The organism is Nocardia brasiliensis ATCC 700358 (genome assembly GCF_000250675.2).
In the GTDB taxonomy this organism is placed as follows: Bacteria; Actinomycetota; Actinomycetes; order Mycobacteriales; family Mycobacteriaceae; genus Nocardia; species Nocardia brasiliensis_B.
Genome location: NC_018681.1, coordinates 2,644,756 through 2,760,098, shown reverse-complemented (window position 1 = coordinate 2,760,098; position 115,343 = coordinate 2,644,756). Strand labels below are relative to the sequence as shown.

The 115,343-nt window shown below is 69.0% G+C and carries 103 protein-coding genes (2 of these 103 only partly in view); 43 read left to right on the top strand and 60 right to left on the bottom strand.

From position 1 onward, the window contains the following. Positions 1-448 carry the 5' portion of a TetR/AcrR family transcriptional regulator gene (locus tag O3I_RS12350; RefSeq protein WP_272944306.1) on the bottom strand. The gene continues 146 nt to the left of window position 1, outside the view, so only the first 448 of its 594 coding nucleotides appear in the window; it begins with the start codon at positions 446-448; its stop codon lies off the left edge, out of view. Positions 449-940: 492 nt separating this feature from the next. Here O3I_RS12350 and O3I_RS12345 point away from each other — a divergent pair, with 492 nt between their 5' ends. Further along, positions 941-2,326: an FAD-binding oxidoreductase gene (locus O3I_RS12345; RefSeq protein WP_014983249.1), complete on the top strand. Its 1,386-nt coding sequence runs from the start codon at positions 941-943 to the stop codon at positions 2,324-2,326. Positions 2,327-2,548: 222 nt separating this feature from the next. On the opposite strand, the gene O3I_RS47050 is transcribed toward O3I_RS12345, so the two are convergent. Beyond that, complete coding sequence (locus O3I_RS47050) at positions 2,549-3,073, bottom strand: histidine phosphatase family protein (protein WP_366929517.1); 525 nt, start codon at positions 3,071-3,073, stop codon at positions 2,549-2,551. 252 nt (positions 3,074-3,325) lie between these two features. Between O3I_RS47050 and O3I_RS12335 the strand changes: the two genes are divergently transcribed. Next, the gene (locus O3I_RS12335) at positions 3,326-3,802 is read left to right on the top strand and encodes a GNAT family N-acetyltransferase (protein ID WP_014983247.1); all 477 of its coding nucleotides are present in this window, start codon (positions 3,326-3,328) and stop codon (positions 3,800-3,802) included. 115 nt (positions 3,803-3,917) lie between these two features. On the opposite strand, the gene O3I_RS12330 is transcribed toward O3I_RS12335, so the two are convergent. Both O3I_RS12330 and O3I_RS12325 read right to left on the bottom strand, forming a co-directional pair. After that, positions 3,918-5,123, bottom strand: coding sequence for a serine hydrolase domain-containing protein (locus tag O3I_RS12330; protein ID WP_014983246.1), 1,206 nt, complete (start codon positions 5,121-5,123; stop codon positions 3,918-3,920). A gap of 241 nt (positions 5,124-5,364) precedes the next feature. Further along, positions 5,365-5,826 carry a GNAT family N-acetyltransferase gene (locus O3I_RS12325; protein ID WP_041562578.1) on the bottom strand — a complete coding sequence of 154 codons (462 nt, stop codon included), beginning with the start codon at positions 5,824-5,826 and terminating at the stop codon, positions 5,365-5,367. A 322-nt stretch (positions 5,827-6,148) separates the two neighbouring features. Here O3I_RS12325 and O3I_RS12320 point away from each other — a divergent pair, with 322 nt between their 5' ends. The 3 genes from O3I_RS12320 (at position 6,149) to O3I_RS12310 (ending at position 8,040) form a co-directional block, all read left to right on the top strand. Beyond that, entirely contained in the window at positions 6,149-6,826 is a 678-nt protein-coding gene (locus tag O3I_RS12320) for a VOC family protein (protein ID WP_014983244.1), read from the top strand. A gap of 585 nt (positions 6,827-7,411) precedes the next feature. Further along, a complete protein-coding gene (locus O3I_RS12315; RefSeq protein WP_272944305.1) occupies positions 7,412-7,732 on the top strand; it encodes a peptidyl-tRNA hydrolase in 321 nt (106 codons plus the stop codon). Positions 7,733-7,761: 29 nt separating this feature from the next. Further along, entirely contained in the window at positions 7,762-8,040 is a 279-nt protein-coding gene (locus O3I_RS12310; protein WP_014983242.1) for a hypothetical protein, read from the top strand. A gap of 346 nt (positions 8,041-8,386) precedes the next feature. Here the strand turns inward: O3I_RS12310 and O3I_RS12300 are convergent, their stop codons facing one another. From O3I_RS12300 to bioB, 5 genes are all read right to left on the bottom strand, one after another. Next, a complete protein-coding gene (locus O3I_RS12300) occupies positions 8,387-8,917 on the bottom strand; it encodes an AAA family ATPase (RefSeq protein WP_014983241.1) in 531 nt (176 codons plus the stop codon). Positions 8,918-8,925: 8 nt separating this feature from the next. Beyond that, entirely contained in the window at positions 8,926-9,459 is a 534-nt protein-coding gene (locus tag O3I_RS12295; RefSeq protein WP_014983240.1) for a DUF1353 domain-containing protein, read from the bottom strand. Positions 9,460-9,554: 95 nt separating this feature from the next. Beyond that, positions 9,555-10,232 (bottom strand): DUF2567 domain-containing protein, encoded by a 678-nt coding sequence (locus O3I_RS12290; protein ID WP_014983239.1) that lies wholly within the window; start codon positions 10,230-10,232, stop codon positions 9,555-9,557. Further along, positions 10,232-10,441: a hypothetical protein gene (locus O3I_RS12285; protein ID WP_014983238.1), complete on the bottom strand. Its 210-nt coding sequence runs from the start codon at positions 10,439-10,441 to the stop codon at positions 10,232-10,234. Before O3I_RS12285 ends, O3I_RS12290 begins: the two co-directional genes overlap by 1 nt. A 26-nt stretch (positions 10,442-10,467) precedes the next feature. Next, positions 10,468-11,508, bottom strand: a complete 1,041-nt coding sequence (gene bioB / locus O3I_RS12280) for a biotin synthase BioB (RefSeq protein WP_424769570.1) — start codon at positions 11,506-11,508, stop codon at positions 10,468-10,470. 192 nt (positions 11,509-11,700) lie between these two features. Here bioB and O3I_RS12275 point away from each other — a divergent pair, with 192 nt between their 5' ends. Next, positions 11,701-12,285 carry a TetR/AcrR family transcriptional regulator C-terminal domain-containing protein gene (locus O3I_RS12275; RefSeq protein ID WP_014983236.1) on the top strand — a complete coding sequence of 195 codons (585 nt, stop codon included), beginning with the start codon at positions 11,701-11,703 and terminating at the stop codon, positions 12,283-12,285. Positions 12,286-12,472: 187 nt separating this feature from the next. On the opposite strand, the gene O3I_RS12270 is transcribed toward O3I_RS12275, so the two are convergent. The 5 genes from O3I_RS12270 to O3I_RS12250 form a co-directional block, all read right to left on the bottom strand. Continuing rightward, positions 12,473-13,822 carry an LLM class flavin-dependent oxidoreductase gene (locus tag O3I_RS12270; RefSeq protein WP_014983235.1) on the bottom strand — a complete coding sequence of 450 codons (1,350 nt, stop codon included), beginning with the start codon at positions 13,820-13,822 and terminating at the stop codon, positions 12,473-12,475. Next, positions 13,819-14,580, bottom strand: coding sequence for an ABC transporter ATP-binding protein (locus tag O3I_RS12265; RefSeq protein ID WP_014983234.1), 762 nt, complete (start codon positions 14,578-14,580; stop codon positions 13,819-13,821). Before O3I_RS12265 ends, O3I_RS12270 begins: the two co-directional genes overlap by 4 nt. Then, a complete protein-coding gene (locus O3I_RS12260) occupies positions 14,556-15,410 on the bottom strand; it encodes an ABC transporter permease (protein ID WP_014983233.1) in 855 nt (284 codons plus the stop codon). The genes O3I_RS12265 and O3I_RS12260 overlap by 25 nt, the downstream gene beginning before the upstream one ends. Next, a complete protein-coding gene (locus tag O3I_RS12255) occupies positions 15,410-16,501 on the bottom strand; it encodes an ABC transporter substrate-binding protein (RefSeq protein ID WP_014983232.1) in 1,092 nt (363 codons plus the stop codon). Before O3I_RS12255 ends, O3I_RS12260 begins: the two co-directional genes overlap by 1 nt. A 64-nt stretch (positions 16,502-16,565) precedes the next feature. Beyond that, positions 16,566-17,735 (bottom strand): alpha/beta fold hydrolase, encoded by a 1,170-nt coding sequence (locus tag O3I_RS12250; RefSeq protein ID WP_014983231.1) that lies wholly within the window; start codon positions 17,733-17,735, stop codon positions 16,566-16,568. Between the two features lie 227 nt (positions 17,736-17,962). On the opposite strand from O3I_RS12250, the gene O3I_RS12245 reads away from it, so the two are divergent. The 3 genes from O3I_RS12245 (at position 17,963) to O3I_RS12235 (ending at position 21,034) form a co-directional block, all read left to right on the top strand. After that, positions 17,963-18,994, top strand: coding sequence for a FecCD family ABC transporter permease (locus tag O3I_RS12245; protein WP_014983230.1), 1,032 nt, complete (start codon positions 17,963-17,965; stop codon positions 18,992-18,994). Next, a complete protein-coding gene (locus O3I_RS12240; RefSeq protein WP_014983229.1) occupies positions 18,991-19,869 on the top strand; it encodes an ABC transporter ATP-binding protein in 879 nt (292 codons plus the stop codon). Before O3I_RS12245 ends, O3I_RS12240 begins: the two co-directional genes overlap by 4 nt. Before the next feature lie 139 nt (positions 19,870-20,008). Continuing rightward, on the top strand, positions 20,009-21,034 hold the full coding sequence (locus tag O3I_RS12235; RefSeq protein ID WP_051066577.1) for an ABC transporter substrate-binding protein: 1,026 nt from the start codon (positions 20,009-20,011) through the stop codon (positions 21,032-21,034). A 283-nt stretch (positions 21,035-21,317) separates the two neighbouring features. Here O3I_RS12235 and bioD read toward each other — a convergent pair whose 3' ends face one another. The 3 genes from bioD to O3I_RS12220 form a co-directional block, all read right to left on the bottom strand. Beyond that, positions 21,318-21,992 (bottom strand): dethiobiotin synthase, encoded by a 675-nt coding sequence (gene bioD, locus O3I_RS12230; protein WP_041562576.1) that lies wholly within the window; start codon positions 21,990-21,992, stop codon positions 21,318-21,320. Between the two features lie 572 nt (positions 21,993-22,564). Further along, complete coding sequence (locus O3I_RS12225; RefSeq protein ID WP_014983226.1) at positions 22,565-23,719, bottom strand: 8-amino-7-oxononanoate synthase; 1,155 nt, start codon at positions 23,717-23,719, stop codon at positions 22,565-22,567. Positions 23,720-23,759: 40 nt separating this feature from the next. Continuing rightward, the gene (locus tag O3I_RS12220) at positions 23,760-25,037 is read right to left on the bottom strand and encodes an adenosylmethionine--8-amino-7-oxononanoate transaminase (protein WP_014983225.1); all 1,278 of its coding nucleotides are present in this window, start codon (positions 25,035-25,037) and stop codon (positions 23,760-23,762) included. Between the two features lie 178 nt (positions 25,038-25,215). Here O3I_RS12220 and O3I_RS12215 point away from each other — a divergent pair, with 178 nt between their 5' ends. Beyond that, complete coding sequence (locus tag O3I_RS12215) at positions 25,216-26,160, top strand: bifunctional helix-turn-helix transcriptional regulator/GNAT family N-acetyltransferase (RefSeq protein WP_014983224.1); 945 nt, start codon at positions 25,216-25,218, stop codon at positions 26,158-26,160. A gap of 14 nt (positions 26,161-26,174) precedes the next feature. Here the strand turns inward: O3I_RS12215 and O3I_RS12210 are convergent, their stop codons facing one another. Beyond that, the gene (locus tag O3I_RS12210) at positions 26,175-26,633 is read right to left on the bottom strand and encodes a MarR family winged helix-turn-helix transcriptional regulator (RefSeq protein WP_014983223.1); all 459 of its coding nucleotides are present in this window, start codon (positions 26,631-26,633) and stop codon (positions 26,175-26,177) included. A gap of 30 nt (positions 26,634-26,663) precedes the next feature. On the opposite strand from O3I_RS12210, the gene O3I_RS12205 reads away from it, so the two are divergent. From O3I_RS12205 to treY, 3 genes are read left to right on the top strand one after another with little or no spacing between them, the layout of a single operon-like run. Continuing rightward, positions 26,664-27,212, top strand: coding sequence for a cupin domain-containing protein (locus tag O3I_RS12205; protein ID WP_014983222.1), 549 nt, complete (start codon positions 26,664-26,666; stop codon positions 27,210-27,212). 58 nt (positions 27,213-27,270) lie between these two features. Beyond that, positions 27,271-29,391 carry a glycogen debranching protein GlgX gene (glgX, locus tag O3I_RS12200; RefSeq protein WP_041562575.1) on the top strand — a complete coding sequence of 707 codons (2,121 nt, stop codon included), beginning with the start codon at positions 27,271-27,273 and terminating at the stop codon, positions 29,389-29,391. Between the two features lie 11 nt (positions 29,392-29,402). Then, entirely contained in the window at positions 29,403-31,835 is a 2,433-nt protein-coding gene (gene treY / locus O3I_RS12195) for a malto-oligosyltrehalose synthase (protein WP_081594292.1), read from the top strand. Here treY and O3I_RS12190 read toward each other — a convergent pair. Next, positions 31,832-33,016: a DUF2235 domain-containing protein gene (locus tag O3I_RS12190; protein ID WP_014983219.1), complete on the bottom strand. Its 1,185-nt coding sequence runs from the start codon at positions 33,014-33,016 to the stop codon at positions 31,832-31,834. The genes treY and O3I_RS12190 overlap by 4 nt on opposite strands. Before the next feature lie 125 nt (positions 33,017-33,141). Next, a complete protein-coding gene (locus tag O3I_RS12185) occupies positions 33,142-33,753 on the bottom strand; it encodes an MspA family porin (protein WP_226887434.1) in 612 nt (203 codons plus the stop codon). 121 nt (positions 33,754-33,874) lie between these two features. On the opposite strand from O3I_RS12185, the gene O3I_RS12180 reads away from it, so the two are divergent. After that, the gene (locus O3I_RS12180) at positions 33,875-36,562 is read left to right on the top strand and encodes a helix-turn-helix transcriptional regulator (protein ID WP_014983217.1); all 2,688 of its coding nucleotides are present in this window, start codon (positions 33,875-33,877) and stop codon (positions 36,560-36,562) included. Here the strand turns inward: O3I_RS12180 and O3I_RS12175 are convergent. Further along, positions 36,542-36,784 (bottom strand): hypothetical protein, encoded by a 243-nt coding sequence (locus O3I_RS12175; protein ID WP_014983216.1) that lies wholly within the window; start codon positions 36,782-36,784, stop codon positions 36,542-36,544. The two genes, O3I_RS12180 and O3I_RS12175, sit on opposite strands and share 21 nt — an antisense overlap. A gap of 109 nt (positions 36,785-36,893) precedes the next feature. Between O3I_RS12175 and O3I_RS12170 the strand changes: the two genes are divergently transcribed. Together O3I_RS12170 and ilvA are read left to right on the top strand one after the other, a co-directional pair. After that, complete coding sequence (locus O3I_RS12170; RefSeq protein WP_014983215.1) at positions 36,894-37,328, top strand: nitroreductase family deazaflavin-dependent oxidoreductase; 435 nt, start codon at positions 36,894-36,896, stop codon at positions 37,326-37,328. A 78-nt stretch (positions 37,329-37,406) separates the two neighbouring features. Continuing rightward, the gene (gene ilvA, locus O3I_RS12165; RefSeq protein ID WP_014983214.1) at positions 37,407-38,762 is read left to right on the top strand and encodes a threonine ammonia-lyase IlvA; all 1,356 of its coding nucleotides are present in this window, start codon (positions 37,407-37,409) and stop codon (positions 38,760-38,762) included. A 56-nt stretch (positions 38,763-38,818) separates the two neighbouring features. Here the strand turns inward: ilvA and O3I_RS12160 are convergent, their stop codons facing one another. After that, positions 38,819-40,069 (bottom strand): serine hydrolase domain-containing protein, encoded by a 1,251-nt coding sequence (locus O3I_RS12160; RefSeq protein ID WP_041562574.1) that lies wholly within the window; start codon positions 40,067-40,069, stop codon positions 38,819-38,821. A 260-nt stretch (positions 40,070-40,329) separates the two neighbouring features. On the opposite strand from O3I_RS12160, the gene O3I_RS12155 reads away from it, so the two are divergent. The 3 genes from O3I_RS12155 (at position 40,330) to O3I_RS12145 (ending at position 42,867) form a co-directional block, all read left to right on the top strand. Further along, on the top strand, positions 40,330-40,947 hold the full coding sequence (locus tag O3I_RS12155; protein ID WP_014983212.1) for a class I SAM-dependent methyltransferase: 618 nt from the start codon (positions 40,330-40,332) through the stop codon (positions 40,945-40,947). A gap of 80 nt (positions 40,948-41,027) precedes the next feature. Continuing rightward, on the top strand, positions 41,028-41,600 hold the full coding sequence (locus O3I_RS12150) for a TetR/AcrR family transcriptional regulator (protein ID WP_014983211.1): 573 nt from the start codon (positions 41,028-41,030) through the stop codon (positions 41,598-41,600). Positions 41,601-41,676: 76 nt separating this feature from the next. Continuing rightward, entirely contained in the window at positions 41,677-42,867 is a 1,191-nt protein-coding gene (locus O3I_RS12145; protein WP_014983210.1) for a Cmx/CmrA family chloramphenicol efflux MFS transporter, read from the top strand. A gap of 146 nt (positions 42,868-43,013) precedes the next feature. On the opposite strand, the gene dnaE is transcribed toward O3I_RS12145, so the two are convergent. Beyond that, a complete protein-coding gene (gene dnaE / locus O3I_RS12140) occupies positions 43,014-46,562 on the bottom strand; it encodes a DNA polymerase III subunit alpha (RefSeq protein WP_014983209.1) in 3,549 nt (1,182 codons plus the stop codon). Positions 46,563-46,920: 358 nt separating this feature from the next. Between dnaE and O3I_RS12130 the strand changes: the two genes are divergently transcribed. From O3I_RS12130 to acs, 11 genes are all read left to right on the top strand, one after another. Next, positions 46,921-47,370, top strand: coding sequence for a hypothetical protein (locus O3I_RS12130; protein WP_014983208.1), 450 nt, complete (start codon positions 46,921-46,923; stop codon positions 47,368-47,370). Between the two features lie 128 nt (positions 47,371-47,498). Continuing rightward, positions 47,499-48,698 (top strand): sensor histidine kinase, encoded by a 1,200-nt coding sequence (locus O3I_RS12125; protein WP_014983207.1) that lies wholly within the window; start codon positions 47,499-47,501, stop codon positions 48,696-48,698. 47 nt (positions 48,699-48,745) lie between these two features. After that, a complete protein-coding gene (locus O3I_RS12120; RefSeq protein WP_014983206.1) occupies positions 48,746-49,762 on the top strand; it encodes a glycosyl transferase in 1,017 nt (338 codons plus the stop codon). Further along, positions 49,759-52,797, top strand: a complete 3,039-nt coding sequence (locus tag O3I_RS42565; RefSeq protein WP_014983205.1) for an NB-ARC domain-containing protein — start codon at positions 49,759-49,761, stop codon at positions 52,795-52,797. Before O3I_RS12120 ends, O3I_RS42565 begins: the two co-directional genes overlap by 4 nt. 1 nt (position 52,798) lies before the next feature. Further along, on the top strand, positions 52,799-54,763 hold the full coding sequence (locus tag O3I_RS12110; protein ID WP_014983204.1) for a glycosyltransferase: 1,965 nt from the start codon (positions 52,799-52,801) through the stop codon (positions 54,761-54,763). Then, complete coding sequence (locus O3I_RS12105) at positions 54,747-55,544, top strand: LytR/AlgR family response regulator transcription factor (RefSeq protein ID WP_014983203.1); 798 nt, start codon at positions 54,747-54,749, stop codon at positions 55,542-55,544. The genes O3I_RS12110 and O3I_RS12105 overlap by 17 nt, the downstream gene beginning before the upstream one ends. Continuing rightward, entirely contained in the window at positions 55,529-55,906 is a 378-nt protein-coding gene (locus tag O3I_RS12100; protein ID WP_029892252.1) for a hypothetical protein, read from the top strand. Before O3I_RS12105 ends, O3I_RS12100 begins: the two co-directional genes overlap by 16 nt. Positions 55,907-56,003: 97 nt before the next feature. Beyond that, on the top strand, positions 56,004-57,758 hold the full coding sequence (locus O3I_RS12095) for a cation acetate symporter (protein ID WP_014983201.1): 1,755 nt from the start codon (positions 56,004-56,006) through the stop codon (positions 57,756-57,758). A gap of 145 nt (positions 57,759-57,903) precedes the next feature. After that, positions 57,904-58,260, top strand: a complete 357-nt coding sequence (locus tag O3I_RS12090) for a DUF485 domain-containing protein (protein WP_014983200.1) — start codon at positions 57,904-57,906, stop codon at positions 58,258-58,260. Then, complete coding sequence (locus O3I_RS12085) at positions 58,257-59,894, top strand: solute symporter family protein (RefSeq protein ID WP_014983199.1); 1,638 nt, start codon at positions 58,257-58,259, stop codon at positions 59,892-59,894. Before O3I_RS12090 ends, O3I_RS12085 begins: the two co-directional genes overlap by 4 nt. Before the next feature lie 52 nt (positions 59,895-59,946). Further along, positions 59,947-61,884: an acetate--CoA ligase gene (gene acs, locus O3I_RS12080; protein WP_014983198.1), complete on the top strand. Its 1,938-nt coding sequence runs from the start codon at positions 59,947-59,949 to the stop codon at positions 61,882-61,884. A gap of 160 nt (positions 61,885-62,044) precedes the next feature. Here the strand turns inward: acs and O3I_RS12075 are convergent, their stop codons facing one another. Continuing rightward, on the bottom strand, positions 62,045-65,332 hold the full coding sequence (locus O3I_RS12075) for a BTAD domain-containing putative transcriptional regulator (RefSeq protein WP_041562572.1): 3,288 nt from the start codon (positions 65,330-65,332) through the stop codon (positions 62,045-62,047). A 115-nt stretch (positions 65,333-65,447) separates the two neighbouring features. On the opposite strand from O3I_RS12075, the gene O3I_RS12070 reads away from it, so the two are divergent. Together O3I_RS12070 and O3I_RS12065 are read left to right on the top strand one after the other, a co-directional pair. After that, complete coding sequence (locus tag O3I_RS12070) at positions 65,448-66,347, top strand: alpha/beta fold hydrolase (protein ID WP_014983196.1); 900 nt, start codon at positions 65,448-65,450, stop codon at positions 66,345-66,347. Then, entirely contained in the window at positions 66,344-66,976 is a 633-nt protein-coding gene (locus O3I_RS12065; RefSeq protein ID WP_014983195.1) for an NADPH-dependent FMN reductase, read from the top strand. The genes O3I_RS12070 and O3I_RS12065 overlap by 4 nt, the downstream gene beginning before the upstream one ends. Before the next feature lie 44 nt (positions 66,977-67,020). Here the strand turns inward: O3I_RS12065 and O3I_RS12060 are convergent, their stop codons facing one another. Then, positions 67,021-67,413, bottom strand: coding sequence for a type II toxin-antitoxin system VapC family toxin (locus O3I_RS12060; protein ID WP_014983194.1), 393 nt, complete (start codon positions 67,411-67,413; stop codon positions 67,021-67,023). After that, complete coding sequence (locus O3I_RS12055) at positions 67,410-67,664, bottom strand: type II toxin-antitoxin system Phd/YefM family antitoxin (RefSeq protein WP_041562571.1); 255 nt, start codon at positions 67,662-67,664, stop codon at positions 67,410-67,412. The genes O3I_RS12060 and O3I_RS12055 overlap by 4 nt, the downstream gene beginning before the upstream one ends. Positions 67,665-68,174: 510 nt before the next feature. Here O3I_RS12055 and O3I_RS12050 point away from each other — a divergent pair. The 3 genes from O3I_RS12050 to O3I_RS12040 are packed head-to-tail and all read left to right on the top strand — an operon-like array spanning position 68,175 to position 69,801. After that, on the top strand, positions 68,175-68,795 hold the full coding sequence (locus O3I_RS12050) for a hypothetical protein (RefSeq protein WP_337587881.1): 621 nt from the start codon (positions 68,175-68,177) through the stop codon (positions 68,793-68,795). Next, on the top strand, positions 68,785-69,354 hold the full coding sequence (locus O3I_RS12045; RefSeq protein WP_014983191.1) for a DUF6529 family protein: 570 nt from the start codon (positions 68,785-68,787) through the stop codon (positions 69,352-69,354). The genes O3I_RS12050 and O3I_RS12045 overlap by 11 nt, the downstream gene beginning before the upstream one ends. Before the next feature lie 15 nt (positions 69,355-69,369). Next, entirely contained in the window at positions 69,370-69,801 is a 432-nt protein-coding gene (locus O3I_RS12040; RefSeq protein WP_014983190.1) for a ubiquinol-cytochrome c reductase iron-sulfur subunit, read from the top strand. Here the strand turns inward: O3I_RS12040 and O3I_RS12035 are convergent. From O3I_RS12035 to O3I_RS12025, 3 genes are all read right to left on the bottom strand, one after another. Continuing rightward, positions 69,798-70,259 carry a VOC family protein gene (locus O3I_RS12035; RefSeq protein WP_014983189.1) on the bottom strand — a complete coding sequence of 154 codons (462 nt, stop codon included), beginning with the start codon at positions 70,257-70,259 and terminating at the stop codon, positions 69,798-69,800. The two genes, O3I_RS12040 and O3I_RS12035, sit on opposite strands and share 4 nt — an antisense overlap. Positions 70,260-70,340: 81 nt before the next feature. Continuing rightward, entirely contained in the window at positions 70,341-71,060 is a 720-nt protein-coding gene (locus tag O3I_RS12030; RefSeq protein ID WP_014983188.1) for a hypothetical protein, read from the bottom strand. Continuing rightward, positions 71,057-72,010, bottom strand: a complete 954-nt coding sequence (locus tag O3I_RS12025) for a hypothetical protein (protein WP_014983187.1) — start codon at positions 72,008-72,010, stop codon at positions 71,057-71,059. Before O3I_RS12025 ends, O3I_RS12030 begins: the two co-directional genes overlap by 4 nt. An 88-nt stretch (positions 72,011-72,098) precedes the next feature. Between O3I_RS12025 and lspA the strand changes: the two genes are divergently transcribed. The 3 genes from lspA (at position 72,099) to O3I_RS12010 (ending at position 74,453) form a co-directional block, all read left to right on the top strand. Continuing rightward, positions 72,099-72,782, top strand: coding sequence for a signal peptidase II (lspA, locus tag O3I_RS12020; RefSeq protein WP_171904515.1), 684 nt, complete (start codon positions 72,099-72,101; stop codon positions 72,780-72,782). Continuing rightward, positions 72,779-73,705: an RluA family pseudouridine synthase gene (locus O3I_RS12015; protein ID WP_014983185.1), complete on the top strand. Its 927-nt coding sequence runs from the start codon at positions 72,779-72,781 to the stop codon at positions 73,703-73,705. Before lspA ends, O3I_RS12015 begins: the two co-directional genes overlap by 4 nt. A 100-nt stretch (positions 73,706-73,805) precedes the next feature. Beyond that, positions 73,806-74,453 (top strand): hypothetical protein, encoded by a 648-nt coding sequence (locus O3I_RS12010; protein ID WP_014983184.1) that lies wholly within the window; start codon positions 73,806-73,808, stop codon positions 74,451-74,453. Positions 74,454-74,464: 11 nt separating this feature from the next. On the opposite strand, the gene O3I_RS12005 is transcribed toward O3I_RS12010, so the two are convergent. Beyond that, positions 74,465-75,421 carry an alpha/beta hydrolase family protein gene (locus tag O3I_RS12005; RefSeq protein WP_014983183.1) on the bottom strand — a complete coding sequence of 319 codons (957 nt, stop codon included), beginning with the start codon at positions 75,419-75,421 and terminating at the stop codon, positions 74,465-74,467. A gap of 36 nt (positions 75,422-75,457) precedes the next feature. Here O3I_RS12005 and O3I_RS12000 point away from each other — a divergent pair, with 36 nt between their 5' ends. Beyond that, on the top strand, positions 75,458-75,997 hold the full coding sequence (locus tag O3I_RS12000; protein ID WP_014983182.1) for a helix-turn-helix domain-containing protein: 540 nt from the start codon (positions 75,458-75,460) through the stop codon (positions 75,995-75,997). A 155-nt stretch (positions 75,998-76,152) separates the two neighbouring features. On the opposite strand, the gene O3I_RS11995 is transcribed toward O3I_RS12000, so the two are convergent. Then, positions 76,153-76,971: a PhzF family phenazine biosynthesis protein gene (locus tag O3I_RS11995; RefSeq protein WP_014983181.1), complete on the bottom strand. Its 819-nt coding sequence runs from the start codon at positions 76,969-76,971 to the stop codon at positions 76,153-76,155. A gap of 80 nt (positions 76,972-77,051) precedes the next feature. Next, a complete protein-coding gene (locus O3I_RS11990) occupies positions 77,052-79,475 on the bottom strand; it encodes an HAD-IC family P-type ATPase (protein ID WP_014983180.1) in 2,424 nt (807 codons plus the stop codon). Positions 79,476-79,510: 35 nt separating this feature from the next. On the opposite strand from O3I_RS11990, the gene rarD reads away from it, so the two are divergent. Beyond that, positions 79,511-80,443, top strand: a complete 933-nt coding sequence (gene rarD, locus O3I_RS11985) for an EamA family transporter RarD (protein WP_014983179.1) — start codon at positions 79,511-79,513, stop codon at positions 80,441-80,443. Between the two features lie 48 nt (positions 80,444-80,491). Here rarD and O3I_RS11980 read toward each other — a convergent pair whose 3' ends face one another. The 4 genes from O3I_RS11980 to O3I_RS45495 form a co-directional block, all read right to left on the bottom strand. Next, positions 80,492-83,797 carry an arabinosyltransferase domain-containing protein gene (locus tag O3I_RS11980; RefSeq protein WP_237748285.1) on the bottom strand — a complete coding sequence of 1,102 codons (3,306 nt, stop codon included), beginning with the start codon at positions 83,795-83,797 and terminating at the stop codon, positions 80,492-80,494. A gap of 135 nt (positions 83,798-83,932) precedes the next feature. Further along, positions 83,933-84,430 (bottom strand): hypothetical protein, encoded by a 498-nt coding sequence (locus O3I_RS11975; protein WP_041563689.1) that lies wholly within the window; start codon positions 84,428-84,430, stop codon positions 83,933-83,935. 197 nt (positions 84,431-84,627) lie between these two features. Next, positions 84,628-86,061, bottom strand: coding sequence for a DNA polymerase IV (locus tag O3I_RS11970; RefSeq protein WP_014983176.1), 1,434 nt, complete (start codon positions 86,059-86,061; stop codon positions 84,628-84,630). Continuing rightward, entirely contained in the window at positions 86,058-86,195 is a 138-nt protein-coding gene (locus O3I_RS45495) for a hypothetical protein (RefSeq protein WP_167829134.1), read from the bottom strand. Before O3I_RS45495 ends, O3I_RS11970 begins: the two co-directional genes overlap by 4 nt. A gap of 256 nt (positions 86,196-86,451) precedes the next feature. Here O3I_RS45495 and O3I_RS11965 point away from each other — a divergent pair, with 256 nt between their 5' ends. Further along, positions 86,452-87,339, top strand: coding sequence for a UTP--glucose-1-phosphate uridylyltransferase (locus O3I_RS11965; RefSeq protein WP_081593965.1), 888 nt, complete (start codon positions 86,452-86,454; stop codon positions 87,337-87,339). Positions 87,340-87,434: 95 nt separating this feature from the next. Here the strand turns inward: O3I_RS11965 and O3I_RS11960 are convergent, their stop codons facing one another. After that, positions 87,435-87,923, bottom strand: a complete 489-nt coding sequence (locus O3I_RS11960) for an NlpC/P60 family protein (RefSeq protein ID WP_041563688.1) — start codon at positions 87,921-87,923, stop codon at positions 87,435-87,437. Between the two features lie 292 nt (positions 87,924-88,215). After that, positions 88,216-88,866, bottom strand: a complete 651-nt coding sequence (locus O3I_RS11955; protein WP_014983173.1) for a TetR/AcrR family transcriptional regulator — start codon at positions 88,864-88,866, stop codon at positions 88,216-88,218. 41 nt (positions 88,867-88,907) lie between these two features. Here O3I_RS11955 and O3I_RS11950 point away from each other — a divergent pair, with 41 nt between their 5' ends. Both O3I_RS11950 and O3I_RS45490 read left to right on the top strand, forming a co-directional pair. Then, complete coding sequence (locus tag O3I_RS11950) at positions 88,908-89,324, top strand: ester cyclase (RefSeq protein WP_014983172.1); 417 nt, start codon at positions 88,908-88,910, stop codon at positions 89,322-89,324. Beyond that, positions 89,324-89,485, top strand: a complete 162-nt coding sequence (locus O3I_RS45490) for a hypothetical protein (protein ID WP_167829133.1) — start codon at positions 89,324-89,326, stop codon at positions 89,483-89,485. The genes O3I_RS11950 and O3I_RS45490 overlap by 1 nt, the downstream gene beginning before the upstream one ends. A 51-nt stretch (positions 89,486-89,536) precedes the next feature. On the opposite strand, the gene ileS is transcribed toward O3I_RS45490, so the two are convergent. The 22 genes from ileS to O3I_RS11850 form a co-directional block, all read right to left on the bottom strand. Continuing rightward, positions 89,537-92,692, bottom strand: coding sequence for an isoleucine--tRNA ligase (gene ileS / locus O3I_RS11945; RefSeq protein WP_014983171.1), 3,156 nt, complete (start codon positions 92,690-92,692; stop codon positions 89,537-89,539). Between the two features lie 258 nt (positions 92,693-92,950). Next, a complete protein-coding gene (locus O3I_RS43735; RefSeq protein WP_014983170.1) occupies positions 92,951-93,151 on the bottom strand; it encodes a hypothetical protein in 201 nt (66 codons plus the stop codon). Positions 93,152-93,198: 47 nt separating this feature from the next. Next, positions 93,199-94,053, bottom strand: coding sequence for a DivIVA domain-containing protein (locus O3I_RS11940; RefSeq protein ID WP_014983169.1), 855 nt, complete (start codon positions 94,051-94,053; stop codon positions 93,199-93,201). Between the two features lie 68 nt (positions 94,054-94,121). Then, positions 94,122-94,424: a YggT family protein gene (locus tag O3I_RS11935; protein ID WP_014983168.1), complete on the bottom strand. Its 303-nt coding sequence runs from the start codon at positions 94,422-94,424 to the stop codon at positions 94,122-94,124. A gap of 89 nt (positions 94,425-94,513) precedes the next feature. Beyond that, complete coding sequence (locus O3I_RS11930; RefSeq protein WP_014983167.1) at positions 94,514-95,323, bottom strand: cell division protein SepF; 810 nt, start codon at positions 95,321-95,323, stop codon at positions 94,514-94,516. Next, positions 95,320-95,478 carry a hypothetical protein gene (locus O3I_RS45485; protein ID WP_167829132.1) on the bottom strand — a complete coding sequence of 53 codons (159 nt, stop codon included), beginning with the start codon at positions 95,476-95,478 and terminating at the stop codon, positions 95,320-95,322. Before O3I_RS45485 ends, O3I_RS11930 begins: the two co-directional genes overlap by 4 nt. Positions 95,479-95,584: 106 nt before the next feature. Beyond that, positions 95,585-96,349 carry a YggS family pyridoxal phosphate-dependent enzyme gene (locus O3I_RS11925; protein ID WP_014983166.1) on the bottom strand — a complete coding sequence of 255 codons (765 nt, stop codon included), beginning with the start codon at positions 96,347-96,349 and terminating at the stop codon, positions 95,585-95,587. Then, positions 96,349-97,074, bottom strand: a complete 726-nt coding sequence (pgeF, locus tag O3I_RS11920; protein ID WP_041562570.1) for a peptidoglycan editing factor PgeF — start codon at positions 97,072-97,074, stop codon at positions 96,349-96,351. The genes O3I_RS11925 and pgeF overlap by 1 nt, the downstream gene beginning before the upstream one ends. A 474-nt stretch (positions 97,075-97,548) precedes the next feature. Beyond that, the gene (ftsZ, locus tag O3I_RS11915) at positions 97,549-98,775 is read right to left on the bottom strand and encodes a cell division protein FtsZ (RefSeq protein ID WP_014983164.1); all 1,227 of its coding nucleotides are present in this window, start codon (positions 98,773-98,775) and stop codon (positions 97,549-97,551) included. A gap of 411 nt (positions 98,776-99,186) precedes the next feature. Then, complete coding sequence (locus O3I_RS11910; protein WP_014983163.1) at positions 99,187-99,933, bottom strand: cell division protein FtsQ/DivIB; 747 nt, start codon at positions 99,931-99,933, stop codon at positions 99,187-99,189. A 55-nt stretch (positions 99,934-99,988) separates the two neighbouring features. Beyond that, positions 99,989-101,479 (bottom strand): UDP-N-acetylmuramate--L-alanine ligase, encoded by a 1,491-nt coding sequence (gene murC, locus O3I_RS11905; protein ID WP_014983162.1) that lies wholly within the window; start codon positions 101,477-101,479, stop codon positions 99,989-99,991. After that, entirely contained in the window at positions 101,476-102,573 is a 1,098-nt protein-coding gene (gene murG / locus O3I_RS11900) for an undecaprenyldiphospho-muramoylpentapeptide beta-N-acetylglucosaminyltransferase (RefSeq protein WP_014983161.1), read from the bottom strand. Before murG ends, murC begins: the two co-directional genes overlap by 4 nt. After that, positions 102,570-104,033 carry a putative lipid II flippase FtsW gene (gene ftsW, locus O3I_RS11895; protein WP_014983160.1) on the bottom strand — a complete coding sequence of 488 codons (1,464 nt, stop codon included), beginning with the start codon at positions 104,031-104,033 and terminating at the stop codon, positions 102,570-102,572. The genes murG and ftsW overlap by 4 nt, the downstream gene beginning before the upstream one ends. A gap of 58 nt (positions 104,034-104,091) precedes the next feature. Then, positions 104,092-105,534, bottom strand: a complete 1,443-nt coding sequence (gene murD / locus O3I_RS11890) for a UDP-N-acetylmuramoyl-L-alanine--D-glutamate ligase (RefSeq protein ID WP_014983159.1) — start codon at positions 105,532-105,534, stop codon at positions 104,092-104,094. A 49-nt stretch (positions 105,535-105,583) separates the two neighbouring features. Further along, a complete protein-coding gene (mraY, locus tag O3I_RS11885; protein WP_014983158.1) occupies positions 105,584-106,660 on the bottom strand; it encodes a phospho-N-acetylmuramoyl-pentapeptide-transferase in 1,077 nt (358 codons plus the stop codon). Next, the gene (locus O3I_RS11880; RefSeq protein WP_014983157.1) at positions 106,657-108,162 is read right to left on the bottom strand and encodes a UDP-N-acetylmuramoyl-tripeptide--D-alanyl-D-alanine ligase; all 1,506 of its coding nucleotides are present in this window, start codon (positions 108,160-108,162) and stop codon (positions 106,657-106,659) included. The genes mraY and O3I_RS11880 overlap by 4 nt, the downstream gene beginning before the upstream one ends. After that, the gene (locus tag O3I_RS11875; RefSeq protein ID WP_051066574.1) at positions 108,159-109,802 is read right to left on the bottom strand and encodes a UDP-N-acetylmuramoyl-L-alanyl-D-glutamate--2,6-diaminopimelate ligase; all 1,644 of its coding nucleotides are present in this window, start codon (positions 109,800-109,802) and stop codon (positions 108,159-108,161) included. Before O3I_RS11875 ends, O3I_RS11880 begins: the two co-directional genes overlap by 4 nt. Before the next feature lie 85 nt (positions 109,803-109,887). Continuing rightward, positions 109,888-111,780, bottom strand: coding sequence for a peptidoglycan D,D-transpeptidase FtsI family protein (locus tag O3I_RS11870; protein WP_424769569.1), 1,893 nt, complete (start codon positions 111,778-111,780; stop codon positions 109,888-109,890). Continuing rightward, the gene (locus O3I_RS42560; protein ID WP_014983154.1) at positions 111,777-112,562 is read right to left on the bottom strand and encodes a hypothetical protein; all 786 of its coding nucleotides are present in this window, start codon (positions 112,560-112,562) and stop codon (positions 111,777-111,779) included. The genes O3I_RS11870 and O3I_RS42560 overlap by 4 nt, the downstream gene beginning before the upstream one ends. 315 nt (positions 112,563-112,877) lie before the next feature. After that, positions 112,878-113,867, bottom strand: a complete 990-nt coding sequence (gene rsmH / locus O3I_RS11860; RefSeq protein ID WP_014983153.1) for a 16S rRNA (cytosine(1402)-N(4))-methyltransferase RsmH — start codon at positions 113,865-113,867, stop codon at positions 112,878-112,880. Between the two features lie 196 nt (positions 113,868-114,063). Next, on the bottom strand, positions 114,064-114,495 hold the full coding sequence (gene mraZ, locus O3I_RS11855) for a division/cell wall cluster transcriptional repressor MraZ (RefSeq protein ID WP_014983152.1): 432 nt from the start codon (positions 114,493-114,495) through the stop codon (positions 114,064-114,066). Between the two features lie 504 nt (positions 114,496-114,999). Then, positions 115,000-115,343 carry the 3' portion of a DUF3040 domain-containing protein gene (locus tag O3I_RS11850; protein WP_014983151.1) on the bottom strand. The gene runs 82 nt beyond the window's last position, so only the last 344 of its 426 coding nucleotides appear in the window; the start codon falls outside the window, past its right edge; its stop codon occupies positions 115,000-115,002.

Below are 115,343 nucleotides of genomic sequence, written 5' to 3'. Positions count from 1 at the left end.
CACCTGCGTCGAGTTCTCCGCTCGCCTGCATGTACTCGATACCGGCACGCAGATGCGCTTGCCAGTGCGCGATCAACTCCACGACGACCGCGCGAGCCCCCTCGCTAGCGGGTGCGATCTGGTTGACCAGCACCCGCAACGGACAATCCCCACCGCGACTGTCGAACTCCCCGAGCAGCTGCGCACGCCACTGCTCCCAGGCCGCCCAACTGGTCAACGGATTCATCCGGGCCGCTATGCCATCGAGCACCCGTTCGGCCTCCTGCTGGGCGACCGCGACGAACAGTTCCTCCTTTCCGCCTGGAAAGTAGTGAAACAGCTGGCTTTTGCTGGTGCCGGTTTGGGCGCAGACGTCATCGAGCGTCACATCGCTGATACCGCGTGCCATGACAACCTCGGCTGCCCCGGCCACGAGGCGCGCTCGGGTGGCCTCACCTTTGGCGGTCATTCCCTTCGGCATCTGTCGACGCTAACGCACTCACTCCTCCCCCCTGTCGGCAGCGACGCCGAGTCCGACCATTGAGCTCGGGCCTGGCTGCTGAGGCACCGCCGAGGCGACGTTCGTCCTGAGAACGCGCGGTAATGGCGCTGGGCGCGCGCCGGTGATTTCGTCCAAATCAGTTGGCTGACAGCACTTCCGTACGCACGCACATGCCGATGTGCGGATGTCCGGGGAGGTCGTTGGATCGAACGCGGAGTTGAAACGTGCGAACTGTTTGCGTCAGTGTTCCGATGTGGCGCGGCGCTCGTCGATGAGGTGGGCGATTCCGTCGAGGATGCGGTCCAGGCCGAAGTTCAGTGCGTGGACCGTTGCTGAAGCCCGAACAGCAATCTGTGCGGGCTGTTCGAGGCGGTCATGGCCTCGGTTCCTGGTTCGTGTTGGCAGGGCTCTGTAGTGCGCGGTTACCGTGGCGAGGTGAATTTCATCCAAAGGGGACCGATGATCGAGCAGCGCCCGTTGTCGGGCTGGGGCCGTACTGCATCGTCTGTGGCGCAGGTGCTTTCCACCTCTGACCTCGACGCGGTTGCCCGAGCGGTCCGCACGGCGGGACCGCGCGGTGTCATTGCCCGCGGGCTCGGCCGCAGTTACGGCGACCCGGCACAGAACGGAGGCGGCCTGGTCATCGACATGACCGCGTTCGACCGCATCCATTCGATCGACCCGGACAACGGTGTCGTCGATGTCGATGGCGGCGTCAGCCTCGACGCGCTGATGCGCGCGGTCCTGCCGTACGGGCTGTGGGTTCGAGTGCTGCCGGGCACTCGTCAGGTCACCATCGGCGGGGCGATCGCCTCCGACGTTCACGGCAAAAATCACCACTCTCAGGGCAGTTTCGGCAACCACGTGCTGACGATGGAGTTGCTCACCGCTGACGGCACAATCCGCACGCTCACCCCGGACGGTGCCGACGCGGATCTGTTCTGGGCCACCGTCGGTGGCATGGGGTTGACCGGAATCGTCGTGCGTGCCCGGATCCAGGTGAAGCGCACCGAGACCGCGTACTTCCTCGTCGACTGCGACCGCACCAGCACTCTCGACGAGACTATGGAGCTGCTGACCGACGGATCCGACGAAGGCTACGAATACTCGGTGGCGGTACCGGACACGATCAACACCGGCGCGAAACTCGGCCGAGCAATGTTCAGCCGAGGAAACCTCGCCAAGCGCGACGAGCTACCCACCCGCCTGCGACGCAACCCACTGCACTTCACTGCGCCGCAACTGCTAACGGTGCCCGATATCTTCCCCAGCGGGATGGTCAACAACCTCACCACCCGGATCGGCGGCGAGGTCACCTACAGAGTTTTCGGCAAGCAAGGACGCGGCCTGATCCAGAACATCACCCAGTTCCTGCACCCGCTCGACGTGGTCGGCGAATGGAATCGCGCCTACGGCCCCCGCGGTTTCCTGCAATACCAGTTCTCGATGCCGTTCGGCGCCGAACCGCAGCTCGCCGACGCGGTGCGGGCGATCGCGCACTCGGGGCACAGGTCATTTCTGAACGTGTTCAAGCGCATGGGCCCTGGGAACCGGGCGCCGCTGTCCTGGCCACATCCAGGATTCATGCTGAGCCTGGACTTCCCGATCGCACCGGGCCTGAACGAGTTCTGCGCCGAACTCGACCAACGGGTCCTCGACGCCGGTGGCCGCCTGTACTTCGCCAAGGACTCACGCACCACCCCCGAGACGATCCGCGCCATGTACCCGCGGCTGGAGGAATGGCGTCGCATCCGCGACGACATCGACCCCGAACAGATCTTCGTCTCCGACCTCGCCCGCCGCCTGCACCTGATCGACGACAACCTCATCAGCACAGGCCACTGACATTCGAACAGCGTTGCCTACCTGCGTTTCCCGGTAGGCAACGCGCAACCAAACGCACTATATTGCCGCGTGGCGCGCGGTTCTGAACGGCCAATCGGTCGGCTCCGAAGATCAACAGGCCGAACGCTTTTGATCTCAGCCCCAACCGCGCGGCGGGCGACCGAGCGCACGCTACTGCCGATTACAGAGTGCCCGCCACGAACATCGGGCCCCCTAGACCACCTACGTGGGCCACGATCGACAGTGCCAGGATTGGCCGTCCCGTTCAACGAGAAACGGTACGGCGTGTGGCAGAGGTGTGCCCCAAACCCGCGCGCCGAGAGCACATAGTTGTGCCAACGTCACACTCAGGCTTGCCACGTGACCGACGAGCACAACGGACTCACCTTCGTGCGCCCGGGTGATCTGATCCAAGGCGGCAGTCATCCGGGCCAACACCTGCGATCCGGATTCACCGTCGGCAACTCGGCGCTCGAGTCGCCGGTCAACTATCCAGTGCCGCAATACCTCTGCGGTCTGGCGCCTGACGCCGAGATCGGTGGTTGCCTCCACCGCGCCGATGCCGACCTCGGCCAACTCCGGCAACGCCACGACGTCGATGCCGCGGCCCGCTAGCAGGGCCGCTGCGGTTTGTTGCGTGCGAAGCGCAGTGCTGCAATAGATACCGGAAATCGGCTCGTCAGCTAGCACGCGGGCAGCTGCGGCGGCCTGGCGGAACCCGCGTGAAGTCAACGGTGACATCGGCACTGCTCCGGCCACACCCGAGATGACATTCTCCGATTCGGCGTGACGAAGGCACCACACCCGCACGTAACCACTCACGAAGTCATCCTGCCCCGCCGATGAAGCGATTACCCCCACCCGGGGCCGCTCGGTAATAGCCGCATACCGCGCGGGCCGGGCGGTTGAGATCCGCTGCGGCTCACCCGCACATGCCGATTTCCGTGCGTCTGTTTGCTCTCTACATCCCGGTAGGGGACGCGGGCGCGGTGCTTGGTCATGATGGTCACCGTGGTAGAAATCAGCCTCCTGACCGAATCCGACCGCGCCAGTTGGGAAGTGCTGGCACGCGGTAAGGACATGTACTTCGCGGTCGAACGAAGCGACCGGGACTACGACCGTGCGTGGCGACGGCTGCGCGATGACGAACAGATACACGGGATCGCCGCCCGGCTCGACGGCAAGATGGTCGCTATCGCGCACTACCTGTTCCACGCCAGTATCTGGTACTCCGGGAAATGCTATTTGGCGGACCTGTTCGTAGACGCGGAAGCCCGGCGGCGAGGTGTGGCGACCGCAGTGATCGAGTGGGTGGCGCAGGACGCCACAGAGCACGGCTTCCCCGGCCTCTACTGGAACACCCTGGAAGACAGCCCAGCTCGCGCCCTCTACGACAACCTAGGCAAGTTTCAGCAGGGACTCATCCACTACACGTACCGGCCCGACAACAACGATCGCCGCGTGAACGCACCATAATGCCGCATTCCGGTCGTTCAGTCGTGCATAGCGCCTGTCCGACAGTTGATCTCGTGAACGTCCGCTTCTGCCGATGGTCGCGCCAATCGGAGAGGTCAGCGAAGCGCACGGAAGATCAACGGGTTGTACTGTTTCCGGTACGGCACAGGGCGTGATCGACCAGGGCCATGGCGGTGTTCTCCTGGGCGATCTGGTGGTCCTCGGTGTCCTGCAAGAGGGTGGACATGGACACCACGACGCTGCGCGTGCCGTCATCGGTGACGCCGTCTCTGGTCTTGTAGCCGGGGATGTCGCCGCCGTGCATCCAATATCTTCCACCGCAGGACAATTCGATTGAGAACAGGCCCAGGCCGTATCGGGCTCCGGGGAAGACCGATTTGACCTCGGGGTCGGTGTCGACGGTCGTCTTCATTTCGGCGAGTTGTTCGGGGTGCAGGAGTTTGCCGCCAAGCAATGCCCGGAAGAAGGTGTTGAGGTCTGCGGTGGTGGTGATCAGCGCGCCAGCGGCGGCGGCGAATACGCCGATCCGGTTGTCGGTGGTATCGACCAGTCCACCCGTGGGCCATTGTGTGTATCCGGTGGCGTGCGGGGCGGGAACCGTTACCGCGCTGCCGGGGTAGCTGGTGTGCGCGAGGCCGAGCGGGGTGATGATTCTGCGGTCGACTTCCTCGTACCACGGTGTGCCGGTAACTTTCTCGATGATCATGCCCGCCAGCAGATAGCCGGTGTTGCTGTAACTCCAGCCGCTTCCGGGGGCGAAGTTCGGCGGGCTCTGCACGGCGGCGGCCACCACCTGATCGGCCGGAGGGGGTGCGGTGAGGGCATAGCGGTGAAAATCCTCCGGGGAGGCCAGCTCGTACGGATTCGGGTACGTCAGTCCGCTGGTGTGGTTGAGCAATTGGCGCACCGTGATCTTCGTGCCGTCGTTACCGTTACCGCGCACCACGCCCGGCAACCACTTCTCGACCGTGTCATCCAGGGCGATTTCGCCCTCACCTACCAGCTGCAGCAGCACGGTGGCGGTGAATGTCTTTGTCGCGCTCGCGGTCCGGAAGTACCCCTCGCCCGAGACCGGACTCCGACTCACGGTATCGGCGACACCACTGGTCACCACCGTGCTGTTGCCGTCAGCGGCGACCAGCCTGGCCTGCACACCGGTGATACCGACGTCACGAATTGCGTCGGCATCGCGTTGCAACGTGGTCGCATCTGCCGCGGTGGCCGATGTCGTCGCGCTGGGTGCGGCGACAGGCTGGTCTGGCTGGCAGGCGGTCGTCACGAAAGCTGCGACGACCAGCATCGACCCGGCGGTGCCAAACATCTTCGATCTCAACGGATTCCCTTCGGGCAATCAGGCAGTTACAACACCACCACAGTAGGATTCCGCGCAGCCGCGCTCCATCCCGCCGACACCCGATCGCCACTACAGCCAGCGCCCCGTCCACGGTGGTGCCAGCACTACCGGCCGGTCTTGCTGCATCCAATAGGCATCCCGCGAACATCCTCATCTGCCGCTTCCGGAGCGTTTCCGAACCGCCACCGCCCGCACGCCGAATGCAGGATCAGCTGATGGCCAGGCGATAAACCTGTCGTGAACCGCCCTCCGGCCCCACTGGGGCTTCCTCGCCGGGGAGGAAGCCGTGTCTCTCGTAGAAGACTCGTGCTCCGCTGGCGACCGCGCCTGGGTGATCGGCACCGAAGGTGATCACTTCGATGCAGCCCGGCAACCGGACAAACCTCCGCGTGGCCTCGGCCAGCAATGTCGTCCCGATGTTGTTTCCGCGTTCTCGCTCCGAAACAACGAGCCAGTGCACCTGATAGCGCGGAGCATTGCCCCCGAACAGCAATCCGCCCACGATGCCGGACCCCGAATGGGCGACCAAGGCCGCGGAGCGGTGGATGTGTCTGCTCACGGCCTCATGGAAGCCGGCATCGTTCACCATGGGACCGAACCAGTGCTCGACCTGAGAAGCCAACCTCAGGAACGCCGAAAGATCCTGCTCCTGCGCAAGTCTGACGATCATTCGACCAGTTTGGCAGCAGCCGCTGTGGTCGAACATCCGCTTCTGCCGCGACCCGCGCGTTGGTCAGCCGTCCAAACCGGCTGGCCGACGGCGCTTCCCAACACGCGCTCATGCCGATGAGCGTGTGCCTCGGTCGGTCGAAGGTCAGAGTCATGCGCGCATTCCGGCATGCACAAGGGGCTCGTCGTGGACTGAGCCTGGATAGCCCGCCCCATTCGCAACACCACTATGCCGCTGGACAACGGCTCCGACTGGGCGAAACCGACTGCTGGGTAACGTGATAGAGCGACGACATGCTCACTCGAGTTGGAGGCTTGTAGCTGTGTTTCATCTGGACCACTTTGCGCTCGGGGTAAGCGATCTCGACGACGGCGTACACAGGCTGGCCGAGCAGACCGGATTCGGCAACTATGAAGGCGGGGTGTTCCCCGGTGGTGGCGTGCGCAACTGGATATTCCCGTTGGGCGCAGACATCTACCTGGAGGTGGAGAGCGCTGTCGAGGGGAGCGCCGACCCCGCGTCGTCATGGTTCAGGCGCGCAACCAGCGACGGCGCTGACCATTGGATGTTCTGGTGTCTGCGCGCAGACACCCTCGATGATCTGGAGCAGGTCGCTCGGCGGCTGGGCAGCGAGGTCAAGGTTGTCCCAGGGCGGACGGAGCCGGACGGCACACAACGGGTGGTCACCAGCACGCCCGTCGGGCAGGCAGTTCGGCGGGCTCGGCAGCAGGGCCTGCCGAACTGGTACTACCGGGACGATCCAGACAACAACCCCGCCCGCCGCGCGGTTGTCGGTGAGCGAATCGCGGCCGGGGTGGCCTGGTTGGAAGTGTCCGGTGACCCCGACCAGTTCCGCAGCCACATCGGCACGGAGACCTTCGACCACTTACCGCTGCGGTTCGTGCCCGGTGAACCGGGGCTGCACGCGGTCGCGGTGCGTACCAGCGGTGGCGAGGAGATCGTGATCCGACGCACCCCAGCTGGGCAGGACATGTTCTGACCGCGGCGGAATCTGTTCAGTCGCGATATCCGACTGTTCGGAGCGAGTCCCTTCACGGATGGCCGTACATCCGACGGGCACAGCAAGGGACAGCCACGCCACACGGAGCCCGAGATCCATTCGGTCAGCAACGGCCCTCAAAGCTGGGAACGTCAGTCACGCCACCGACCGCGACTTCGCGAACGTCCTCTTCTGCCGCTTACGGTGCACGGCGACGGAGCAACAGTGGTCCGGTCGGCCGCTGTGGGTGGAGAGCTTCGGATCCCCGCGTCGCCAATTTCATCGGGATCTGGCAGTTTCCGCTTCCGCCCAAACACCTTCCCGGCGGCCGGATTCAGGGCGGGGAAAAGCGGAAATTCCTTGTCTAGGCCCCCGACAGGAGACCGTGCACCGCGAGTCTCGGGAAGTAGCGCGCAGACGCCAGGCCGGTTCGGCATGCCGGCTCCGAACGCGCGCGATTGTCGCTGCGCGCGTTCGGGCTTCCTTGTGGCACAACCGATCTCGCATGCACACTGGCCTCGTATACCTTGCTGGGTTATCGTTGATCTCGTGCCCCACTATTAGGTTCCTCTCCGCCGCCTCTACCTGGTAACCCGTGCCGATCTGGCAGCTGGGATGCAGGTCGCGCAGGCGGCACACGCCGCGCTTGATTTTGCTGTCGCGCATCCCGATGTAGTTGTCGGCTGGCACGCCACCTCCAACGTGTTGGTGGTGCTCACTGCACCGGACGAGCTGTCTCTGGGTTGGCTGTGCACCGATGCCGCTGCGGCCGGCCACCGGCTGGTCAGGGTCCACGAGCCCGATCTCGACGGTGCACTGACGGCCGCCGCGTTCGAACCGGCCGCCCGTCGGCTGGTTGCCCACCTCCCTCTCGCCTTCGCCGAACGAGAGGAGGTGAGAACATGACTATCTCCATCGACACTTAGCTGAGCGACTTGCGCGCCCAACTCGTCGAGCTCGCCGCCGAGCGGGACGCGCTGCGCGCCCAACTCGCCGGGGACCTGCCCACAGCCACACGCTGGCTGCAGCGCAAGGTTTGGCGGCAGGCCGCCGCCCTCGACGTACTGAACCGCCGCGTCGTCACACAACGGTTCGTGCTGCGGACGCTCGACGAGCTCGGGCGATCCCTGACTGCCGAGGAGTACCGAGCCGCCAGGGCCGGGATCGCGAACACCGATCTGCGGGACCGGATCGACGATCCGGACGCACCCTGATCGGTCATCACGGGGTGGCCGACAGCGCGGACGTTGCCAGCCACCCCATCAGCCCCAGAAGCTCGACGGCCGAGCAGCCGCCTCTAAAGCGGCCATAAACGGGTTCGACTCCCGCCTGGGGCACCCCCGGCCAACTGCGGCCCAACGCACACTCGAGCCGCTGATCGCGCGGCCAGCACAACGCTGATGCCCTGCGGCGCAGAACATCCACTTCTGCCGCCGAGCGTGCGACATGCTCGGATCGACGTGGAGTTGACCACAGCGCAGGCAGGCGCTCGGGTTGGCAGCTTGTTTCGTACGACCTTGGGCGAGAACCGAGTTCGTGGTCAGTGCAGTCGGCTGAGCACTATCGGTTGATGAAGGCGACCACCTCGTCGAGCGACGGGTCGTAGCCGGCAGCGGTGTCGACCTCGAGGCAGGGCACGTCCAGGGCGACCCGGTCGAACGGCCTGCCGACCGGCACTGCCGACCCGGGCGCCGAATGCGCGCGACGGAGCCGATTCTCGTTCCGGCGCTGCCGGATTCGCTCGGCAGCGATCTCGGGCGCGGCCACACAGTGCACGACGCGCAGCTGCGCCAGACCCAGCAGCGGGGTCAAGCCCGGCCGCCACAGCCGGTCTTGGAAAGCGGCCTCCGCCACCGTCGTGACTCCGGCACGCAGGAGCAGTTCCAGCGTCTCGAAGAACACCGACAACGTCCGTAGGTCGAGTGAATTATCCACCCCGGCAACGAATCCCGGGGTGGCGTGCACCATCCCCTCTTTGATCTCGTCGCGGCACACGGCCGGGCAGCCGAGCCGCCGCGCCAAACTGTGCGCGAGGGTGGTCTTGCCGACGCCCGGCGGTCCACTGACCACCACCAGTGTGGGCAGGCTCATGCGCACGGTCAGGCGGTCTTCATCTGCGGTTCGGGCGGTGGCGCGGCGGTGCGGGTGAAGACGCGGGAGACGGCCCAGCAGAACAACTCCACGAACCAGAACAGCACCAGGAACAGCTGCACGACGATGACCGGAACCGCCAGGAACAGCACGGACGGGACGGCGATCAGCACCCAGATCGCGACGGCGCCGAAGCTCGCGCCGCGCAGGCCGCTGGCCAAACGCACTGCCGCCCACATCATCCAGCGGCGCGGCACCGCCACGTTCATCTCGCGCAGGCAGCGGCGGAACAGACCGTCGGCGTCGGCGACGCTCACCGCCCCGGTACTGCGCAGGAAGTCGTGCAGGATGGCCGCGCGGGTGTAGGCGCCGTAGCGGGGCACCAGCCACACCAGCGCCCGCGGCACCGACGCGAAATCGGTGCGGAACCCGGCCGGAATCACGAATTCCTGCGAATCACCTTGATACACGAGCGGTTCGACCACCCGCCAGAACTGCGCGTCGAGCTCCTCGACGACCAGCCCGCTACCGACGAACGCCACAACCCGTTCCTCTCCGAACGCACAGCGTGTCCCCCAATTCTAGGAGCCTGCGGTAGATCTGAGCTGTCGGCCGGGCAACGGTTCGGACAACACCGTCAGTGGCTTGGCCGGGTCTGCGGCGGTGATCCGGAACCGGCCTCTCCGGCGGGCTCGTAACCACCGTAGGGCACGGCCGGCCCACCCGCCGGGTACGACGCGTCGCCCGCGGGATAAGTCGGGGCGCCGAACGACCCGAGCGGCGCTGTCGCACGGGCGGGACCGGTTCCGGTGCCCAGATCTTCCGACGGACTCAGCGCCGCACAGAACAGCACGATGAGCGAGGCGACCAGCGGCTGCACGATCAGCGCCAGCCAACTGCCCATCTCGCTGGGCAGCTCGACGATCTGCCCGATCGGCGGATCATGCGGCCGCGGATGAGCCCATTCGGCGACCTGCTCGCCGAGCTTCGCCATCACGACGGCCCCGACGAGCGAGCCGACCAGCAGCCCGATCTGCAGCAGCGGGCCGCGCAGCACGCGCCGGCGCCAGGCCGCGATCGCGGTGAGCAGACCGGTGACCGCGCCGAAGCAGACGAACATCGCGACCGCGTCGAACTGATGCGCACTCTCCCCGGTCAGCACGGCGCCACGGCCCTGCTCCACCACGAACAGCTGCTCGGTCGGCGCGACCATGCCCCACAGCACCCCGACGAGCGCACTGGCCAGCACCACGAGCAGCGCGATCGCGGCGGCGCCGCGCACCTCGTGCGGCGCGGCGGCCGGCGTGCCCGGCACTAGCGCAGTTCCAGACTGGCGGCGTCGATCACACCGTGCCGGGAGCATTTTGCCCACCAGCCGTCCGGACTCACCTGCACGATCATCCGGCGACCGCACTGCACACAGAACCGCGGCGGTTCCAGACCCAGTGCGGCGGCCGCGGGCACGGCGTCGTCGAGACCGGGCACGATCCGTTTGCCGGTGAACGGGTTGTAGCGCTCGTCCATGGGCATGACACTACTCATGGGCCGGGTCAGAGGGTTTCGTTGAGCGCCTTGATCGGCATCTTCAACTCGCCCAGCAGATCCAGATCCGCCTCGGCGGGCCGGCCGAGGGTGGTCAGGTAGTTGCCGACGATGACGGCGTTGATGCCGCCGAGGATGCCCTGCTTGGCGCCGAGGTCGCCGAGGGTGATCTCGCGACCGCCCGCGAAACGAAGGATGGTGCGCGGCAAGGCGAGCCGGAACGCGGCGACCGCGCGCAGCGCGTCCGCCGCGGGCAGCACCTCGAGCTCGCCGAAGGGGGTGCCGGGGCGCGGGTTGAGGAAGTTCAGCGGGACCTCGTCCGGTTCCAGTTCGGCCAGGTTCGCCGCGAATTCCGCACGCTGCTCCAGGGTTTCGCCCATACCGAGGATGCCGCCGCAGCACACCTCCATGCCCGCCGCGCGCACCATGCGCAGGGTGTCCCAGCGTTCTTCCCAGGTGTGCGTGGTGACCACGTTCGGGAAGTAGGAGCGCGAGGTCTCCAGGTTGTGGTTGTAGCGGTGCACGCCCATCGCGGCGAGCTGGTCGACCTGTTCCTGGGTGAGCATGCCCAGCGAGCAGGCGACCTGGATGTCGACCTCGTTGCGGATCGCTTCGACGCCCGCGGCGACCTGCGCCATCAGGCGCGCGTCCGGGCCACGCACCGCGGCCACGATGCAGAATTCGGTGGCGCCGGTCTTGGCGGTCTGCTTGGCGGCTTCGACGAGGCTCGGGATATCGAGCCAGGCGGCCCGCACCGGCGACTGGAACAGGCCGGACTGGGAGCAGAAGTGGCAGTCCTCGGGGCAGCCACCGGTCTTCAGGCTGATGATGCCCTCGACCTCGACCTCCGGGCCGCACCACTTCATCCGCACGTCGTGGGCCAGGGCGAGCAGCTCCTCGAGCTGATCGTCGCCGAGGCGAAGCACCTCGAGGGTCTGCTCCTGGGTGAGCCCGACACCGCGGTCGAGCACCTGTGCACGAGCGACGGACAGGATCGCGCCCGGAGCCGACAGGGCGGGCGAAGACGTATCAACTGGGGCCTGGGTCACTGCACGAATCCCTTCGTCCGGCCGAGGTGGCCGTGCAACTTGAACGGCGTTCAGGTTAGGGTAGTGCGGGCAGTGAGTCAAAACACTGCGGCACCCGAGGCGTGACTCGGACGCGGCGGCACAACCGAGCGTCCCGAGGCGGTAGCGTGCGTGCACAGACAGGTACTGCCATGGATAGACGGAGGAAATCGGGTGCAGTTGCACAGAGCGGACGTGGTCGACGGCGCCATCGCGATTCTCGACCAGTACGGCCTCGCCGATCTGACCATGCGCAGGCTGGCCGGCTCGCTCCAGGTGCAGCCCGGCGCACTGTACTGGCACTTCCCGAACAAGCAGGCGCTGCTCGGCGCGGTCGCGGACAAGATCCTCGCGCCGATGGACGATCCGATCGTCGCGACCGAATGGTCCGGCCAGGTCATCGAATTGGCGCACCGGCTGCGCGACTGTCTGCTCGCCTACCGGGACGGCGCCGAATTGGTCTCGGCCACTTACGCTTCCCGGCTCACCACGAGCAAAGGCCGGGAACGCATGGTGAGCGCCGCCATTCGAGCGGGCATGCCTCGCTCCGAGGCCGAGCTCAGCTCCTTCACACTGCTGTACTACGTGCTCGGCCAGACCGTCGACGAACAGTCCAGAATGCAGATGGATTCCGCGGGCGCACTACCCGAGGACGACACCCCGCTCGACGAGATCCCGGATCCCACAGCGCGTTTCGACTTCGGCCTGCAACTGTTCGTCGCGGGCGTGCGACACCTGCTCGGCACCCGCGTCCGCTGATTCACCGCACGGACAGAACGTAGCGCGTCGACCGCACCGGCCGAAACTCCCTGAGCCCGCTTCACCCCTACTCGGGATCCCGCAGAATTCCGCTGCACGACAGCAGGATCGGGCACGCGCCTGACCGGCGTGCTCACCGGGCACGCGCGGACCGGCGGACTCACCAGGCGAGCGCGGGGTGGCGGACTCACCCGGCGAGCGCGGGGCGGCGGGCGAAGCGGCTTTCGGGGCGGGGCAGGCCGAAATGGTCGCGCAGCGTGGTGCCGCTGTACTCGGTGCGGAAGAGGCCGCGTTCCTGCAGGATCGGGACGACGGTCGCGGCGAACAGCTCTAGGCCGCCCGGGTAGTACGGCGGCATCACGTTGAAACCGTCTGCGGCACCGCTGCGGAACCACTCCTCGATGGTGTCGGCGACCTGTTCCGGCGTACCCGCGAACACCCGGTGCCCGCGCGCACCGGCGAGCCGGTGCAGCAGACCGCGCACGGTCGGCCGCTCGCGTTGCACGATGCCGGCGACGACCTGCAGTCTGCTTCGGCCGTTGTCGGTGACATCGCCCGCGTCGTCGAACAGGTCGACCGGGATGTCGCCGTCCAGCGGCAGGTGCCGCAGACTCTTGCCGACGATGTTCTCCAGTTGGCTCAGACCGTATTCCGGGACGGTCAGCTCGTTGAACTCGCGTTCGAGCCGCTTGGCCGCCGCCTCGGTATCGCCGATGAACGGGCTGATCCCGGGCAGAATCTTGACCTGTTCCGGAGCGCGCCCGAAACCTGCGGCCTGGGCCTTGATGTCGGCGTAGAAGGCTTGCGCGTCCGCCAGCCGCTGATGGGCGGTGAAGATCGCCTCCGCGTATTTGCCCGCGAACGAACGCCCTTCGTTGGAGGCTCCGGCTTGAACCAGTACCGGGTAACCCTGCGGCGTGCGCGGTGCGTTGAACGGCCCACGCACCCGCAGGTATTCGCCGACGAAGTCGATGGGGTGGATCTTGGCGGGATCGGCGTACCGCCCGCCGGCCTGGTCCAGCACGATGGCGTCGTCTTCCCAGCTGTCCCACAGCGCGACCACCACGTCCACGAATTCCCTTGCCCGCGCGTAGCGTTCGGCGTGACCCGGGTGTTCGGCCAAACCGAAGTTGGCGGCGGCGAGATCGGTGCCGGTGGTGACGATGTTCCAGCCCGCCCGGCCACCGGAGATGTGGTCGAGCGTGGAGAACAGCCGGGCCAGGTTGTACGGCTCGTAATAGGTCGTCGACGCGGTCGCGATCAACCCGAGATGTGTTGTCGCCGTGGCGATCGCGGTGAGCAGCGTGATCGGCTCCAGGCCGGAGCCCGCGTTGTGCTCGACGTTGGTGCGCAGCGCCGGGCCGTCGGCGAAGAACACCGCGTCCAGCTTCGCGGCCTCGGCCGTGCGGCCGATCTCCTGGTAGTAGGCGGCGTCGTAGATCCGGTGCGGCTGACTGTCGGGATGCCGCCACGCCGCCTCGTGATGGCCGGACGGGTAGATGAACGCGTTCAGGCTGAGCTGACGGGGAGTACTCATGAGGCTTGCTTCTCTTCCGCGTGCGGGGCCGGCTGACCGGCGGGACCGACGCCCAGGCTGGCCAGCAGCAGGGACCGGTAGTGGTTGAAGGACGGATCACTGTGATGGCGGGGACGTTCCAGATCGATGTGCTGGTCCACCGCGATACTGCCGTCGTCGAGCACCAGCACCCGGTCGGCGAGCAGCACGGCCTCGTCGACATCGTGGGTGACCAGCAGCACGGCGGGCTTGTGCCGGGCGCACAGGTCCTGCAGCAGCGCGTGCATCTTGATCCGGGTGAGCGCGTCGAGCGCGCCGAACGGTTCGTCGGCCAGCAGCAACTCCGGTTCCCGGACCAGCGACCGCGCCAACGCGACGCGCTGCTGCTCGCCCCCGGAAAGCTCCCTGGGCCAGGCCTTTTCGCGACCCGCCAGGCCGACCTCGGCGAGCGCCGCACGGCCGCGTTCGGCCGCGCCGCTGCCGGTCAAGCCGAGAATCACGTTGTCGAGCACCCGCGCCCACGGCAGCAGCCGCGAGTCCTGGAACACCACGGCCCGTTCGGCGGGCACAGTCAGCTCGCCCGAACCCGGCACGTCGTAATCCAATTCGGCGAGCGCCCGCAGCAGGGTGCTCTTGCCGGAGCCGCTGCGACCCAGCAGGGCGACGAATTCGCCGCGCGCGATATCGATGTCGAGGTCGCGCAGCACGACGCGCTCGCCGAAGCCGCGGCGCAGCTCCCGGGTGCGCACGACGCTCAGTCGCCCAGTGCCGATCGCCATGACAGCGCCTTCCTTTCCACCGCGCGGACCGCGAGATCGCCGAAAAGCCCCAGCAGGCCGTAGATCACGAGGCCGACCACGATCACGTCGATCTGCCCGTAGGTGCGGGCCTGGGTCATCAGGTAGCCGATGCCACTGGTCGCGTTGACCTGTTCCACCACCACCAGGGCCAGCCACGCGATGGTGACCGCGAGCCGCAGCCCGATGAAGAAGCCGGGCAGCGATCCGGGCAGCGCGACGCGGCGGATGAAGCCCCAGCGCGAAAGTCGCACGGTCTGCGCGAGTTCCACGTATCCGGCGTCGACGCTGCGCAGGTAGGCGTGGGTGTTGAGGTAGATCGGGATGGCCACGCTGGTCGTGATGACGATCAACTTCATCTCTTCGCCGATGCCGAACCAGACGATGAACAGCGGAATCAACGCCAAGGTCGGGATCGCCCGCTTGATCTGAATGGGGCCGTCCACCAAGGCTTCCCCGATCCGGCTGAGTCCCGCGATCAAGGCCAGGATCAGGCCGGCGAGCACGCCGATGACCAGTCCGATCCCGGCTCGCTGCACCGAGGTCAGCAGATTCGACTGCAAGCGGCCGTCCGCGGCCAGATCGCCCGCGGTCCGGGCGACCACCCACGGCGCGGGCAGCGTCTCCGGATCCAGTGCGCCGGAGGCGGATCCGAGCACCCAGGCCGCGATCAGCAGCGCGGGGCCGAGGGCGACGCCGAACGGAATCGGCCGTCCCGGACCGAGCCTGCGCCGGGCCGTTTTACGTTCGGCGAGCGCCGCGGCCGGTGCACGGCCGCGCCTGCCGAGTACTCCTGCGTCCAGTGTCGCCATCAGCGTTCCTTCGGTGCGTGGGCGGCGCCGCTGGCGCTGACCGCCTCGGTGATCGCGGCGTCGAAGCGCAGGTCGAAACCCTTGGCGGCCTGCACCTTCTTCGGCAGCTCGCCCGCCTTGTCGATGGCGTCGATGGTGGCCTGCTGCCGGTCGACGAGCTGCTGGTTCAGCTGCGGGAAGGTGAGAATGCCGAGCGAATCGACGATGCGCTTCGCGTCGTCGGCGCTCACCTTCTGGTTTTCGATGTAGTACTTGCGCGCCCATTCGTCCTGGTGCGTGTTGGTCCACTGGTAGGCACGGATGTAGGCGCCCACCAGGGCACGTGTCGCGGCCGCCTTGGCCGGGTCCTGCACCACCGCGCGGCGCGCGTAGAGGTAGGCGAGGCCGCCGTAGATGCCTTCGGTCTCGCTGTCCGGAATGAGGCTCGCACCCGGAGTGCGCAGCAGCCGAGTGACATTGGGCTCGATCAGCGGGGCGACGTCCACCTGACCGGTCCGCACCGCGTCGAGGAACTCGGCGAGTTGCAACCGGACCAGTTGCACGTCAGCGGGTTTCAGCCCGGCTTTGTCCAGTGCCCGCAACACCGCGGCCTGCTGCGCGGTGCCTTCGGCGTAGGCGATCTTCTTGCCTTTGAGATCGGCCAGCTCAGTGATCTGCTTGCCCGGCGCCACCGCGAGTTTCAATGCGGTACTGCTGGTTTGGTAGGCGGCCACGATCGGCACGTCTTGGCCCGCGGCCAAGGCGTGGATCGGCGGGACGTCGCCGACCGGCGCGATATCGGCCGCCTCGGCGCGGAACGCCTCCAAGATCGCAGGGCCGCCGATGAAGTTGGCGAACTCCACCTTGAACGGCAGCTTGTCCAGCTCGCCGGACACCCGCAGCGCGGTCTGCAACCGCTCCTGCTGGTCGGCGACCACGATGGTGGTGCCGGCCGGAACCTCTACGGGTAGCGGCGTATCGGCGACGGGATCGACCGGCTTGTCGTTGTTCGAGCAGCCGGTGAGTCCGAGGGTCGCAACGGTTGCCACGGCGAGCAATGCGGCGGTGGTGCGGCCATGGCGGCCGAACAGGGACGTGCGTGGTCGGTACATACTCGGATTCAAACAAGACAAAACCGGCCCGAACACCGTTTGTCTCAGGCTGGTTCGAACTGACTCAGCGCGGTGCGGCCGAGCTGATCGTCGTGCGCACCTGCTGCTGGTAGCGCTGGATGAAGGGCACGATCTGCTGCTCGATCACCGTGTTGTACTCCACCGGACGCTGCATCGGGTTGGCGTGCCCGGTGTTTCGCGCCTGCACCACCGAGAGGGTGCCGTCGACCCCGCCGGCCTGCTCGATCAGCACCCGGTGCGAGTACTCGACATCGACCACCCGGTCCCGGCTCGCGTCCCGCGGGCGAATGAAAACGACAGCGGGACGGGCCTTTCCGTCCACCGGCGCGGCCAGGGCACGCAGATCGTTCGTCGCACCGCCCGCGACGATCGCGGTGAACTGCGACTCGATCAAACCGTTGCTCGCCGCGTTGCGGGAGAAGATCTTCTCCCGCAGCACCTCGTCGAGCACGTTACGCAGCTGGGCGAAGCGGATGCCCGGCGGCGTGCCGCCTCCGCCGTGCGAGACGAAACGGTCCCGCCGCGCATAGGTTTCCACCGCCAGGCGCAGCAGCCTGCTCTCGCGCGCACCGGGCAGCCAGCGCATCCAGCGCACCATGTCCTCGCCGCGACCGCGGCTCTCCGGGCGGACCGCGTTCAGGTCCACCGGCGTGCAGTCCAGGAGCACCCCCACCAGCCTGCGATCGCTGTCGAGGTGGATGTGCTTGGCCACCTCCAGCGCGATCACCCCGCCCATGCTGTGCCCGACCAGCACGACGTTCTTCAACCCGGACAGCTCGGCGGCGCGCACGATCAGCTCGGCGATGACCTTGGTGTCGATACCTTCGTTGTCGTAGCGGATCGCCCACACCATGCCCATCCGGCGCAGCGAGGGCAGTGCCGCGGCGGTCGCGCTGGCGTCCACGTTGCCGAGACCGACCATGTCCACCACCACGGTGTCCCAGTCGCGCGGGTCGGCCGGTGCCGCGACGGGCAGGATCGCGGGGTCGGTGCGTGCCAGCCGCGCCGCTTCCGGTTGCACATCGAAGGTCAGATATTGCGCATAGCAGATGAGTACGGCGACGAGCAGTACGAGCACCCGCACCATGGCCGACTTGGTCCGGCGCAACGACTTCCACTCGTGCCACAGGTTCGTTTCCCGCAGCCGGGCTCTGCGTCGCGCGTCGTCCCAGTCCGCGACAGTGGACGGGTGCCGGTCTTCGAACGGCGACATCTTCCCCACTGTAGGTAACGGAACCGCGCCGTCGCCATCTCCTGCGCAGCCCCGCGCGAGTGTTAACCCGACCGACCGGTAGAGTTCTCCCGTCCTACCTGGCAGGTGCGGGAAACCGGTGCGAATCCGGTACGGTCGCGCCACTGTGATCGCCACCACGGCGAGAGTCAGACCTCCCCTGCCGCGCAACTCTGGAGAGGCCGCGACTTGCCTGTGGAGCAACGCCGATGATCCGTGCCCGCACGGCGATCGTGCTGCCCGTACTCGGGGCGCTACTCGCCTGCGCCATGCTCGTCGCCACCGGTTTCGGTGCGGAGAACCTGCCGGTCTCCTCGGTGATCGAGGTGCTGCGGCACCGGCTCACCGGACAGCCGCCCACCGATTTCGGACTGGACACCATCGTGTGGCAGCTGCGCGTACCGCGCACCGTGCTCGCCGCGATCGTCGGGGCCGGCCTCGCACTGGCCGGGACCGCGATGCAGACGCTGGTGCGCAATCCGCTCGCCGACCCGTACCTGCTCGGCGTGTCCTCGGGTGCGGGAGTCGGCGCGGCCGCGGTCATCACCTCGGGGTTGTTCGCCGGGGCGGGCGTGTGGGCACTCTCCGGCGGCGCGCTGGTCGGTGCGTTCATCGCGGCGGCGCTGGTCTTCCTGATCGCCGTGGCGCAGGGCGGGCTCACGCCGCTGCGTCTGGTGCTCACCGGCACCGTCCTCGGCTCCGCCTTCGCCGCGCTGAGCAGCTACCTGATCTTCCGGCGGCCCGACCCGGCCGCCGCCCAATCCGTGCTGTTCTGGTTGCTCGGCAGTCTCGCCGGAGCCGACTGGACGCGAATCGCGTTGCCGCTCAGTGTCGTCGCCCTCGCGGGCGTCGTGCTACTGGCCATCGGCGGCTGGCTGGACGCGCTGACCGTCGGCGCCGATACCGCCGCGTCACTGGGCGTTCCGGTGAAGGAACTCCGCATCGGATTGTTCGTGTTGCTCGCGGTGCTGGTCGGCGTGCTCGTCGCGGTCTCCGGCGGCATCGGCTTCGTCGGCCTGGTCGTGCCGCACGCCACCCGCCTGCTGGTCGGTCCGCGCCACCGCAGCCTGCTGCCCGCGTGCGCCCTCTGCGGCGCCCTGTTCCTCGTCATCGCCGACGCCTTCACCCGCATCGTCGTGCGCCCCACCGAAATCCCCGTCGGCGTCCTCACCGGACTGATCGGCGCCCCCGCCTTCCTCATCCTCATGGGCCGCCGCCGCTACCGCTTCGGTGAATCGTGAACCGGCGCAACCGAGTTACGGACGCGCCCGACTCGGTCCGGCGCGACGATACCGGCGCGGACCCGGGCGGATTCGCGCAACGAGCCGAGCGTGCCCAAAGCGGCGGGGTCCTGGTGGCCGAGGGGCTGGCTTGTGCGGCGGGGCGGCGGACGGTGGTGTCCGACGTGAGTTTCACGGTGCGGGCCGGAGAGACGATCGGGATCGTCGGGCCGAACGGGACCGGTAAAACAACCCTGCTGCAGGTGCTCGCGGGAGTACGGAAGCCGGTGCGTGGGCGGGTGCTCGTGGACGGCCAAGTGCTGCAGGGGTTGTCGGCACGGCAGCGGGCGCGGACCGTGGCGTCGGTGGCGCAGGACGAACGACCGCCCGCCGACCTGCGCGCCGGTGAGGTGGTCGCGCTCGGCCGGACCCCGTATCTGCCGCCGTGGGGCGCCGGGTCACCGCGCGAACAGCAGGTGATCGAAAAAGCTTTGGCCACCGTCGATCTGGCCGGGTTCGCCGACCGTCCGGTGCACCACCTCTCCGGCGGCGAACGCCAGCGGGTGCTGCTGGCGCGGGCACTGGTGCAGGACACCCCGGTGCTGCTGCTGGACGAGCCGACCAACCATCTGGACATCACCCACCGGCTGGAACTCTTGGCGCTGGCCCGCACCTTGCACCGCACCGTCGTCATGGCGCTGCACGACCTCACGCTGGCCGATCGCTACTGCGACCGAATCCTGGTGCTGCACAACGGCACCGCGCATCCGCTCGCACCACCCGCGACCGCGCTGGCCCCCGACGTCGTCGAAGCCGTCTTCGCAGTGCAAGCCCTGCGGGTTCCGCACCCGACCACCGGCCACCCGCACCTGCTCATCACCCCGCGCGTGCCATGACCGGTACGCGGATCCGAATGGTCGAGCGGTGCGGAGACGCCCTATCCGGATGGCCTGCAACGCATCGGATCCGGTCGCGGGGGATCTGGTGGCGCGGGCAATGCTTTCGACATGTCGGCAATCAACGAAAGGTAGATCGATGAGACACGGGATGCGCCTGCTGGTGGCGGTGGCCTTGGCCGCCGCGGTGGCCGGATGTAGTGCCGAGAAATCGGCGGGCGGGGACCTGACCGTGCGGAATTGCGATGTGGACGTGCGCTTTCCGACGCCGGCCCAGCGGTTGTTCGTCAACGACGGCAACCTGATCTCGATGGTGCTGGCGCTGGGCGCGCAAGACCAGACCGTCGCGGTGTCGAGTGTGCAGCGCGATGCCGATACGCTGCGCAGGCACTACGGTCCCGTTGTCGATCAGCTGAAATCCGTTGCGCCGGAGTATCCGTCCCGGGAAACGGTGCTGGCGCAGGGCCCCGACGTGATGGTGGCCGGCTGGAGCTACGGGTACGACGAGGCGAAGAACCTCACCCCGGATTCTTTGCAGAAGGCCGGTATCGCGGCCTACACGCTCACCGAGAGCTGCCGCCAGCGCAACGGCGAGAGGCCGCGCGGCATCGTCGAGCCGTGGACGGCGCTGCGCACCGATCTCACCAACCTCGGTGCGATCACCGGACGCACCGAGCGCGCCGCCGAGGTCACCGCGGACCTGGACCAGCGCCTCACCGCGTTGCATGCCGCACCGCAGGCGGAACGCAAACCGACCATCTTCCTGTTCGACAGCGCCACCGACTCGCTCATGTCGAGCGGCAGTTTCGGTGCGCCCCAAGCGATCCTGGACGCCGCGGGCGGACGCAACGTGCTCAGCGATGTGCCTGACACCTGGACGCGGGTGTCCTGGGAACGGCTCGCCGCCGCCGACCCCGACGCCATCATGTTCGTCGACTACCCGCCACAGACCTTCGCGCAGAAACTGGACGCGCTGCGCAGCAAGCCCGGGATCAATCAGCTCCGCGCCGTCACCGAGGGCCGCTTCCTCAATCTCCCCTACGCCATGTGGACCAGCGGGCCGCTCAACATCGACGCCGCCGAACAGATCCGCAAACAACTCGAGCGCTGGAACCTGGTCCCCGCCTCCACCATCGAGCCCCGCGCCGACGACGCCATCCGCTGAGTATGCGCTCCCCGCGCCGGCGCGAGGCGTCGCACCCGGTGCGAGGCGTCCCCAGTGCGAGCCGCCGCTTCCGATGCGCGCCCCCTCCGGTGCGGGCCGCCACCTCCGGCCCGAGGCAGCACCGGTGCTTCGAGGTGCGGAGCCCGTTGATCCTCGGGTCGCCAACCGGGGACGCGGTCTCGAGTTCGCGCACCCCTGCTGAGTCTTCGCACCTGTTCTGGGTCTTCGCACCCGCTGTGGCACGGCACAGCGGGTGCGGGAAAGCAGAAGGGGTGCGCGAGGTTCAGGTGAACGGCGACCAGGACGGGGCGAACCAGGACGGGGCCGCGCTGGTGAAGCTCACGCGTGGCCAGGAGCCTGCGCCTGCGGGGATCGCGCCGACCAGGTCGACGCCGGTGAGGCGCGGCAGGTCGACCCGGTTGCACTGCATGGCGAGGTCGGGTTCGGTGGGCCAGGAACCGATCACCACGCCCGCGCAGCGCACGCCCGCGGCGTGCAGTGCGCGAGTGGTCAATTCGGTGTGATTCAGGGTGCCGAGTCCGGCCGCGGACACCACCAGCACCGGGGCGGCGAGCTTTTCGGCCAGGTCGAGCAGGGTGAAGTCACCGAGCCGCACCAGCAGCCCGCCCGCGCCCTCCACCAGCACCAGGTCCGCGTCACCGAGTTCGGCTATGCCCGCGACGGTTTCGGCCAGCGTCAGCTCCGGCAGTCCGGCGCGGCGGGCCGCGGTATCCGGTGCCAGTGGATCGGGATACCGGGCGAATTCGGCGGTCCGCGTGACACCGCTGAGCCGTTCGATGGCCGCCAGATCCCCGGGTTCGCCCGGCGCCACCCCGGTCTGCCCCGGCTTACACACCGCCACCGACTTCCCTTGCGCCAGCGCCATCGCCGCGACCGCCGCCGTCACCACCGTCTTACCCACATCCGTAGACGTCCCGGTGATCAACAAAACACCCACAACCACACCTCACTCTCGAATAGACGATCCTGCTCACCCCACGCCCTCCCCCGACTCCCCGCACCCCTTCCGTGTTCGCGCACCCGCTCCCGCATGCCAAAGCGGGTGCGACAACACAGAAAGGGTGCGGAAAATGCACCACACCCGGCACACCGGCGACTGCCGCCGCCGATACACGGGCGAGCTCGTCCGCAACCCGTTCCACTCCACGCTTGCTCGTACCCCCAAGCTGTTCGGCCCCTGAGGACGCGCCGCCGCTCGCACACCCCGATGCCCACACCACCCTCTGACATCCGCACCCCTTCCGTGTTCACGCACCCGCTCCCGCATGCCAGAGCGAGTGCGACAACACAGAAAGGGTGCGGAAAATGCACCACACCCGGCACACCTCGTTCCGCCCCACGCTTGCTCGTGCCCCGCATGCTGTCCGCCCCGAGGACTCGCCGCCGCTCGCGCACTCCTTCTGTTCTCCTGCACCCGCTTTCGTGGGGCAGAGCGGGTGCAGGAAGACGAAAGGGATGCGGGAATTGTGCGCCCGCCGCACGCCCGGAGCCTTCGGGCACTGCCCGGGTTCAGGTATGTACCATTTCCGGGGCGCGGGCTTCGGCCAGTACCGGGCCGAGAATTGTTGCGATGGCGGTGATCTCGGCGGGGGTGAGGTTGGCGCGGGCGGTGAGGCGGAGGCGGGAGGTGCCCTCCGGGACCGAGGGCGGACGGAAGCATCCGACGTCTAGGCCGCGGGCCTGGCATTGCTGGGCCGCGTCGAAGGCGACCTGAGCCTTGCCGAGTACCACTGAGACGACCGCTGATTCGGGGGTGGGTACCCCCGTGATGCGAGCGATGTCGGCGGCGCGCTCGAGCACGCGGGCAGCCAGGTCCGGTTCGCGGCGCAGCACGCGGAGGGCGGCGTGGGCCGCGCCGACGGCGGCGGGAGCCAGTCCGGTGTCGAAGATGAAGGTGCGGGCCGCGTCGACGAGGTGGGCGCGGACCCGTTCGGCGGCGAGGACGACACCACCTTGCGCGGCAAGGGCTTTCGACAGGGTCGCGGTGATCACCAGATCCGGCTGACCGGCCAGCCCCAGCTCGTGCACCAGACCGCGCCCGCCGGCACCGCGCACCCCGAGCCCGTGCGCCTCGTCCACGACCAGCACCGCACCACGCGCCCGGGTGACCCGGTGCAACTCGACCAGCGGCGCGAGGTCACCGTCAGCGCTGAACACCGAATCGGTGAGTACCAGCGCTCGCTCCTCGGTGCGCTCGGCCAGCAGCCGGTCGACCGCCTCGACATCGCGGTGTCCGGCGACCGCCACCCGCGCCCGCGACAATCGGCACGCGTCCACCAGCGACGCGTGGCTGCCCGCGTCCGAAACGACAAGTGCCCCACGGCCTGCCAGCGCGGTGACCACACCGAGGTTGGCGGCGTAACCGGAGGCGAACACGAGTCCTGCTTCGGCGCCGACGAATTCGGCCAAGTCGGCTTCCAGTTCCGCGTGCGCGGCGGTGGTGCCGGTGACGAGCCGGGAGCCGGTGGCCCCGGCGCCCCAGCGCCGCACCGCGTCGATCGCCCCCTCGATCACCTCGGGATGGCGCACCAACCCCAGGTAGTCGTTCGAGGCGAGGTCGATCGACGGCGTCCGCGCCGCCCGCGGTCGCAACTCCCGGCGCAACCCCGCGGCCACCCGCGCCGCGGCGCGCTCGTCCAACCAGCTCAACGGATCGATAGTCACAGCTCCGCAGCATACTTGAACGCCGTTCAAGTCGCACCCCTCAGCTCCCCTGCGCCTCGACCGCCGCCCGCATCCCCGCGGTGATCGTCGCGACCTCTTCGGTCGTGCTGATGAACGGCGGCATCGTGTAGATCAGGTTGCGGAAGGGACGCAACCACGCGCCGGCGGCGACCGCGGCGTCGGTCGCGGTGCGCATGTCCACCGGACGGTCCAGTTCGATCACGCCGATCGCGCCGAGCACGCGCACGTCTACGACGCCGGGGAGTTCACGCACCGGGGCGAGGCCGGTTTCGAGTTCGGCCGCGATCCGCGCCACTTCCCCGCGCCAGTCTCGCGTGCGCAGCAGTTCGATCGAGGCGACCGCGACGGCGCACGCCAGCGGATTACCCATGAAGGTGGGTCCGTGCATCAGTCCGCCGTGCCCGGCACTGATCGTCTCGGCGATCTGCGACGTGCACAGCGCGGCGGCCAGCGTGAGGTACCCGCCGGTCAGCGATTTGCCGACGCACAGCACGTCCGGGCTCACGCCGACCTGGTCGGCCGCGAAAAGTGCTCCGGTACGGCCGAATCCGGTCGCGATCTCGTCGAAGACGAGCAGCACCCCGTGTTCGTCGCACAGCCTGCGCAGCTCGGTCAGATACCGCGGGTGATGCCAGCGCATACCGCCCGCGCCCTGCACGATGGGTTCCACGATGACCGCCGCGAGTTCGCCGGCGTGCGTGCTGATCATCCGCGCCAGCTCCGCCACGTATGCGCGTTCGTAGTCGCGCGGCGGCAGCGGCGCGAAAAGTTGATCGACGAGCACGTCGGTCCACAGCGCGTGCATGCCGCCCGCCGGGTCGCACACGCTCATCGGGGTGAAGGTGTCCCCGTGGTACCCGCCGCGCCAGGTCAGCAGCCGCCGCTTCGCGGGCATATCTTGACTGCGCCAATATTGCAGGCACATCTTGACCGCGACCTCGACCGACACCGAGCCGGAATCGCAGAGGAACACCTTGTCCAGTCCGGCGGGGGTGATCTCGACGAGCAGTTCCGCCAGGCGTGCGGCCGGTTCGTGGGTGAGCCCGCCGAACATGACGTGGCTCATCCGCTGCGACTGGGCGACGAGCGCGGCGTCGAGCACGGGGTGCCGGTAGCCGTGGATGACGGCCCACCACGAACTCATCCCGTCGACCAGTACCCGGCCGTCGGCCAGCGTCAGCCGGGCGCCGGCCGCTTCGGCCACCACCAGCGGTTCAGTGGTGGCCGGAAATCCGCCGTAGGGGTGCCAGACATGTTTGGCGTCGATGGCGGTGATCTCGTCAGGTGTCAGTGCCACAGGAATCCTCGCGGTCGCGACTGCCCGGCCTCACGCACGGGCTTGAACGGCGTTCAAGTTACCACCCGAGCTGCGCCGGAATCGCCCACGACGGCATTTTCCGGCGCCACCAGCCTGTGCGGCGTATTCTTTGACTCAGTCAATGATCGACTTGACGTCACCGAGGAACGGAGCCGTCGTGACCACCGTCGCCGCCACCGATATCGCCGCAGTCCGGGAGTTCAACCGCCGCTACACCCGAGTCATCGGTGTGCTCCGGGAAGGGTTGCTGGACAGCGAGTATTCGCTGACCGAGGTGCGAATCCTGTTCGAGCTGGCCAACTCCGGGATCACCGAGGTGGTAACCCTGCGGCAGACACTGGATCTCGACGCCGGATACCTCAGCCGCATCCTGACCCGTTTCGAACGCGAGGGCCTGGTGCTGCGCAACCGTTCCGACAGCGACGGCCGTCGCCAGGAGGTGCGGCTGACCGCCAAGGGCAAGGAGATCTTCGCCGTGCTCGATCAACGCTCCAGCGACGAGATCGGCTACCTGCTCAACGCCAAACCGCCCGCCACCCGCGCCCGGCTGGTCACCGCGATGCGAACCATCCAGCAGATCCTCGATCATCCGGCCAATGCCGCCGCCGCGCCGCCGTTCACCCTTCGGCCGCCCGCGCCGGGCGATTTCGGTTGGGTGATCGAGCGGCACGCCCGGCTCTACACCGACGAATACGGTTGGGACGGAACGTATGAGGAGCTGATCGTCCGCATCGTCGCCGACTACCTGCGCGCGCACGACGAGCAGCGCGAACGCGCCTGGATCGCCGAATCCGGCGGCGAGCCGGTCGGCAGCGTCTTCTGTGTCGCCGAGAACGAGACCACCGCGCGGCTGCGCCTGCTGCTCGTCGAGCCCACCGCCCGCGGCCTCGGCGTCGGCTCGGCGCTGGTCGAGGAATGCCTGCGCTTCGCGACCGCGGCCGGCTACCGCGAGATCGTGCTGTGGACCAACGACGTGCTCACCGCGGCCCGGCACATCTATCAGCGCGCGGGTTTCGAACTCGCCGAGGAGAGCCCGCATCACAGCTGGGGCGCCGACTTGATCGGCCAAACCTGGCGCCGATCACTCGGTCCCGCGCACTGAGCGGAACACCCGAATCATTCGGCAAGATCGGCGAATTCGGCGTCCAGCGCATCCCGCGCCGCAGCCAGCGCCCGACGCAACTCCGCCGACCGGCGCGCGCCGAGCCGGTCGGCGAGCGTGTGTTCGATCCGCCGAATCTGCTGTGCCGCAATGCCGAGCGCCGTCTCGCCGGCCGCGGTGAGCACCACGAGCCGGGCGCGCCGATCAACCGGATCGACCCGCCGCTCGACCAGCCCGCAGCGCTCGAGATGAATCACCAACTCCCCCATCGACTGTTGCGTCATCCCGGCCGCCTCGGCCAGGGTCGTGATCCGGGACCCCGCCGGGTCGAGGTGGCGGAACACCACATAGTGCGCGGGCCGGAGCCGGTCGTCGAGGCGCGCACGCAGCTCCCGATTGAGTGCGTGCTCGTAGGCGGTGGTGGCTCGACTCAGCAGTTTCAGCAGGGTGGCGTTCGCATCGGCAGTTGACACATTACGAAGGTTACCTTTATATCTTGAAGGATGCGAGACAGTACGACCCTCACCTTCCGCAACGGGCACCGCGTCACGTTCGTCGCGGAGGGCACCGACGAACATGGCCCCTACCTGCGGCTGCGCCACACACTGCCGCAGGCCGGACGCCAGGCCGGTCCGCATTGGCACCCGGTCCTCACCGAGCAGTGGACCATCCGGCAAGGCCGCAACCGGTACCGCATCGACGGGGTCGAGGTGATCGCCAATCCCGGCGACACGGTGACAGCACCAGCCGGCACCGTGCACGAGTTCTGGAGCGAGACCGCCGACACCGTGTTCGACCACGAGATCCGGCCGCCCCTGCGGCACTGGGAGATGTTCCAGCTCTGGCACAACCTGGACATCGCGGGCAAAACAACCGGCGGCCGGGTGCCGCGTGACCCGCTCGCGCTGGCATTGCTGTGGGATTACCAAGACGGCTACCTGGCCGGCCTGCCTGCGTGGGCGCAACGCGCGGTGCTGGGCGGACTGGCTCGGCTGGCGGTTCGATTCGGCTACCGGCGGCGCTGGTTGCCCGCCTCCGTCCACGCCCGCTGAGCGCCAGGTCCCAACCACCCGCAGCACCCGAATCACCGCTGCCGCTAGTGTCGTTCCTATGGCTCAGCCCGACGCAGCGTCCGGTGACGCGACACCACTCGGTGTGTGGCCCGGCACCGCCTACCCACTGGGCGCGACCTATGACGGCGCGGGCACCAACTTCTCGGTGTTCTCGGAGGTTGCCGACGCCGTCGAGTTGAGCTTGATCGCCCGCGACGGCACCGAGTCACGCGTACCGCTCGACGAGGTCGACGGCTATGTGTGGCATGCCTACCTGCCTGCCGTCGGGCCGGGTCAGCGCTACGGATTCCGCGTGCACGGTCCCTACGATCCGGAGAACGGCCTGCGCTGCGATCCGAGCAAACTGCTGCTCGACCCGTACGGCAAGGCGTTCGACGGCACGTTCGACGACCACCCCTCGCTGTACACGCACGGGCTCGATTCGCTCGGCCACACCATGGCGGGCGTGGTGATCAACCCGTACTTCGACTGGGGCACCGACCGCGCGCCGAACCGGCCGTACCACGAGACGGTGATCTACGAGGCCCACGTCAAAGGCATGACCGCGACGCATCCCGACGTCCCGGAAGAGTTGCGCGGCACCTACTCCGGCATCGCGCACCCGGCGATCATCGAGCACCTGAAAGGCTTGGGCGTCACCGCGATCGAGCTGATGCCGGTGCACCAGTTCCTGCAGGATCGGGTGCTGCTGCACCAGGGCCTTCGAAACTACTGGGGCTACAACAGTTTCGGCTACCTCGCCCCGCACAACGAGTACGCCGCGATCAAGCGCGCCGACTCGGCGGTGACCGAGTTCAAGGCGATGGTGCGCGCGCTGCACGCCGAGGGCATCGAGGTGATCCTCGACGTGGTGTACAACCACACCGCCGAGGGCAACCACCTCGGCCCGACCATCGGCTTCCGCGGCATCGACAACGCCGCGTACTACCGGCTCGTCGACGACGACCCGTCGCTCTACATGGATTACACCGGCACCGGCAACAGCCTGAACGTGCGCCACCCGCACACCCTGCAGCTGATCATGGACTCCCTGCGCTACTGGATCCTGGACATGCACGTCGACGGCTTCCGCTTCGACCTGGCCGCGACCCTGGCACGCGAGCTGCACGATGTCGACCGGCTGTCCACGTTCTTCGATCTGGTGCAACAGGATCCGGTGGTGAGCCAGGTAAAGCTGATCGCCGAACCGTGGGACGTCGGCGAGGGCGGATACCAGGTCGGCAACTTTCCCGGGCTGTGGACCGAATGGAACGGCAAGTACCGCGACACGGTGCGCGACTACTGGCGCGGCGAGCCGGCGACGTTGGGCGAGTTCGCTTCCCGGCTCACCGGCTCCTCCGACCTGTACGAGGCCACCGGCCGCCGGCCCAGCGCGAGCATCAACTTCGTCACCGCGCACGACGGTTTCACGCTGCGAGACCTGGTGTCCTACAACGAGAAACACAACGAGGCGAACGGCGAGGACAACCGCGACGGCGAGAGCTGGAACCGATCCTGGAACTGCGGCGTCGAAGGCCCCACCGACGACCCGGACATTCTCGCGTTGCGCGCCAGGCAGAGCCGCAATCTGCTGGCCACGCTGGTGCTCAGCCAGGGCGTGCCGATGCTCGCGCACGGTGACGAGATGGGCCGCACCCAGCACGGCAACAACAACGTGTACTGCCAGGACTCCCCGCTCGCCTGGATGGATTGGTCACTGCTGCAGCAGAATTCGGACCTGCTCGAATTCACCCGCAACGTGATCGCGTTGCGCACCGAGCACCCCATCTTCCGGCGCCGCCGCTTCCTCGACGGTAGGCCGGTGCGCTCGCGCGATCACGCGCGCGACGTCGCCTGGTTCACCCCGGAGGGGTCGGAGATGACCACCGCGGACTGGGACAGCGGCTTCGGCAAATCGCTGACCGTGTTCCTCAACGGCAGGGGCATCCACGAGCCGGACCCGCGCGGGGAACGCATCACCGACGACTCGTTCCTGCTGTGCTTCAACGCCCACGACGAAGCGATGGATTTCACCTTGCCGAACTCGGACTACGGCATGTCCTGGACGGTCGCGCTGGACTGCGCGACGCCGACCGGTATCGCCGATGCGCACTACCCGGCGGCGGCCACGGTCGCCGTCGAATCCCGCTGTCTGCTCGTGCTGCGGCACGCGGGATGACCCCACCGCCCATGACCCCCTCGGATGCCACAGAGACCCACGTGACCGACCCTCTTTCGCTGCGCCGGACCAAGGCCCGCCCGACCACGATCCGCAGCACCTACCGGCTGCAACTGCGCCCTGACGCACTGACTTTCGCCGACGCCCGGGCGATCGCGGAATACTTACAGCAGCTGGGCATCTCGCACCTGTACCTGTCGCCGATCCTCACCGCGACGAAGGGTTCGACGCACGGCTACGACGTCACCGACCCGACCACGGTGTCCGCCGCGCTCGGCGGGCCCGCCGGGCTCAAGGCGCTCTCCGACGAGGTACGCAGTCGCGGTATGGGTTTGCTCGTCGACCTGGTGCCCAACCATGTCGGGGTGGCCGACCCGCGGCAGAACCCGTGGTGGTGGGATGTGCTGCGCAACGGCCGCGAGTCGTCCTTCGCACACTACTTCGACATCGATTGGAGCGCGGGCAACGGCGCGGGCGGGCGCCTCGCCCTGCCCGTGCTGCAGAGCGAGAACGACCCTGCCGCACTCACTGTCGACCGTTCGGGTGCGGAACCCATGCTGGCCCTGCATGACCTGCGTTTCCCGATCGCGCCGGGCACCGACGGCGACAACGCCCTGCGCATCCACGACAAACAGCACTACCGCCTGGTCAGCTGGAAAGCCGGAGTGTGCACCTACCGCCGGTACTTCACCGTCGGCGGGCTCGCCGCCATCCGGCAGGAGGACCCGGAGGTCTTCGAGATCACCCATCGCGAGCTCGCGGCGTGGTGCGCGCACGACATCATCGACGGCGTGCGGATCGACCATCCGGACGGATTGGCCGACCCCGGTGCGTATCTCATCCGTCTGCGGCAGATCATCGGGCCGAACCGGCTGCTGCTCGTGGAGAAGGTGCTGTCCAACCGGGAGCCGCTGGACGTGACCCTGCCGATCGACGGCACCACCGGTTACGACGCGCTCGCCGACGTGGGCGGGGTGCTGATCGATCCGGAGGGCGAGCCCGCGCTCACCGAATTGTCCTGCCGCTTCGCCGGACACGGCAGCGACCGCGCCTGGATCTCCGAAACCGAGCACCGGATCAAGCGGGCCGTCGCCGAAACCGTGCTCACCGCCGATGTCCGGCGGTTGGTCGCGGCGATCAAACGCGACGCGCGCGCCGAGTCGGTGGACACCATGGCGCTGACCAATGCGACCATCGAGGTACTGGCGTTCATGCCGGTCTACCGCACCGATTACGCGCCGCTGGCCGGGATGACCGCCGCCGTGATCACCGAGGTGGAACGGCGCAACAGCGAGCTGACCAACCCGCTCGCGGTGCTGACGGCGGCGCTGGCCATCGGCGGCGAGGCGGTGACCCGCTTCCATCAGGTCGGCGGTGCGATCCTGGCCAAGGCGGTCGAGGACACCATGTTCTATCAGGCGGCCCGGCTGGTGTCGCTGCAGGAGATGGGCGGTAACCCGGCCCGCTTCGGACGCTCGCTGATCGAGTTCCATCTCGCCAATATCGAACGCGCGCAACGCTGGCCCGCCACCATGACCACGCTGTCCACCCACGACACCAAGCGCGGCGAGGACGTGCGCGCCCGGATCGGCGTGCTGTCCCAGGCCGCGAAGGACTGGGCGCGCAGCGTCACCTCGTGGCAGGAGACCGCGCCCGGACCCGACGGCGCCACCACATTGTTCCTGTTGCAGAACATGTTCGGCGTGTGGCCGCCGGACGGCAGGCCCGCGGCGGCGATTCCCGGTTTCCGGGAGCGCCTGCACCAGTTCGCGGAGAAGGCGATTCGTGAGGCGGGCACCAAGACCTCCTGGGAGGAGCCGGACGCCGCCTTCGAGGACGAGGTGCACACCTGGGTGGACACGGTGATCGACGGCCCGGTGGGCACCGAACTCGGCGATCTCGTGCATCGGCTCGCACCGCACGCGTGGTCGGATGCGCTGGCGCAGAAGCTGTTGCAGCTGTGCGGCCCCGGCATCCCCGATCTCTACCAGGGTTGCGAACTGTGGGAGGACTCGCTGGTCGACCCGGACAACCGGCGGCCGGTCGATTTCGCGCTGCGCGCGGGCATGCTGCAATCGCTCACCGGCACACCGGAACTCGACGTCACCGGCGCGGTCAAGATGTGGATCGTCGCCTACGCGCTGTGGCTGCGGCGGGAACGGCCCGACTGTTTCGTCGGCGGCACCTACGCTCCACTCTTCGGCACCGGCAGCGAGGCCCAGCGGTTGATCGCCTACACCCGCGGCCGGCCCGCCGAAGCGCCCGAAATCATCGTCGCGGCCACCCGGCACAGCGTCGGTCTCGCCGAAACCGGCTGGGGCGACACCGCTCTCGAACTCCCGGAGGGCACCTGGATCGATCGCCTGACCGGCCACACCTTCCAGGGCCGCATCCGCATCGAGCGCCTTTTCGCCCGCCTCCCGGTCGCCCTGCTCGTCCGTTAGGCGGGAGTCAGGGCCGGGTCCGGCTCGACGGTTTCGTCGAGCAGGTGCACCGAGACCGGGGTGACCTTCTCCAGCAGTTCTTCGGGGAACATGCCGCCGAAGCGGGCGCGCCAGCGGCGCAGGTTGGGCGGTAGGTAGTCGTCGGCCTCGTTGACCAGTGAGGCCAGCCGGATGCCCTGCTCGTGGCCGTTGGCGAGGCGACGCCAGGAATCCAGGTAGAAGCGGGGGCTGCGCGGATGCCGAAGCGTGCGCAGCACATTCAGCACGCGGTAGCCGACGCCGAGCGACGGATGCAACTTCATGTGGTTCGCACCCGAGACCAGGCACCCCTTGGACAGCGCCGCCAGCCGATCGTGATCGAAAGCGAGCCCGACGGATTCGGCCTCGCGCACCATCCAGCGCAGCGTGACGTCGGACAACCCGCACTCCTTGTGGCCGCCGCCGACATCACTGTGCGCGCCCTCGAACCACACCTGCTTCACCCGCTGGAAACCCCTGCGGTACTTGATATTCGGTTCGACCGGCACCTCCCAGAGGCACGGCTCGAAGTTGCGCCGCCGCTCGTCGATCGCCAGCGCCTGCCGCGCGCAGTGCACGCTCGGCGCGAGTTTGACGTTGTGGAACCGATACCGCAGCGAGGTGAGCCCGGGTACTCCGAGCGCGCCGACGGTGTCGAAGACCCCGAGGAAGTTCACCTTGGGCTGTTCGAGATGGCAATTGTCCTTGCGGAATTTCGTCCACGCCGCCGGAATGCTGCCGTCCTTGGGCGGCACCTGCTGGTGGATCTCGAGCGCCTTCGGGTATTTACCGCTGATCATCGCCTCGGGCGTGAGGATGCCGATCCGATCGATCAATCCGGACAGACTGCGCGCGGTGAACGCGCCGCGGCTGAAACCGAAGATGTAGATCTCGTCGCCCGGCTCCCAGTTCAGGGCCAGGTGCCAGTACGCGGAGGACAGGTTCGCTTCGAGACCGAGGCCGAACGCGCCCCCCATCAGCCGGTCGGCGAGGAAGCCCCGGGCACCGGGCCCGGACACATAGGTGACCCACTGCTGGATCTTCTCCCCCGTCGGGCCGGGCGCATCGAACCGGATCGTCTGCGCGATCTTGATGATGTTCGATACCGTGCTGCTCGATTCGGCTTTCCAGGTGCCGTCACAACATACGACCAGGCGTTTCATGGACTCATCCTCCCGCTGGGATCCATTGGAAACCTGCGTACTCGACTACTCGAATCATCGAGTGACACTGCGGGGATGTTAATGAAAGACGCGTGTTTCCAACGCCGTCCGGCGGAACTGCCCGGTCAGAGCCAGGTGGGATCGCCGAAGACGGCCCCGGAATCATCGACCTCGGGCGACTTGGAATCCACGTAGGCGTACTGGCGCAGGGTGACCGGCCCGGTGCAGGAGTTCACCTTGATGTGGAAGTCCCGGACGCTGAGCTGGATCAGCTTGCCGGGGATCATCTCCTTCTCCGCGATCGCGATCTCGCCGACCTCGCCCGGGCTGATGTTCAGCGTGGCGACCGGGTTCGGGTTGAACGCGGGGTTCTGGGCGATGATCACGTCGGGCGTCGCGCCGAGCGTGCCCGCGCCGATCGTCACCGCGCAACCCACGTGGTAGCCCATCCGGAGTTTGCCCGCGGTCGCGCCGTCGAGCTTGCCGTAGGCGATGGTGCTGACGAGCGCCTCACGGGTGGTGCCCATGAAGTTCAGCGGCGGAATCCGGTGGATCTTCTCTTCCCTGCTGCCCACGGTGAACTTCATCGCGGAATCACCGGGCGCGACGTAGGTCTTCTCGTGCGGCGGCATGCTCAGCACCTCGGCGCCCGCCGATGGCGCGAAGGTCGCCACGGACGCACAGGCCATGACCGTTCCGGCCACGGCCCGGACAGCACTTTTCACGTTCGACGCCATAGTCCCGCACTGTAGTAGCCGTTCGCTATTTCCCGTGCGTATGACACGACCGAACCGCTCGCGAATTCCCGAGGTCAGATGATGACTGATCGAGCGTCCAGCAGACGGATACGGTGTGCACATGCTCCGGGGACGCGAGGCCGAACAAGCACGGATCGATCAGTTGCTCGCGGCGGCCCGCGACGGTCGTAGCAGCGCCCTGGTGATCCGCGGCGAGCCCGGCATCGGCAAGACCGCACTGCTGGACTATGCCGCCGCCCAGGGGCTCCCGACGGTGCGCAGCGCGGGCATCGAGTCCGAGGCCGAATTGCCTTTCGCCGGACTGCATCTGCTGGTTCGTCCGGGTATGGCGCTGGTGGACACGCTGCCCGACCGGCAGCGCGACGCGCTGCGCGGTGCGTTCGGCCTGGCCGCTCAGGATCCGGCCGACCGGATGCTCATCGGCTTGGCGGTGCTGTCGCTGCTGGCCGAGGAAGCCGCCGACGCCCCGCTGCTCTGCCTGATCGATGACGCGCACTGGCTCGATCAGGCGACCGCGGAGACGCTGTTGTTCGCGGCCCGCCGCCTCGATGCCGAGGGCGTGGTGATGATCTTCGCCGCGCGCACCGGGGACGCCGAGTTCCACGCGCCGGGGCTACCCGAACTGCGGGTACCCGGTCTCGCGCAGGATGCGGCGGCGGCACTGGTGGACGGTCTGGGCACCGCGCTGAGCCCGGCGGTGCGCTACCGTCTGCTCGCCGAGGCGGCGGGCAATCCGCTTGCGCTGCTGGAACTTCCGGAGTCGCTCGCGGCAGAGGCGCCCGGCGCGGGGTTCAATCCGCTGCCGCTGACACAGCGCCTGCAGGTCGCCTTCCACGGCCGGGTCAACCGGCTCCCGCTGCCGACCAGGACCTTGCTGCTCGTCGCGGCCGCGGCGGGCAGCGCCGAACTCGAACCGGTCCTGGCGGCCGCCCGGGTACTGGGCGCGCACCTGGCCGACCTGCAACCTGCCGAGGACGCGGGGCTGCTGCACAGCGACGGACGGACTTTCGCCTTCCGGCATCCGCTACTGCGCTCGGCGGTGTACCAGGGCGCGCCACTCGCGCAACGGCTGGCCGCGCACAGCGCTCTCGCCGAGGTGTCGACCGAACCCGAACACGCCGACCTGCGCGCGTGGCATCTGGCCTCGGCCGCGACCGGACCCGACGAGACCACCGCCGCGGCGCTGGAGGACACCGCCGGCCGCGCCCGGGGTCGCTCCGGCTATTCCGGTGCGGTCGCCGCGTACGAACGGGCCGCCGGGTTGAGCGTAGACACCGCCGCCCGGCTGCGGCGCCTCGTCCTCGCCGCCGAAACCGCAGGCGAGGCAGGGCAATTGGAGCGCGCTCGCACACTGGCCGAGCGGGCGACCGGCCAGACCGCCGACCCCGGCTACACCGCCCGGCTGCGCCTGGTGCTGGCCACCGCGGAGTTCGGCGCGGGCAAACCGCGCACCGCTCACGAACTGCTGCTGGACGCCGCGGACCTGGTCCGGGCGAGCGAGCCGGTACGGGCGGCGCGCATCCTCGGTCAGGCGATCCACACCGCCTGGTACCTCGGCACCGCGGAGCTCGCACAGGTCGCCGACACGTTGACCGCGCTCGCGCTGCCGCCCGCCGAGCCGCTGGCACCGATCATCGAATACGCGGTCGCGGGCATCCACGGCCGATTCACCGTCGATCTGCGCGCGGCCGCGGCGGCGGCCCGCGCGCAAGGCGCCGACTCCCCGCGCGACCTGGTTCAGATGTGCGGCATCGGCCTGGTGGTCGGCCAGGACGAGCAGGTCACCGAACTGGCGCAGCTGCTCATCGCCGAATGCCGCGAGCAGGGCCGGATCGCCGTGCTGCCCACCCTGCTGTTCTTCCGGTCCGAAGCCGAGCTGTTCCTCGGCAGGCCACAGGAGGCCCGGGTCGCGGCGACCGAAGGGCTGCGGATCGCCGAGGACATCGGGCAGGGCCAGTGGATCAGCCAGTTGTCGAGCTTCCTCGCCTGTCTCGCCGCGCTCGAGGGTCGCGCGCAGGACTGCCGGGACCTGGTCGAGCGGGCCCGTTCGGAGGAATTCGGCGGTTCCGCGGCGGCGGGCACGCAGTGGACGTATTGGGCGCTCGGACTGCTCGAACTCGGCCTCGGTCAGGTCGACAGCGCGTTGTCCAGGCTGGCACCGCTGAATCGCGAGCCCGGACGGCACCAGGTCATCGGACTGCGCGCCATCCCGGATCTGATCGAATCGGCCGTGCGGCTCGGCACACCGGAACGGGCCGGCGACGCTCTTGACCGACTGGAGACCTGGGCCGCACGCGCACAACAGGATTGGGTCGAGGCCCTGGCCCACCGCTGCCGGGCGCTGGTCGACGACGCACACGCCGAGCAGCACTATCGCGCCGCGCTCGAGCTGGGCGGGCGCCCGTTCGAACAGGCCAGAACCCAACTGCTGTACGGCGAATGGCTGCGCCGCCAACGCCGCAAAGCCGACGCGCGTCTCCTGTTGCAACCCGCGCTGGAGACATTCGAGCGGCTCACCGCCGGCCCGTGGGCGGAGCGGGCGCGGACCGAGCTCGGCGCGCTCGGCGTCGGCACGGCCGCGAAGCCCGCGGGCGGGGTGCTCGGGCGGCTGACTCCGCAAGAACTACAGATCGTGCGGCTGGCCGCGCAGGGCATGTCGAACCGGGATATCGCGGCGCAGTTGTTTCTCAGCCCGCGCACCGTCGGGCATCACCTCTACAAGGCGTATCCGAAATTGGGCGTGCTGTCGCGCGGCGAACTTGCGCAGTTACCGCTCGACGCGGCTTAGCTCGATGGCGCTCGCCCGCCGGGTCACGACCTGTCCGGCGATCCAGCGGGCCGCGCCGACCGCGGCCGCGACCAGCACGGCCACCTGCGGCGAGCCGGTGATCAGGGCCAGGATCAAGCAGGTCACCAGCCCGAGGGCGAGCGCCTCGAGCTTGTAGACAGGCCATGCGCTGCCCGCGATGTCAACCGTCGCGGAGCGGGCCGAGGGGTGAACAACTGCCATCCAGTAAGGATATACGCACAGCGAAGTTCGGTCCACCGAACTTCATGTTGCCGGGGACACAGCGAACCGGCCCGGGAACACCGCCGGTCCGCGCCGTGTTGTCCCCGATATGCCTCTGACTGGAGATTACGCACCGAGCACCTCGGATTGGGCCCGCGAGCAGGCCGAGAAGTACGAGAACTCCGGCGGCACCACGGCCACCACGCTCAAAGGCCAGCCGGTCATCCTGCTCACCACCAAAGGCGCGAAGACCGGAAAGCTGCGCAAGACGCCGCTGATGCGGGTCGAGCACGACGGGGAATACGCGGTCGTCGCCTCGCTGGGCGGCGCGCCGAAGAACCCGGTCTGGTACTACAACATCAAGGCCGAGCCGCACGTCGAACTGCGCGACGGCGAGGTGAACAAGGACTACACCGCCCGCGAGGTCTTCGGCGAGGAGCGGCAGCTGTGGTGGGACCGGGCCACCGAAGTATGGCCGGACTACATCGAGTACACGAAGAAGACCGACCGTGTGATCCCGGTCTTCGTACTGACCCCGCGGTAATCGCGAACCCGCGGCAATCGGCCGCGGCACTGCCACCCGCCGCATCTGCCTGTCGCGGCGGGTGGCAGCATATTTCGGGTGTCCAATCCGCTTGATGTCATCGACGCACTGTCCAGTTCCCGTCCCGCGCTGAGCGCGGACGAGATCGACGCTGCCGCCAAGCGCATTGCCGAGATCATCGAGCCGACTCCGCTGCAACGCAGCGAGCGGCTCTCCCGCCTCACCGGGGCCAACGTCTACCTGAAGCGCGAAGACCTCTCCGCGGTCCGCTCCTACAAGCTGCGCGGCGCATATAACCTGGTCATGCAGCTGACCGAGACCGAGCGCGCGGCCGGGGTGGTCGCCGCCAGCGCGGGCAATCACGCCCAGGGCGTGGCGTTCGCGTGTCACTCGATGGGCATCAAGGGCCGCATCTACGTACCGACCACCACCCCCAAGCAGAAGCGCGACCGTATCCGCGTGCACGGCGGCGAATTCGTGGAGCTGATCGCCATCGGCGAGACCTACGACGCGGCCGCCGCGGCCGCCGCCGACGATGTGGCCCGCACCGGCGCGACCATGGTGCCGCCGTTCGACGACGCCCGCACCGCCGCCGGGCAGGGCACCATCGCGCCGGAGATCCTGGAGCAACTCGGCACCGCGCCGGACCTGGTCGTGGTGCCGGTGGGCGGCGGCGGCTGCCTGGCCGGCATCGGCACCTACCTGCGCGACCGTGCGCCGAGCACCGCGATCCTCGGGGTCGAGCCCGCCGGTGCGGCCTCGATGACCGCGGCGCTGGTCGCGGGCGGCCCGGTGACGCTGCCGGAGATCGATCCGTTCGTGGACGGTGCGGCGGTACGCCGGATCGGCGCGGTGCCGTTCGCGGCCGTCTCCGCCTTCGGCGGGCGGGTGGTCTCGCATGCCTCGTTGCCGTTACTGACCACCACCGAATCCCCCGCCGGGACCAGTTCGTTCCGGATGATGCAGGTCGACGAGGGCGCGATCTGCACCGCCATGCTCGACCTCTACCAGAACGAGGGCATCATCGCCGAACCCGCAGGGGCCCTGGCGGTTTCCGCGCTGGCCGAGCTGACCGTGCAGCCGGGGTCGACCGTGGTGTGCCTGGTCTCCGGCGGCAACAACGACGTGTCGCGCTACGGCGAGATCATCGAGCGTTCGCTGGTGCACCGCGGCCTGAAACACTATTTCCTGGTGGACTTCCCGCAGGAGCCGGGCGCGTTGCGGCGCTTCCTCGACGAGGTGCTCGGACCCGACGACGACATCACCACGTTCGAGTACGTCAAGCGGAACAACCGCGAGACGGGCTCGGCGCTGGTCGGCATCGAACTCGGCGTGCCGGAGGGGCTGGGACCGCTGCTGGAGCGCATGGACGAGTCGCCGATCCAGTGCGAACGATTGGAACCGGGCTCACCCGCGTACCGGTACCTGACCTGACCCGACGTGACCGAAAAGCTACGGCCGCACCGCTTTCCGCGTTGCGGCCGTAGTACTCAGGCCGCCTTCTCCTGCGGCACCTCGACCGGGATACGGCGGGTGGCGCGCAGGCAGTTGAGCACCAGCGGCAGCAGCCAGAATGCCGCGGACTGGTCGTAGGACAGCTGCGCCGCCGACAACCGGTTGTGCACGAAGCCGACCGAAAGCCCCAGGCGCGGTTCGGCCCAACCAAACGAGCCGCCCAGGCCGATATGCCCGAACCCGGCCCGAGCGCCCGGCATCGGCAGCGAATGGTAGCCGAGCCGCCAGAGCATCGGGGCGTAGAACAGCGCGTTGTCGAGCCGGTAGGTCTGAATTCGCCGGATCGCCTTGATGGTTCGCGGGCTGAGGTACTGCTTGCCCGCTGCGACACCGTCATTGGCCAGCGCGCCGTACATCCCGGCGAGGGCGGATGCGGTGCATACGCCGTTGCCCGCGCCGAGTTCGGTGCGCAGGATCGGCGGCGCGTCGCCCTCCAGGATGGATTCCAATCCCGGCAGGAACAGGCAGCGCGTCGCCGCGCCGAGCGCCCCGGGGATCCGGTGGCTGCGGCCCAATACCAGTGCGCCGAGCGGGTTTCCGATCGCTTTCAGGTGCGTTCCCGCCAGCGGCGCATACGTGGTTCGCGCGTGTTCGGGCGGCAGGCCGAGGTGGATGCCCTCGAGGCCGAGCGGATCGGCCACCTCGGAGCGGAACAGCTCGCCCATGCTGTGGCCGGTGACCGCGCGGGCGAGACCGGCCATCAGCCAGCCGTAGGTGAGCGCGTGATAGGCCGGAACACCCAGCAGCCGATCGGGTTTCGCGGCCGCGAGACGCTGTTCCATCAGTTCGTGATCGAGCACGTCGTCCAGGCCGGTGGCGATCGGGGCGAGCGCGGACAGGCCCGCACTGTGCGTCATCGTCTGGCGCACCGTGATCTTGTCCTTGCCGTTCGCGCCGAACTCCGGCCAGTACTCGGCGACCGGTGCGGCGTAATCGATCAGTCCGCGGTCGGCGAGCCGGTGGATGACGGTGGCGGTGACACCTTTGGTGGCGGAGAAGATGATCGACCCGGTGTCCTGGGTCCAGGGGGACGTACCGCCCGCGGAGCCGGTCCAGATGTCGAGCAGGGGTTCGCCGTGCAGGTGCACCGACAGCGCACCGCCCGCCCCGCGGCGGCGTCCGAAGGTCCTGGCGAAAGCGCGCACCAGGGGGGCGAATTCGGCGGTGGCACGGCCACTCGTACCCGTGGGGATCGGCGCTGGACCCCCCGCAGCATCGTTGCTCATCTTTCCACGGTAATGGCGGCGGTCACACCGGGCAATGGGTCTGTCTCGGACAGTTGTCTTTCGTGACCTTTCCGCAAGCGGCGCGCGAACAGGTGTGCGACGGCGCGGACACCCCCAGCACAACCCGCCTGCGCCCGTTGTCGAGGTGGCGGCCGTCCCCGGACCAGCGGGTTCCGACCCCGGCACTGATTGCAGGCCGGTAGCCCGCCGTCTCAGAAACAGACGTGGCGGTATCGCCCGGGTACTGGAAGAGTGGGCGTGTGGGCTTCTATCGAGATCGAGTGGTGCCGCGGATCGTGGACGCGGCCTGCGGGATGCGGTTCAACGAACCGCTGCGCGAGCGCGTGTGCGCGGGCCTCAACGGCCGAGTGGTGGAGATCGGGTTCGGGTCCGGGCTGAACGTGCCGTTCTATCCGGAGACCGTCGAACTGGTCAGCGCGGTCGAGCCCGCCGACCTCGGCTGGCGGCTCGCGAGCGAGCGGGTCGCGGCGGCGACGGTGCCGATCGAGCGGTCCGGTTTGGACGGACAGTCGCTGCCGTTCGGCGACAACAGTTTCGACAGCGCCCTGTCGACCTGGACGTTGTGCACCATCCCCGATGTCGCGACCGCGCTGGCGGAAGTGCGCCGGGTGCTCGCACCGGGCGGCACCCTGCACTTCGTCGAGCACGGCCTCGCGCCGGACCAGCGCGTGCAGGTGTGGCAGCACCGGCTCAATCCGATTCAGAAGACCTTCGCCGGCGGGTGCAACCTGAACCGCGATATCCGCGGCCTGCTCACCGACGCGGGATTCGAGATCCGCGATATCGATGTGTTCTACGGCGAAGACGCCCCTCGGTTCCTCGCCGCGCAGTCGCTCGGCGTGGCGGTCGCCGCCTAGCTGCTCACCGAAAGTGCAGCTCAGGCCACGCACACCCCAGTTTTGAAATGATTGGTTCAAAATGTGCTAGCGTAACCGGCATGGCACGACCGAGACAGTTCGACGAGGAGCGCGCGGTGGACGCCGCGATGCGCGCGTTCTGGCTCGCGGGCTACGAGGCCACCTCGACCCAGGCGCTGTGCGAGGCGACCGGCCTGGGCCGCAGCAGCATCTACAACACCTTCACCAGCAAGCACGATCTGTTCGAACGGGCCCTGCGGCGATACATGACCGCCAAGAACGCCACCACCTTCGAACTCCTGGACAGCGACCTGGACGCGAAGGCCAAGATGCGCGCGCTGCTGTGGCAGGTGGTCGACGCGCCGGAGGCCGATCCGCTCGGCTGCCTCGTCGTCAACTCGATGGTCGAACTCGCGCCGCACGACCCCGAGGTGGCGGCCACCCTGCGCGAGGATCAGCGCCGGCGCCTCGCCGCGCTCCGCGACGCGCTCGAAAGCGGCAGGCGCGCAGGCGAAATCGACGACCGCAAGAGCGCCGACGAACTGGCGCACTTCATGAACGCGACCATCGCGGGCATGCGCGTCGCCGCCCGCGGCGGTGCGAGCCGCGCCGCATTGGCGGCCATCGCCGGCACCGCACTCGACGCCCTCTGATCGACCGGAAATCGGTCGGCCCCTTACCTTCTGCCCCAGTTTTGAACCGAACGATCTAAAACAGGAGAGGTCTCCGATGCCCCTAGCCGTCTATATCCTCGGGCTGTCCATCTTCGCCCAGGGCACCTCGGAGCTGATGCTCTCGGGACTGCTCACCGAGCTCTCCGTCGACCTGGGGGTGACCATTCCGCAAGCGGGACTGCTCATTTCGGCTTTCGCGCTCGGCATGCTGGTCGGCGCGCCGGTGCTGGCGGTGGCGACGCTGCGACTGCCGCGCCGCAACGCGCTGCTCGCCTTTCTCGCCGTCTTCGTCGCCACCCATGTGGTCGCGGCGCTGACCTCGGACTACTGGGTCCTGTTCGCGACCAGGGCGGTCGGCGCCTTCGTCTACGCCGGTTTCTGGTCGGTCGCGGCGACCACCGCCATCGGTTTGGTGCCCGTCAACGCCCGCGGTAAAGCGATGAGCATCGTCGCCGGTGGGCTCACCGTCGCCACCGTCGTCGGCCTGCCCGCGGGCACCGTGATCGGCCAGCACCTCGGCTGGCGCGCCGCGTTCTGGACCGTCGCGATCATGTCCACCCTGGCGATGCTCGGCGTGCTCACCAAGATCCCCGCCGGACGCGCGGCAACCACACCGGATCTGCGAAAAGAACTGCGCAGCATGGTGAATCCACGGCTCTGGCTCTCCTACGCCACCACCGCCCTCGCCACCGCCGCGCTGCTGGCCAGCTTCGCCTACCTCGGCGCGCTGCTCGCCGAAACCACCGGCCTGCACGGGTTCTGGATCCCGATCGTGCTGGCCGTGTACGGCGTCGGCAGCTTCCTCGGCATCGTCGCAGGCGGGCGCACCGCCGACGCACATCCCGTGCGCACCCTCTACGTCGGCGTCACCGGCCTGATCATCACCTCGGCTCTGCTGGCCCTCACCGCCGAATACCCGGTGCCCGTCGTGATACTCGCATTCCTGTTGGGCGCCTTCGGTTTCGGCACCAACCCCACCCTCAACAGCCGCGTCTTCAACCTCGCCGCCGACGGCCCCACCCTGGCCCCCGCCTTCAACGTCTCTTCCTTCAACATCGGCATCACCGTCGGCCCCTGGCTCGGTGGCCTGGCCATCGGCGCCGGACTCGGCTATGCCAGCGTCGCCTGGATCGGCGCCGCCATCGGCCTGGCCGCCCTGGGCACCATCACCTGGGAACAGTTCCTCCCCCACCGCCACTCCGCCACGCCCCTCACCGACCACCCCACCCCCGCACTAACCCACTGACCGCCTTCCCGCACTCCTTCTGATGTGTCGCACCCGCTGTGGCAGGCCCCAGCGGGTGCGACACATCAAAACCCGTGCGACACATCAAAACCCGTGCGGCGGTTCGGGCACACCCCTCCCGGCGGAGGGGAGGCGGACGACCGGGCTCAGACTGCCAAGCACCCCGGCCCGAGCAGCGCTTTCAGGTCGCCCATCAACGCTGAGGACGGGGAGACGCGGAGGCTGTCGTCGAGTTTCAGGAGGGTGGTTTTGTCGCGGGCGCCGACGTGGCGGATGTGCACGTCGGAGGTGCCGGGGTGGCGGGACAGGACGCGCTTGAGCTCGCCGATCTTGTCGGGGGTGCACAGGCGGGTGGAGAGGGTGACGGCCAGCGGCTTGGCCACGCCGATGGAGGACAGGTCGGGGACGGCGAGATCGTTGGCGATGAGCGAGATACGGTCGTCGCGGACCGACACCCGCGCCTTCACCAGCACCACCGCGTCCTCGACCACGTCCATGCCGTAGACCGAGTAGGCCTGCGGGAAGAACAGCACCTCGATACCGCCGGAGAGGTCTTCGAGCTGTGCGGACGCCCAGGCGAGACCGTTCTTGTTGATGCGCCGGTTGACCGAGGCGAGGATGCCGCCGAGGGTCACCTGCGCGCCGTCCTTGATATCGCCTTCGAGGATGGCGGGGATCTGCGTATCCGCCTGCGCCGCGAGCACATGTTCGACGCCGTTGAGCGGATGCCCGGACACGTAAAGGCCGAGCATTTCGCGCTCGAGGGCCAGCTTGTGCTTGGACTCCCACTCGTCGTCGGGCACCTTCACGTTGAACACCGAGGCCACCGACTCGTCCGCGTCGACGCCGCCGAACAGGTCGAACTGCCCGATCGCCTCGGCCTTCTTGGTGGACATCACCGCGTCGATGGCATCGGAGTGCACCAGCAGCAGACCCTTGCGCGGGTGCCCGAGCGAGTCGAATCCGCCTGCCTTGATGAGCGATTCGGTGACTTTCTTGGTGCAGGCGACGGCGTCGATCTTGTTCAGGTAGTCGGAGAAGTCGGTGAACTTGGACTTCTCCTTGCGCGCGGCGATGATCGAGGACACCACGTTGGCGCCGACGTTGCGCACCGCACCGAGCCCGAACCGGATGTCCTTGCCGACCGAGGCGAAGTTCTGCTCGGACTCGTTGACGTCCGGCGGCAGCACGGTGATGCCCAGGCGACGGCAGTCCGAGAGGTAGACCGCGGCCTTGTCCTTGTCGTCACCGACGGAGGTGAGCAGCCCGGCCATGTATTCGGCCGGGTAGTTGGCCTTGAGGTAGGCGGTCCAGAAGGACACCAGGCCGTAGCCCGCGGCGTGCGACTTGTTGAACGCGTAACCGGCGAACGGAAGGATGGTGTCCCACAGGGCCTTCACCGCGGCCTCGGAGAACCCGTTGTTCGTCATGCCCTCGTGGAAGCCCTTGTACTCGGCCTCGAGCACCTCGAGCTTCTTCTTACCCATGGCCTTACGCAGCGCGTCGGCCTTGCCCATGGTGTAGCTGGCGACCTTCTGGGCGATGAACATGATCTGCTCTTGGTAGACGATCAGGCCGTAGGTCTCGGCGAGAATGTCCTTCAGCGGCTCTTCGAGCTCCGGATGGATCGGTTTGATCTCCTGCCGCCCGTTCTTGCGGTCGGCGTAGTCGTTGTGCGCGTTCATGCCCATCGGGCCGGGGCGGTACAGCGCGAGCACCGCGACGATGTCGTTGAAGCCGGTCGGCTGCATGCGGCGCAGCAGGTCGCGCATCGGGCCGCCGTCGAGCTGGAAGACGCCGAGCGTGTCACCGCGGGACAGCAATTCGTAGGTCGCGGGATCGTCCAGCGGTAGGTTGTCCATGTCGAGGTCGACGCCGCGGTTGGCCTTGATGTTGTCCAGCGCGTCACCGATGACGGTGAGGTTGCGCAGGCCGAGGAAGTCCATCTTCAGCAGGCCGATGGCCTCGCAGGACGGGTAGTCCCAGCCGGTGATGATGGCGCCGTCCTGGGCCCGCTTCCACACCGGGATCGCGTCGGTCAGCGGCTCGGAGGACATGATGACCGCGCAGGCGTGCACGCCGGCGTTGCGGATCAGGCCCTCGAGGCCCCGGGCGGTCTCGTAGATCTTCGCGACATCGGGGTTGGTGCTGATCAGTTCGCGGACCTCGGCGGCTTCCTTGTACCGCTCGTGGTCGGGGTCGGTGATGCCGGCCACCGAGATGTCCTTGGCCATGATCGGCGGCGGCAGCGCCTTGGAGATCTGGTCGGCGATGGCGAAACCGGGCTGGCCGAACAGGACTCGCGCGGAGTCCTTGATCGCGGCCTTGGTCTTGATGGTGCCGAAGGTGATCACCTGGGCGACCCGGTCGCTGCCCCACTTGTCGGTGGCGTAGCGGACCATCTCACCGCGGCGGCGATCGTCGAAGTCGATATCGATATCGGGCGCGGAGGGGCGTTCCGGGTTCAGGAACCGCTCGAACAGCAGGCCGTGCGGGATCGGGTCGATATTGGTGATGCCCAGCGCGTAGGCGACCAGCGAACCGGCCGCCGAACCACGGCCGGGACCGACCCGGATGCCGACCTCTTTCGCGTGCGTGACGAGGTCACCGACGACGAGGAAGTAGGCCGGGAAGCCCTTCTGCTTGATGACGTCGAGCTCGAAGTAGGCGCGGCTGTAGTACTCCTCGGGCACGCCGCCGGGGAAGCGGCGTTCGAGGCCGCGGTCGACCTCTTTGCGCAGCCACGAATCCTGGTCCTCGCCCTCGGGCACCGGGAACACCGGCATCCGGTCCTTGAAGGCCCATACGTCGTCGTAGGACTGCACCCGCTCGCCGATGAGCACGGTGTTGTCGCAGGCGCCGGGCACCTCGGCGTCCCACAGCGCGCGCATCTCCTCGGCGGACTTCAGGAAGTAGCCGTCACCGTCGAACTTGAACCTGGTCGGGTCGGAGAGCGTCTTGCCGGTCTGAATGCACAGCAGCGCTTCGTGGTTGGTGGACTGGTCCTTGGTGACGTAGTGGCAGTCGTTGGTGGCCAGCGGCGGGATGCCGAGCTTGCGGCCGACCTCGAGCAGACCCTCGCGGACCCGGCGTTCGATGGACAGCCCGTGGTCCATGATCTCGAGGAAGAAATTGTCCTTGCCGAAGATCTCCTGCCACTTGGCCGCGGCCTCCAGGGCCTCGCGGTCGTGGCCCAGGCGCAGCCTGGTCTGCACCTCACCCGAGGGGCAGCCGGTGGTCGCGATGATGCCCTCGGCGTACTGGGCGATGATCTCCTCGTCCATGCGCGCCCACTTGCCGAGCTGACCCTCGAGCGAGGCCAGCGACGAGAGCTTGAACAGGTTGCGCAGACCGGTCGCGGTCTCGGCGACCATGGTCATGTGGGTGTAGGCGCCGGAGCCGGAGACGTCGTCGCCCTTCTGGCTCGGGTCGCCCCACTGCACCCGCTTGGTGTCGAAGCGGGAGGCGGGCGCGATGTAGGCCTCGATGCCGATGATCGGCTTGATGTCGGCTTTCTTCGCCGAGTTGTAGAACTCGGAGGCGCCGTACATGTTGCCGTGGTCGGTCATCCCGACCGCGTTCATTCCCAGCCGTTTCGCCTCCGCGAACAGGGGCGAAATCTTTGCCGCACCATCGAGCATGGAGTACTCGGTGTGGTTGTGCAGGTGAACGAACGATCCGGACGAGGCGGCCAAGACGGTCCTTCCTCCCAAGGTCTCGACGGGGGTTGGCCTAGCGATTCTAGGCACGTCGGTACGACATTTTTTTCGAGGCGCGCGCGGCGCATCGAGACATCCCAGGAGCCCTCGGCGTGTCGGTGTCGAAGATCACCGGCGCGTCCGGCGAGACCTCCTCGGAGGAGTCCGATTTCCGCGAGCGACGTCCAGCGCGGAACGACCGACCCTACTCGACGCGACCGGCCGAGTCGGTCACCACCGGACCGCACGGTGCTGCCCCCGGAATCGAGGGCAGCGAATCGGGGATGACACCGCGGCATCGGGGGCATAGTCACTATCGACAGACACGGGTGTTCCCAATCCTGCCGAGGTATTGATGATTTCGCTCAAAGCACTGTTCGCCGTTCCCGCGGTCCCCGCCGTCGCCGTCGCGACCATGGTCGCGACCGCCGCCCCGGCCGCCGCCCAGCTGCACGACTCGTTCGCGACCGTCTACTCGCTCAGCCAGGGGTTGTGTGTCGCGTCGGTCAGTTCCGGCGTCACCGGCAACGCCTATCCGGAGCACGCCGGGTTCTACGTGGCGACCACGATGTACGGCGTGGGCGGCTGCACCCTGCCGCTCACGCTCAACTGGCGCAACGTGGACACCGGCGAGACCGGCACGTTCACGGTGACCGCGCAGGGCCCCGGATATTGGAGCAACAGCGGCCGTTCCGCGCTGTTCCATCCGGGCCTGGGCAAGTTCACCGCGACGCTGACGGTCGGGGCCGCGCATATCCCGGAGCCCGGCGAGGTCGAGTTCCGCGTCGACAAGTACCAGGGCTGACGCCGCGCACAGGTCAGGTCCGCACGCCCGGAGTACGTGGGGACCGAATATGCGCGGCAACGGCATACGAACGGTCCCGGACGCGATAATCGGCGCATGAACGAAGTTCCGGCGCCGTTGGCCGCGCGGTGACGGCGACGATCGTCGCCCTCGTGGTCTCGGCCGCCATGATCGCCGGGGCGCTGGTGATCTGGCCGCGCACCCGCCGGGTGGTCACCACGCCGGCCGAGCGCGCGGTGCACACCGCGCTGCACACCGCGTCGCTGGCGGCGATTCCGCTGCGCCGCGGGCTCACCGAGCAGTCGGCGCGCGAATCCGCGCCGCACCTGCGCGTGCTGACCGGCGCCGAGGCGCTCGGCATCGCCGACCCGGACGGCGTCCTGCTCGCCTGGGACGGACCGCACGCCGAACTCGCCGAGTATTTCACCGAGGCGGCCAAGCGGGCGGTCATCGGCGAACGGCCGGTGCTCGTCGCCGGGCCGGGTCACAGCGAGCACGCCGGTCGCACGCTCATCGCGCAGCCGCTGCTGATCGAGAGCACCGGGGTGGCGGGGGCGATCGGCGTCGTCACCACCGGCCGGCCGGGGCCGGGCTGGCTCGGCGCGGTGGCCGAGGTGGCTCGATACGCCTGCGGCCAACTGGAATTGGCCGAGCTGGACGCGTCCCGGGCCCGGCTCGATCGCGCCGAGGTGCGCGCGCTGCGCGCCCAGATCAGCCCGCATTTCATCTACAACGCGCTGAACACGATCGCCTCCTTCGTGCGCACCGACCCGGATCGGGCCCGCGAGTTGATCCTGGAATTCGCCGACTTCACCCGCTATTCGTTCCGCGCCGCGGGCGAATTCACCGTGCTGGCCGACGAACTGCGCAATATCGAGCGTTATCTCGCGCTCGAGCGCGCCCGCTTCGGCGACGCGCTCGACGTCCGGTTGCAGATCGCGCCGGAGGTGCTCGGCGTGGTGCTGCCCTTCCTCGCGCTGCAACCGCTGGTGGAGAACGCGGTCCGGCACGGCCTGGCGGGCGCGGCGCGCGGCGGCACGGTGCACATCACCGCGGCCGACGCGGGCACCGACTGCCTGATCAGTGTCGAGGACGACGGCGTCGGCATGGATCCGGAACTGCTCCGCTCGGGCGCGCTCGACGCCGTCGAAACCGGCAAGGGCCCGGCCGGTTCCGGTGAGTCCGCGCATGTCGGCCTCGCCAATGTGGACGACCGGCTGCGCGCGGCCTTCGGCAACGACTACGGCCTGACCGTCGAGACCGCACCCGGCGCGGGCACCAAGGTCTCGCTGCGGGTGCCGAAGTTCCGCGCGGGCATCCAAGCGTGATCAGGGAAACCGGGCCGGTGTCCGGCGCGCTGCCCTACTGTTGATCCATGCTGGTCGGCGTCTGCGACTTTCCGGGCAGATACGCCTTTCCACCGACCGGTTACGCGGGGATCGAGCGCTGGCTGTGGGCGGTGGCCGTCGGCGCGCGCCGCGCGGGGGCGCGCGTGCATCTGCTCGGACCCCAGTGGCGCGGCGAGCTGGCCGGCGAGTGGACCGTACGGCCGCAGCGGCTGGAAACGCTCACCGCGGCGGAGCTGGCCGAATTCCGCGAGGCCCGCTACGACCTGCTCGTGGCGTGGCACGAATATCCCGCACTGCCCGCCTGGCGGCGGGCTTGGCAGGCACTGGACTGCGCGGTGGCCAGTTTCCAGCACGGCACGAACCGGATGCAGCCCACGGGCACCTTCGACGGTGAGCGCGCCCGGTTGTACTGCTACTCAACGGAAATGATGACGCGCTACACGGCACACCGGCCGCGCGCGGAACTGGCGGTGCACCTCGGGCTCGGCGAGGACGAACCGCCCGCCGCCGGCGGGACCGGCCTGGTGTGGGTGGGCCGCCTCGTCGCCGACAAGGCGCCCCATCTCGCGGTGCTGGCGGCCCGGCTGCTGGGTCGGCGAATCACCTTGGTGGGTCCGGTATTCGACGACGAGTATCTGCGCGCGCACCGAGATCTGTTCGGCGCGGCCCACGTTCGGTTCGCCGGTGAACTCGGCGGTCCCGCGAAGACCGCGGCCTTCCACGACGGCGAAGTCTTCGTCTACACCTGCGCCAGGGACTACGTCGAGGCGGGCGCCGCGGTGTTCGGCGAAGCACTGCGGGCGGGCACGCCGGTCGCCGCGCTGGCCTGGCGCGCGGGCACCTGCGCCGAAGCGGCCCTGTGCGCCGAGTCCGGCCGGATCGCCCGGGTCGCACCGGACGCGTCCGACGAGATCGCCGCGGCGGCGCTGGCCGCCGCGATCGAGGCCGCCGCCACGCTGGACGCCGCGAGGGTACAGGCGGTAGGACTGGCCAGATTCGATCCCGCACAACACTTCCGGGCACTCGCGGGGCTCGAGCGATGACCGACGCGTCGATCGGACGGCTGATCGCCGCGGGTGCCCGCGCCCGGCTGCTCGGTACCGCCTTCGCGGTGGACGACTCGACCGTGGTGACGGCGTTCCACTGTGTCGGCGATCGGCAGACCGGCGCGGTCCGATTCCCCGAGGCGGCCGTCGATTTCGCAGGTACCCAGGTGCGGGTGCGTTATGCTGCAGGCGATCCGGTCGCCGACTGCGCAGTGCTGCGCCTGGACGAGCCCCGACCCGATGTGCTCAGCCCACTTCCGCTCGCCACCCGGATCACCGCCCGGTTCTGGCGGGCCACAGGGTTTCCGGCGAGCCTGGCCGAGCTGGGACGGATGTCGATCTCCGGCACGATCACCGCGCTGGACGGTCAGCTGCGCGGCGTGCCCGCGTTGCAGCTCTACGCCGAGCAGGCGGTGGGCGGGCTGGCGCTCGGCGGCTTCTCCGGCGCGCCGGTATTCGCCGGCAGCGCACCGGGAGTCGTCGGGCTGATCCGCTACAACCCGCCCGCTCCCGACGCGCCGGACCGTGGCATCGGCGGCATCGTCTTCGCCTGCCCCGTCGCCGCGATCACCGCCCTGCTGGACCGGATCGGCGTGCTGCCGACCATGGACGCCAGCCAGGTCGCGGTGCCCGGCCTCGCGATGGGCGCGACGGCCGCGGGCAGGCAGGCGACCCTGCCGCCCGATCGCGCCGAGTTCACCGGACGGGCGGACGCGACCGAAAAGCTCGTCGCCGCATTGACTTCCGCGGACGCGGCGATCGTGGCCATCCACGGACAACCCGGCGTCGGCAAGTCCGCGCTCGCCGTGCACGTCGCGCATCGGGTGAGCGCCGTGTTCCCCGACGCGCGCCTGCACATCGATCTGCGCGGCGCGGACCAGCGCCCCGTCTCGGTCGCGGACGCACTGGAACGCCTGCTGATCGCGCTCGGTCTGCCCGCCGACGAACTGGCCGCGACCACCGAGGAACGATCCGTTCAGTACCGGCGGTTGCTCGCCGGGCTGCGCGCGCTGATCGTGCTCGACAACGCGAGTTCGGCCGCGCAGGTCCGGGCCCTGCTGCCGGACGCGCCGGGGTGTGCCGTGCTGGTGACCGCACGCCGCCCGATGGCCGCGCTCGACCACGCGCTCACTGTCGCGCTCGACGCGCTCACCGCGGACGAATCCGCGGCCCTGCTCACGGCGGTGCTCGACGACGACGCACGAGCCACCGACCGGGACGCGCTCACCGCGGTCGCCCGGTTGTGCGGTTACCTACCGCTGGCCATTCGAATCGCGGCCGCCCAGTTACGTTCTCGCCCGCACTGGACGATGGCGCACCTGGCCGGGCGGCTGTCCGACGAACGCCGCAGGCTCTCGGTGCTCACCGTCGACGACCTCGCGGTGCGCACCAGCTTCGACAGCAGCTATCTCGCGCTCGCCCCGGAACTGGCCACCGCCTTCGCCGCGCTCGGCGCGCTGCGCGGTCCGGACTTTCCGGCCTGGACCCTGGCCGCCCTGCTGGACATTCCGCTGTACGAGGCCGAAGACCTGCTCGACGCGCTGGTCGACGCCCAGCTGGTCGCCTTCGCCCGCCGCGACATCACCGGCGGTCACCGGTTCCGCTGCCACGACCTGCTGCGCGTGTACGCGGCGGAGAAGGCGGCCGAACGCTTTTCGAGTACCGAGCGAGCGCAGGGTCGCGGCCGCCTGTTCAGCGGCTACCTCACGCTGCTGCTCGACGCGATGGCGGCACTCGGGCCGGGTAAGGATCTGTTCCTCGCGGAATCGGTGCCGATCGTCTGGCGGCCGCCCGACGAAATCGTCTCCGCCGCAAGGGAAGCCGGGACGGCTCAGTGGTTCGCGGACGATCGTCCCGGCTTGGTCGCCGCCGCGCGGCAGGCCTACGAGGACGGCCTGTGGCCTTATGTATGGGGCATCGTCGACGTGTTGAACGGGCTGTTCGTCGCGCAGCGGCACGGCGCGGAGTCCCGTGAGCTCAAGGATCTCGCACTCGCGGCGAGCCGCACCGCCGCCGATCCGGTGGCCGAGGCGGGCGTGCTGTACTCCTACACCGGCTATTTCATGGGCAAGGGCGCCTATGCCGAGGCGGTCGCGGGGCTGCACGAAGTGATCGAGCGTTATCGCGCACTGGGTATGGCAGACCGCTGGGCACGCACCATGCTGAGCCTGGCCGTGGTCGAGCGCGACCGCGGGCGGCTCGCCGTCTCCGGTCCGCTGCTCGAGCAGTGCATCCACTTGTTCAGCGCGGGTGCGGACGACCTGATCCTCGCGTCCACCCGCCAGAACTACGCCGTGGTGCGGCGCGACCAAGGCTATCTGGCCGAGGCGGCCGCGGATCTAGCGCGCTGCCTGCCGGTTTTCCATGCGCACGGGGACAATTCGGCGTGCGGGCGCGGCTTGCACAGCCGCGCGGTGCTGCACCTCTACCTCGGTCGCTTCGCCGACGCCGACGCGGACCTCGCCACCGCCCGGCCGCTGTGCGTACAAGCCGGTGACGCCCGGTGGACCGGCATCGTCGACCTCTTCCGCGCGCGCCTGCTCGGCCGGTACGGCCGCTGGGCCGAGTTGCTCACCGCATTGCCCGCGTGTGAACGGAATTTCGACGACAGCGACGACGATCTGGGCCGTGCGCAGGTGTGGCGCACGGCCGGCGCGGCCCGCCGCGCGCTCGGCGACTATCCCGGCGCGCTGCGCGAATATGCCCGCGCCGCAGCGGTGTACGACGCGACCGGCGAGGACCGGATGAAGGCCAAACTGCACTTCGGCACCGCGCTGACCCACCTGCGATCCGGCGACCCGGCGACGGCCTTGACCGGATTCACCACGGCCGATGAGCTTTTCGACGAACTCGACGATCAGCCCTGGTTGCTGCGCACCCGTCGCTGGTTGGTCACCTTGCGACCCGATCGGCCGGGCGGCTGGGCGGAGGTCCGGTCCCGCGCCGAGCAGTTGATCGACCGAGCCGGGCCCGGCTTCTTTCCGGCCTGGTTGCGTCCGATCCTGGACGAGGCGGTCGCGAAGGGGGCCTGAAGTGCGCATTGCCTACGTGTGCCGCGACCTGGGAACGGACTCGACGACCGGGAGCGGCGCACTGGTGCTGGCCGCCGCGACGGCGTTGGCGGCCCAGGGCCACGAGATCCACTTGGTCAGCGAAAACCTTTCTGCCCCAGCGCGGCACGCGGTGGCCGCGACCGATGGGTTGCGCTGGCAGCCGACCCTGCCCGCGCGGCCCCGGCATCGCTACTTCACCGACGAGCAGTGCTACGCCGACCGGGTGTACGACACACTGCGCCTAGTGCACGAACAGGCACAGCTCGATGTCATAGACCTGGTGGACGCGGACGGGGCCGCCTTGACCCTGCTGCGGGCCCGGCGGCTGCTCGGCGATTTCGCCGACACGCGCCTGGTGGTGTCGCTGCATCCCTGGGCGACCGCGACCGAAGGGCCGCAGCGGGATCGGCCCGCCACCTTCGCCCACGACCTCACCACCTTCGCCGAGCAGTACGCGCGACGCCACGCGGACGCCGTACTGGCCTGCGGCGACGCTGTGGCGGGCACAGTCGAGTTCCCCACACGCCGTTACCTTCCCGGGCTGCACCGACCGGACTTGGTACCGCCCGGCGAAGTACTGCCGAATGTCGTCCTGTGGCTGGGTACCCTCTGTCCCGCGGCAGGACTCGACACCGTGCTGCGCGCCGTCGTCCTCGCCCACGCGGCACAACCGGCAATCCGCGTGGTCGTCCGCGGCGAGGACACCGCGACCGACCCGGTCGGCCGATCGTATTGGCAGTATGTCCGCCAAGGGCTTTCCGAGGAACTGCGCGAACTGGTGTCCTACGAGGGGCCGCTCGACACCGGCCGTCCGCCCCCGGGGTCCCTGTGTGTGGTGGCCGCGGGTACCGCGGGCACACCCACGGAAACGTTGTGGGCCATGGCCTCCGGCTGCCTGGTGCTCGCGCCCGCGGGCAGCGTCGGTGCCGACATCGTCGGCGAGAGCGGCACCGTCGCGCCCGGTGTGGCGGCGATGGCGTCCGCACTGGTCGCCGGTCTCGCTGTGCCGAACGGCAATTCGCGGCTCCCCACCACGGTCGGCCACACACCCGAGCAGGTGGCCGCGACACTTGCGGCCGTCTACACCTCGGTGCCGTTGCCGCCGCCCACCGAACCTCGGACCGCAGAACTGGTTTCGATCGTGATCCCGGTGCACGACTACGGCCGGTTCCTGCCCGACGCACTGGAGTCCGTGCGCGGCTGCGGACTTCCCGTGCTGGATATCGTGATCGTGGACGACGGCTCGACCGATCCCGGGACTGTGGCCCTCTTGGACACGTTGACCGACGTCACGCTCGTCCGTCAGCCGCACCGCGGGCTCTCGGCCGCGCGCAACGCGGGCCTCCGGCATGCCAGGGGCGAGCTGGTCCTGGTGCTGGACGCCGACGACCGCATCCGGCCCGGCTTCCTGCCGGCCGCCGTCGCGGCCATGCGCCGCGACGACACCCTGGGGTTCGTCGGCGGCTACGTGCGCTATTTCGAACTGCTCGAGCTGGTGTACGTCCCCGCGGGCATGCCCACCGACCTCAACCTCGTGTTGCACACCCACCTGAAGTCGATGGTCCTGTATCGCAGGACCGCGGTGGACCGGGTCGGCGGCTACGACGAACAGCTGCCCGCCTTCGAGGACTGGGAACTCCAGTTGCGCCTGACGCTGGCGGGCTACGACTCCGACGTGCTGCCGATCGTCGGCCAGCTCTATCGGCGCCACGCCGACTCGATGTCGTTCCGGCACAGCAACGGCATGCGCGACGAACTGGTCCAGTATCTGGTCCGCAAGCACGCGGCCACGCTCGACCACCCCCGGCTGATCCGGCTGCTGCTCGTCCTGGTCGACCTGTGGAAGACGGGCTACGAGCCGAGCACCTCGGTGCTGCTGCAGCGTTCCGCGCGGTGCGACCCGCCGCTGCCTTTACGATGGAGCGATTGTGGCCAGGAGCGCTGAGGGGAGCGGCGGCGTAGTACGCGTACTCGCCGTCGACGACGAGAAACCGGCTCTCGACGAGCTGGTCTATTTGCTGCGCGCCCAGCCGGGCGTCGGCGAGATCCACGCCGCCGCCGACGCGACCACCGCACTGCGCGTGTTGCGGGCGCATCCGGTGGACGCCGTGTTCCTCGATATCAACATGCCCGGGCTGGACGGGATGGAGCTGGCGGGCATCCTCTCGGAGTTCGCGAACCCGCCCGCGGTGGTCTTCGTGACCGCGCACGACGATCGCGCGGTGGCCGCGTTCGATCTCGGGGCGGTGGACTACCTGCTCAAACCGCTGCGCGAGGAGCGGCTCGCCGAGGCGGTGCGCCGGATCGTCGGCGCCCGGGCCAGCGCGGCACCGATCGCCGACGCGCCGCGAGCCGACCCGAGCGAGGTGATCCCGGTCGAGCTCGGCGGCGTGACCACGCTGGTGCCCCGATCCAGCGTGAGCTGGGTGGAGGCGGACGGCGACTACGCCAGGCTGCACACCAGCGGTGGTTCGCATCTGGTCCGGATCCCGTTGTCCGCGTTGGAGTCCCGCTGGCTGGACGCCGGATTCCTGCGGGTGCACCGCTCCTACCTGGTGGCCTTACGTTTGGTCACCGGTCTGCGCACCGTCGGCACCGGCACCGTGGTGTGCTTGCGCGCCGAGGGCAGCGCCGGGGCGGTGGAACTACCGGTCAGCCGCAGGCAGGTCCGGGAGCTGAAACAGCGTCTGGTGCGCCGGCCCCGGCAGCAATGGACCGGCCAGTGACCGGGCCGCAGCGCCCGGTCCGGCAGCGCGTCGTGCTGTCCGAGCGGCGCGGCGCCCGCCGGGTGCGCACCCGGGTGGAGGTGGCCGAGCAGACCGAGATCGGCGAGGCACTGATCGGCGGGCTGATCCGCGCCCAGCTCGGGCTGGCATTGCGGCTCGGGCTGGTCACCGTCGTCGTATTGTGCGCGCTGCCGGTGCTTTTCGGGATCGGCCAGGTGGGTTCGGTGGTGGTGCTGGGGATCCGGCTGCCCTGGTTGCTGCTCGGCGTCGCGGTCTACCCGCTGCTGTATCTGATCGGCCGCCTGTATGTCCGCCTCGCCGAACACAACGAGCAGGACTTCCTGGACCTGGCCGAGGACTGATGCACGCGGCCGCACCCCTTCCGACCTCGCGCACCCGCTGCGGCCTGCCACAGCGGGTGCGCGAGCGCGAAAAGGGTGCGGATATCGGAGTCCGCTCGTGAGCGCGGGCTCGGTGCCGGTGCTCACCGTGCTCGCGCTGCTGTTCGCGGCGCTGGCGACGGTCGCGATCGGCGCCTACGGAGTTCGCCTGGCGCGCACCACCTCCGACTTCCTGGTCGCGTCTCGCAGCGTGCGATCCGGCTGGAACGCCGCCGCGATCTCCGGTGAGTATCTCTCGGCCGCTTCGTTTCTCGGCGTGGCCGGGCTCATCGCGAAATACGGCGCGGACGCGCTGTGGTACCCCGTGGGTTTCACCGCAGGATATCTGGCCCTGCTGCTGTTCGTCGCCGCGCCGCTGCGCCGCTCCGGCGCGTACACGGTGCCGGATTTCGCCGAGTTCCGTTTGGGTTCCTTGCGATTGCGCAGGTTGGCCGCACTGGTCGTGGTGCTGGTGTGCGGGGTGTATCTGATCCCGCAGTTCCAAGGCGCCGGGTTGACTCTGCACACCTTGCTCGGCCTGCCCGACTGGGTGGGCGCGGCCGCGGTGGGCGCGATCGTGATCGCCAATGTGGCTGGCGGCGGGATGCGCTCGATCACGCTGGTGCAGGCCTTCCAGTACTGGCTGAAGCTGACCGCGGTGGCGATCCCCGCCCTGGTGCTGCTCGGCCACTTCCTCGGCGAGGACCGGCCGCTGGGCGCGCCCGCTCCCCCGGTGGTGACCGAGCGGACCGTGGTCGACGTGCGCACCGACGTGGTGGTACAGGTCGATGCGACACAACAGGTTTCGATCACCGGGCGGCTCGATGACCGGACGGTGGCGGGTGCGGTGGCACTCGCCCCGGGCACCCACGAACTAGCGGCGGGCACCGAACTCGTGCTGGCCGCGGGCACCGAGGTGCCCGTGGTGGCCGGTGCGCCCGCGGACGGCGCGGCCTGGCTGGCACCCGGCGGCGGCTTCGGCGGCAAACACCCGACCTACCAGGTCTATTCGCTGATCATCGCGACCTTCCTCGGCACCATGGGGTTACCGCACGTGCTGGTGCGGTTCTACACCAACCCGGACGGCCGGGCCGCGCGTGCCACGGCGCTCGCGGTGATCGGCCTGGTCGGGCTGTTCTACCTGTTCCCGATCCTGCTCGGGGTTTTCGCGCGACTGTATGTGCCTCAACTGCTGATCACCGGTACCTCCGACGCCGCGGTGGTGCTGATGCCGAGTTCGGTGGTCGCCGGGCTGCCGGGTCAATTGCTCGCCGCGCTGGTGGCCGCCGGTGCGATCGCGGCGTTCCTGTCCACCTCCTCCGGGCTGCTGGTCAGCATCGCGGGCGTGCTCAGCACCGATATGCTGCGCGGCCGGATCCGCGACTTCCGCGCCGCCGCGCTGGTGGCCGGCGTTGTCCCGCTTGCGCTTTCGCTGACCGTGGCGTCGCTGGACCTGTCCCGCACGGTGGGGCTGGCCTTCTCGGTGGCCGCCTCGACGCTGTGCCCACTGCTGGTGCTCGGCATCTGGTGGCGGCGGCTGACCGCGCGCGGCGCTGCGGCCGGGCTGATCGCGGGCGGGCTGGTATCCGGTGGCGCGACCGTGGTTTCAGTCACCGGCGGGCTGTCCGACGACCTCGGCGACGGCTGGCCCGCGGCCCTGCTCGGCTATCCCGCGGCGATCAGCGTCCCGCTCGCGTTCGCGACGATGATGCTGGTCAGCAAGGTGACTCGGGGACCGGGCACGCGCCGGGTGGGGCGGATCTTCGTGCGCATGCACGCGCCCGAACGATTGGGCATGGGCGCCGACCGCGAACGCAGCCTGCGCTCGAACTGAACCGCCGACCGCTCGTCGCGGCACAGCGACCGCTCACCGCACAATCGGCCACCTTCCCGGAGTGACCCACACCACATCACCATTTCTTCACACGGGCCTGGCTACGGTGCAGAGCAAGTAAGCCATGTCACACGCTAGGACCATCATGACCAGTACCGAACTCGACGGCGACGCCGCCCGGCGCACCCCGAGTGCAGCCGAGTTCATCGCAGTGCAGGCCAGCCCGCAGTTCCAAGAGCTACGAATGCGCTTACGCCGCTTCGTGTTTCCGATGACCGCACTGTTCCTGCTGTGGTACCTCAGCTACGTGTTGCTCGGCGCGTACGCGCACGACTTCATGGCGCACAAGCTCTTCGGCAACATCAACGTCGGATTGCTGCTCGGGCTCGGGCAGTTCGTGTCCACCTTCGTCATCACCGCGCTGTACGTCCGGTTCGCCAACCGGGAACTGGATCCGCGCGCGGCGGCCATCCGTAACCACCTCGAAGGGGACCGGGCGTGAATCATCTCGACACCTACGCCGCCGCGGCCACCGTCGGCGAGCCCGTGGCGAACATCGCCATCTTCGGCGTGTTCGTCGCGATCACCATGGTCGTGGTGATCCGCGCCAGCCGCAGCAATGCCACCGCCGCCGACTTCTTCACCGGCGGCCGCGGCTTCTCCGGCCCGCAGAACGGCATCGCCATCGCCGGTGACTATCTTTCCGCCGCAAGCTTTCTCGGCATCGCCGGCGCGATCGCGGTGTACGGCTACGACGGCTTCCTGTACTCCATCGGGTTCCTGGTCGCCTGGCTGGTCGCGCTGCTGCTGGTCGCCGAAATGCTGCGGAACACCGGCAAATTCACCATGGCCGACGTACTCAGCTTCCGGTTGAAGCAGGGTCCGGTGCGCACCGCCGCGGCGTTGACCACACTGGCGGTGTCGCTGTTCTATCTGCTGGCCCAGATGGCCGGCGCCGGCGGTCTGGTCGCGCTGCTGCTCGACATCTCCGACAAGACCGGGCAAGCGGTCGTGATCGCCGTGGTCGGCGTGCTGATGATCGTGTACGTGCTGGTCGGCGGCATGAAGGGCACCACATGGGTGCAGATCATCAAGGCCGTGCTGCTGATCACCGGCGCCGCGCTGATGACGATCATGGTGTTCGCCAAGTTCGGCTTCAACCTGTCCGACATCCTCGGCTCGGCGCAGGAGCACGTCGCCGATTCGACGAACAAGGCCGTGGCCGCCCGGGACGTGCTCGCACCCGGCGCGCAGTACGGCGGCAGCGCCACCTCGAAACTGAACTTCCTGTCTCTCGGTTTGGCGCTGGTGCTCGGTACCGCGGGTCTGCCGCACGTGCTGATGCGCTTCTACACCGTGCCGACCGCGAAGGAGGCGCGCCGATCAGTCGTGTGGGCGATCGGGCTGATCGGCGCGTTCTACCTGTTCACCCTGGTGCTCGGCTACGGCGCCGCCGCCATCGTCGGCCCGGACCGGATCCTGGCCGCCGCGGGCGGACAGAACTCGGCGGCCCCGCTGCTCGCGTTCGAACTCGGCGGCGTGATCCTGCTCGGCATCATCTCCGCGGTCGCGTTCGCCACCATCCTCGCGGTGGTCGCGGGCCTCACCATCACGGCGGCCACTTCGTTCGCGCACGACATCTACGCCGGCGTCGTCAAGCGCGGCAAGGTCGACGATGTCAAGCAGGTCAAGGTATCCCGGATCACCGCGGTGGTGATCGGCGTGATCGCGATCGGTCTCGGCATCCTGGCGAACGGGCAGAACATCGCCTTCCTGGTGGCGCTGGCGTTCGCGGTGGCGGCCGCGGCGAACCTGCCGACCATCCTGTACTCGCTGTTCTGGCGGCGGTTCAACACCACCGGCGCGCTGTTCAGCATGTACGGCGGCCTGATCTCGACCATCGTGCTGATCGTCTTCTCCCCCGCCGTGTCCGGCAACAAGACCGCGATGCTGCCCGGCTCCGATTTCGACTGGTTCCCGCTGTCCAACCCCGGAATCGTCTCCATTCCTTTGGCTTTCGTGCTCGGCATCGTCGGCACCCTGATCGGCAAGCCCGACGAGGACCCGGCCAAGGCGGCGGAGATGGAGGTCCGCTCGCTGACCGGGGTCGGCGCGGAGAAGGCGGTCGCGCACTGATCGCTGCTCGATCCTCGTTGTCCCCCGTGCTTTCCCGTTAGGAGATATCGCGTTGTCCAGCGCCACCACTGATTCCCGCGACACCACCGGCTACCCGCCCGGCACCGAGTTCGCCGCCCTGGCGAATGCCGATGCATCCCTGTACAGCTGGGCCGCCGAGGATCGGCAGGGGTTCTGGGCCGAGCAGGCGCGCAAGCTCGACTGGGCGCAACCGTGGTCGCAGGTGCTGGACTGGAGTGACGCGCCGGTCGCCAAGTGGTTCGTCGGCGGCAAGCTGAACGTCGCCTACAACTGCGTCGACCGGCACGTGCTCGCGGGGTACGGCGACCAGGTCGCCATCCACTGGGAGGGCGAGCCCGGCGACTCCCGCGATATCACCTACGGGGAACTGCGCGACGAAGTGTGCAGGGCCGCCAATTATTTCACCGAGCTGGGTCTGCGGGCGGGTGATCGGGTCGCCATCTATATGCCGATGGTGCCCGAGGCCATCGTCTCGATGCTGGCCTGTGCCCGGCTCGGCCTCACCCACTCGGTGGTGTTCGCAGGGTTCTCCCCCACCGCCCTGCGCCAACGAGTCGACGACGCCGAAGCCCGGTTGGTCGTCACCACCGACGGGCAGTGGCGGCGTGGGACGGCGGCGCCGCTGAAGGCGGCCGTAGACGAGGCGCTCGGCGGTGCGCCGTCCACCGTCGAACACGTATTGGTGGTGCGGCGCACCGGAATCGAGGTGCCCTGGACCGACGGCCGCGACCTGTGGTGGCACGACACCGTCACCGATGCCTCGCCGGAGCACGAGGCGCAGGCCTTCGACGCCGAGCACCCGCTGTTCATCCTCTACACCTCCGGCACCACCGGAAAACCCAAGGGCATCCTGCACACCAGCGGCGGCTACCTCACCCAGACCGCCTACACCCACCACAACGTCTTCGATCACAAAGCCGGACAAGACGTCTACTGGTGCACCGCCGACATCGGCTGGGTCACCGGCCACAGCTACATCGTCTACGGACCACTGGCCAACCGCGCCACCCAAGTGGTCTACGAGGGCACGCCGAACTCACCCGACGAGCACCGGCATTTCCGGATCATCGAAAAGTACGGCGTCAGCATCTATTACACGGCACCGACACTGGTCCGCACCTTCATGAAATGGGGTCGCGAGATCCCCGACGCGCACGACCTGTCCTCGCTGCGGTTGCTCGGCAGCGTCGGCGAGCCGATCAACCCGGAAGCGTGGCGCTGGTACCGCGAGGTCATCGGCGGCGATCGCACGCCGATCGTGGACACCTGGTGGCAGACCGAGACCGGCTCGATCATGATCTCGCCGCTGCCCGGGGTCACCGCCGCCAAGCCCGGCGCGGCGATGACACCGCTGCCCGGCATCTCGGCCAAGGTGGTCGACGACGACAGCGTCGAACTCGGCCGCGGCGCAGCCGGATTGCTTGTGCTCGACCAGCCGTGGCCGTCGATGCTGCGCGGCATCTGGGGCGACATGGACCGGTTCCGCGACACCTACTGGGCCCGATTCGCCGCCGCCGGTTGGTATTTCGCCGGTGACGGCGCGAAGCTCGACGCCGACGGCGATCTCTGGGTGCTCGGCCGGGTGGACGACGTGATGAACGTGTCCGGGCACCGGATCTCCACCGCGGAAGTGGAATCGGCGCTGGTCGGTCATGCCGGGGTCGCCGAGGCCGCGGTGGTCGGGGCCAGTGACGAGACCACCGGACAGGCCATCGTCGCCTTCGTCATTCTCGCCGCGGGCGCGGCGAACACGGGCGAGACCCTTGTCACAGATCTGAAAGCGGCGGTCTCGCACGAGATCAGCCCGATCGCCCGGCCCCGCGAGATCCATCTCGTGCCGGAACTCCCGAAGACCCGCAGCGGCAAGATCATGCGCCGGCTGCTGCGTGACGTGGCCGAAGGCCGCGAACTCGGCGACACCTCGACCCTGGTCGACCCCAAGGTCTTCGAGGCCATCGCCCGCGGGTGAACCCGCACCGCGACGGACCCGGCCGACTGACGAGGGGCGGGCCGGGTCCTTCGCGACCAGGAGCCGAGGTTTTCGGCACGATCGCTGCGGGGTAACCCGCTGAGGGCGGACCCGGTTACCCATCGATGAGGGGGACCGGGTCCGCCCCTGCGTGTGCCGCTCAGCTCGGGGTTGCCGGCGCAGGTGCGCACGCCGCGGCCAGCTGCCGGGCCTCGGCCACGGTCAGTTTCGCGCCCGCCGTGTGCGCGTCGGTGAACGCGGCCGCGCCGAGGGCGGCGCGGACAGCGGCGGCGGGCCGCTCGATATCCGGGCGTTCGGCCGGGAGCAGTGGCATGCCGTTCGCCTCGCGGACCGTCTCCGCGGCCCCGAAAAGCTGCGCCGCGGTATCGAATTCGCCGAGCGCCCCGGCGGCGGCCGCGAGACCCGCCAGGGCGAAGGCGGTGTCGCGGGGCGCTTCGATGCGCTGGGCGCCGTCGAGAGCGTCGAGGTGCATGGCGAGCGCCGCGGCGAACTCGCCGCGTTCCTCGTGCAGGTAGCCGAGTTCCACCTGCAACATGGGCAGGAACAGCGGCGTCTCCTCGCCTTCCGTCGGCGTCATGGCCAGCAGCTCGCGCAGCATGCGTTCGGCCACTTCGGCTTCCCCGACCCGGCGCGCGGTGAACGCCAGCACGATCGAGGCGAACACCCGGCTCGGGCCGTAACCGTGCTCGGCGGCCAGGCGCAACGCCTGCTCGCCCATGCCGCGGGCGCGCTCGAATTCGGTGTGCTGCATGGCGATCCAGCCGAGCCAGCACAGATGGGTGCACACCTGGCCCCACAGCTCCAGCTCCTGCGCCAAACCCAGGGCCTCGGTGTGGATATCGGCGGCACCGGCCAGGTCGCCGGTCAATTCGGCCAGACCACCGAGCCATTCGGCGGCCTGGAGCCGGCCCCAGCGATCATCGATCTCGGCGAACAGGCGCGCGGCCGAGCGCGCGTGGTGCGCCAGCGCCGTCAGATCCGCCCGGCTGTGCGCGGCCTGTGCCAGCGCCACATGCCCGGTGGCCACACCCCAGCGGTCGCCGAGCCGCTCGCAGACCGGAAGTGCCCGGTGCACCAGGCCTTCCAGCTCGGGCAGGTCGCCCGAATCGAGGGCGGACACGGCGAGGAACAGTTCGGCCCTGGCCCGGCCCGCCGGGTCGTCGATGGTGTCGAACACCGCGAACACCTCGGCCCGCTTGGCCGCACCGCCGGTGAATTCCGCCTGCTGAAAGGCGAATCCGGCCCGCCAGGCCAGTGCGGGCGCGCGCTGTTCGGGTGCGCCGCCCAGCGCCAGCGCGGCCTCGAACCAGCGCCGCGCCTCGGCCAGCCGCCCGCGCAGGAACCAGTACCAGGCGAGCGCGTTCACCAACCGCAGTGCGTGCTCGGCCGCGCCCGCGCGCAGGTAACCATCCAGTGCCACTCGCAGATTCGCGACCTCGGCGTCCAGCCGCAACAGCCACCGGCGTTGGTCGGCGCCGGTCAGTTCGGGGGCCGCCCGCTCGGCCAGTTCCAGGTAGTACCGATGGTGCGCCTCGAAGGCCGTATCGAACTCCCCTGCTTCGGCCAGGCGATCCGTGCTGAACGCCGCCACCGACTCCAGCAGTCGGTACCGCCGGCCGACGGCCTGCACCAGCGATCGATCCACCAGTCGCCCGACCACATCGGCGACCGTCGACGGATCGAGCACGATAGCGGGGCCGTTCGCGGTCGCGCTGTGGCCGGCTACCGGCCCGGTGGGCGGGGTGGCGAGCGATCCTCCTGTGGCGCAGACGATCTCGGCCGCCTCCAGGGTGCAGCCGCCCGCGTGGACGGCCAGGCGGCGCAGCACCGTCTGTTCCGTCTCGTCCAGCAGCCCCCAGCTCCAGTCGATCATCGCGGTGAGCGTCTGCTGGCGTGGCGGCGCCCCACGGTGACCGGTGGCCAGCAGCCGGAAGCGGTCGTCGAGCCGGGCCACCATCTCGTGCACGCCGAGCGCGCGGACCCGGGTCGCCGCCAGCTCCAGGGCGAGCGGGATGCCGTCGAGCCGGCGGCAGAGGGTGGCGACCGCGGCCGCGGTGTCCGCGTCCAGCACGAAACTACGGTCGCTCGCCCGCGCACGGGTCACGAAAAGCTGCACCGCCCCGGCATTTTCGAGAGCGGTCAGGTCGGTATCTGCATTCGGTACGGTCAGCGGCTCGACCGCGACAACCTCTTCGCCGGGCAGGCGCAGCTGCTCCTGACTCGTCGCCAGGATGTGCAGGTTCGGCGCGGCGCCGAGCAGCAGTTCGGCCAGATCGGCGGCGTAATCGACGACATGCTCACAGTTGTCGAGAACGAGCAGCAGCTCCTGCTCGGCCAGTGCGGCGCGGACCAGTTCGACGGGATCGCCGCCGTCGTCGGTGCGGATATCGAGCACCTGCGCGACCGCGTCGACGAGGAAACAGGGCCCATCGGCGGCGGTAGGTTGCAGCGGCGCCAATTCGACCAGCCAGGTGCCCTGCGCGAAACGGTCGGTGAGCGCGGCGGCCGCGGCCAAAGCCAGCCGGGTCTTGCCGACACCGCCCGGACCGGTCAGCGTGACCAGCCTGGCCTCGCCCACCGCGCGCCGCACCTCGGCGAGATCGTTTGCCCGCCCGATGAGTTCGGTGCGCTGGGCGGGAATGTTCGAGGTGCGCCGCCGCAGCACCGGCGCCGGCGGCGCGGCGGTCAGCACCAAGTCCTGGCCCAGGATCGAACCGTGCAGCGCGACCAGCTCCGGGCTGGGGTCCAGACCCAGTTCGTCGGCGAGCTGCCTGCGCAGATCCGCGTAACTGTCCAGCGCCTCAGCCTGCCGGCCCGCGCCGTAGAGCGCCTTCAGCTGTGCGGCGCGAAGACGTTCCCGCAGTGGATATTCGGCGACGACCGCGGCGAGTTCCCCTGCGACGTCCCGGTATTCGCCGAGCGCCAAGCGCGCCTCGGCCAGTTCCTCCACCGCGACCAGGCGTTGTTCGGTCAACTGCGCGATGGCGGGCTGGGCGAACGTGGCGTCCCGGAAGTCGGTGAACGCCGGGCCGCGCCACAGCGCGAGCGCCTCGGTGAGGATGCGCGCCCGCTCGCGTAGCTCGGTGGAGGCCCGCGCGGTCGCCACCAACTCACGAAACCGCAACGCGTCCACCGCGGTGGCGGCGAGCCGGTAACCGGGCGGCGGCGAAACCACCAGCTCGCGGGCGCCGGGCTCGGCGTCCTCCAGCGCCCGGCGCAGTTGCGAGGCCTTCGCCGCGAGGGTGCCCGCCGGATTGCCGGGCGGATCGTCGGCCCAGATGTCGTCGATCAGGCGATCACTCGATACCGGTTGCCCCGGCTGCACCAGCAGGTCGGCCAGTAACGCCCGCACCTTTGTTCCAGGAATCGGCACGACTGTGCCGCCGTCCGTCCAGACCGTCAACGGACCGAGCACACCAAACCGCATACGGGCAGCTTAACCATGCCCTCGCACGGCGGAATCGCACCGTAAACAAACCGGAAGGTGGGCCGCGCAGAGTTGGTGACAACGCAGAACGAACTCCCACAGAAATGAGCCTCCGATGAAACTCACCACCGTTTTCGCCGCCGCTGCCCTCGCCGCCACCGCGCTGCTGACCGGTTGCGCGACCGCGGACCAGCCCGCGAAGTCCACGCCCGGCGCCTACGCCGACGTCAACGGCCTGCACATGTACTACGAGGTGCACGGCGCCCCGACCGACCAGCCGCCGCTGGTGTTGCTGCACGGCGCGCTCTCGGGCATCGACACCGACTTCGGCCAGCTGATCCCCGAGCTGTCCAAGACCCGCCAGGTCATCGCGGTGGAACAGCAGGCGCACGGCCGCACCGCCGATGTCGATCGGCTGCTGCGCACCCCGCAGATGGCCGCCGACACCGTGGCGTTACTGAAGCAGATCGGCGTCCAGCGGGCCGACATCCTCGGCTACAGCATGGGTGCCGGTGTGGCACTGGAGATCACGCTGAAGAATCCGGGGTTGGTGCGCAAGCAGATCTTGGCGGCGGGGTCGCTGGGCGCGGGCGGCATGCATCCCGGGCTGCTCGAAGGGCTCGCCGACCTGAAGCCCGAGATGCTGCACGGGTCACCGTTCCACGAGGACTATCTGAAGAACGCGCCGCGCCCCGAGGACTTCCCGAAGCTGGTCGAGCGGGTGCGCGAGCAGGACATGAACGGTATTCCGGAGGTCGCGCCCGACGACGCCCGCCAGATCAAGGCGCCGACCCTGACCGTGATCGGCGATTCCGACATCGTCCGGCCCGAGCACGCGGTCGAGATGTTCCGGCTCTTCGGCGGCGGCATCATGGGCGACACCCCGGCCGGGCTGCCGAACGCTCAGCTGGCCATCCTGCCCGGCACCACGCACGTCACGCTGGTGCACCGGCCCGACCTGCTGCTGCCGATGATCCCGGCCTTCCTCGACGCGCCCGTCAAGGACACGCTGTGACACAGCAGCGCGGGAGCGACCCGGCGCGGAACGCGAGCCGGGTGGCGGGCGAGCCGGACCGGTTGCGGGTGGTGCTGATCCAGAGCAGCACCCGCACCGGGCGGTTCGGGCCGACCGTGGCCGACTGGTTCGCCCGGCAGCTGCGCCGCCGCGACCTGCAGGTGGATCGGCTCGACCTCGCGACGGCCGGGCTCCCCGACCAGCTGGCCGGCCACGACGAACCGGCACCGATCGCGGTGCGGCAGTTCGGCGATCGGCTCGCCGCCGCCGACGCGTTCGTTGTGGTCACGCCCGAATACAACCGCAGCTTCCCCGCCGCACTGAAGAACGCGATCGACTGGTTCGACACCGAATGGGCGGCCAAGCCGGTGACCGTCGTCGGCTACGGCACCGACTGCGACGGCGGGCATGCCGCCACCCAGCTCCGCCAGATCTTCGGCGAACTCAACGCCGTCCCCATCCGCCGCACCCTCACCATCACCAAAGCCTGGCAACGCTTCGCCCCCAACGGTTCCTGGCCCCGCCGCGACCCCGACCTAGAAGCCGCCACCACCGCCACCGTCGACCAACTCCTCTGGTGGGCCACCGCCCTCCGCACCGCCCGCACCACCACCCCCTTCATCCCCTGACCCCCACCAGCACGCCATGAAGGGCCTCCGGTTCGAATGACGCGTCAGAGCTTGATGATCCGAAGGTCCGGCATGGCGTCGTAGTCGTTGTCTTGGGTGGCGATCGGAATGTCATAGGCCATCGCCGTCGCGGCAATCCAACTGTCATTGATCGGCACTTTGCGACCGGCTGCCCGAAGACGCGAGACAAGGAGGGCCCACTGCTCGGCCACCTTCTCATCGACGGCGAGCGGCTCGAATCGTTGGGCCAGTTGGTAAGTCGACAAGCGCCGAGCGGCCGATTCCGGATCGGTCGCGTGCAGCACACCGAGGCGGAGTTCACCCAGCGTGACGACAGAGACGCCCAGCTCATAACCTTCGATTTGCGCCGGATCGAAGCGCTTGGCCTCCAAACCGATGAAGATCGAAGTATCGGCGAGCGCCTGCTCGACGTTCACCACGGCAGATCGTCCGTCGTCTCGGTCAAGGTCTCCCGCAGCTCCGCACGCAGACCTGTCGTATCGGGGCCGAGCCGGATCAACTCCTGCATGATCTCGGTTGCCGGAATCCACTGCCGCCGCCGAGGCAACGGAATGATCTTCGCCACCGGACGATTGTCCTTCAGAATCTCGATTTCTTCCCCAGCCTCCACACGCCGCAAAACCTCCGCGGTGTGATTGCGGAGGTCCCGCGCCGGCAATGCAGTCATGCTACGAGCGTAGCGTTCAGCTACACCCGTAGCAACTGCCCTTGAACCGGCATACATGGTCGAAAACCGACGACCGTCAACTGCGCGAACAGTCTCGATGGGAATTCCGCCGCGCCGGAGACGACCACGGACTAGCTTTCGTCTGCCGCTTCTCAGCGCCTCGCTGACCGCTGCGCCTCAGATACATTGCTGGACAGGCGATCACCAGGTAATGGTGGCGGCACGTACTCGCTTGGCCGCCGCCACCATTACCTGGTGATCATCCGTCCAATGGTGGCGGCTACTCGACCGCGGCGAAGTTCACGCTGATCCGCCAGCATCGCGTGCGATGTCTGCGCCGGGCCGTGCCGCGCAGTCGAACTAGCGAACGCACGCTGGGCGGGGTTGCAGGCACGGTTGAACCGGTGGGGTGGGTGGGACGTAGGTAGGGGTAGCGGCACGCGGGATCTGGCGGCCGTGATTCGAGGAGATCTTATGAGACGTCTCGGGCCTTGGCTCACCTTGGCGGCGGTGGCGGTGCTCGGCATCGCGCTGGTTGTGGTCAATATGTCGAAAGAGAGCGAACCCGCTGCGGCGGCAAAGAATACGGCGGTGGGGACGTCGAGCGTGGTCGTCGCGGTAGCGCCGACCACCGTTGCGACTGTGCCGGTGCAGTTTCCGGCGAAAGCGGACTATGTGGGCAGCATCGCACCGGCGACGGGTGCGCCGATCACGCTGTCGATCACCGTCGAAGGGGGTAGGGCGATCGCCTATGCCTGTGACGGGGCATCGGTCGAGTCCTGGCTGCAGGGCAGTGCCGTGAACGGAACGCTGACCCTGACCGGTAAGAACGAGGCCAGGCTGGACGGTCGCTACGACGGCACGACCGTCACCGGCACGCTCGCGCTCGGCGCGAAGAAGTGGGAATTCCGCACTGCGGCAGTGCAATCGCCCGCTGGACTTTACGTCTACACCGAGGTCGGAGTGCGGCAGAGCTGGATCGTCGACAGCAACGGCGCGGTCACCGGCGTGCAGCGCGCCGCCGACGGCAGCACCTCGCCCGCACCTGCCCTGGCCCCGGATGCGACCGCGATCGTCAACGGCAAGAAGATCATTGCGAACAAGGTAAGCGGTGGTGACAGTGTCGGCTGAGCGAGAAACCGCGCCCCTCGGACGGCCGCACTCCGGTACGGCGGCCATCGCCGTCGCACTGCTGATCGGCGCCGCGGTGGCGGTGCTGCTCGGCGTATACGGGAAAACGCATGAGCCGTCAGCTTTCTCGGTCAATGTCGCCGGATTCTCCGGTCCGCAGGCGGTGAAGGCTTGGCTGGGCACCGCAGCGTTCGCGCTCGCGCTGGGCCAGTTCGTTTCGGCGCTGGCGATGTACGGCAAGCTGCCGGTGCGCACGCCATCCTGGATCGGCACCGCGCATGTCTGGTCGGGCCGGCTGGCCGTGCTGGTCAGCGTGCCGGCCGCGGTGCACTGCCTGTATGCCTTGGGTTTTCAGCATTACGACACCCGGGTGCTCTGGCATTCGCTGCTCGGCTGCTTCTTCTACGGCGCGTTCGTCGCCAAAATGCTGCTGCTCACGCGAAAAGGGTTGCCCGGCTGGGTGCTCCCGGTGGCGGGCGGCCTCGTGCTGACCGGGCTCACCGGACTCTGGCTCACCTCGTCGCTCTGGTTCTTCCAGCACAACGGCCTCACCTTCTGATCGGAGACTGACCCCATGACGCACGACGAACCATTGCTCACCCGGCGCACCGTGGTCGCGAGCACCGTTGTCGCCGCGGCGGCACTCAGCGCGTGCACCACGTACGGCAAGGAAGATGCCGCGCCCGCGCCGAAACCGGTGCAGGCCGAGCCGCCGGGTGACGCGGCGGTCGAGGCGATCGCCAAGACGGCCGACATCCCGGTCGGCGGCGGGGTGATCGTCGGCGACACCGTGATCACCCAGCCGAGCGCGGGGTCGTTCGTCGGCCTGTCCGCGGTGTGCACGCACGCGGGCTGCAAGGTCGCGACCGTCTCCGGCGGCACCATCAATTGCGCCTGCCACGGCAGCAGGTACGCGCTGGACGGCACGGTGGCCGGCGGCCCGGCCCCGCGGCCGTTGGCCGCGAAAACTATTCGGGTGGTGGGTGATTCGGTGGTGCCGGGCTAGCCGAACTGCTCGGCCATCCGGCGGTCCATCTCCTCCGGTGAAACGTCCTCGACGTGCGTGGCCACCGTCCACCGGTGGCCCCACGGGTCCTCGAATGCCCCGCTGCGGTCACCGTAGAACTGCGTGGTCATCGGCGTCAGCTCGCGCGCGCCCGCACCGAGGGCCGCGGCGAAGGCGGCGTCCGCGTCCTCGACATAGACGTAGAGGTTCACCGGCGTGCCGCCGACCCGCTTCGGGTCGAGGAAGTCGAGTTCCTCGGCCGGGTCACCGACCATCACGAGCGAATTGCCGAACATCAGCTCGCAGTGCGCGACCTTGCCGTCCGGCCCCGGCATGCGCATCCGCTCCGATGCGCCGAAAACGTGCTTGTAGAAATCGATCGCGGCGGCCGCGCCGTCGATCGCGAGCCCCGGCGACACCACCGGGTACCCCTCGGGAACGGGTTTGACCTCGGACATGGAAACCTCCGGCTGAGGTGATCTGGCTGATCCCCCGAGCCTATGCCCGGACACCGCGCGAGCAGGGCGGATCCCGTCGAATCAGGGGCCGGGGACACCTTGGAGTTTGCGCACCTGCGCCGCGGTGAGTTCGCTGAGCACCCGTTCGTCCACCGCTTCCGGCGCGGTCACCGCGATCTGTGCCAACGTGGCACCGACCTGCACGATCGCCACCGCGGAATGCAGGGTCAGCCCTTCGCTGGTGGTCCGTACCTGGAAGGCGGTAGCGGCGTCGCCGGCGCGCGGCGGGGTGAGGCCGCCGACGCGGTAGTCGATCGAGATATCGATGGCGTCGGCGCCGGAGTAGTGGACGCACTGCCGCAGCGTCGCCTGCACCTGCGCGAACGCGGGTGCGACCGCGTCGTTCCGATAGCTGGCCGCGTCGATATCGATGCTGGAGAAATTCGGCCCCGCGTACTGGATCGCGGCCTGCGCCAACGCGCCCGGACGCTGCTCACCCAACGGCGTGAGCACCTTCGCGCAGTCGGCCGGATCGGTCGGGGTGGTCGGCGCGCCGGTCGGCGCGTCGGCCCGCGGGGGCAACGCGGTGAAATCGCGGGGCAGATCGGTGCCGGTGAGCAGCTGCCGATAGAGCCGATCGGCGTCGGTGGCCGGCGGGCTCTGCACCGGCGCGGCGGTTGCGGCCGGGCCGAGCGGCGGCAGATCCGGTCCCGCCGGCGGCGCGGACGAGGACGAGGACCCGCACGCGGAGACGAACGCGGTAGTCGCCGCGGCCAGCATCAGGCCACGGCCACGGGTCATTCCGTCCACGACACCTGCGTGTCGATCGTCTGTTGCAGCACGCTTTCGCTGCGCGGATCGTGATAGGCCTGGTGGCCGCCGACCGTGATCGACCCGGCCACCGGCAGCGGCAGGCCCAGATCGACGGTGATGGTGCCGGTGCCCTGCATGACGTAGTCCTGGATGTCGAGCTTGCCCGCGTCGTTGGGCAGGTTCCACACCTTCGACTTCGGCTGCTGGGTGACGTCCAATTCGATGGTCAGCCGGTCGCCTTCGCGTTTGGTCAGCGTCGCGGTGGTGATCTGTTCCAGGATGACCCCGCCGGTCACCTCCTGGCGCACCGTCCACACCGCGCCCTCGCCGACCGGCTGATCGGGAAACGCGATCGAGCGGTAGACCGCTTGATAGAAGGCCTGTTCCAGTGCGGCCCTGGCCGGATTCGAGGTTTCCGGCGCGGGTTCGAGCCGCAGCGCGGTGATCGCACCGAGATCGCTCAGATCGAAACCGGCGTGCGAGCCGTCGGTCTTCGTCAACGCCTTGGCCAGCGTCGGATCGGGAGTGGTGACGGCGCCGAGCGTGAGATCGATGCCGTCCGCGTCGGTTTTCGCGGTCATCGGGATCGACAACGCGGGCGTGGAGAAGTCACGCGCGTCCTGATCGTTGATCTGCTGCTCGATCCGGTGCGAGGTATGCAGCGTCACCTGCTGCACGGTGCCCGCCGGATAGTCGGGCCGCAGCAGCGAGCGCGGCTCCGCGCCGGGCGACACGACGGTGGTGATCGCGGCCGGAATGGGCACGGTCACTTCTTTTCCGTAACCGAGCGGCTCGGTGCTGTCGGCCTCCGAGCGCGACTGAGCCCCGTCGCTGCAGCCGGTTCCGAACGTGGTCAGGCCGACCGCGAGCACTATGAGCAGCACACCCGAGCGCGCACGCCGGGGAATGTGGGGGGAAGACAACACCGTCACGAGCATCAGGGTACGACCGGTTCCTGAGTGTCAGCTGGGACTTGCGGGTGACCACCGCACAAGGTGTCGCGTCGCTCGAGCGATGATGGTGGGTGTGAGTGATGACCGGCCGCCCGAGGAGAACCCCGCACCGACCGCTGAGGGAGCGGCGGCTGCCACGCCATCCGCACCGTCGGCGACGCCCCCGGGCCCGGGCGGAACACCACCGGACACACCGGCGCGCCCGCCGCAGCGGTTACGCACCCTGCTGATCATCGCCGCGGTGCTGCTCGCCCTGGATCTGCTGACCAAAAGCATCGTGGTGGCGAACCTGAAGCCGGGCGAGCCGGTCTCGATCATCGGCGATTTCGCCAGGTTCAGCCTGGTCCGCAATCCGGGCGCGGCGTTCTCCATGGCGACCGGCATGACCTGGTTGCTCACCTTGGTCGCGACGGCCGTGGTGATCGGCGTGATCCGGATCGGGCGCACGCTGCGCTCGCTGTGGTGGGCCATCGGTCTCGGCATGGTGCTGGGCGGCGCGCTCGGCAACCTGGTGGACCGGCTGTTCCGTGCGCCGGGACCGTTACAGGGACACGTGGTCGACTTCATCGCGATCGGCTGGTGGCCGGTGTTCAACGTGGCGGACTCGTCGATCGTGTGCGGCGCGATCCTGCTGGTGGTGCTGACCGTGTTCGGATTCGAGCCGAACGGCACGCGGACCGGACGCGACGCCACCGCGGACAGCGCCGTCGAGCCTGCCGCGCCGAGCAAGACCGGCACCGAGGGGAACACCGCATGAGGGAGACGCGCACCATGCCCGTGCCCGACGGGCTCGACGGCATGCGGGTCGACGCGGGACTGTCCCGGTTGCTCGGCCTGTCCCGGACCGCCGTCGCCGCGCTCGCCGAAGAGGGCAGCGTGCAGCTCGACGGCATCGCGGCGGGCAAATCCGATCGGCTCGCCGCGGGCGCCTGGCTCGAGGTGATGTTCCCGGAACCCAAGCGAGAACTGAAGATCGAGGCCGCGCCGGTCGAGGGCATGCGCATCCTCTACGCGGACGACGACATCGTCGCGGTGGACAAGCCGGTCGGCGTCGCGGCGCACACCGGCGTCGGCTGGACCGGGCCGACGGTGATCGGCGGGCTCGCCGCGGCGGGCTATCGGATCTCCACCTCCGGCGCGCACGAACGGCAGGGCATCGTGCACCGGCTCGACGTCGGCACCTCCGGGGTGATGGTGGTCGCGCAGTCCGAGCACGCGTACACGGTGCTCAAGCGGGCGTTCAAGCAGCGCACCATCGAGAAGCGGTATCACGCACTGGTGCAGGGGCATCCGGACCCGAGCAGCGGCACCATCGACGCGCCGATCGGCCGCGCCCGGGGCAACGACTGGAAATTCGCGGTCACCGCCGACGGCCGCCCCAGCATCACGCACTACGACACGATCGAGGCCTTCCAGGCCGCCAGCCTGCTCGACATCCATCTGGAAACCGGTCGCACCCACCAGATCCGGGTGCATTTCTCGGCGATCCGGCACCCCTGCTGCGGTGACCTCACCTACGGTGCGGACCCGCGCCTGGCCGAACGCCTCGGCCTGGAACGGCAATGGCTGCATGCCCGTTCGCTCGGGTTCCATCATCCGGCCGACGGCCGCTGGCTGGAGATCACCAGCGAGTACCCCGACGACCTGAAGAACGCCGTGGACGTCCTGCGCAATGCCTGACCGGCACCCGCCGGACTCCGCTGGGGCGCAAGCAGATTCCGGTCCGGCGGGGCAAGCCGATGCCGTCGCGGCCACGCAAGCCGGAGAGCGGCGCGGTTCGTTGCGCCGGGGTCTCTTCTTCGGTGCCGTGGTCGTTGTCGTCGCCGGTCTCGTCGTGCTGCTGGGTGTCCTCGGCCCGCCACGTGAGGCGGGTGTCTTCACGGACCGGCTCGGACCGGAACGCGGCGAACAGATCGCCGATTACCTTGCCCGGGCGCGGGATTCACTGAGCGGCACGGACGACGGCGAGCACTGGGCCCTGGTGTCGTTCACCGAAGCCGTTGCCCCCGAGCAGATCCCGCCGCACAGCGGCGGTCTCCGCATCGCCCAGGTGCTGTACCAGGTGCAGCTCCCGCGCGTGCAGACCCCGCTCGTGGCCGTCCCGGTGCCCGCGGGCGACGCGGCCGCCGTCGCCTCCGCCGACGCCGCGGCCTGGCTGCTCCCGCGCCCCGGACCCGACGAACGATCTGCCCGGATCATCGCGCTCTCGGCCGACCGCCTCCGCGCCGGCTGCCCCTGCACCGTCGGCCTGGTGCTTCGCGGCCCTCTCGACCGCCTCCGAAACCTGGCCACCCAGAACGGTATCCGTGCCGTACAAGCCCTCCCCGCCGACGCCGTGGCCGGCCGCTTCGCCGTCATCCCCCTGCTCCCCGGCCAACTCGACACCGCCCTTCCCGGCCCCGACGACGGCCCGGTGCCGGATCGCTAGTCGAACTGCGCTCAGTGCCGGGAGAGCCAGTCGGCGATATCCGCGATGACGGCGGGGTCGACATGCTGGGGCGGTTCGTAGTCGGCGGCCGTCGAAGGTCCGGCACCAGGGAAGAACATGTGATTGTCGGCGGGATAGGTACGAATCGTGACGTCGGCACGCGAACCGAGACCCGCTCGCCAGCGGGCCAGATCGTCCTCGATCGTGACCTGGTAGTCGCGTTCCCCCTGCAAGAGGAGCATCGGCTGCGGCAGCGCGGCCGCCGCGCCGACCTGGTCGTACTCTCGCATATCCAGCCAGTAGGCCCCGCCCATGCCGAACGGAAGTGTGGCGGCAGGTGTCTGCGGGGACAGATCGGGTCCGTCCACCACTGCGGCAGCGCGCGTGAAGGTTTCGACCAGCGCATCGGCCTGCGCGCTCGGCGCTGTGGCGGCCAGATAGCGAACCACTCGAACCGACGCACGATGCATCGGCTCGGCATCGGCCGCGAGCAGCACCAATCCCGCGACGACGGGCGCGGCGGCCGCGACGCGCGGGGCGAGCTTGCCGCCCATGCTGTGCCCGACGACGAAAACTCTCGACGGGTCGACCGTCGCCGTCGCACGCAGCAGATCCACCGCGGCCACGGCGTGTGGCACGTACTCGTCGGTCGCGGTGAAACCGGGGTCCGCGGTCACCTCGGGGTGGGTGTGGGTGATCTTGTCGAACCGCACCACCGCGACGCCTCGGCTCGCCAACCCCCAGGCGAGATCCTTGAGCGGCTTGTTCGGCCCGAAGGTGCAGTCACGATCGAACGGACCACCACCGCCGAGCAGCACGACCGCGGGGCACGATCCAGGCCCCCGCGGCACGGTCACCGTGCCGGGCACCGCGTGCGCACCCGCGCCGACCGTGATGTCGTGCTCATCGAACAGACCGGGGTCGGCGTAATCGGGTGCCGACCAAGCGGATTTCTCTTCTATTCTCATGTTTGAGAACGTTATCAGATATGAGAATATAGAGCCATGGACTCCGCCGAACTGCTGGCTCACCCCGTACGTCTGCGTATCGTGCACGCCCTGCGCGGCGAGCGGGTTCTGACGACCGCACAGTTGTGTGAGCGACTGCCCGATGTCTCCAAGGCGACGGTGTACCGGCACGTCGATCTGCTCGTCGACGGCGCGATCCTGGAAGTGGCCGAGGCGCAACGGGTTCGGGGCGTGCTCGAGCGGCACTACCGGCTGCGCGGCGATCGCGCGGTGATCGACGAAGACGCCGCCGCGGCCCTGTCCACCGCGGACCACCGCCGGGTCTTCGCGATCGCCATGACCACCCTGCTCGCCGAGTTCAACGCCTATCTCGACCGCGACGACGCCGATCCCGCCGCCGATCTCGTCGGCTATCGCCAGCACGCGATCTGGTTGAGCGACAACGAGGTCAGGGACCTCATCGGTGCGCTGCGCAGCGCCATCGTGCCGGTCCTCGGCAACGAGCCCACCCCGCAGCGTGCGCGATATCTCTTGAGCCCCATCCTCTTCCCCGTCGAAGAGCCGCCGCGGGAGTGAGCCGATCGGCGCGCCGCCGGAATTCGGGCAGGCCTCTGCCGGGATGAGTCAACCCCGTGTCATCCCGGCAGAGGCCTGATTTCACCGCGGTGCGGCCATGGGGCACCGCGGTGGCTTGACGCGACTCCGGCGAGCGCCGCAGTCGCGGTGTTCGGTCAGTCCGGCAGGCGCACAACGCCGTCCAGGTAGCGGCGGCAGCGGCCGGTCAGCAGCACGCGGTCGCCGACGAGTTCGCAGCGCAGGCTGCCGCCGCGGCGGGACAGCTGACGGGCGGTGAGCTCGGTCCGGCCGAGTTCGGCCGCCCACAGCGGAACCAGTTGCGCGTGCGCCGATCCGGTGACCGGGTCCTCGGGCACGCCGACGCCGGGCGCGAAGAAGCGCGAGACGAAGTCGGTGTCCGCGCCGCGCGCGGTGACGATCGCGCCGCGCGCCAACTCCGGGAACGCGGTGAAAATCGGTTCGGCGTCGCGGACTTCCTGTTCGGTGGCCACCACGATCACCTCGTCGACACCGGTGAACGCGCGCACCGGGCGGACGCCGAGCGCGGCGACGAGCACGACGTCGGGTTGCACCTCGGCCGCGGGCACGGCGGGCAGATCGAGCACGAATTCGTCGTCGTCGGTGCGGTCTACGTGCAGCCAGCCGCTGCGGGTGAAGAAGCTCACCCGATCGGCGCCCGGATGCATATCCTCCAAAATCTGTGCGGCACTGGCCACCGTGGCGTGCCCGCACATGTCCACCTCCACCGCCGGGGTGAACCAGCGCAGGTGGAACGCGGGCCACTCCCCCGGCGGGGCGCCCGCGTCGGGCGGTAATTCCGCGGTGTAGAAGGCGGTTTCGGCGAGGTTGTTCTCCTCGGCCAGGTGTTGCAGCAACGTATCCGGGAGCCACGACGGGAGCGGCATCACCGCGGCTGGGTTGCCCGAGAACGGTGCGTCCGCGAACGCGTCGATCTGGTGCAGCAGTACCTCCATAATGGGAGAAGGTACTCCAACACTGAATACGCGCCTCGCACAAGGCTTCTCGCGGCGCGCCGGGTCAGCTGTCCAGTTTGTCAGGCTCCTGCACTATTTGCGGTCGGAAACAGTTCCCGTTTGTCGCCGAGCAGCGCCGCACTCACCCACCAGGCCACCTCGACGAGCACGATTCCGACAGCGCCGCAAATGAATGCGGCCGTGGTGAGCGCCACGTTCGAGGGATCGAGCTTGAAGAACTCCCGGGTGAACGGCACCGTGAACAAGAACACATACGCCGCGATCGAGGCGCCGATCAGCACCACCTTCCACCACACGTACGGCCGGGCCACGATGGCCAGCACCCACACCGCGATCATGATCAGCGTGATCAACGCGGTGGTGCCCGCCTGCTCCTTCTGCTGTTCGGTGGCCGCCCGGCCCGCGTAGGCGATCAGGTAGGCCACGAAGGTGGCCACGCCGATCACCACGCCCGACGGGATGGCCAATCGCATGACGCGCCGGACGAACCCGCTGCGGGCGCGCTCGTTGTTCGGCGCCAGCGAGAGGATGAAGGCCGGAATGCCGATGGTGAACCAGGCCGCGATCGTGACGTGGCGCGGCAGGAACGGATAGTCGATCGGGTCGTAGCCGAAGATCTGCGAGCCCACGCCCGCGACGCCGATCAGGAACGCGAGCAGCACCGAGTAGACGGTCTTGGTGAGGAACAGGTTCGAGACCCGCTCGATATTGCCGATCACCCGGCGGCCCTCACCGACCACGTACGGCAGGGTCGCGAACTTGTTGTCCAGCAGGACGATCTGCGCCACCGCGCGGGTGGCCGGGCTGCCCGCGCCCATCGCCACGCCGATATCGGAATCCTTCAGCGCGAGTACGTCGTTCACGCCGTCACCGGTCATCGCGACGGTGTGCCCGCGCGACTGCAAGGCGGCCACCATGGCGCGCTTCTGATCCGGGCGGACCCGGCCGAAGGTGGTCTTGTGCTCCAGCACGTCGGCGAGTTGGTCACGGTCGTCGGGCAATTCGCGCGCGTCCACGGCGTGATCGCCGCCGGGCAGATCGAGCGAGGACGCGACCGCGCCGACCGAGACGGCGTTGTCACCGGAGATCACCTTGATCGACACGTTCTGGTCGGCGAAGTACTCGAGCGTTTCCTTGGCGTCGGGCCGGACCCGCTGCTCCAGCACGACCAGCGCCGCGGGTCGCACGGTGCCCGGCGCGTCCGCGGCGTCCACCGGACGGTCGCTGCGCGCGAGCAGCAGGATGCGCAACCCCGAGGACCCGAGTTCCTCTGCCACCCTGGCGTCTTCGGAGGCCGGGTCGAGCAGCACGTCGGGCGCGCCGAGCAGCCAGTCGCCGTGTTCGCCGTAGGAGCAGCCACTCCACTTCTTGGCCGAGGAGAACGGGGCGACGGCGGTGCGCTGCCAACCCGGGCCGTCCGGCAGCGCCTCCGCGATGGCCTGCACGCTCGCGTTCGGGCGCGGATCGTCGGCCGCCAGCGCGGCCAGCGCCTGCCGAACGTCGTTGTCCGCGAACGAGTCCAACGTCTTGATCTCCGACAGGCGCATGCCGTTCTCGGTCAGCGTGCCGGTCTTGTCCGCGCACACCACGTCCACCCGGGCCAGGCCCTCGATCGCGGGCAGCTCCTGCACCAGGCATTTGCGCCGGCCCAGCCGCACCACGCCCACCGCGAACGCGACCGAGGTCATCAGCACCAGGCCCTCGGGCACCATCGGCACCAGGGCCGCGACCATGCCGGTCACCGCGGGCCGCCACGGTTCCTCGCTGGAAACCAGCTGGTTGTAGATGCTGAGCGCGCCCGCCGGGATCAGCAGGTAGGTGATCACCTTGAGGATCGTGTCGATACCGCTGCGCAGCTCCGACTTCACCAGGGTGAACTTGCTGGCCTCGTCGGCCAGCTTCGCCGCGTAGGCGTCCTTGCCGACCTTGGTCGCGCGGTAGCAGCCGGAGCCGGACACCACGTAGCTGCCGGACATCACCTGGTCGCCGATCTGCTTGTCGATCGGGTCCGCCTCGCCGGTGAGCAGCGATTCGTCGACCTCCAGCAGCGAGGTCTCGGCCACCTCGCCGTCCACCACGATCTGATCGCCGGGGCCCAGCTCGATCAGATCGTCGAGCACCACCTCGCGCGGGGCCACCTCGACCGCCTTGCCGTCGCGGCGCACGGTCGGCTTGGCCTGGCTGACGATGGCCAACTGGTCCAGGGTGCGCTTGGCGCGGACCTCCTGGATGATGCCGACCGCGCTGTTCGCGACGATCAACAGGCCGAACATGCCGTCGATGATCGAGCCGGTGGACAGCACCAGAATGAACAGCACGCCGAGAATGGCGTTGATCCGGGTGAAGACATTGGCCCGGATGATGTCGCGCACCGAACGACTGGCCCGATCGGGCACGTCGTTGGTGAGCCCGTCGCGGCGACGTTGCTCGACCTCCGCCGCGGTCAGTCCGGTGGCACGCGATGCCTGCACGGTAGTCGACATGACCGCAAGGCTACGTGAGAAGTAGCGTCGCAAGCGTGCAGCGGAACCGGTCTATCCCTGGTGTTGCGTTCGGTACGAGCGCCTTTTTCCTCTGGGGTCTGTTCCCCGCGTTCTTCGGGTTGCTGGCGTTCGCCAGTGCCGCGGAGGTGGTCGCACAGCGCATTCTGTGGACGCTGGTGGTGGTGCTCGCGGTGCTGGCGGCGACCGGACGGCTCGGGCAGCTGCGGGGAATCGACGGACGGACCTGGCGGCTGGCCGCGCTGGCTTCGGCGGCGATCGCGGTCAACTGGGGCGTGTACGTCTACGGGGTGATCTCCGGGCACGTCGTGGAGTGCGCGCTGGGGTACTTCATCAACCCCCTGGTCACCGTCGCGTTCGGTGTGGTGATCTTCCGGGAGCGGCTCGCGCCCGCGCAGTGGGCCGCGCTCGGGCTCGGGGCCACGGCGGTGGCCGTGCTGACCGTCGACTACGGCAGGCCGCCGGTGATCGCGCTCATCCTGGCCTGTTCGTTCGCGACGTACGGTCTGGTCAAGAAGGTGATCCCGTTGGACGCGCTGCGCGGGATCGCCGCCGAAGGGGTGGTGGCCGCGCCGTTCGCGCTCGCCTTCGTGATCGTGCTCGCGGTGCTCGGCCGCAGCGAATTCGCCTCCGGCCCCGGGCATACCGCGCTCATGCTGGCCACCGGGCCGGTGACCCTGGTGCCGCTGCTGCTGTTCTCGGTTGCCGCGCAGCGGGTTCCGCTGTCCACCATGGGGCTGCTCCAATACCTCACGCCCGCACTGCAGATGGCCTGGGGCGTCGCCGTCGCGCACGAGCCGATGCCCGCCTCCCGCTGGGCCGGTTTCGCCCTCATCTGGACCGCCCTGGCGGTCTTCACCACGCACGCCTTCCTCCGCGCCCGCCGCACCCGGCACGCCGCCCGCCGAAACGACCCTGCCCCCAGCAGCAAGGCCGACTCCGAAGCCTGAGGCGTGAATCCATGTCCCGGTGGGTGACGAAGCCGTCCTGGCCGCCGGTTACCAGGCGGTGTTGATGTGGCCGGGGGTCCAGGTGCCCCAGCGGCGGGTCTCGTCGATCGTCACCTTCGCGGGCTGAGCGTTGGCGTCCAAGGGGAGGTACTGCTCGATCGAGCCCCAGTCGCGATCCCAGTCGTTGTTCAGGTAGGTGGGCAGCGCGCGGGCGGTGAAGAGCAGCTGGGTCCAGCCGAGCGGGCCACCGCCGTCGTGCGCCTGCCAGAGGTTGGTGATGGTGGCGCCGTTGCGGTCCGGCAGGATCCGATAGGCCGGGAGCTGCGCGACGCCCGCATAGGTGGGCGCCAGGTTCTGGCAGGGGAAGTTCATGCCGACCTCCCAGTCCAGCAGCACCGGCGTCTGCGAACCCACCACGGCCGTCATGGTTTTCAGCTGCGGCACCCGCGGCGGGGTCACCGCCAGCCACTGGTCCTTGCCGAGATCCTTGTCACTGGCGACGATCCGGACGACGTCGGCGTCCGCGGGCAGCCGGTCGAACGGCACCCGCACGTTACGCCACGACGGCGACGGCCCGATATCGATCGGATCGACACTGCCGAGGGAGACCGCCGTGCCGTCGGCCGCGGACCGCCCGTACTCGACGCGCAGCTCTTGGCCGGGGTGCACGATGCCGTCGCTGTCCACGTGCCGGATCCGGCCGGCCACCGAGATCGCGATGATCGGACCGCGACTTCCGTTGCTGTCCTGCGGAAGTCGATACCAGCCGCTGGTCAGCTCGGCGGGCACCTGCGCGCCGTCGCGGTAGCTGCCCAGCACCGGAATAGCCGCCGGATCCAGACCGAACGGCAGCGGGACATTGCTGCCGTTGATCCCGGCGCCCGAGGTACCGGCCTCCGAGCCCGGCGATTTCGAGCCCGCCTTCGGATCGGTGGTATCGCCGGAATCGGCGCTGGTGACGGAATTCGCCTTGCCCGTGGTGGATTCGACCTCGTCGGAGGTGAGGTCGGTCGCCACCCCGTTCGGGGTGAAACCGGTCGTCTCCGGGCCGGCCAGCGCCGTCGCGGCCGAACCGGCCAGCGGACTGAGCACCGACGCGTTGGGATCGGTCTCGATCAGCACCTGATCGGCCAGGCCGCAGCCGCCGGAAACGGCCGAGGACAGGTTCGATTGCGCGAGCGAATACGACGGGTACTGCGCCACAGCCGCTTTCGCGAACGACAGCACCTCGAACAGCACCATGGCCGCCGCGACCACGGCGAGCACGGGCAGGCGCGCGATCCGGCCGGGCACCGAGCCGGGCCGCGGCCCGGTTTCCGGGCGAATGTGGAACCACGCCGCGAGCACCAGCGCGAGCACCGAAAGCCCCGCGGCGAAGCTCGACAGGCCGAAGCCCGCGAAGGTCGGCGGCTTGTCCCACCACGGGATGCCCCACGCCGACACATACCAATAGCCGTTCGCGCCAACGAAAGTCAGCGCCAGCGCGAAGAAGATCGCGGCGGCGAACAGCGCCCGGTTCCGCAGCGGCCGCATGACCCGCGGGCTGATCGCGACCGCGGTGAGCGCCGCGACACAGGCGGCCAGGCCGGCGAAGACGCCGAACTGGTGGGTCCACTTGGTCGGCGAGAACATCAGGAACACCATCGCTGCGAAGGTGATGCCGATGAGCCTGCGCGACGGACCGACCGCGGTACCCGGGATGTGCCCGCCCCGGCGCAGCATCGTGACCACGCACGCCACCAGGCCGAGCAGCAGCACGAACATGCCGAACCGCCGGGTCAGCCAGCCGTCGGCATTGATCTGCAGCAGGTACTGGTAGCGCAGGAACTCGAAGAACCAGGATTCGCCCGGGCCGATCCGGCCGTGCACGTAGAACATCTCGCGGGCACCGGCCAGGGTCCGGTCCGCGAAGACGACGGTCAGCACCACCACGCCTGCCGCCAGGCCCGGCAGCAGCAGCGCGAGATAACCGGACTTCTTCGCCCGCTGCACCAGCACCGCGGTCATCGTGCGTGCGCCGGCCGCGAGCGCGCCGAGGCAGATCAATCCGGACGGCGCGGCGGTCAGGGTGAACGCCGCGACGATGATCGCCAGGGCGTACGGCAGCAGCCTGCGGGTCGCGACGGCCCGCTCGACCGAGGCCCAGGTGAGGATCACACCAAGTGCCACAAAGGGCTCCGCGCGCAAGCCGTTGTTGTAGGGCATCCAGAACGCGAGGAACACCAGCGCGCTGGTCCACACCACGATCCGGTTGTCGCGCAACGCGACGCCCAGGCGCGGCAGGATCTCCCGGCTGATCACCCACCAGGTGAGGACGCCGACGAGAAAGGTGGGCAACCGAACCCAGGGACTCACCGACGACACCCGGGCGAGCAGCGAGATCATGTCGGTGTAGGGCGTGTAGAACGGCCCCTCGTCGACGCTGAACCAGCGGTAGTAGTTCGACATGAAGCCCGAACTCTGCGAGGCGCGGGCCATGCCGAGGATGTAGCCGTCGTCAGAAGTGTTGGCGCCGATGAAGTGCCACACCAGCAGCGTGGCGAACACCAGGTAGTCCGGCGGCCGCAGCCGCCACCACCGGGTCGGCAGGAAGCGTCGCGACGCGCGTCCGTCGTTGCTGTCCAGGCGGTACAGCGCGATCAGGGCGAGCACCGCGGCCAACGCCGCCACCCCGATCGCGACGCGCTTCAGCACGGTCGGCGACGACGAAAACCGGGAATCCACTTGCACATTCACGTGCAAGCCGGCGGGCGCCGCACCGGTCAGCTCACTGAACACGCCGACCACCTGCGGGCGGATGTCGCCGCCGAACTCCTTGCCCGCATCGGCGAGGCCCTGCACCGACACGGTGGTCCGCTGCGTGTTCATCTCGATCGCGAGCGCACAGGACCCGTTGCGGACCGCGCTCAGCGACGACGACCACAGCAGCATGTTGCGCGAGACCACGTCTACCCGGCCGGGCCGATCCGCGGTGTCCGCGACGACCTTGACGACGAAGCCGTAGCGTTCCAGATCCGGGGACTGCCGCGGAATCGTCGACAGCACAACGCCGCCCGTGTCGGCGAGCGCGTCGAACGCGGCGCACGGGATCTCGGCGGACAGGTCCATCGGCGCGTAGGTGATCAGCGGCGCGGTCACCGAGGTCACCGCCGCGGCCTGCGGCCACGACACACTCGCCTGATCCTGTTGCACCGGAAGGAAAGGCAGCGACACCGCGGCGAGCACCGCGATGAGGCCGCTGACGATCGCGAACAGCCGCAGGCGCCGGGCGCCGTTCGTGCCGCGCAGTTCTTGCTGGTCTCCATGCTGTGCCGAGGGTCGAGGAGATTCGCGCACAGCGTCAGAGACAGTCACGACGGTGCATGCTAGCGCGAAAACATCGGACGACACAGAGTGCCAGGTACATGCGTCCGAATCGCACACACGGCGGTTGTCATCCCACCGCGTCGCGGCCGGCCATGCGGAGAGCCGGCCGCGACGGCCGCGGTACTAGCTGCAGGCCGCGGACTGCTGACCGAGGTTGGTCAACATGGCGCAGGCCCAGGACTTCTGGATCTTCCACTTGCCGTTGTCGGCGACGAACGGGACGTCGACGATGTTCTCCTGGCCGTTCACGTTGAACTTGGCCTTGGCGTTGACGCTGTCACCGAACGCGGTCACGTCGGTGACCTCGATCTTCACGTCGGCGCCCTTGGCCGCCTGGGACAGGCGGTCCGGCAGGGTCGGGTCGGCCTCGGCGCCCTGGACGCCGTCGAGCTTCTCGGCGGCCGGGACCGCGGGGTCCAGCGCGCGGGCGAGGGCCGTGTTCAGCTCCGCGACCGTCGGGACCGGCGGCAGGTTCGCGCTCGCCGTCGCCGACGCCTTGGCGCTGGTCGAGGTCTTGGCGGCCGGCTTGCTGTCCTTGTCGTCGCTGCACGCGGTCATGCCGAGCGCCGCGACGACAGCCAAACCGGCGATCGCGATGCGTCCAGTCTTACGAAGCTTCAACTGCTCGTCCTTTGCGTTCGAGTAGGTCCGTGTCATGTTCCACCGATGGCAGCCTCCACCCGAACCGGCGGCGCTGCACGAGCTCCCAGGCTACCGGCACAGCGGAGCACCGCGTGGATCCACACGGGACGGACTGATGTCGTCGGCAGCGAACGTACGCGTCACGCTCGGCGATGTCGAGCCGTTCACCGCCGATCTCACTGCAGACTGCGCAACGGATCGGCTCTGGTCAGATCCGCGTCATCCGCGGCGAAGGTGCGGGCCGGACCGGGACCGGTGGACCGGGTCTCGAACCGCACGGTCACCACGCCGTAACCGCCGCCCTGCACCCAGCCGTGGCCGTACTCGCGATGCTCGACGTCCATGCCGCGATGCCAGATCGGGACCGACAGCGTGGGCTCGGCGGTCGCGATATCGGGCAGCAGCTGCGCCGGGACGAGTCCGGGCGCCGCCGGCGCCGACCCGTCCGCGGTCCACCCCTCGTCCTCGGCGGCCGTGCTGTGCTCGGCGATGGGCGCCTGGTCCAGTTCCGGAAACAACGATTCCTGCCGCACCGTGGACAACCCGCCGTAGCCCACCCCGACCAGCCGGATCGGGCCGAGTTCGGCCGGATCGATCGCCGAGCGCTGGGCCGCGGTGGCCAGCGTAGTGAGGTCCTCGGTGGCATACGGCAGGGTGAACGAGCGGGTCACGATGCTCATATCGGACTTCTTCAACTTGAGCACCACGGTGCGGGCCGCCCGCCCGTCCTTGCCCAGCCTGCGGTGCGCGGCCGCCGCCATCGCCTCGATCGCGGGACGCAGCTGCGCGAGCGTGACGATATCGGTCTCGTAGGTGGTCTCGGCGCTGATCTGTTTGGCCTCGGCCCGCTCCGCGACCGGGCGGTCGTCGACCCCGCGGGCCAGCCGGTGCAGCGCCGCGCCGACGCTGCCGCCGAGAATCGACACCGCCTCCGATTCCGGCAGCGCGGCGAACGCGCCGACCGTTTCGATACCGAGCGAGCGCAGCTTGTGCTCGGCGACCGGGCCGATCCCCCACAGTTTGCGGACCGGCAGCGCGGCCAGCATCTGCTGCTGCTCGTCCGGCGAAACCACCCGGATCCCATCGGGTTTGGCGAGGCCGGAGGCGATCTTGGCGAGCTGTTTGCCGGTGCCCGCGCCCACCGACGCGGTGAGTCCGGTGCGTTCCCGCACCGCCGCGCGCAACTGCTCGCAGAACTCGTGCACCTGCGCCACCGTGGCGCCGGCCAGTTCGGCGGGCTTGCCGAAGGCCTCGTCGAACGACAGCGTCTCCAGCACCGGGATGCGGCTGCGCAGGGTGTCGAAGACCTGCCCGCTCAGCACGCCGTACACCGCGCCGCGCGGCGGCACCACCACCGCGGTGACGCCGACCAGCCTGCGCGCCTGATGCATCGGCATCGCGGACCGCGCGCCGTAGACCCGCGCCTCGTAACTGGCGCCCGCGACCACACCGCGCCCGCCCGTGCCGCCGACGAGCACCGGCCTGCCGCGCAACGTGGGACGGGTCAGCTGTTCGACCGACGCGAAGAACGCGTCCATATCGATGTGCAGCACCCACCGCCGAGCGGTACTGAGCGCGTCGGCGCGCTCGGCCGGATGCTGTGCGCTCACCGGGGTTTCGCCGAAGGTTTCCTCGCCTCGGGTATCCCGGCGGCCAGCACCGCCGCGCACATCGCCCTGGCGCGCAGGGCCAGCGGCTCGAGTTGGGCGGGAATCTGCGTGGCCGTCGCCTTGTCCGTACTCACGGCTCGAAATCTACGCCCGCCCACCGACAACTCCGGGCAGGCGCCGACGCTGTCAGGTCACTGTGCGCTAGCCATTAGTTTCCTGTAGAGATCCGCGCACGGACCCGGACCGGCCCCGGACTCGCGGCAACCGCCCCTCGAGCCTGTGACCTGCATATATGCTTCGGAGTTAGGGGCACTACACGGTCTCGGTGAACATTCGGCGAAGCGCGGGGACCGCCGTTGTCACACAGCGTGATGTGTGATGATCGGACGCATGAAGATCCGCAAGGCCGTCATCCCGGCCGCCGGTATCGGTTCCCGGCTCCTCCCGCTGACCAAGGCCATCCCGAAGGAGATGCTGCCGGTCGGCGACAAGCCGGTCATCGAGCACACGGTCCGCGAGCTGGTCTCCTCCGGCATCACCGACATCACCATCGTGGTCAGCAGCGGAAAGTCGCTGATCCAGGACCACTTCCGGCCGAATCCGGCCCTGGTGGCGCAGCTACGCGCGGACGGCAAGACCGCCTACGCGGACGCGGTCGAAGAGGTCGGCGAGCTGTCCCGGCTCGGCCATATCACCTACCTGGATCAGCACGGTCCGTACGGCAACGGCACCCCGGTGCTCAACGCGGCCCGCAATCTCGGCGACGAGCCGATGCTGGTGCTGTGGCCGGACGACGTGTTCGTCGCCGATGTGCCGCGCGCCCAGCAGCTGATCAACGCCTACGAGCAGACCGGCGCGCCGGTGCTCGCCCTGATGCCGATGGACCCGACCGAATCGCAGCGCTACGGCGTCCCGGTGGTCGCCGACGACCAGGGCCACGGGTTGCTGCGCATCACCGGCCTGCGCGAGAAGCCCAAGCCCGAGGACGCGCCGTCCAATTACGCCGCGATCGGCGGCTACGTGGTGACCCCCGGCGTCATCGAGGAACTGCGCACCCAGACTCGCGCCTGGTACGAACACCGCACCGGCGAGGTCTATCTCACCGACGCGATCAACGTGCACGCGGCCGACAACCCGGTCTACGGCCAGGTCATCCGCGGTCGCTGGTACGACACCGGCAACCCGGCCGACTACCTCGTCGCCCAGTTCGCCTCCGCCCTGGCCAACCCCCAGTACGGACCCCTACTGCGTACCCTCGCCGAAGACACCGCGAGCTAGGTCCTGCCCCGAAGTCCGGCCGGCTGGACCGTGGCGGCGGACGGGACTTCGAGACGCGGCCCGGTCCCGGCCCGTGCGCACAGCGCCGGGCCGGGTCAGAAGCGGCGGATGGCGAAGATGTCGAATTGGCGGAGCGGGCTCAGGCCTACGGGCACGCCCCAGTCGTAGGCGTTGAAGATCTGGCCGAAGCCGGCGTAGATGCCGACGTGGGAGCCGTCGGTGTTGAGGACGACCACGTCGCCCGGCGAGAGCGCGAAGAACGGGACGGGTGCGCCGGCTCGGGCCTGCTCCCAGGTGGTCCGGGGGATATTGACGCCGACCTGGCGGAACGCCCACTGGACGAGGCCGGAGCAGTCCCAGGCGAACGGGCCGGTGCCGCCCCACTCGTAGGGCTTCCCGGTCTGCGAGACCGCGGCGGCCAGCGCACCTACCCCGTGCGAGCTAGGCAGCGGAATCGCCGCGGAGCCGGAAGCCGAGAGGGATTCGGCGCTGCCGGTGGCACTGCCGGTGTCCGACCAGCCGGGACCGGCCAGGATCAGGGTCGCGGCGGTCGCCAGGAGAAATCCGAAAGCGATGCGGCGCAAGGGTTTTCTGTTCACGTGCTCGTCCCTTCCGGCAGCCCGGCGGGCGGGCCACCATCCGGCGGTCCCGGTCGACGCCAGGTCGAGCAGCGCCATCCAGTAGGAGCCGCAGCCGCTGCGCCGGGCATCCGGCGCAACGCGATTCAGGTAGGACAATCCACGAACTCACTGCCGCCCCAGAAGCACTTCTCCGCAACAGCAGCACCACTGCCGATTCTGCCGCGAGGCCTGGACCTGCGATGACAGTTCAGCAAATCTACAGCATGTGATCTACATCACGCCGTAGCGACACACCTTAACGATCTTCCGACTCGGCCAGGGCGGCCCGCACCAAGCCCTTCGCCGCCCAGCACATCGTCTCGGTGGCCGCAGCCGGATCCAGTCCGCAGGTGTCGCGGGTGGAGACCAGCGCCTCGACGCCGAACACCAGCGTCACCGCGTGCACCAGCCGCTCCAGCCGCTCGGGCGAGAGCCGGTCCGACAGCGGGGCCAACGCCGTGCGCGCCATCTCCAGCCGGGTCACCCCGCGGACCGGAACCCGTTCCGCCTCAGGCACATCCACCTGATTGAACCAGCGATCGAGGGTCGCGCGCAGCACCCCGCGCCACACCACCTCGTTCTCGAACTGGAACCCGCTGACCTCGCGCACCACCCGCTCGATCCGAGCCTCGGCGTCGTCGGGCAGTTCCTCGAAGAAGTCCGGGTAGCGCCCGACGAATCCGGCTTGACGGGTGGCCATGTCCGACCACAGCGACTGCGGATTCGGGAAGTACCGGTATGCGGTCGCGGTCGACACCTTCGCGGCCTCGGCGACCTCGGCGATCGAGGGTGAGTGGCCGTTGCGCGCGAGTTCCAGCGCGGCCTCGAGCAGCGCCTCGCGGGTCCGCATCTTCTGATTCTTCGCGCGGTCACTCTTGAGAATCTCATCTCGCCGTGAGAAAGTCATCTCACCACGATAGCAGATTCTCACTTTCTGGAGGGCACGGCATGACACGTGAAGAGATGGACGAGCTGTTCGAGCGGCACTGCGCGGCCGAGGCCGCGAACGACGTCGACGCGATCATGGACACGCTCGCCGCGGACGTCGAGCACGACGCGGTCGGCGATCCGCAGGGCATCCTGCACGAACCGGCCGCGATCGCCGAGCGCTACCGGGCACTGTTCGCGGCGATCAAGGAAGACAAGATGGAAAGCGTCCACCGCTACTACGGCGAGGACTTCTTCGTCGACGAATCCCATTGGTACGGCAGGGCCACCGGCGAGTTCATGGGCATCCCCGGCGGCAACCGGGCCATCGACTTCCGGATCCTGCACGTCTGCGAGATCCGCGGCGACAAGATCAGCCGGGAGAACGTCTGGCTGGACATGGCCGCGATCATGCAGCAGTTGATGGCGCCCGCCTGATGGGCGCGTACAAGGCGGTCACGACCCACTACGAACGTCGCGACGAGCGCCACGAGGAACAGACCTACCCGGTCTCCCCGCTCGACAACCACACCCCTGCCCCACTGCGCCGCCCGGGCCGCGGCGCGAAGGGCCGCGCCGGGCAGCCCCGGACGAGCTGACCGCACGGCAGGACAGGACGGTGCCGGTCCTGTCCTGCCGCGATGACCGGCTCAGGCCTTGGCGACCTGCGCGCGTACGCCACCGACGAGGTCGGCGGCCGTGGCACCCGCGTCACCGAAAGCCAGTGTGGTGGCGAGGATTTCACCGGCGATCAGATCGCGATGGGTTTCCGCCCACGCCTTGCGCTCGGCCGGGACCTCGAGCACCACCGTGATCCTGTCGGAGACGTCCAGGCCGGCCGACTTCCTGGTCTCCTGCAGGTCGCGGATGAGGTCGCGGGCCCAGCCCTCGGCCTCCAGTTCCTCGGTGACCACCGAGTTCAGCACCACCAGGCCCGCGTTGCCGGGCAGCGCGGCGGTGGACTCGGGTTCGGCGGCGACCAGTCGCTGCGTGTATTCCTCAGGGAGCAGCGCGATTCCGGCGGCGGTGACGACACCGTCGGCGGACTCGGACCACTCGCCCGCCTTCACCGCCTTGATCACCGTCTGCACGTCCTTGCCGAGCCGCGGGCCCGCGGCCCGGGCGTTCACGACCAGTTCGAAGCGACCGTGCACGGCGACGTCGGTGGTCAGATCCACCTTCTTGACGTTGACCTCGTCGGCGATGATGTCCGCGTACGGCGTCAACCGCTCGGCGTCGGCGGCCGCGATGGTCACCTCGGCCAACGGCAACCGCACGCGCAGGTTCTGCGCCTTGCGCAGGCTCAGCACGGTGGAGCACACCACCCGCACCTCGTCCATCGCGGCGACCAGTTCGGGGTCGCTCGCCAGCTCGCCCTCCTTCGGCCAGTCCGCCAGGTGCACCGACTCGCCGCCGGTGAGCCCGCGCCAGATGACTTCGCTGACCAGTGGGAGCAGCGGTGCGGCCAGCCGGGTGACCACCTCGAGCACCGTGTGCAGCGTGTCCACCGCATCGGCGTCCTCGCTCCAGAACCGCGAACGCGACCGGCGCACATACCAATTGGTGAGCGCGTCGGCGAAACCGCGCAGTTCCTCACAGGCGCCCGCGATGTCGTAGGCCTCGAGCGCCTCGGTCATCACGTCGCGCGTCTGCGCCAGCTTCGCCAGGATGTAGCGATCCAGCACGTGCGGCGAATCGATGCGCCACGTGCCCGGCTTCGAGGCGTAGAGCTGCAGGAAGGTCCACGCGTTCCACAGCGGCCGCAGCGCGTGGCTGACGCCCTCGCGGATGCCGCGCTCGGTCACGATGAGGTTGCCGCCGCGCAGGATCGGCGAGCTCATCAGGAACCAACGCATCGCGTCCGAGCCATCGCGGTCGAACACCTCGTTGACGTTCGGGTAGTTGCCCTTCGACTTGCTCATCTTCAGGCCGTCGTCACCGAGCACGATGCCGTGCGCGGCAACGGTTTTGAAGGCGTGGCTGTCGAAGAGCGCGGTGGCGAGCACGTGCAGCGTGTAGAACCAGCCGCGGGTCTGGCCGTTGTACTCGACGATGAAGTCACCGGGGAAGTGACTGTCGAACCACTCCTTGTTCTCGAACGGATAGTGCACCTGGGCGAACGGCATCGAGCCCGACTCGAACCAGCAGTCGAGCACCTCCGGCACCCGGCGCATGGTCGACTTGCCGGTCGGGTCATCGGGATTCGGCCGGGTGAGCTCATCGATCATCGGCCGGTGCAGGTCGGCCGGGCGCACGCCGAAGTCACGCTCCAGTTCGTCCAGCGAGCCGTAGACGTCCATCCGCGGGTAGGCCGGATCGTCGGACATCCAGACCGGAATCGGGCTGCCCCAGTAGCGATTGCGGCTGATGTTCCAGTCCCGCGCGCCCTCGAGCCACTTGCCGAACTGGCCGTCCCTGATGTGCTCGGGCACCCAGGTGATCTGCTTGTTCAGCTCGACCATCCGGTCACGGAACTTGGTGACCGCGACGAACCAGGACGGCACGGCCATGTAGATCAGCGGCTGCCCGGAGCGCCAGCTGTGCGGGTAGGAGTGCTCGATCGTCTCGTGCCGCAACAGCTTTCCGGCGGCCTTGAGGTCCTTGATGATCACCGGGTTGGCGTCGAACACCATCAGGCCCTCGTACGGCGGCACCATCGAGGTGAACTTGCCGCCGGGATCGAGCGGTTGCACGATCTCGATGCCGTTGGCGGTGGCGACATCCATGTCCTCCTCACCGAAAGCCGGTGCGAGGTGCACGATTCCGGTGCCGGAGTCGGTGGTCACGTAGTCCGCGCTGAGCACCCGGTGCGCGTGCGGGTGGCCGAGGAAGAAGTCGAACGGCGGTGCGTAGGACAGGCCGACCAGTGCGGCGCCGTCGTACTCGCCGAGTACCTCGGGCGCATCACCGAATTCGCGGCTGTAGTGCGACACGCGTTCGGCCGCCAGCAGATAGCGCTTGCCGTCGGCGGCGCGCAGGTGCACGTAGCGGACGTCGGGGTGCACCGCGATCGCGAGGTTCGACGGCAGCGTCCACGGCGTCGTGGTCCAGATCAACGCGTTCACGCCGTCGAGCGCGTGCAGCGGATGGTCGGCGGGCACGCGCAGCACCATGTCGACGGTGACCGCCGGATCCTGGCGCATCTTGTACGCGTCGTCGAGGCGGGTCTCCTGATTCGACAGCGGCGTCTGCTCGTACCAGCTGTAGGGCAGCACCCGGAAGCCCTGGTAGATCAGACCCTTCTCGTGCAATGTCCGGAACGCCCACATGACCGACTCCATGAAGTCGAGATCGAGGGTCTTGTAGTCGTTGTCGAAGTCGACCCAGCGTGCCTGCCGGGTGACGTAGTCGCGCCATTCACCGGTGTAGCGCAGCACCGACGATTTGCAGGCGGCGTTGAATTCGGCCAGACCCATTGCGTCGATCTGTGATTTGTCCGTGATACCGAGCTGCTTTTCCGCCTCGATTTCCGCGGGCAATCCGTGACAGTCCCAGCCGAAACGGCGATCGACGCGCTTGCCGCGCATCGTCTGGAAACGCGGGATCAAGTCTTTGACGTATCCGGTGAGCAAATGCCCGTAATGTGGCAGACCGTTGGCAAAGGGCGGGCCGTCGTAGAAGACGAACTCCGCGGCCGGTGCGGAACCCGAAGTCACTGCCCCGGAACGGTTTTCGATGCTCGCACGGAAGGTGTCGGCGGCCGCCCATGCGTCTAGCACGCGGCGTTCCATCTCGGGGAACGAAGACCCGGCGACACCGAGGTCGACGCGGGGGTACGCACTGTTGCTGGAAGTTTGGTCCGCCATCGCGGATACGTCTCCTCGTGCCTTGTCGTTGGCACGGGGACGATGCCGACGCCCGGTGCGTCGATACCGCGGTACCACCCCGCTTGCCCGGCGGCGAACTGCCGGACCTCTCGTTGTGAGCTGTGACGGGCTCACCCGTTCGGTTCTACTGGGCGCGGCGTGCGCTGTTCTTCCGAAGGCTCCCCGGTGATGACCGGATCCACACCATGTTCATGTTTGATTCTAGCCAGTACGGTCAAACCCTTGGACGGCGCTCCCTCACCGTTTGGCGTGGCGCCCGGGAGGCGGAGGCGAATCTCCGTCCGGCCGCCGCATAGACAGGGCACTGACCAGGAGCAGCACCGCGCCGAGTACGCACACCAGAATGCAGCCCCACGCCCAGATCACCGATCCGGTGGTCAGCGCGGTGACCAGTAGTGCGAATCCGACAGCGGCAAGGACAAGCGTCAAGACGAGCATGGTGACCCCCAAGGCATGCCGGGTGGCGCGTGCTCAGGATGAGCGGCTTACTTGCCACCCTTGGCAAACGTGGCCGGCTGCAGGTTGTTGGCGGTGTTGGCGTCCGCGAACGCCTCGCCACCGTCGACCGGCACCGCCGAACCGCGGTTCTCCAGCTCCTCGAGCTGCGATTCCAGGTAGGACTTCAGCCGCACCCGGTACTCCCGCTCGAACGTCTTGAGCTGCTCGATCCGGCTCTCCAGCACGCTGCGCTGCTGGGTGATGGTCGCCATGATCTCGGTGTGCTTGCGCTCGGCGTCGGCCTGCAGGGCGTCGGCCTTCTCCTTGGCCTGGCGCAGCTGGTTGTCCGAGCGCGACTGCGCGTCCGACAGCATCGCGTCGGCCTTCTGGCGGGCATCGGCGATCATGCCCTCGGAGCGGGTCCGGGCGTCACCGACGAGACGCTCGGAGTTTGCCCGCGCGTTCGACAGGAGGTTCTCCGCCTCCACCTTGGCGTCACTGGTGAGCCGGTCGGCCATTTCCTGCGCGAGGCTGAGCACCTTGGCGGCCTGCAGGTTCGCGTCCGCACCGGGCGCGTCCTTCGGCGGGGCGGGCGCGGGCATCGGCGCGGGCGGGGCCACCTGCACCGGCGGCTTGATCGGCTCGGGCGGCGGCGGCGCCTGCTGCACAGGCGCTTTCACGTTGGCCGGAACCGCGGGGCCGCGATTCTTCTTGGCATCAGCCAGTTCTGCGTCGAGTTCGGCGACCCGCTGGCGCAGATCGGCGTTCTCCTCGATCAGACGCGAGAGTTCCTGCTCGACGAGATCCAGGAAGGCGTCGACCTCATCCTCGTTGTAGCCGCGCTTCCCGATCGGCGGTTTGCTGAACGCGACGTTGTGCACATCGGCTGGAGTCAGCGGCATGGAAGGATCCCTTCACGCGTCTTTTGGAGATCTAGCAGATCTAGCAAGCTACTTCACGGCCCATTCTGTCACACCGGGGCTACCGGTTGCCCGAGCCTGCCCACGATCGACATCAAGATGAAGACGATGAAAAGCAGGACCATAATCGACAGATCCAGGCGAATTCCTCCCAGTGACACCGGTGGTATCAACCGCCTCAGGAGTTTCACCGGAGGGTCGGTGATCGTGAAGATCACCTCCAGGATGATGACCACGACACCGGTCGGACGCCAGTCCCGGGCGAAGCTACGGATGAACTCCACGATCACCCGGCTGATCAGCAACAGCCAGAAGATGAACAGTACGAAGTACAGCACCGCGAACAAGGCCACGACTTCACTCTGCCGCAAAATCCGCTTTGCGCAAAATGACCGCGCCGCACCGCAGGCGACCGGTCTGCATCACCCCCCAGATCACGACCTTATTTCTGGTTGTAGAAGCCGGTTTCGGCGATGCGACGGCGTTCTTCGGCTGATACGTCCACGTCCGCCGGTGAGAGGAGGAACACCTTGGTCGCGACCTTGTCGAATGAGCCACGCAGCGCGAACGCGAGTCCGGCGGCGAAGTCCACCAGCCGCTTGGCGTCGGCGTTGCTCAGGTCCACCAGGTCCATGATCACCGGGTTGCCCTCACGGAAGCGCTCACCGATGATGCGGGCCTCGCTGTAGTCGCGCGGGCGCAGCGTCGTGATCTTGGACAAGGGACCTCCGTCCTCGAAGATCCCCGGCCTGCGCGCGGGAGCCGGCTCGGGGCGCACGCGCTCCTCCAGCCGCCGCTCTTCGGCCTCGGGATCGACGGCGAGCGCACCACGGGTGGCGCCACGCAGCGACGGCGCGCTGCCGCCCGCGCGGAACCGGCCGGACGACGGCGCGGTCTCGATCCGGGTGGGACGCCGCGGCGCCTCGTAACGGTCCTCGCCGTAGGGCTCGTCGGCGTAGTCGTCGCGCCGGGATACCGGGTATCCGGCCTTGTACGGCGACTTGTAGGCGGGCTCCGGATAGCCGGGCTCGTCCCGATCGAATCCGTCGGCACCGTAATGCTCTGCGCCGTAACGGTCTTCGGCATAGCGATCAGCGCCGTAGGCACCGCGGTCGGCGTAGTCACGGGGCCGAGGCCTGCGCGCACCGCGGTCGTCGGCGACCCGGGGAGCACGATCGTCGACATAGTCGTCTTCGTAATCCTCGAGTGGAACCATGCCGAAGTAAGCCTTGAACTTGTGCAGCGTGCTCATGACTGCGCCTCGCTGACGCTCGGCTCCGTCACGAGCACGCTCGTGGCTGCGTTCATCGAGCGCTCGCTGCGCTCCCGCAGGACATCCCCGCGCACGCGCGGCGGCGTCATGACCACGATGGCTGCGTCGATTACTCGCTCGCTGCGCTCGCTCATTTTGGTCGACCTTCCTTCGGCCCCGGTGGCGGCCGGGTGTTGAAGTCTTGCTCAGCCCTCGTCTGTCCCAGCATATGTGTCGAATGTGACTGATGAGGTTTCTTTGCTACGCCGAGGTTATCGGTCGAGCGCCCATCAAGGCGGTACCGACACGCACAACCGTCGAGCCGTGTTCTATGGCGGATTCCAGATCGCCGGACATTCCGGCGGAAAGTTCTGTCGCGCCGGGATGCTCGGCGAGTAGCAGGGTGTGCAAAGTCGCAAGGCGTGCAAATGCCGCATCAGACTCAGCCCCCAATGGCGGAATGGCCATCAGACCGGACAGTCGTAATCCAGGCGAGGCCGCGATATGCGCGGCCAGGCGGGTCAATTCATCCGGCGCGACACCACCGCGCGACGGGTCCTCATCCAGGCTCACCTGCAGGAGGACCCGCACCGGCGCGCTGCGCTCCCCCGCGTCCAGTGCGGCTTGCGCGCCGGCGTCCAGAGCGGTTGCCAGGCGTTCGCTGTCCACCGAGTGGACGGTGTGCGCCCACCGGGCCACGACCCGCGCCTTGTTGCGCTGCAGGCGTCCTATCATGTGCCACTGCACATCCGAGAGGTCTTCGTCACTTATGTGCTCGCGGAGTGCCGAAACCTTGGCGGTGGCCTCCTGTTCGCGTGACTCGCCGAACTCGCGGCGGCCGAGCCGGTGCAGGATCGCGACATCGGCGACCGGAAAGAATTTCGTCACGGGGAGTAGACGCACCGAGTCCGGCGCGCGCCCGGTCGCGAGACAGGCCGCGTCGATGCGCTGCAGCAACCCGGCCAGGTTCGTCGCCAGTTCCGCGGTGCGCTCGTCCACTTGCGCGGCAACGGATTCCGCGGACATCAGTGCACCTCCGACCAGATCACGCTGCCCAGGCGCCCGGTGGGGGCGCCACGGCGGTGGCTGAACAGCGTGTGGTCCTCGATGGTGCAGCGCGGGTCGACCGCGACCGCGCCGACCCCGGCTTCGGTGAGCTGCCTGCGGATTCCGGCGCGCAGGTCGAGCGCCGGCGTGCCGCGCACCGTGGTGGTGGCGCTGCCGGGCAGATGCGCCTCGACATCGGCGCGCATCGCGGCGGGCACCTCGTACTGCCGCCCCGAGGCCGCCGGCCCCAGGAACGCGCCGATCCGTTCCACCTGCGCGCCCAGCGACAGCATCGCGTCGAGCACCTTCGGCACGATGCCGATCCGCGCGCCGATCCGGCCCGCGTGCACGGCCGCGAGCACACCGGCCTCGTCGTCGGACAGCAGGATGGGCACGCAGTCGGCGGTGAGCACCACCAGGGCGAGCCCGGGCACATTCGTCACAAGGGCGTCCGTCGCGGGCACCGGCTCGGCCCGTGGGCCATCGATGATTTCGACATTGCGGCTGTGGATCTGTTCCATCCAGACCAGCCGATCCGGGGTGAGCCCGATACCCGCGGCGAGCCGATCCCGGTTCCGCCGCACCGTCGCCGGATCGTCCCCGACGTGATCGCCGAGATTGAACGACTCGTACGGCGGGGCGGAAAAGCCCCCGGCCCGAGTCGTGGTCACCCGTCGAACAGTCAGTGTCGGCGCAGAAGTCATGCACTCGAGCCTAGTCGTCACCCCTTAACGACTCCCGAACGCTTTCTTAGGGAGCAGCCCACTGCCACACCCGAACCCGCACGCCGCGCGCAGACCGTCACGCCGCGCGCGAAATCGCCGACGAACACGGGCGCACCGCAAGAAGAGGCGCGCGTCCCGCGAGAAGGCGCGCGTCCCGCGAACACCCGCGCATCCCGCGAGAAGACGCGCATCCCGCGAACACCCGCGCATCCCGCGAACACCCGCGCATCCCGCGAACACCCGCGCGTCCCGCGAGAAGGCGCGCGTCCCGCGAACACCCGCGCATCCCGCGAGAAGACGCGCATCCCGCGAACACCCGCGCATCCCACGAGAAGGCGCGCGGCCATCACACTGCGGTGGCGCGAACCACAGAGCGTCCGCACATCGCACAGGATGGTCTGCTGTGCGGCGTGCGGACGCTCTGTGCCGCGCGGCGGCGGCGTGGGGCTCGAGCTAGCGGCGCATGAAGGACGGGACGTCGACATCGTCGTCGTCATCGTCGGGGGGTTCGATGTGTGCGCGCGGGTTGTTGGCGACCGTGGGCTCGGCCAGCCGGGCGCGTTCGGAGTCGCGGTAGCTCGGTACGGCGCCGCGGGTCGAGGCGCTCGCGCCGGCGGCCGCGGTGTCGGTGCTGCGGGCGGCGACCTCGGTGCTGCGGTTCTGGCCGATCTCGCCGGAGCGGGCCGAGCCGATGGTGCTGCGTCCGGCGGTGTCGAAGGTCCGCCGGGCCGGCCCGCCGCCGTCGAAGCCCGCGGCGATCACGGTGACGCGCACCTCGTCGCCGAGCGAATCGTCGATCACCGTGCCGAAGATGATGTTGGCCTCGATATGCGCGGCCTCCTGCACCAGCGAGGCCGCCTCGTTGATCTCGAACAGGCCGAGGTCCGAGCCGCCCGCGATCGACAGCAGCACGCCGTGCGCGCCGTCCATCGACGCCTCGAGCAGCGGCGAATTGATCGCGGACTCGGCCGCTTTCACCGAACGGCCCTCGCCGCGGGCCGAGCCGATGCCCATCAGGGCGCTGCCCGCGCCGGACATCACGCTCTTGACGTCGGCGAAGTCGACGTTGATCAGACCCGGCGTGGTGATCAGGTCGGTGATGCCCTGCACACCGTTGAGCAGCACCTCGTCGGCCGAGCGGAACGCGTCCATCAGGCTGACCGCCGCGTCGCCGAGCTGGAGCAGCCGGTCGTTCGGGATCACGATGAGCGTGTCGCAGGATTCGCGCAGCTGGTTGATGCCGACCTCGGCCTGGTTGCCGCGCCGCTTGCCCTCGAACGAGAACGGGCGGGTGACCACGCCGATGGTCAGCGCGCCGAGCTTGCGGGCGATCTGGGCGACGACCGGCGCACCGCCGGTGCCGGTGCCACCGCCCTCACCCGCCGTCACGAAGACCATGTCGGCGCCCTTGAGCACCTCTTCGATCTCGTCCTTGTGGTCCTCGGCCGCCTTGCGACCGACCTCGGGGTCGGCGCCCGCCCCGAGACCACGGGTGAGTTCCCGGCCGACGTCGAGCTTGACGTCGGCATCACTCATCAGCAGAGCCTGCGCGTCGGTATTGACCGCGATGAACTCGACACCTTTGAGACCCTGTTCGATCATCCGGTTGACGGCATTCACACCGCCGCCGCCGATACCGACGACCTTGATCACGGCAAGGTAGTTGTGCGGGGGCGTCATGGGCTCTCGCCTTCCTTCGATCTAAAGCCTGTCGTTTTCGGATTCGAGACACTCCGCCGGTTTCGCCTGAGCGGCTGTCCTCAGCGCACCGCCACTCGGGCAAACCCTAAAGCTGAACCATAGGGTTAGCGTTATGTCAAGTATCCGACTGCTGCGGAACGCTATTCGCCGCCGCCGCAAACCGCGCGCAGGCGCGCCGAAACGAGACACAGAATCTTGTGTGATCCCTCTCGTTTCGCCGACCCACACGAAGTATGGTGAACGGTTGCCCCCTGGCGCCCCGCCTGCCGCCCTGTACGAGCGCGGCGGCGTGAGCGCCCGGCCCGGAGGCAGCGGCTCGCAGATCCACGAGGGGACCGCGAGCGCCGCCCGTCGAATACTGCAATTCGACGCGGGCGCAATGGGTATCGATCACTTTACCGTGACCAGATTAGGACTCGAAACATCGAACACCGTTCCGGGGCGGGTCAACAGCGGCAGTACGACCGCCGACTTGCGCTCGGCGTCGTTCATCCCGCCCCAGAGTACCGTGCGCCCATCCTTCAGATTCAGGGAAATATCTGAAATGGACCGTGCCACAACCTCGTCCACCTGAATGCCCAGCGCAGGCGGCAGCACGGTGAGCACCGCGACCGCGGCCTTGGTGACCGGGGCGTCGCTCGCGGGATGATCGGTGATCAACTTCGGCACCCCGATCGGCGCCGGTTCGATCGCGAATTCCACGCTCTCCGCGTCCAACAGGTGCGCGCCCTGCGGACTCTCGAAAAACAACACCGGAACCCGCTCGACGACGGTCACTTTCACCGTCGACGGAAAAACGCGCTGCACCCGGGCTGTGCGCACCTTGGGAATACTCGCCACCCGCCGCGCGATCTCGGTGGTATCGATGCGCAACATCGAGCGCCCCGACGGAATTTCGAGCAGTTCGCGCACCTGTTGTTCGGGCACCGCGACCGCGCCGTCGATCTTGACGGTGCGCACCGAGAGCACCGGCGTGAACCACGCGACGGCCGCGACGATCGCAAGGACGCACACGCCCAGCAATCCCCACCACCAGAAGCGCCGGATCCCGTCCGCGCCGAACAGCGCACCGGCCGAACGCGCCGCGGCGAACCCGCGCCGCGCCTCGCCCGCGCGCCTGCTGCCACGCCTCGCCATCACGACTCCGCTCCGCCGGGCCACCGGTGCGTGCGCGGCCGCTTCGTCTCGGCGCTCATCGCCCGTACTGGGGCCGCGCCCGTAAACCGTCCAGGATCTGACTGCCGAGCATCGTCACATCGCCCGCGCCCATGGTGATCACGACGTCGCCGGGCAGCGCGAGCCGGGCGACCTGCCTGCCCACCCGCGACATATCGGGTTGGTAGTGCACGGGTTTGGTGACCGACTGGGCCACCAGTGCCCCGTTCACCCCGGGCAGTGGTTTCTCGCGCGCGCCGTACACATCGAGCACGACCACCTCGTCGGCGAGGCTGAGCGCGGTGCCGAACTCCGCGGCGAACGTCGCGGTGCGGCTGTACAGATGCGGCTGGAACACCACGATGACGCGCCCCTGCCGGGAGCGGGCGCCGTCGCGGGCCTCCTGCTGCACCAGTTCGGCGGCGGCGCCGAGCACCGCGCGCACCTCGGTCGGGTGATGGGCGTAATCGTCGAAGACGCGCACGCCGTTCTCCCGGCCCGCGAACTGGAAGCGCCGGTGCACACCGCCGAAACCCTCCAGCCCCTGCACGATCTCGTCCACGTCGGCCCCGGCGGCGCGGGCCGCGAGCAGCGCGGCGAGCGCGTTCAAGGCCATGTGCCTGCCCGGCACCGACAACCGCAGGGTGCGCGGCGCGGCCTCGTCGGCGAGCTGGAACTGGGCGATACCGCCGACGTCGCGCGGCTCCCAGCTGTGCAGCCGCACCCCGACCGGCACCGGCGCGTCGGCGAGTTCGCCGGAGCCGTAACCGAGTACCTGCACGTTCTTCTCGGCCAGGCGCGCGCCGACCCGCTCGGCCAGCGCGAACGAACCGGGATCGTCCAGGCAGACCACGAGCAGCCCGCCCGCGTTCAACCGGTCGGCGAAATCGTCGAAGACCTGCACATAGGCCTCGTCGGTGCCGAAGAAGTCCAGGTGATCGGATTCGATGTTGGTGACCACCGCGACGTCCGGCTCGTACTGCAGCAGCGACCCGTCGCTCTCGTCGGCTTCAGCGACGAAGATGTCCCCGGTGCCGTGGTGCGCGTTGGTGCCCGCCTCGTTCAACTCCCCGCCCACCGCGAAGGACGGATCGAAGCCGCAGTGCTGCAGCGACACGATGAGCATCGAGGTGGTGGAGGTCTTGCCGTGGGTACCCGACACCAGCAGCGTGCGATGTCCCTGCATCAGGGAGGCGAGCACGGCCGGGCGCAGCAGCACCGGAATCTCGCGCCGATTCGCTTCCACCAGTTCGGGATTGGTCTTCGGGATGGCCGCGTAGGTGGTGACCACCACGGTCGGGCCGCCGGGCAGCAGGTCCAGCGCGCTGGCGTCGTGCCCGATGCGCACCTGCGCGCCGCGCGCCCGCAGCGCGAGCACCCCGCGGCTCTCCTTGGCGTCCGACCCGGACACGGCGCCGCCGCGGGACAACAGGATCCGCGCGATACCGGACATCCCGGCACCGCCGATGCCGACCATGTGCACCCGTTCGAGTGCGGGCGGCAACGCCGAAAGGTCCTCGTCGGTCATCCGGCGACCCCCAGCACGATGCGCGCCACCTCGTCGGCGGCGTCGCGGTGCCCGGCACCGGCGGCGGCACGGCCCATCTCGATCAGCCGTGCGGGGTCCATGAGCAGCGGAATCACCTCGTCGATCACGTATTTCGGCGTCAGCTCCGAATCGGGGACAATTCTGCCACCGCCCTGCCGGACCACCGGCCCAGCGTTGAGCTCCTGCTCACCGTTGCCGTGCGGCAGTGGCACGTAGAACGCGGGCAGCCCGACCGCCGACACCTCGGCGACGGTCATCGCGCCCGACCGGCAGACCACCGCGTCGGCGGCGGCGTAGGCGAGGTCCATCCGGGAAAGATACGGCACCGCGACATAGCGCGCCGCACCGTCGCCGGCCGCGACCTCGAGGGTGTTCTTGGGGCCGTGCGCGTGCAGCACCGAGATACCCGCCGCGGCCAGTTGCGCCGCGGCGCCGGACACCGCGTCGTTCAGGCTCACCGCGCCCTGCGAGCCGCCGAACACCAGCAGTACCGGTCCCTCGGCGGGCAACCCGAAATGCGCCCGGGCCTCGGCGCGCAACGCGGCGCGATCCAGCGTGGTGATGGCCGCGCGCACCGGGATGCCGACGACCTGCGCCCCGGCCAGCCCGGAATCCGGCACCGCCGCGAGCACGCGGCGCGCGCGCCGGGCGCCGACCTTGTTCGCGATACCGGCCTTGGCGTTGGCCTCGTGCACCACCACCGGCACCGCGCGCCGGCGGCGCAGCAGCCCCGGCCCGGCGGCCAGGTACGCGGGCAGTGCCACGTAGCCGCCGAACCCGACGATCACATCCGCCTCGACCCGATCGATCACCGCGCGGGCCTGCGCCACCGAGGCGCGCACCCGGCCGGGCAACCGCAGCAGATCGGTGGTCGGCTTGCGGGGCAACGGAACCGGCGGGATCAGCTCGAGCGGATAACCGCGTTCGGGGATCAGGCGGGTTTCCAGGCCGCGTTCGGTACCGAGCGCCGTCACCCGGATCGAATCGTCGAGCCGTCGCAGCGCGTCCGCCACCGCCAGCGCCGGCTCGATGTGGCCCGCCGTGCCGCCGCCGGCGACGATTACCGAGATCACCTAGATCTTCCCCGTTCTCTTGCGTGGTTGACCGGATAGCTGGGTTCCCATGCCCTGGTGGCCCGTAGCGAGCTGGTGCCGCGGCTCTCCGGCGAGCGGCGCCTGCCCGGTTCGCTCTGGCCGCGGCGGCCGGGCGGCAACGCCGCCGGTCTGCCCGCACGCGGCGCCTTGCCCCGCTGTGCGGACTTCGCCCTGGCGGCACCGGCCCGGGCCGGCGAGTACACCTCAGGTTTGGGCAGGCGCAGCAGCCTGCTGAATCTACCGTCCTGTCCGGCGTGCAACGCCGAAACCGCCTCGGGCTCGTGCCGGGCCGCGTTGGCGATGATGCCGAACATGAACAGGGTGATCGCCAGCGACGAACCGCCCGCCGACACCAGCGGCAGCTGCAGACCGGTCACCGGCAGCAGCCCGACCACGTAGCCGATGTTGATCAGGGCCTGGCCGGTGATCCAGGTCGTCGCGGTCGCGGTGAGCAGCCGCAGGAACGGATCCACCGACCGGCTCGCGATACGCAAGCCGGTGTAGACGAACAGCGCGAACAGTCCGAGCACCAGGGCGCAGCCGAAGAAGCCGAGTTCCTCGCCGATGATGGCGAAGATGAAGTCGTTGTGCGAGTTGGGCAGATAGCTCCACTTGGCCCGGCTCTGCCCGAGGCCGCGACCCCAGATACCGCCGTCGGCCAGCGAGTACAGCGCTTGGCGCGCTTGGTAATTGATGCCCTGCGGGTCGTCACCGGGATTGAAGAACGCGCGCATCCGATCGGAGCGGTAGCCGGCCGAGAGCGCGAGCACCGCGGCGGCGATCATGCCCGACACCGCGATCGTGACGAACAGGCGCAGCGGCAGCCCGCCGAACCAGAGCAGCGCCGCGAGCACGATGCCTAGCGCGATCGTGGTGGACAGGTTCGGTTCCACCACCACGAGCAGGCACACCAGCAGGCCCGCGGGCACCAGCGGCATCAGGATGTCCTTGAGCGACGCGTGCTCCGACCGCCGCGACGCCAGCAGGTGCGCACCCCAGACGACCAGCGTGACCTTGACGATCTCCGACGGCTGCACCGAGAAGAAGCCGAGATCGATCCAGCGCCGGGCGCCCTGCACCTTGGAACCGATGCCGGGCACCAGTACCAGCACCAGCCCGAGCACCGACACCACGAACAGCGGGAACGACCACTGGCGCAGCCTGCGCAACGGAATTCGCAGCGCCAGATAGAACAGCACGGCACCGATCGCCGCGAACATCGCCTGCTGGATGAACAGCGAATACGCCGAGCCCCCATCGACATACGCCTCGACGCTCGACGCCGAGAGCACCATCACCAGGCCCAGCACCGTGAGCAGCGTGGCGATGGTGACCACCAGATGGAAGGAGGCGAGCGGCCGCGCGAGCCAGGCCACGAACCGGGCACCGGCCCGCGGGTCGACCCGCCGTGCGGTGTGCGTCTGATCTGCGCCGCTCACGAGCCCTCCACGGTTTCGCCGCGCTGCCGTCTCCGAGGCCGGAGCGCACGGCGCGAAGTCATAGTTGCCGCCCGACGTCACCGTCTTCCAGTGCGTGCACCGACGCCGCGAAACTGCGGCCCCGATGCGTGTAGTCGGTGAACATGTCCAACGACGCCGCGGCGGGGGCGAGCAGCACGGTGTCCCCGCGACGGGCGTACCCGGCCGCGGCCCGTACCGCCCGCGCCATCACGGCGTCGGCCTGCTCGGTTCTCGACGCGTCCGCACCCATCCCTGCATCGTCTCCCGCGATCAGCTCGACGACCGGGACCTCGGGCGCGTGTCGCGCCAATGCGGCGGCGAAAACCGGCGCGTCGGCCCCGATCAGCACCACGGCGACCAGCCGATCGGCGACCTCCTCCACGAGATCCTCGATCTGGGCGCCCTTGAGCTGCCCGCCCGCGACCCAGACCACCTGCGGGTGCGCCAGGATCGCGGTGCGCGCGGCATGCGGGTTGGTGGCCTTGGAGTCATCGATGAAGTCGACGCCGCCCACCTCGGCGACGAACGCCGAACGGTGCGGACCGACCTTGTGCTCGATCAAGCCTTCCCGGATGAACTGCGGGGCAACGTCGATGGCACGGGTGAGCGCGGCGGCCGCGAGCGCGTCCGCGACACCTGCCGGTCCCGGCGGGCTGATGTCGCCGACCTCGGCCAGGATCGCGGCCTTGGTGAACGCGCGGTCCAGCAGTTTGCCGTCGACCACGCCGAGTTCGCCGTCGGCGGGCACGCCGATCCGGAAGCCGACGGTCCGGCGCGCCTTGCTGCGCCGGGCCAGCGAGGCCGCCACCGGATCGTCGAGCCCGACCACGCCGACCCGGCCGAACAGCGCGCGCGCTTTGGCCGCGGCGTAGGCGTCGAGGCCGCCGTGCCAATCCAGGTGATCCTCGGCCACGTTGAGCACCACGCCCGCCTCCGGGCGCACCGAGGGCGCCCAGTGCAGCTGGAACGAGGACAGCTCGACGGCGAGCACCTGCGGACCGGGGTTGCGCCGCAAGGCATCCAGGATCGGCAGGCCGATATTCCCGCACGCGACGCTGGGGATGCCCGCGGCGCGCAGGATGGCGTGCGTCATCTGCGTGGTGGTGGTCTTGCCGTTGGTCCCGGTGATCACCAGCCACTTGCGCACCGGCCCGTAGATCCTGGCTTGATCGACCCACCAGGCGAATTCGACGTCACCCCAGACCGGTGTGCCCTCGGCGACCGCCGCGGCCAGCACCGGCGAATCGGGCCGCCAGCCCGGACTGGTGATCACCAGCGCGAACCGGCTCCAGTCGGTGGATTCGAGTTCGACGCAGGTGGCGATGTCCAGGCCGAGCCCGGCCGCCTCGGCCAGCGCCGCGGCGCCGCCGTCGGTGACCACCGGGCGCGCCCCGATATCGCGCAGCGGCTCGACCAGCGAGCGCCCCGACACACCCCAGCCCGCGACGAGAACGTCACGGCCACGCAGGAATTCGAGCATGGGCCCTGGTGTACGCAGGGCCCGAGGAGAATGTTCGACCATCGCTAGTTCACCCGACCGCAGAGAGATATTCGCTGTAGAACAAACCGAGTCCGACCGCGGAAGCTATCGCGGCCAATAGCCAGAACCTGATGATCACCGTAGTCTCGGCCCATTTACTGAGTTCGAAGTGATGATGGAACGGCGCCATCTTGAACAACCGGTTGCGCGTGGTGCGGTACACCGCCACCTGCAGCACCACCGACAGCGTCTCGGCGACGAACAGCGCGCCGATCACGATCATCAGCAGTTCGGTGCGGGTGGTGATGGACAGGCCGGCCAGCAGGCCGCCGAGCGCCAGCGACCCGGTGTCGCCCATGAAGATCTTGGCGGGCGCGGCATTCCACCACAGGAAGCCGACGCAGGCCGCGGCGCCCGCGGCGCACACCAGCGCCAGATCGAGCGGGTCGCGCACGTTGTAGCAACCGGTCTCGGGCTTGGTCTCGCACGCGTGGTAGTACTGCCAGAACGTGATCACCACGTAGCCGCCGAGCACCAGGCTCATCGAGCCGGCCGCGAGCCCGTCCAGCCCGTCGGTGAGGTTCACCGCGTTGGACCAGGCGACGACGACCAGGCAGACAAACACCAGGAAGACGACGACACCCATGGTCACCGTGCTGATGTCACGCACATAGGACAGATGCCTGCTCGCCGGGGTGAGCCCGCTCGCCCCGCGGAACTGCAACGCGAGCACGCCGAAGACGACGGCGGAGGTCAACTGACCGAGATACTTGCCCGCGGCGGTGAGGCCGAGATTGCGCTGCTTACGGATCTTGATGAAATCGTCGACGAAGCCGACGCCGCCCAGCGCGGTGGCCAGACCGAGCACCAACAGCCCGGAAGCCGACGGGCCGTCGGCGTTGTAGCCGATGCCGATCAGGTGCGAGCCCAGATAACCGGCCCACATGCCGATGATGATCGCGACACCGCCCATCGTGGGCGTGCCCCGCTTGGCCTGATGACTGGCCGGGCCGTCGACTCGGATCTCCTGGCCGAAACCCTGCTTGGCGAACATCTTGATCAGCAGTGGGGTCAGCAGAATCGAGACGGCGAGCGCGATCGCCGCCGCGAACAGAATCTGTCTCACTCGAGAGCCTCCGCCTTATCGTGGTCGCGCTCGGTGTTGATCAGGTGTTCGGCGACCTCCCAGAGGCCCACCGACTTCGACGCTTTCACGAGCACCACGTCGCCGGACTCGATTTCGTCGTCGAGCAACGCGATGGCGGCGCCGATATCGGGCACCAGGATCGACTCCTCACCCCATGAGCCTTCCATCACGGCTCCCTGGTGCATCGCGCGGGACGGCCTTCCGGACCCGACGACGATGAGCCGGTCCACGTCCAGGCGCACCGCGAGCCGCCCGATCCGGTCGTGCTCGAGCACGGATTCCTCGCCCAGTTCACCCATTTCGCCGAGCACCGCCCAGCTGCGCCGCGGGGTTTCGCCGGACCGCGCCATGGTGACCAGCGCCTTGAGCGCGGCGCGCACCGAGTCGGGGTTGGCGTTGTAGGAGTCGTTGACGACGGTGACCCCGCCGGCGGTGGTGCGCACGTCCATGCGCCGGGCCGACGCGGCGTGCGCGCCCGACAGCGCGGCAGCGATCGCGTCGAGTTCGGCGCCGCATTCCAGGGCGACCGCGGTCGCGGAAAGCGCGTTGCCGACCTGATGTTCGCCGTGCACCGCCAGCCGCACCGCCGCGCTGCCCGCGGCGGTGTGCAGGATGAAACCGGCGCGCGCTTCGTCGTCGAGGCGAACGTCGGTGGCCCGGATATCGGCGCCCTCGGAAAGCCCGACGCGCACCACCCGCGCGGTCGTGCGCGCGGACATGGCGGCGACCTGCGGGTCGTCGGCGTTGAGCACGGCCAAGCCGGTCGGCGGAAGCGCCTGCACCAGTTCGCCTTTGGTCTTTGCGATGGCTTCGCGGCTGCCGAATTCCCCGAGATGCGCGGTGCCGACATTGAGCACGACGCCGATCGCCGGCGGCGCGACCTCGGCGAGCGCGGCGATATGCCCCGGCCCGCGGGCCGACAGCTCGAGCACCAGGAACCGGGTCTCGGCGTTGGCGCGCAACGCCGTCCACGGATGACCCAGCTCGTTGTTGAACGAACCGGGCGGGGCGACCACGGGGCCGAGCGGCGCGAGCACCGCCGCGAGCAGATCCTTGGTGGAGGTCTTGCCGGACGACCCGGTCACCCCGATCACCGTGAGACTGCCTGCCGCGGTGAGGCGTTGCACGCTCGCGCGCGCCAGGTCGGCCAGCGCGGCCAGCACCGCGGCGCCCGATCCATCCGAATCCCCGCTCAGCGCAACCGAACTCGACGGCACCGAGCCGGGGTTCGGCGCGACCACGATGGCGGGCACTCCCACCGGGCGCGCGGCGAGCACGGCGGTCGCGCCCGCGGCGATCGCCGCGTCCGCGTAGGCGTGGCCGTCCACGTGCTCCCCCGGCAGGGCCAGGAACAGATCGCCGGAACCGATTCGGCGCGAATCGAATTCGACCGAACCGGTCACCCGCACCTCCGGGTCGGGTACGTCGTGCAGCGTGCCGCCCACGACGTCCGCGATCTCCCGCAGTGTCATCTCGATCATGAAACCGTCAAGTCCTCCGCGTCCGCGCGCTGCGGACTTCGCCTGTCCAGTGCCGCCGCGAGCACGTCGCGATCGTCGAAGGGGTACTTCACGCCCTGGATCTCCTGCCCTGTCTCGTGGCCCTTGCCCGCGACCAGCACCACGTCGCCGGGCTGTGCCCAATTCACTGCCGCCGCAATGGCTTCGGCGCGATCACCGAGCTCGAGCACGGTACCCCGCGCGGCCTCGGGCAGTTCCAGCGCACCCGCCCGCAGCGCCGCGCGGATGCTCGCCGGGTCCTCGCTGCGCGGGTTGTCGTCGGTGATGATCAGCAGGTCGGCGTGCGCGCCGACCGCGCCCATCATCGCGCGCTTGCCCGCGTCGCGGTCGCCGCCGGCGCCGACCACCACGGCGAGCCGCCCCGGCGCGTCCGGCGCGTCGTCCGCGAGATAGCCACGCAGCGTGGCGATCACCGATTCCAGCGCGGCGGGCTTGTGCGCGTAGTCGACGATCGCGAGGAAGTCCTGGCCGCGCTCCACCCGCTGCATCCGGCCCGGCACATCGACGGTCGCCAGCGCGGGCGCGGCCACCGCGGCGTCCACCCCGGCCGCCGCGCAGATCGCCACCGCGAGCAGGCCGTTGGCCACGTTGTAGCGGCCGGGCAGCCGCAGCCGCACGTCGACGGTGCCGTCCGGCCCCGCCGCGGTGAACTCCTGCTCACCGCCGTGCGCGCTGATCGCGCCGTCGAGCGACCAATCGCTGGCCGCGACGTGCTCCGGCTCGGCGGGCGCGTCCGGACCGGACGCGCGCAGCTCGACGGTGGACACCGTGACCGGCGCGTCGAGCCCGTCCGCGAGCCGGCGCCCCCACTGGTCGTCGACGCAGACCACCGCGGTGCGCGCGGCGATCGGCGAACTCGGCTCGAACAGCCTGCGCTTGGCCGCGAAGTAGTCCTCGAAATCGGCGTGGAAGTCCAGATGGTCCTGCGACAGATTGGTGAACGCGCCCACGGCGAACCGCACGCCGTCCACCCGGCCGAGCGCGAGCGCGTGGCTGGACACCTCCATCACCACCGCGTCCACGCCCTGTTCCACCATCAGCGCGAACATCGCGTGCAGCTGCGGCGCCTCGGGCGTGGTCAACGCGCTCGGCACCCGCCGACCGCCGATCCGGGTCTCGATGGTGCCGATCAGCGCGGTGGACCAGCCCGCGGCGGCCAAGCCCGCCTCCACCAGGTACGAGGTGGTCGTCTTACCCGACGTGCCGGTGATGCCGACGATGCGCAGGCGCTCGCTCGGATTGCCGTAGACGGCCGCGGACAACTCGCCGAGCACCGCGCGCGGGTTCTCCCGCACCAGCACGGGCACCTCCAGCGCCCCGGCCAGCTCGGCGCCCGCCGCGTCGGTGAACACCGCCACCGCGCCCCGCTCGACCGCGTCGCGGGCGAACCGGGCGCCGTGCGCCCGCGCTCCCGGTAACGCGACGAACAGGTCACCGGGCAGGACCGCCCCGGAGCGCTGTTCGATGCCGGTTACAGACACCGCGTCCACCGGCCGCGCGCCGCTAGGCTGTGCGCCGACGGCGGATGCCAACGCGGCCAGCGGCGTCACAGGGGGCTGGGCGGGCCGCAACGTACGCGGTTCACCGGACTGCACAGAAATCAGGCTCCTCTCGGCGGCGACGATCGACGTGTCAGGTTACCGGCGACCGATCACAGCGCGACAAGCACGGTCTTTACCGGAGGCATTACCCGGCTTGCAGGACAAACTTCTTGGACGGTTCCGGCGACGGCGGAATGCGGTCGCGCTGCAACGCCCAGGAGGCGATGCTGTGGAACAGCGGCGCCGCCGACTGTCCGCCGCTGCCGTCCGAACTGCGCACCGGGTCGTCGAGCATGAGGCCGACGACGTAGCGCGGATTGTCCGCCGGGGCGATGCCCGCGAAGGTGATGTAGTAGCTGTCGCTGGAATAGCAGTGGCAGCGCGGGTCGGTCTTCTGCGCCGTGCCGGTCTTGCCCGCGATCTGGTAGCCCTCGACCGCCGCCGACGCGCCGGTGCCGTTCTGGTTGGCGTTCATCGGGTCACGCTGGGTCACGGCCTGGAACATGGTGCGCAGCGTGGCCGCGGTCTGCGGGCTCACCACCCGGATGCCGTCGGGCTGCGGCTCGTCGCTGCGCTTGCCGTCCGGCCCGATCTTGGCCTTGACGATGCGCGGCGGAATCCGCACACCGTCGTTCGCGATGGTCTGGTACATGCCGGTCATCTGCAACGTGGTCATCGAAAGTCCCTGCCCGATGGGCAGGTTCGCGAAGGTGCCGCCGGACCACTGGTCCCGGGCGGGCACCCGCCCGCTGCTCTCGCCGGGCAGGCCGACCCCGGTGCGCTGGCCGAGGCCGAACCGGCTGAGCATGTCCGCGTACCGATCCTCGCCGACCCGCTGGGCCAGCATCAGCGTGCCCACGTTGGACGAGCGGCCGAAGATGCCGGTGGTGGTGTACGGCGCGACCCCGTGCTCCCACGCGTCGTTGACGGTGACGCCGGCCATCCGGATGCTGCCCGGAACCTGGTGCACCTCATCGGGCGTGGTCAACCCGTACTCGATCGCGGCGGACGCGGTGACGATCTTGTTCACCGAGCCGGGCTCGAACGGCGCGGTGACCGACGGATTGCTCATCCCGGCCGAATCCCAGGTGGAGGCAGGCAGTTGCGGATTGAAGGTGTTGTCGTTGGCCATGGCCAGCACCTGACCCGTCTTGGCGTCGAGCACCACCGCGGAGGCGCCCTGCGCGCCGGACATGTCCCTGGCCTGCTGCACCTGCTGTTGCACGTAGTACTGCAGATCCGAGTCGATGGTCAGTTCGACGCCGTTGCCGTTCACGGCGTTCTGCTCGTCGCGCCAGCTGCCCGGAATGACCGCGCCGTCGGAACCGCGGTCGTAGGTGTGCGAACCGTCGGTGCCCGCGAGCACCGAGTCCAGCGACGATTCGAGGCCGATCTGCCCGTGCCCGTCCCAGCCGGTGGCGCCGATCACGTTGGCCGCCAACGACCCACCGGGATACTCGCGCGGATACTGCGAGTCCACGCCGACCTCAGGGAACTGGGTACGGATATCGGCGGCGATCCGTGGGTCGACACCGCGTGCCAGGTACACGAACGTTTCGTCGCTGTGCAACTTGGCGAGCAGGTCCGCTTCCGACGGACCCGACTTACCGAGCAGGTCGTGCACCGTCTTGGCGATCGCCCTCAGCCGCTCCTCAGGGTCGGGAGCCTTGGCGCTCTTGGCTTTCGCCTCAGTGAGCCGTTTACGGACGATCACCGGCTGGAAAGTCAGTTCCTTCGCCGCGACGGTGAACGCCAGCGACTTCCCATTGCGATCCGTGATCGGCCCGCGTACCGCGTAGTCGGGCTCCTTCGTCACGCGCTGGTCGGCCGCCTGCGCGGAAAGACTTGGCGCCTTGATGGTTTGGATCTGCAACAACTGCAACGCGACCACCCCGAGGGCGAGCAGCATGGCGATCCGGCCGGCCCCGAGGCGCCGGCGCAGCGGCCCACCCTTGCCGGGCCGGGCGGGGCGGGACCGTGCGGTCCGGGCCGGACCAGGCCCGCGGCGCTGACGCGGTGCGGGCCTGGTCTGCGTCACCGTTGGCCTCCGTCACCCGGAAGTGTTTGCGGCTGTGGGTTTTCCAGCAGCGCCTGGGCCGGATCGACAGGCTGGGGCGAGGTTTCGGCCTGCGGCGCGACCGGCACCGGCGACGGCGGCACCGGGCTGGCGGGCACGGGGCTCACCGGCGCCGCGTTCGCCTGAATATTGGTGCCGGGAGCCGGAAGTGGGGCGGCGGGCGGCGTAGTCGTCACCGGCACCACGCGCTCACCGCGCGCCTGGGCATTGTTCGCGGGCGGCGGTACCGGCGCGGAGGGCGAAACGTTCAACGGCGGCACCGGCGGCCCCTCCGCCGGCGTGGGCTTGCCGATCACGGTCACGGTGCCGTCCGGGGCGACCACGATGCGGGCCGGATCCTTGGCCGGGATCATGCCGAGCTCGCGGGCGCGGGCAGCCAGTTCGGGCGCGGAATCCGCGCCCTCCACCTCACGCTGCAGGGCCGCGCGCTCGTCGGCCAGGCGCTTGTTGGTGGCGCGGATGTCGCCGAGCTGGTAGCTGTCCTCGGCGGCCCGGGTGGTCAGCAGCAGCGTCAAGGCCAGGCCGCAGCCCAGCAGCGCGATGATCGCCACCACGAACGGAATGCGGGTGGCCATGACCGAACTCGGCCGCAATGGCAGATCGGGTGCGTCCGAACGGCTTTCGGCGCGCGTCCGGCGCCGTGCGTAGGCCCGCTGCGCGGCGCCCGACTTCACCCGCTCGGACTCGTGCGCCCGGCGCGCGATGCGCCCCGGCGTCTGAACGGTCCGCGTCCGAATGCTCATGACTGCGCCTCGCTGGCGCTCAGCTCCATCATGTGCATGGCACGCTGGCACATGATTCGCTCACTTCGTTCTCTCATGTTCCTGTCCCCTCGAGAGTCTGTGCGGGACGTCCGGCCTCCCTTGTCCAGGCCCCGCACCCGGTCCGCCGGAAGACGACAGCGGCTGCGTGTCTCTCCCGGCCTCCTGCGATCGATGCGGGACGGACCCGCATCGGCTCAGCCGAAGGAGCGCACGCCTGGACGTGTCTCGATCGGCCACGTGTCCATGTGGGCCATCCGCGCTCGGCCACGAGGGCAAGCGCCACGGGTACGCGTCTCATCCCCGCTCCTGGATTCGCTCTGCGGCGCGCATCCGAACCGGAGCGGCGCGCGGGTTCTCCTCGATCTCCGCCTCGGTCGCCTTCTCGGCGCCACGGGTCAGCATCCGGAATTCCGGTCCCATGCCCGGCAATTCGACGGGCAGATCCACCGGCGTCCGGGAGGCCGCGCGCGGCGCGAACTCCTGCTTGACCACCTTGTCTTCCAGCGACTGATACGACATGACGACGATCCGGCCGCCCACCCGCAGCGCGTCCAGGGCCGCGGGCAGCGCGGCGCGCAGTGAATCGAGTTCGCTGTTGACCTCCACCCGCAATGCCTGGAAGGTGCGTTTGGCCGGGTGCCCGCCGGTCCGCCGGGTCGCGGCCGGGATCGTCGCGTAGAGCAGTTCGACCAGCTCGGCGCTGGTGGTGAACGGCTTCTGCTGGCGACGGCGCAGCACCTCGGAGGCGATCTTGCCCGCGAAGCGTTCCTCCCCATAGGTTTTCAGCACCCGGGCCAGGTCGCCGTGACTGTAGGTATTGAGCACGTCGGCCGCGGTGGGGCCGGTGGTCGGGTCCATCCGCATGTCCAGCGGGGCGTCGATCGAATACGCGAAACCGCGGTCGGCCTCGTCGAGCTGCATCGACGACACACCGAGGTCCATCAGGATGCCGGAGACCGAGCCGGCGGCGCTCAGGCCCGCCTCGCTCAGCGCGTCGGCGATGCCGTCATATCGGGTGTGCACCAAGGTGATTCGGTCGGCGAACGGCGCGAGCCGGTCACCGGCCAGTTTCAGCGCCGTGGTGTCGCGGTCCAGCCCCACCAGCCGCAGGCCCGGGTAGGTGCGCAGGAAATGTTCGGCGTGCCCGCCTAACCCGAGGGTCGCGTCGAGGTAGACCGCACCCGGCTCGGTGAGCGCGGGACCGAGCAGCGCATCGGCGCGGCCGAGCAGAACGGGAATATGGCGAGGCTCACGCGGGTCGTCCAGGTGCTGTCCATGGTTCACCTCGACCTCCCGGGATCTGCCTCGCTTCGTCGCGCACCGCGCACGGGTCGCCTTGTTCCGCAATGCTTTTGCATAAGAAACCGTTGCCGGAGACGAATGCCCCGTGGTCTCTGACCGAGCCGCGGCACCTGGCGTCGGGGAAGTACGTCAGGGTCCGCGTCCGGGCAGAGGCCGCGCGGCACTCGTTCGCTCGGGGCTAGAAGATTCCGCCCAGCGACTCGTCTCTCGCTTGCGAGAAGTCCTCCTCGTGCTCGGCGAGGTAGGAGTCCCACGCCTGCTTGTCCCATATTTCGAGGAAATCGACCGAGCCGATCACCACGCAATCCCGTTGCAGATTCGCATAGCGACGATGTTCGGCCGACAACACGATCCGGCCCTGCGCGTCCGGACGCTGTTCATCCGTACCGGCCGCGAGTGCCCGGACGAACGCGCGGGCCTGCGGGTTACTCCGAGACGCCGCCGCGGCTCGCCGGGCGAGCGCGGTGAACTCTTCTCTGGGGTACACGGCAAGGCTGTGGTCCTGACCCTTCGTGACCATCAACCCTCCCGCCAGATCGTCTCGAAATTTCGCAGGCAACGTGAGTCGCCCCTTGTCGTCCAAGCGAGGTGTGTAGGTACCGAGAAACAACTCGATACCTCCCTAGTCGATCACCTCGATGGTCGGCCTTTCCTGTGGTGCGCGCTCCACATTACCCCACTTTCCCCCACTTTCAATCGAAACCGCCGGTGATCTGGCTCCCCGGTCAGATGATTCCGCAGGTCATCCCAGCTATCACCCAGGTGGAGAACTTTTTGCGTGTTCTGCCGACACGCACGGTCCGCCTGGACAAACGTCCGGAAACACTCAGCAAACACCCCAGGTACGGTCCGGCTCGGCCGATGATGGGGCGATGTGGGGGAACCGCGTGGGGCGGTGTGGGGAATCTTGGTGGGGCGAGGTGGGGGATCTTGGTGGGGCCAGGTGGGGAACCTTGGCGGGACCGGGTGGGGAACCAACCGCGGACGCGAGACGGCGACGCCGCACCTCGTCGGTGCGGCGTCGCCGTCTGTGCTGAAGTTGTCAGGCTACGAGCAAGCCGTTCGTCGCGGTGGGTGCGCATCGCATGATCCGCACCGAACCCGCCGGCGAGCGCTACTCCTGCTCGAATCGGCGCCGGAAGCGATCTTCCATGCGCTCGGAGAAGCCGCCCGACTTACGTTGGCGGCTACGCCCACTCGGTCCGCTGCCCGGACCACCGGGAGCGGCGTCGCCGCCGGACCGATCGCCCTTGGTGATGCCCTTGGATCCGCCGAGCAGCAGGAGCACGCCCGCGGCGAACATCACGATGAATCCGACCAGACTGATGATCGGAAAGCCGCCCGGCTTCACTGGAGCAGCGATGCCGGCGACGAGTAGAAACAGACCAAGGACGAACAGGGCCGCGGCCTGGAGTCTGCGACGACTCGAGGTCGAGCGAAGGCGTCCGCCGCGGACGG

Coding starts and splice junctions, on each gene's coding strand:
- O3I_RS12345 (WP_014983249.1), top strand. CDS start 941: ATGATCGAGCAGCGCCCGTTGTCGGGCTGGGGCCGTACTGCATCGTCT.
- O3I_RS12335 (WP_014983247.1), top strand. CDS start 3,326: ATGATGGTCACCGTGGTAGAAATCAGCCTCCTGACCGAATCCGACCGC.
- O3I_RS12330 (WP_014983246.1), bottom strand. CDS start 5,123: ATGTTTGGCACCGCCGGGTCGATGCTGGTCGTCGCAGCTTTCGTGACG.
- O3I_RS12325 (WP_041562578.1), bottom strand. CDS start 5,826: ATGATCGTCAGACTTGCGCAGGAGCAGGATCTTTCGGCGTTCCTGAGG.
- O3I_RS12300 (WP_014983241.1), bottom strand. CDS start 8,917: ATGAGCCTGCCCACACTGGTGGTGGTCAGTGGACCGCCGGGCGTCGGC.
- O3I_RS12285 (WP_014983238.1), bottom strand. CDS start 10,441: ATGGACGAGCGCTACAACCCGTTCACCGGCAAACGGATCGTGCCCGGT.
- O3I_RS12270 (WP_014983235.1), bottom strand. CDS start 13,822: ATGAGTACTCCCCGTCAGCTCAGCCTGAACGCGTTCATCTACCCGTCC.
- O3I_RS12265 (WP_014983234.1), bottom strand. CDS start 14,580: ATGGCGATCGGCACTGGGCGACTGAGCGTCGTGCGCACCCGGGAGCTG.
- O3I_RS12260 (WP_014983233.1), bottom strand. CDS start 15,410: ATGGCGACACTGGACGCAGGAGTACTCGGCAGGCGCGGCCGTGCACCG.
- O3I_RS12255 (WP_014983232.1), bottom strand. CDS start 16,501: ATGTACCGACCACGCACGTCCCTGTTCGGCCGCCATGGCCGCACCACC.
- O3I_RS12250 (WP_014983231.1), bottom strand. CDS start 17,735: ATGTCGCCGTTCGAAGACCGGCACCCGTCCACTGTCGCGGACTGGGAC.
- O3I_RS12245 (WP_014983230.1), top strand. CDS start 17,963: ATGATCCGTGCCCGCACGGCGATCGTGCTGCCCGTACTCGGGGCGCTA.
- O3I_RS12235 (WP_051066577.1), top strand. CDS start 20,009: ATGAGACACGGGATGCGCCTGCTGGTGGCGGTGGCCTTGGCCGCCGCG.
- O3I_RS12205 (WP_014983222.1), top strand. CDS start 26,664: ATGCGAGACAGTACGACCCTCACCTTCCGCAACGGGCACCGCGTCACG.
- glgX (WP_041562575.1), top strand. CDS start 27,271: ATGGCTCAGCCCGACGCAGCGTCCGGTGACGCGACACCACTCGGTGTG.
- treY (WP_081594292.1), top strand. CDS start 29,403: ATGACCCCCTCGGATGCCACAGAGACCCACGTGACCGACCCTCTTTCG.
- O3I_RS12190 (WP_014983219.1), bottom strand. CDS start 33,016: ATGAAACGCCTGGTCGTATGTTGTGACGGCACCTGGAAAGCCGAATCG.
- O3I_RS12185 (WP_226887434.1), bottom strand. CDS start 33,753: ATGGCGTCGAACGTGAAAAGTGCTGTCCGGGCCGTGGCCGGAACGGTC.
- O3I_RS12180 (WP_014983217.1), top strand. CDS start 33,875: ATGCTCCGGGGACGCGAGGCCGAACAAGCACGGATCGATCAGTTGCTC.
- O3I_RS12175 (WP_014983216.1), bottom strand. CDS start 36,784: ATGGCAGTTGTTCACCCCTCGGCCCGCTCCGCGACGGTTGACATCGCG.
- O3I_RS12170 (WP_014983215.1), top strand. CDS start 36,894: ATGCCTCTGACTGGAGATTACGCACCGAGCACCTCGGATTGGGCCCGC.
- O3I_RS12160 (WP_041562574.1), bottom strand. CDS start 40,069: ATGAGCAACGATGCTGCGGGGGGTCCAGCGCCGATCCCCACGGGTACG.
- O3I_RS12150 (WP_014983211.1), top strand. CDS start 41,028: ATGGCACGACCGAGACAGTTCGACGAGGAGCGCGCGGTGGACGCCGCG.
- O3I_RS12145 (WP_014983210.1), top strand. CDS start 41,677: ATGCCCCTAGCCGTCTATATCCTCGGGCTGTCCATCTTCGCCCAGGGC.
- O3I_RS12130 (WP_014983208.1), top strand. CDS start 46,921: ATGATTTCGCTCAAAGCACTGTTCGCCGTTCCCGCGGTCCCCGCCGTC.
- O3I_RS12120 (WP_014983206.1), top strand. CDS start 48,746: ATGCTGGTCGGCGTCTGCGACTTTCCGGGCAGATACGCCTTTCCACCG.
- O3I_RS42565 (WP_014983205.1), top strand. CDS start 49,759: ATGACCGACGCGTCGATCGGACGGCTGATCGCCGCGGGTGCCCGCGCC.
- O3I_RS12100 (WP_029892252.1), top strand. CDS start 55,529: ATGGACCGGCCAGTGACCGGGCCGCAGCGCCCGGTCCGGCAGCGCGTC.
- O3I_RS12090 (WP_014983200.1), top strand. CDS start 57,904: ATGACCAGTACCGAACTCGACGGCGACGCCGCCCGGCGCACCCCGAGT.
- O3I_RS12075 (WP_041562572.1), bottom strand. CDS start 65,332: ATGCGGTTTGGTGTGCTCGGTCCGTTGACGGTCTGGACGGACGGCGGC.
- O3I_RS12070 (WP_014983196.1), top strand. CDS start 65,448: ATGAAACTCACCACCGTTTTCGCCGCCGCTGCCCTCGCCGCCACCGCG.
- O3I_RS12055 (WP_041562571.1), bottom strand. CDS start 67,664: ATGACTGCATTGCCGGCGCGGGACCTCCGCAATCACACCGCGGAGGTT.
- O3I_RS12040 (WP_014983190.1), top strand. CDS start 69,370: ATGACGCACGACGAACCATTGCTCACCCGGCGCACCGTGGTCGCGAGC.
- O3I_RS12035 (WP_014983189.1), bottom strand. CDS start 70,259: ATGTCCGAGGTCAAACCCGTTCCCGAGGGGTACCCGGTGGTGTCGCCG.
- O3I_RS12030 (WP_014983188.1), bottom strand. CDS start 71,060: ATGACCCGTGGCCGTGGCCTGATGCTGGCCGCGGCGACTACCGCGTTC.
- O3I_RS12025 (WP_014983187.1), bottom strand. CDS start 72,010: ATGCTCGTGACGGTGTTGTCTTCCCCCCACATTCCCCGGCGTGCGCGC.
- O3I_RS12015 (WP_014983185.1), top strand. CDS start 72,779: ATGAGGGAGACGCGCACCATGCCCGTGCCCGACGGGCTCGACGGCATG.
- O3I_RS12005 (WP_014983183.1), bottom strand. CDS start 75,421: ATGAGAATAGAAGAGAAATCCGCTTGGTCGGCACCCGATTACGCCGAC.
- O3I_RS12000 (WP_014983182.1), top strand. CDS start 75,458: ATGGACTCCGCCGAACTGCTGGCTCACCCCGTACGTCTGCGTATCGTG.
- O3I_RS11995 (WP_014983181.1), bottom strand. CDS start 76,971: ATGGAGGTACTGCTGCACCAGATCGACGCGTTCGCGGACGCACCGTTC.
- O3I_RS11990 (WP_014983180.1), bottom strand. CDS start 79,475: ATGTCGACTACCGTGCAGGCATCGCGTGCCACCGGACTGACCGCGGCG.
- O3I_RS11965 (WP_081593965.1), top strand. CDS start 86,452: ATGAAGATCCGCAAGGCCGTCATCCCGGCCGCCGGTATCGGTTCCCGG.
- O3I_RS11955 (WP_014983173.1), bottom strand. CDS start 88,866: ATGACTTTCTCACGGCGAGATGAGATTCTCAAGAGTGACCGCGCGAAG.
- O3I_RS11950 (WP_014983172.1), top strand. CDS start 88,908: ATGACACGTGAAGAGATGGACGAGCTGTTCGAGCGGCACTGCGCGGCC.
- O3I_RS45490 (WP_167829133.1), top strand. CDS start 89,324: ATGGGCGCGTACAAGGCGGTCACGACCCACTACGAACGTCGCGACGAG.
- ileS (WP_014983171.1), bottom strand. CDS start 92,692: ATGGCGGACCAAACTTCCAGCAACAGTGCGTACCCCCGCGTCGACCTC.
- O3I_RS43735 (WP_014983170.1), bottom strand. CDS start 93,151: ATGCTCGTCTTGACGCTTGTCCTTGCCGCTGTCGGATTCGCACTACTG.
- O3I_RS11940 (WP_014983169.1), bottom strand. CDS start 94,053: ATGCCGCTGACTCCAGCCGATGTGCACAACGTCGCGTTCAGCAAACCG.
- O3I_RS11930 (WP_014983167.1), bottom strand. CDS start 95,323: ATGAGCACGCTGCACAAGTTCAAGGCTTACTTCGGCATGGTTCCACTC.
- O3I_RS45485 (WP_167829132.1), bottom strand. CDS start 95,478: ATGAGCGAGCGCAGCGAGCGAGTAATCGACGCAGCCATCGTGGTCATG.
- O3I_RS11925 (WP_014983166.1), bottom strand. CDS start 96,349: ATGTCCGCGGAATCCGTTGCCGCGCAAGTGGACGAGCGCACCGCGGAA.
- pgeF (WP_041562570.1), bottom strand. CDS start 97,074: ATGACTTCTGCGCCGACACTGACTGTTCGACGGGTGACCACGACTCGG.
- ftsZ (WP_014983164.1), bottom strand. CDS start 98,775: ATGACGCCCCCGCACAACTACCTTGCCGTGATCAAGGTCGTCGGTATC.
- O3I_RS11910 (WP_014983163.1), bottom strand. CDS start 99,933: ATGGCGAGGCGTGGCAGCAGGCGCGCGGGCGAGGCGCGGCGCGGGTTC.
- murC (WP_014983162.1), bottom strand. CDS start 101,479: ATGACCGACGAGGACCTTTCGGCGTTGCCGCCCGCACTCGAACGGGTG.
- murD (WP_014983159.1), bottom strand. CDS start 105,534: ATGCTCGAATTCCTGCGTGGCCGTGACGTTCTCGTCGCGGGCTGGGGT.
- O3I_RS11880 (WP_014983157.1), bottom strand. CDS start 108,162: ATGATCGAGATGACACTGCGGGAGATCGCGGACGTCGTGGGCGGCACG.
- O3I_RS42560 (WP_014983154.1), bottom strand. CDS start 112,562: ATGAGCATTCGGACGCGGACCGTTCAGACGCCGGGGCGCATCGCGCGC.